Annotated in this window: 76 protein-coding genes and 8 pseudogenes (1 of these 84 only partly in view); 47 read left to right on the top strand and 37 right to left on the bottom strand. The window is 49.3% G+C overall.

The genetic code is table 11. The features are described from left to right. Positions 1–372: 372 nt before the first annotated feature. Positions 373–1,707: pseudogene (locus ACXIZX_RS00685) on the bottom strand (aminotransferase-like domain-containing protein). Between the two features lie 97 nt (positions 1,708–1,804). Between ACXIZX_RS00685 and ACXIZX_RS00680 the strand changes: the two are divergent. The 3 genes and pseudogenes from ACXIZX_RS00680 to ACXIZX_RS00670 all read left to right on the top strand — a co-directional run bounded on the left by ACXIZX_RS00680 (position 1,805) and on the right by ACXIZX_RS00670 (position 7,440). Continuing rightward, a pseudogene (locus tag ACXIZX_RS00680) lies at positions 1,805–2,694 on the top strand (DMT family transporter). A gap of 907 nt (positions 2,695–3,601) precedes the next feature. Beyond that, positions 3,602–4,612, top strand: coding sequence for a RepB family plasmid replication initiator protein (locus ACXIZX_RS00675; protein WP_479403436.1), 1,011 nt, complete (start codon positions 3,602–3,604; stop codon positions 4,610–4,612). A gap of 2,399 nt (positions 4,613–7,011) precedes the next feature. Then, positions 7,012–7,440: an Lrp/AsnC family transcriptional regulator gene (locus ACXIZX_RS00670; RefSeq protein WP_479403432.1), complete on the top strand. Its 429-nt coding sequence runs from the start codon at positions 7,012–7,014 to the stop codon at positions 7,438–7,440. Positions 7,441–7,674: 234 nt separating this feature from the next. On the opposite strand, the pseudogene ACXIZX_RS00665 reads toward ACXIZX_RS00670, so the two are convergent. Both ACXIZX_RS00665 and ACXIZX_RS00660 read right to left on the bottom strand, forming a co-directional pair. Next, a pseudogene (locus tag ACXIZX_RS00665) lies at positions 7,675–7,788 on the bottom strand (integrase core domain-containing protein); the annotation flags it as partial. A gap of 122 nt (positions 7,789–7,910) precedes the next feature. Then, positions 7,911–8,090, bottom strand: a complete 180-nt coding sequence (locus ACXIZX_RS00660) for a hypothetical protein (RefSeq protein WP_479403431.1) — start codon at positions 8,088–8,090, stop codon at positions 7,911–7,913. A gap of 751 nt (positions 8,091–8,841) precedes the next feature. Here ACXIZX_RS00660 and ACXIZX_RS00655 point away from each other — a divergent pair. The 4 genes and pseudogenes from ACXIZX_RS00655 to ACXIZX_RS00640 all read left to right on the top strand — a co-directional run. Further along, positions 8,842–10,140 (top strand): MFS transporter, encoded by a 1,299-nt coding sequence (locus tag ACXIZX_RS00655; protein WP_479403430.1) that lies wholly within the window; start codon positions 8,842–8,844, stop codon positions 10,138–10,140. A 12-nt stretch (positions 10,141–10,152) separates the two neighbouring features. Continuing rightward, entirely contained in the window at positions 10,153–10,908 is a 756-nt protein-coding gene (locus ACXIZX_RS00650; RefSeq protein ID WP_479403429.1) for a class II aldolase/adducin family protein, read from the top strand. Then, positions 10,905–11,834: a 2-hydroxyacid dehydrogenase gene (locus ACXIZX_RS00645; protein WP_479403428.1), complete on the top strand. Its 930-nt coding sequence runs from the start codon at positions 10,905–10,907 to the stop codon at positions 11,832–11,834. Before ACXIZX_RS00650 ends, ACXIZX_RS00645 begins: the two co-directional genes overlap by 4 nt. Before the next feature lie 277 nt (positions 11,835–12,111). After that, positions 12,112–12,835 (top strand): annotated as a pseudogene (locus ACXIZX_RS00640) (transposase); the annotation flags it as partial. 161 nt (positions 12,836–12,996) lie between these two features. Here ACXIZX_RS00640 and ACXIZX_RS00635 read toward each other — a convergent pair. Continuing rightward, positions 12,997–13,419, bottom strand: coding sequence for a MarR family winged helix-turn-helix transcriptional regulator (locus ACXIZX_RS00635; RefSeq protein WP_479403427.1), 423 nt, complete (start codon positions 13,417–13,419; stop codon positions 12,997–12,999). Between the two features lie 169 nt (positions 13,420–13,588). On the opposite strand from ACXIZX_RS00635, the gene ACXIZX_RS00630 reads away from it, so the two are divergent. The 14 genes from ACXIZX_RS00630 (at position 13,589) to ACXIZX_RS00565 (ending at position 28,294) form a co-directional block, all read left to right on the top strand. Further along, positions 13,589–14,758 (top strand): substrate-binding domain-containing protein, encoded by a 1,170-nt coding sequence (locus ACXIZX_RS00630; RefSeq protein ID WP_479403426.1) that lies wholly within the window; start codon positions 13,589–13,591, stop codon positions 14,756–14,758. A gap of 131 nt (positions 14,759–14,889) precedes the next feature. Further along, positions 14,890–16,119: an urea ABC transporter substrate-binding protein gene (locus ACXIZX_RS00625; protein ID WP_479403425.1), complete on the top strand. Its 1,230-nt coding sequence runs from the start codon at positions 14,890–14,892 to the stop codon at positions 16,117–16,119. Between the two features lies 1 nt (position 16,120). Continuing rightward, entirely contained in the window at positions 16,121–17,185 is a 1,065-nt protein-coding gene (locus ACXIZX_RS00620) for an alcohol dehydrogenase (protein ID WP_479403424.1), read from the top strand. Positions 17,186–17,197: 12 nt separating this feature from the next. Beyond that, positions 17,198–18,064 carry an ABC transporter permease subunit gene (locus ACXIZX_RS00615; protein WP_479403423.1) on the top strand — a complete coding sequence of 289 codons (867 nt, stop codon included), beginning with the start codon at positions 17,198–17,200 and terminating at the stop codon, positions 18,062–18,064. Then, the gene (locus ACXIZX_RS00610; RefSeq protein WP_479403422.1) at positions 18,061–19,077 is read left to right on the top strand and encodes a branched-chain amino acid ABC transporter permease; all 1,017 of its coding nucleotides are present in this window, start codon (positions 18,061–18,063) and stop codon (positions 19,075–19,077) included. The genes ACXIZX_RS00615 and ACXIZX_RS00610 overlap by 4 nt, the downstream gene beginning before the upstream one ends. Continuing rightward, positions 19,074–19,799: an ATP-binding cassette domain-containing protein gene (locus tag ACXIZX_RS00605; RefSeq protein WP_479403421.1), complete on the top strand. Its 726-nt coding sequence runs from the start codon at positions 19,074–19,076 to the stop codon at positions 19,797–19,799. Before ACXIZX_RS00610 ends, ACXIZX_RS00605 begins: the two co-directional genes overlap by 4 nt. After that, complete coding sequence (locus ACXIZX_RS00600) at positions 19,777–20,508, top strand: ABC transporter ATP-binding protein (RefSeq protein ID WP_479403420.1); 732 nt, start codon at positions 19,777–19,779, stop codon at positions 20,506–20,508. Before ACXIZX_RS00605 ends, ACXIZX_RS00600 begins: the two co-directional genes overlap by 23 nt. 22 nt (positions 20,509–20,530) lie before the next feature. Then, positions 20,531–20,827 (top strand): putative quinol monooxygenase, encoded by a 297-nt coding sequence (locus ACXIZX_RS00595; protein WP_479403419.1) that lies wholly within the window; start codon positions 20,531–20,533, stop codon positions 20,825–20,827. Then, on the top strand, positions 20,824–22,332 hold the full coding sequence (locus ACXIZX_RS00590) for an aldehyde dehydrogenase family protein (RefSeq protein WP_479403418.1): 1,509 nt from the start codon (positions 20,824–20,826) through the stop codon (positions 22,330–22,332). The genes ACXIZX_RS00595 and ACXIZX_RS00590 overlap by 4 nt, the downstream gene beginning before the upstream one ends. A gap of 14 nt (positions 22,333–22,346) precedes the next feature. Further along, the gene (locus ACXIZX_RS00585) at positions 22,347–23,618 is read left to right on the top strand and encodes a Zn-dependent hydrolase (protein WP_479403417.1); all 1,272 of its coding nucleotides are present in this window, start codon (positions 22,347–22,349) and stop codon (positions 23,616–23,618) included. Positions 23,619–24,137: 519 nt separating this feature from the next. Then, complete coding sequence (locus tag ACXIZX_RS00580; RefSeq protein ID WP_479403416.1) at positions 24,138–25,847, top strand: thiamine pyrophosphate-binding protein; 1,710 nt, start codon at positions 24,138–24,140, stop codon at positions 25,845–25,847. Next, positions 25,838–26,458 carry an RraA family protein gene (locus ACXIZX_RS00575; protein ID WP_479403415.1) on the top strand — a complete coding sequence of 207 codons (621 nt, stop codon included), beginning with the start codon at positions 25,838–25,840 and terminating at the stop codon, positions 26,456–26,458. Before ACXIZX_RS00580 ends, ACXIZX_RS00575 begins: the two co-directional genes overlap by 10 nt. 54 nt (positions 26,459–26,512) lie before the next feature. Continuing rightward, entirely contained in the window at positions 26,513–27,838 is a 1,326-nt protein-coding gene (locus ACXIZX_RS00570; protein WP_479403414.1) for an MFS transporter, read from the top strand. An 81-nt stretch (positions 27,839–27,919) separates the two neighbouring features. Continuing rightward, complete coding sequence (locus ACXIZX_RS00565; RefSeq protein WP_479403413.1) at positions 27,920–28,294, top strand: RidA family protein; 375 nt, start codon at positions 27,920–27,922, stop codon at positions 28,292–28,294. A 31-nt stretch (positions 28,295–28,325) separates the two neighbouring features. On the opposite strand, the gene ACXIZX_RS00560 is transcribed toward ACXIZX_RS00565, so the two are convergent. Next, the gene (locus ACXIZX_RS00560) at positions 28,326–29,249 is read right to left on the bottom strand and encodes a LysR family transcriptional regulator (protein ID WP_479403412.1); all 924 of its coding nucleotides are present in this window, start codon (positions 29,247–29,249) and stop codon (positions 28,326–28,328) included. After that, the gene (gene pdxR, locus ACXIZX_RS00555; protein WP_479403411.1) at positions 29,233–30,762 is read right to left on the bottom strand and encodes a MocR-like pyridoxine biosynthesis transcription factor PdxR; all 1,530 of its coding nucleotides are present in this window, start codon (positions 30,760–30,762) and stop codon (positions 29,233–29,235) included. Before pdxR ends, ACXIZX_RS00560 begins: the two co-directional genes overlap by 17 nt. Before the next feature lie 125 nt (positions 30,763–30,887). Here pdxR and ACXIZX_RS00550 point away from each other — a divergent pair, with 125 nt between their 5' ends. The 3 genes and pseudogenes from ACXIZX_RS00550 to ACXIZX_RS00540 all read left to right on the top strand — a co-directional run. Continuing rightward, the gene (locus ACXIZX_RS00550) at positions 30,888–32,159 is read left to right on the top strand and encodes a 4-aminobutyrate--2-oxoglutarate transaminase (RefSeq protein ID WP_479403410.1); all 1,272 of its coding nucleotides are present in this window, start codon (positions 30,888–30,890) and stop codon (positions 32,157–32,159) included. Positions 32,160–32,366: 207 nt separating this feature from the next. Then, positions 32,367–32,863 (top strand): annotated as a pseudogene (locus tag ACXIZX_RS00545) (transposase); the annotation flags it as partial. A gap of 159 nt (positions 32,864–33,022) precedes the next feature. Further along, positions 33,023–33,669, top strand: a pseudogene (locus ACXIZX_RS00540) (oxidoreductase); the annotation flags it as partial. Between the two features lie 289 nt (positions 33,670–33,958). Here the strand turns inward: ACXIZX_RS00540 and ACXIZX_RS00535 are convergent. The 9 genes and pseudogenes from ACXIZX_RS00535 to ACXIZX_RS00495 form a co-directional block, all read right to left on the bottom strand. Beyond that, positions 33,959–34,330, bottom strand: coding sequence for a helix-turn-helix domain-containing protein (locus tag ACXIZX_RS00535; RefSeq protein WP_479403409.1), 372 nt, complete (start codon positions 34,328–34,330; stop codon positions 33,959–33,961). A 69-nt stretch (positions 34,331–34,399) separates the two neighbouring features. After that, a pseudogene (locus ACXIZX_RS00530) lies at positions 34,400–35,745 on the bottom strand (ISNCY family transposase). Positions 35,746–36,157: 412 nt separating this feature from the next. Next, positions 36,158–36,700, bottom strand: a complete 543-nt coding sequence (locus ACXIZX_RS00525) for a GNAT family N-acetyltransferase (RefSeq protein WP_479403408.1) — start codon at positions 36,698–36,700, stop codon at positions 36,158–36,160. Between the two features lie 50 nt (positions 36,701–36,750). After that, on the bottom strand, positions 36,751–38,148 hold the full coding sequence (locus ACXIZX_RS00520) for an ISNCY family transposase (RefSeq protein ID WP_479403407.1): 1,398 nt from the start codon (positions 38,146–38,148) through the stop codon (positions 36,751–36,753). A 148-nt stretch (positions 38,149–38,296) separates the two neighbouring features. Continuing rightward, the gene (gene argE / locus ACXIZX_RS00515) at positions 38,297–39,445 is read right to left on the bottom strand and encodes an acetylornithine deacetylase (protein WP_479403406.1); all 1,149 of its coding nucleotides are present in this window, start codon (positions 39,443–39,445) and stop codon (positions 38,297–38,299) included. Continuing rightward, positions 39,438–40,112 carry a DUF1028 domain-containing protein gene (locus ACXIZX_RS00510; RefSeq protein WP_479403405.1) on the bottom strand — a complete coding sequence of 225 codons (675 nt, stop codon included), beginning with the start codon at positions 40,110–40,112 and terminating at the stop codon, positions 39,438–39,440. Before ACXIZX_RS00510 ends, argE begins: the two co-directional genes overlap by 8 nt. After that, the gene (locus ACXIZX_RS00505; RefSeq protein WP_479403404.1) at positions 40,112–40,543 is read right to left on the bottom strand and encodes a RidA family protein; all 432 of its coding nucleotides are present in this window, start codon (positions 40,541–40,543) and stop codon (positions 40,112–40,114) included. The genes ACXIZX_RS00510 and ACXIZX_RS00505 overlap by 1 nt, the downstream gene beginning before the upstream one ends. Positions 40,544–40,557: 14 nt before the next feature. Further along, positions 40,558–41,823: a flavin-containing monooxygenase gene (locus tag ACXIZX_RS00500; protein ID WP_479403403.1), complete on the bottom strand. Its 1,266-nt coding sequence runs from the start codon at positions 41,821–41,823 to the stop codon at positions 40,558–40,560. A 229-nt stretch (positions 41,824–42,052) separates the two neighbouring features. Further along, a complete protein-coding gene (locus ACXIZX_RS00495; RefSeq protein ID WP_479403402.1) occupies positions 42,053–42,970 on the bottom strand; it encodes a LysR substrate-binding domain-containing protein in 918 nt (305 codons plus the stop codon). 485 nt (positions 42,971–43,455) lie between these two features. On the opposite strand from ACXIZX_RS00495, the gene ACXIZX_RS00490 reads away from it, so the two are divergent. The 6 genes from ACXIZX_RS00490 to ACXIZX_RS00465 all read left to right on the top strand — a co-directional run bounded on the left by ACXIZX_RS00490 (position 43,456) and on the right by ACXIZX_RS00465 (position 53,132). Beyond that, the gene (locus tag ACXIZX_RS00490; RefSeq protein WP_479403401.1) at positions 43,456–45,822 is read left to right on the top strand and encodes a glycoside hydrolase family 3 C-terminal domain-containing protein; all 2,367 of its coding nucleotides are present in this window, start codon (positions 43,456–43,458) and stop codon (positions 45,820–45,822) included. Positions 45,823–45,895: 73 nt separating this feature from the next. Next, positions 45,896–46,996: an ABC transporter substrate-binding protein gene (locus tag ACXIZX_RS00485; protein ID WP_479403400.1), complete on the top strand. Its 1,101-nt coding sequence runs from the start codon at positions 45,896–45,898 to the stop codon at positions 46,994–46,996. Positions 46,997–47,039: 43 nt separating this feature from the next. Then, positions 47,040–48,803, top strand: a complete 1,764-nt coding sequence (locus tag ACXIZX_RS00480; RefSeq protein WP_479403399.1) for an ABC transporter permease subunit — start codon at positions 47,040–47,042, stop codon at positions 48,801–48,803. Positions 48,804–48,813: 10 nt separating this feature from the next. Continuing rightward, positions 48,814–49,854, top strand: a complete 1,041-nt coding sequence (locus ACXIZX_RS00475; protein ID WP_479403398.1) for an ABC transporter ATP-binding protein — start codon at positions 48,814–48,816, stop codon at positions 49,852–49,854. A gap of 916 nt (positions 49,855–50,770) precedes the next feature. Next, complete coding sequence (locus ACXIZX_RS00470; protein WP_479403397.1) at positions 50,771–51,577, top strand: hypothetical protein; 807 nt, start codon at positions 50,771–50,773, stop codon at positions 51,575–51,577. 523 nt (positions 51,578–52,100) lie between these two features. Beyond that, entirely contained in the window at positions 52,101–53,132 is a 1,032-nt protein-coding gene (locus ACXIZX_RS00465) for a tyrosine-type recombinase/integrase (protein WP_479403396.1), read from the top strand. A gap of 296 nt (positions 53,133–53,428) precedes the next feature. On the opposite strand, the gene ACXIZX_RS00460 is transcribed toward ACXIZX_RS00465, so the two are convergent. After that, complete coding sequence (locus ACXIZX_RS00460; RefSeq protein WP_479403395.1) at positions 53,429–53,932, bottom strand: hypothetical protein; 504 nt, start codon at positions 53,930–53,932, stop codon at positions 53,429–53,431. Between the two features lie 260 nt (positions 53,933–54,192). Here ACXIZX_RS00460 and ACXIZX_RS00455 point away from each other — a divergent pair, with 260 nt between their 5' ends. Beyond that, positions 54,193–54,966, top strand: coding sequence for a nucleotidyltransferase domain-containing protein (locus ACXIZX_RS00455; RefSeq protein WP_479403394.1), 774 nt, complete (start codon positions 54,193–54,195; stop codon positions 54,964–54,966). A 182-nt stretch (positions 54,967–55,148) separates the two neighbouring features. Then, the gene (locus tag ACXIZX_RS00450; protein ID WP_479403393.1) at positions 55,149–55,349 is read left to right on the top strand and encodes a hypothetical protein; all 201 of its coding nucleotides are present in this window, start codon (positions 55,149–55,151) and stop codon (positions 55,347–55,349) included. A gap of 29 nt (positions 55,350–55,378) precedes the next feature. Here ACXIZX_RS00450 and ACXIZX_RS00445 read toward each other — a convergent pair whose 3' ends face one another. From ACXIZX_RS00445 to ACXIZX_RS00430, 4 genes are all read right to left on the bottom strand, one after another. Beyond that, the gene (locus ACXIZX_RS00445; protein WP_479403392.1) at positions 55,379–55,975 is read right to left on the bottom strand and encodes a DUF2913 family protein; all 597 of its coding nucleotides are present in this window, start codon (positions 55,973–55,975) and stop codon (positions 55,379–55,381) included. Between the two features lie 29 nt (positions 55,976–56,004). Further along, positions 56,005–56,223: a hypothetical protein gene (locus ACXIZX_RS00440; protein ID WP_479403391.1), complete on the bottom strand. Its 219-nt coding sequence runs from the start codon at positions 56,221–56,223 to the stop codon at positions 56,005–56,007. A gap of 232 nt (positions 56,224–56,455) precedes the next feature. After that, positions 56,456–56,647: a hypothetical protein gene (locus ACXIZX_RS00435; RefSeq protein WP_479403390.1), complete on the bottom strand. Its 192-nt coding sequence runs from the start codon at positions 56,645–56,647 to the stop codon at positions 56,456–56,458. A 421-nt stretch (positions 56,648–57,068) separates the two neighbouring features. Next, a complete protein-coding gene (locus ACXIZX_RS00430) occupies positions 57,069–57,821 on the bottom strand; it encodes a MauE/DoxX family redox-associated membrane protein (protein WP_479403389.1) in 753 nt (250 codons plus the stop codon). A 344-nt stretch (positions 57,822–58,165) separates the two neighbouring features. Between ACXIZX_RS00430 and paoA the strand changes: the two genes are divergently transcribed. Genes paoA through paoC form a run of 3 tightly spaced genes read left to right on the top strand, consistent with a single transcriptional unit; the run spans position 58,166 to position 61,946 of the window. Continuing rightward, positions 58,166–58,795 (top strand): aldehyde dehydrogenase iron-sulfur subunit PaoA, encoded by a 630-nt coding sequence (paoA, locus tag ACXIZX_RS00425; protein WP_479403388.1) that lies wholly within the window; start codon positions 58,166–58,168, stop codon positions 58,793–58,795. Beyond that, on the top strand, positions 58,792–59,751 hold the full coding sequence (locus ACXIZX_RS00420) for an FAD binding domain-containing protein (RefSeq protein ID WP_479403387.1): 960 nt from the start codon (positions 58,792–58,794) through the stop codon (positions 59,749–59,751). The genes paoA and ACXIZX_RS00420 overlap by 4 nt, the downstream gene beginning before the upstream one ends. Next, the gene (paoC, locus tag ACXIZX_RS00415; RefSeq protein ID WP_479403386.1) at positions 59,748–61,946 is read left to right on the top strand and encodes an aldehyde oxidoreductase molybdenum-binding subunit PaoC; all 2,199 of its coding nucleotides are present in this window, start codon (positions 59,748–59,750) and stop codon (positions 61,944–61,946) included. The genes ACXIZX_RS00420 and paoC overlap by 4 nt, the downstream gene beginning before the upstream one ends. Before the next feature lie 108 nt (positions 61,947–62,054). Here the strand turns inward: paoC and ACXIZX_RS00410 are convergent, their stop codons facing one another. From ACXIZX_RS00410 to ACXIZX_RS00400, 3 genes are all read right to left on the bottom strand, one after another. Beyond that, on the bottom strand, positions 62,055–63,092 hold the full coding sequence (locus tag ACXIZX_RS00410) for an XdhC family protein (RefSeq protein ID WP_479403385.1): 1,038 nt from the start codon (positions 63,090–63,092) through the stop codon (positions 62,055–62,057). A gap of 89 nt (positions 63,093–63,181) precedes the next feature. After that, positions 63,182–63,571: a thiol-disulfide oxidoreductase DCC family protein gene (locus tag ACXIZX_RS00405; protein WP_479403435.1), complete on the bottom strand. Its 390-nt coding sequence runs from the start codon at positions 63,569–63,571 to the stop codon at positions 63,182–63,184. 165 nt (positions 63,572–63,736) lie between these two features. After that, entirely contained in the window at positions 63,737–66,088 is a 2,352-nt protein-coding gene (locus ACXIZX_RS00400) for a phosphoketolase family protein (protein WP_479403384.1), read from the bottom strand. A 1,153-nt stretch (positions 66,089–67,241) separates the two neighbouring features. Between ACXIZX_RS00400 and ACXIZX_RS00395 the strand changes: the two genes are divergently transcribed. After that, the gene (locus ACXIZX_RS00395; protein WP_479403383.1) at positions 67,242–67,412 is read left to right on the top strand and encodes a con-10 family general stress protein; all 171 of its coding nucleotides are present in this window, start codon (positions 67,242–67,244) and stop codon (positions 67,410–67,412) included. 442 nt (positions 67,413–67,854) lie between these two features. Continuing rightward, a complete protein-coding gene (chaB, locus tag ACXIZX_RS00390) occupies positions 67,855–68,088 on the top strand; it encodes a putative cation transport regulator ChaB (RefSeq protein ID WP_479403382.1) in 234 nt (77 codons plus the stop codon). Positions 68,089–68,254: 166 nt separating this feature from the next. Here the strand turns inward: chaB and ACXIZX_RS00385 are convergent. The 3 genes and pseudogenes from ACXIZX_RS00385 to ACXIZX_RS00375 all read right to left on the bottom strand — a co-directional run bounded on the left by ACXIZX_RS00385 (position 68,255) and on the right by ACXIZX_RS00375 (position 72,455). Continuing rightward, positions 68,255–69,417: pseudogene (locus tag ACXIZX_RS00385) on the bottom strand (IS3 family transposase). A gap of 515 nt (positions 69,418–69,932) precedes the next feature. After that, positions 69,933–71,717 carry a thiamine pyrophosphate-requiring protein gene (locus ACXIZX_RS00380; protein ID WP_479403381.1) on the bottom strand — a complete coding sequence of 595 codons (1,785 nt, stop codon included), beginning with the start codon at positions 71,715–71,717 and terminating at the stop codon, positions 69,933–69,935. Between the two features lie 216 nt (positions 71,718–71,933). After that, a complete protein-coding gene (locus ACXIZX_RS00375; protein WP_058974064.1) occupies positions 71,934–72,455 on the bottom strand; it encodes a type 1 glutamine amidotransferase domain-containing protein in 522 nt (173 codons plus the stop codon). Positions 72,456–73,100: 645 nt separating this feature from the next. Here ACXIZX_RS00375 and ACXIZX_RS00370 point away from each other — a divergent pair. The 3 genes from ACXIZX_RS00370 to ACXIZX_RS00360 all read left to right on the top strand — a co-directional run bounded on the left by ACXIZX_RS00370 (position 73,101) and on the right by ACXIZX_RS00360 (position 77,682). Beyond that, positions 73,101–74,111, top strand: a complete 1,011-nt coding sequence (locus ACXIZX_RS00370) for a TIGR04086 family membrane protein (protein ID WP_479403380.1) — start codon at positions 73,101–73,103, stop codon at positions 74,109–74,111. A gap of 388 nt (positions 74,112–74,499) precedes the next feature. Beyond that, positions 74,500–76,764, top strand: a complete 2,265-nt coding sequence (katE, locus tag ACXIZX_RS00365; protein WP_479403379.1) for a catalase HPII — start codon at positions 74,500–74,502, stop codon at positions 76,762–76,764. Between the two features lie 519 nt (positions 76,765–77,283). Then, positions 77,284–77,682 (top strand): H-NS family histone-like protein, encoded by a 399-nt coding sequence (locus ACXIZX_RS00360; RefSeq protein ID WP_058973799.1) that lies wholly within the window; start codon positions 77,284–77,286, stop codon positions 77,680–77,682. 496 nt (positions 77,683–78,178) lie between these two features. Here ACXIZX_RS00360 and ACXIZX_RS00355 read toward each other — a convergent pair whose 3' ends face one another. Both ACXIZX_RS00355 and ACXIZX_RS00350 read right to left on the bottom strand, forming a co-directional pair. Continuing rightward, a complete protein-coding gene (locus ACXIZX_RS00355; protein ID WP_058973800.1) occupies positions 78,179–78,439 on the bottom strand; it encodes a hypothetical protein in 261 nt (86 codons plus the stop codon). A 141-nt stretch (positions 78,440–78,580) separates the two neighbouring features. Continuing rightward, positions 78,581–78,793 carry a hypothetical protein gene (locus ACXIZX_RS00350; RefSeq protein WP_058973801.1) on the bottom strand — a complete coding sequence of 71 codons (213 nt, stop codon included), beginning with the start codon at positions 78,791–78,793 and terminating at the stop codon, positions 78,581–78,583. An 860-nt stretch (positions 78,794–79,653) separates the two neighbouring features. Between ACXIZX_RS00350 and ACXIZX_RS00345 the strand changes: the two genes are divergently transcribed. Beyond that, positions 79,654–80,922, top strand: a complete 1,269-nt coding sequence (locus ACXIZX_RS00345; protein WP_479403378.1) for a DUF2254 domain-containing protein — start codon at positions 79,654–79,656, stop codon at positions 80,920–80,922. Between the two features lie 124 nt (positions 80,923–81,046). After that, complete coding sequence (locus tag ACXIZX_RS00340) at positions 81,047–83,041, top strand: BCCT family transporter (protein WP_058973803.1); 1,995 nt, start codon at positions 81,047–81,049, stop codon at positions 83,039–83,041. 76 nt (positions 83,042–83,117) lie between these two features. Here ACXIZX_RS00340 and ACXIZX_RS00335 read toward each other — a convergent pair whose 3' ends face one another. Then, positions 83,118–84,524, bottom strand: coding sequence for a TrkH family potassium uptake protein (locus ACXIZX_RS00335; protein ID WP_479403434.1), 1,407 nt, complete (start codon positions 84,522–84,524; stop codon positions 83,118–83,120). 130 nt (positions 84,525–84,654) lie between these two features. Further along, complete coding sequence (gene nhaA / locus ACXIZX_RS00330; RefSeq protein ID WP_479403377.1) at positions 84,655–85,803, bottom strand: Na+/H+ antiporter NhaA; 1,149 nt, start codon at positions 85,801–85,803, stop codon at positions 84,655–84,657. Positions 85,804–86,213: 410 nt separating this feature from the next. Here nhaA and ACXIZX_RS00325 point away from each other — a divergent pair, with 410 nt between their 5' ends. After that, positions 86,214–87,338 carry a mechanosensitive ion channel family protein gene (locus ACXIZX_RS00325; protein WP_479403433.1) on the top strand — a complete coding sequence of 375 codons (1,125 nt, stop codon included), beginning with the start codon at positions 86,214–86,216 and terminating at the stop codon, positions 87,336–87,338. Between the two features lie 108 nt (positions 87,339–87,446). Here the strand turns inward: ACXIZX_RS00325 and ACXIZX_RS00320 are convergent, their stop codons facing one another. Then, positions 87,447–87,713, bottom strand: a complete 267-nt coding sequence (locus ACXIZX_RS00320; RefSeq protein ID WP_479403376.1) for a hypothetical protein — start codon at positions 87,711–87,713, stop codon at positions 87,447–87,449. A 788-nt stretch (positions 87,714–88,501) separates the two neighbouring features. On the opposite strand from ACXIZX_RS00320, the gene ACXIZX_RS00315 reads away from it, so the two are divergent. Both ACXIZX_RS00315 and ACXIZX_RS00310 read left to right on the top strand, forming a co-directional pair. After that, positions 88,502–88,852, top strand: coding sequence for a type II toxin-antitoxin system RelE/ParE family toxin (locus tag ACXIZX_RS00315; protein ID WP_479403375.1), 351 nt, complete (start codon positions 88,502–88,504; stop codon positions 88,850–88,852). After that, on the top strand, positions 88,849–89,148 hold the full coding sequence (locus tag ACXIZX_RS00310) for a helix-turn-helix domain-containing protein (RefSeq protein ID WP_479403374.1): 300 nt from the start codon (positions 88,849–88,851) through the stop codon (positions 89,146–89,148). The genes ACXIZX_RS00315 and ACXIZX_RS00310 overlap by 4 nt, the downstream gene beginning before the upstream one ends. Positions 89,149–89,514: 366 nt before the next feature. On the opposite strand, the gene ACXIZX_RS00305 is transcribed toward ACXIZX_RS00310, so the two are convergent. Both ACXIZX_RS00305 and ACXIZX_RS00300 read right to left on the bottom strand, forming a co-directional pair. Continuing rightward, positions 89,515–90,351, bottom strand: a complete 837-nt coding sequence (locus tag ACXIZX_RS00305) for a DMT family transporter (RefSeq protein WP_479403373.1) — start codon at positions 90,349–90,351, stop codon at positions 89,515–89,517. 263 nt (positions 90,352–90,614) lie between these two features. Further along, positions 90,615–90,962, bottom strand: coding sequence for a phosphonate ABC transporter substrate-binding protein (locus ACXIZX_RS00300; protein WP_479403372.1), 348 nt, complete (start codon positions 90,960–90,962; stop codon positions 90,615–90,617). A gap of 300 nt (positions 90,963–91,262) precedes the next feature. Between ACXIZX_RS00300 and ACXIZX_RS00295 the strand changes: the two genes are divergently transcribed. Continuing rightward, positions 91,263–91,676: a hypothetical protein gene (locus ACXIZX_RS00295; RefSeq protein WP_479403371.1), complete on the top strand. Its 414-nt coding sequence runs from the start codon at positions 91,263–91,265 to the stop codon at positions 91,674–91,676. 887 nt (positions 91,677–92,563) lie between these two features. On the opposite strand, the gene ACXIZX_RS00290 is transcribed toward ACXIZX_RS00295, so the two are convergent. From ACXIZX_RS00290 to ycgZ, 3 genes are all read right to left on the bottom strand, one after another. After that, complete coding sequence (locus ACXIZX_RS00290; protein ID WP_479403370.1) at positions 92,564–92,830, bottom strand: biofilm development regulator YmgB/AriR family protein; 267 nt, start codon at positions 92,828–92,830, stop codon at positions 92,564–92,566. Between the two features lie 58 nt (positions 92,831–92,888). Beyond that, entirely contained in the window at positions 92,889–93,182 is a 294-nt protein-coding gene (locus tag ACXIZX_RS00285; protein ID WP_479403369.1) for a hypothetical protein, read from the bottom strand. Positions 93,183–93,324: 142 nt separating this feature from the next. Continuing rightward, positions 93,325–93,570, bottom strand: coding sequence for a regulatory protein YcgZ (ycgZ, locus tag ACXIZX_RS00280; protein ID WP_479403368.1), 246 nt, complete (start codon positions 93,568–93,570; stop codon positions 93,325–93,327). Positions 93,571–94,730: 1,160 nt separating this feature from the next. Here ycgZ and ACXIZX_RS00275 point away from each other — a divergent pair. Further along, positions 94,731–94,997 (top strand): hypothetical protein, encoded by a 267-nt coding sequence (locus ACXIZX_RS00275; RefSeq protein WP_479403367.1) that lies wholly within the window; start codon positions 94,731–94,733, stop codon positions 94,995–94,997. A 685-nt stretch (positions 94,998–95,682) separates the two neighbouring features. Here ACXIZX_RS00275 and repA read toward each other — a convergent pair. Further along, a protein-coding gene (repA, locus tag ACXIZX_RS00270) for a plasmid replication initiator RepA (protein WP_479403366.1) crosses the window boundary here: on the bottom strand, positions 95,683–96,530 show its 3' portion. 85 nt of this gene lie beyond the right edge of the window; the window shows 848 of its 933 coding nt (coding positions 86–933); the start codon falls outside the window, past its right edge; the stop codon is at positions 95,683–95,685.

The following is a 96,530-nucleotide window of genomic DNA, read 5'->3' as shown; positions in this document are numbered from 1 at the left end:
GAGGGCAGGGAAAGTCTCATTCACTAATCCATTGAATTTAATGAGAATTAATTTTCATGTTCACTCATATTTAGGAGTTGGCAACGCTACGTGAATTCTGAGTGAAATTGGAAGATAAACCTTACCAACTTATAATCTCAAGCGTCGGGGAAAACTTGGGTCATCGTTTCTTTCTACCCTGTAGAATGCGGAAACCAATTTGCTTGATGATTCCCACCACAAAGCGGCTTCATGAAGTGACGACTTCAGCATGTGAAGAAAAGCACTCGATACTTACCTGAGATACATACAGCACCATCAGCATTTAATGATTGCTCACCGATGTGTAAATATGAGTGTGTCTATCCAAGATCGGAAACAACAACGAATTTACTATCGGGACTGTTCATACTCAACAGCATCTCGAACGACGAGCAAAGCAGCACGTAAATGATCAGCACTCACTGACCCAATTGCAATCCTTATCGCCTGAAGAGTGGTCAGTGATGCACTGAATGGTTCTGCAGTCGACACAGATATGTCGCTGTCCATTAATTTTTTTGCTACCCGGTCTGCACGCGACTCTTCCCTCAGTGGTAGCTAGGCGAAGTATGACGAGGGATGGGATATACAGGTAGTATCACCGAGTATGTCTTTTAAAATAGCCTGCCGCTGGCGAGCATCGCGCCGCTTAAGCATTTCGAGGCGGGAAACGGTCCCATCCAGGATCCAACTGCATATCAGGCTAGTTATCACCGAAGGTGTGTTCCATGTAGTGGCTCGTACAGCTCTCTCTAACATGGGACGAAAATGTACAGGGGCAACAATAACACCGATGCGAAGCCCGGTTGCAACATTTTTTGAATATACGGTGACATAGACTGTACGTTCAGGTGCATAAAATGCCAATGGCGCTGGCGGATTGGTGACAAGATAGGAATAAGAAGCATCCTCTATGATCAACAGGTCATAGCTTCGAGCTATCTGAGCCAGTTGCTTTCGTTGCGAAGAGGTCATTATCCAGCCTAGCGGATTATGCAAAGTGGGCATGGTATAAACAGCACGCACTCGTCTTTTTTGACAGAGTTGATTCAGAGCTGTTAGATCTGGTCCGTTGCTAAGCTGAGATATGGCAATGATATCAAGATGATACAGCTCAGCAAGCGCTTTGAACCCAGGATATGTAAGAGCCTCGACCGCCATTACATCACCAGGCCTCAATATTCCTTAACTGCAACAGTCAACCCGTGTTGTGCACCGTTAACGATGAGTACATGGTCTGCCGTTGGCTTAAATCCCCTAAAAGAGAGGTGATCAGCCACGACCTCCCGTTCGGTTAGCCTGCAAGCGTGAGGCTGATAGCGTAAATGTGATTCTATATCTTCACTAGCAGCCACTTTCTTCAGTGTGTCGCGCTGCATATCTCCCTGCTCAGGAAGGGAAGGATAATTGAAATTCAGATCCACTGCATCTGAAGCGACAGATATCTGGGAAAATTCCATGACCAGATGGCAACGCTATTTCTCTGACGAACGTTCCTCTGCCTGTATCTCCACTTACCAGCGCCATGGACTCCAGCTCCCGATATACCCGCGTGGCGGTGACAAGAGAGATATGCTCGCGAGCCGAGAGTTCTCTGTGAGTCGGTAAGCGTGTTCCAGTTATGATTTCCACGCTACGAATTTTGAAAGCGAGGGCATCCATAATGCTTTTATAGCGGGCTTTCATCTAATTTATCCATGACAATAATTGGATTGTATTAAATGAATTAACTTTGCCCCCATTCAGGCTCAACCTAACAAGAAAGTGACGTGATGAGGGCAACATGGGTAAAACTGTAACGAAGAATACAAATTCCAGATTGTTCTCGGGCTCGTTGAATGGGCTATTGGGAGTGAAGATTTTCAGTGGTTCGTTGCCAGCAACCCGGATTGCCGTGCTTGATATGGATCCTCTTTTTTGACTTTCACCAGAGCCTCTATTACAGGAACATTGGCAACAACATTGATCTTCACATTCAGGAATACATGCCCGACTACTACACAAATCATGTCGTTGGTCATTCTGTCACAGGGCGTCGTTGTTAGTTTTCCTCTGCTGACAGCGATGTCTTTACTACATATCACTTCTGCGCATTCGATTGTCTTCCTGGGCCATTTGCCGTTAGTGACCGCACTCTTTGGGAGCATGCGTGGAGGTTAACGTCCGGGAAGGGCATTCTGGGTTTTCTCACTCACCGGCAGTTTTCTCGTTATAGGATTTGCATTATCTCAGGACATATCAATTTCGCTCAAAAGGGAGCTGCTGATGCTGGCTGCCATATTGTTATGTGGCAGGGGATACGCATAAGGAGCGAAGCTGACGCGCGTGCTTGGAGGATGGCAGGTCATAAGCTGGGCACTGATTATTTCTCTGCCAAGTATGCTGGTGGGCACCTCTTTAACAATGCCAGTTGCCGTCTCTGAAATGACGCAATCGGCATGGATCGCACTGGGTTACGTTTCAATCTTCAGTATGCTGATTGGTTTCATGTTTTGGTACTAAGGGCTAGCGACAGGAGGGATCGTTTCTGTTGGGCAACTACAACTTTTGCAGCCTTTGTTTGGGTAGGCTCTATCCGCGGTGTTTCTTCACGAACCTGTCAGTCCATGGATGGTGTTCTTCACGCTGGGTGTTCTGCTATGCGTGGTTGGTTCACGAAAATTCAGCAGGTAGGGGGATAAGATCAGGGCTGACATCGCAGATAAGGTTGTTCTTCCATGCTTTCGTATTTCAGAGGCTCTGCTATCTATTGTCAACGGTTTGCACAAGTCGACAAAATTGGTGATCGTGGATAAGTATTTTGTTTTTGAAGTGATGAAGGACGCTTAAATCAGGTCATGCCATCAGAAAAGAGATGCTGATAAATTTGGAGATCCTTAAAAGATCCCTGCTATACCCTCTAATTCTTCCTTAGACGCCTTTTGAAGTGATTTAGTGTTTGAAGGGTGATAAACAGTCATCCGCTCACAGAACTTATCTGGAAGCCGTACAGCGCTTTTTTGGTATGTTTAGGGATAACAGTATCGAGACTGAATCTTTTGGCTATACCGCAGCAATTACTGTTGAGCCATAGAGGAGCTTTCACTGTGAAACGGTATAGATAGATTTTTCAGTATCCTTATAGTTGGTTGCCTATGGATGTTGAGAAAAAAAATTTGCTCCCGCAGAAGGAGTTATCCACTTATCCACCGGTTCGATCCCAATAAATAAGATCCATATTAGATCCCATATAGATCCCAAAGAGATCCCCGATCGCTGTAAGCCGCGCCAGTACTGGGCTGAGAAGGGGTTACTATAAGCTGTAATAAGTAAAATATAAACTGTAGGGAGATCATAATAAACTATAAAAAGATAAATATAAGCTGTAGTTAGGAAAAGACATAAGCTATAGTGAGCTAGACGCTCAGAACTGCGATCTCCCTGTGGATACTTTTAACCTCTGAATATCAGATGGTTAGCAGTGTTATCGGCAAGTTGCTGTTCTGTAATACACATATTCAGATCCTCTGATTCTTTAAGCGATCTGCTTCAGACCTGTGTGGGAATGCCCGTGGCTAGCGAAAATCTTGACCTGACTAAATTGTTTGAAGAGCGAGATTCCAACTCTGGTGAGCTTATCACCCTTACCCCCAATGCCAATAACACCGTTCAACCGGTGGCATTAATGAGGCTTGGTGTCTTCGTTCCCACGCTTAAATCTCTGAAGAACAGTAAGAAAAATACTTTCTCAACCACGGATGCAACCGAAGAGCTGACACGGTTAACACTGGCTAAAGCAGAAGGCTACGAGAAGGTTGAAATTGTAGGTCCACGGCTGGACATGGATAATGATTTTAAGACCTGGGTTGGGATCATTCACTCCTTTGCTAAACACCGAGATAAGATCATTGGCGACAAGGTGCAACTGCCCTTTGTTGAGTTCGCCAAACTTTGTGGTATTCCTTCCAGTCGATCTTCTAAGCAGCTGCGTGAGCGTATCAGCCCCTCTCTTAAGCGCATAGCGGGTACGACCATCTCCTTTTCCAGTAAAACGGATGAGGATGCCAAGGAATACATCACTCACTTAGTGCAGTCTGCGTATTACGATACCAAAAAAGATATCGTGATATTACAGGCTGACCCTAAGTTGTTTGAGCTATATGAGTTTGATCATAAAGTTCTTTTACAGCTCAAGGCGATCAACGCGTTAAAGCGGCGGGAATCAGCACAGGCGCTTTATACCTACATCGAGAGCCTGCCAAAAAATCCTGCACCCATTTCATTAGCGCGCCTACGTGACAGGCTGAACCTGCGTTCTCCTGTGTTCTCACAGAACCAGACTGTACGTCGCGCTATGGAGCAGTTAAAGGATATTGGTTATCTCGACTACAGCGAGGTGCAGAAGGGCCGTAGCGTGTATTTCATCGTGCATAATCGTAACCCCAAGCTCAAGGCACCGAAAGCTGTACCTCCTATGGAACCTGCAAAGATTGAACCGACCAAGTCTGCGGAGTCTGATGATTTGCAACTGCAGGAAAAACTAAAGCTTCTAGACAAACTGGGTATTACGCTGGACGATCTCGAAAAGCTCTTTAAAGGCAAAACAGCATAAACTGTAGAGAGTAACGACGATCATAAGGTTTCTGCATTACAGTACTCACTACAGTTTATATACCCTACACCCTCATGATTATATGAGGTTTTTTTTTGGCTGCATAAAACAGTCAATAGCGTTTACTCACTACAGTTTATGTTTTACTGCCTATAGCTTATTCAATGCTATCCAAGACTCTATTTTACTCATCACAGCTTATATTGCGTAATAGTTTGCTCATTACAGTTTATATTTATACTTTATTTACTCACTACAGCTTATAAATTCCTTTAGAGTCTTCCCTTTTACTCATTACAGTTTATATATATGCCCCCCAGAGTAAGTTACTCTTTATAGCTTATATTCATGTGTCCCTTGGTAACCACTAACCTATAATCGATTGAATTGTAATAAAGTTAGTAACCACTAACATAAAGTTGAAACTTCTCAATTTCATAACAACTTTTTATAGCTTATGTTTGCTACTTACAGCTTATGTTTCCAGGAGTAAGTATGAGTTTACACACTACAGCTTATGCATAAGCTGTAGTGTGTAAACGGAGATGGATTGCTTAGCCATGCTTAGTTGCTGAAACAGATATAGAGGATAAAAATTAAATTTTGATTTAAATCAGATAGTTATACATTTTTATGTGACATTGTAACTGCTATAGGTCATTCACTCGTGTCAGAATTTAAAGCCTGGATTTAAGCGCCATTAGAAAACTGGATAATGTATTTATACTTAAATTTCATGTGGATGCAGAATAATATAAGCTATAGCGAGTGTTTAACATCGAGTGTTGGTGATTCGTGTTCTCAGGAGAATTGGGGTAAAAGTTGATATTGCTTACGAGGCATGGCCAGTTGCATCGTAACGATTTCAGTAGAGTAACAATGGTCTGTAAGCCGTATGTGACATCCTGTTGTGTTCTCTGATTAAAGTAAGCGAGGTGAATAACGAGCTTGAGGATCGCCGAATCAATGTCTGTAAAAACGACCAGTTTAACATACGGTATGCTCCAGCGAAGCGATCTTGACGACTTCTATATTCGTGACCCGCCCAAGCGCCCAGCGCTTAAGCAACCGCACAGACATGATTATTTCCAGATTCAAATCAACTTTGGAGGAGATACGGTTCAGCAAATTAGTGCAAGTATGCGTCCCCTAAAATGAAGGACACTTACCTTTACCAACTCCATCGGCAACACTTCATCTATCCTTCTGACAGTGGGCGGTTTATGGTGATCAATTTCACCTTCGCTTTTTTAATGCGTGGCCTGCCACTTGACACTCTGGATATTGATCCCCCCCTTAAATAGTGCTCCAGAGCTAGCGCTTTTTCGTATCCGGGAGTTTTTGGATTTTGTCATGGATGAGGCTGATTTTCCTAAGATTGAGTTATTGCTTAGAGATGCACGGTATTGACCGTCAGAGAGAATTCGGTTCCGAACTGCAATTTCGCGAATTACTGTTGCGACTCCTTGGGTAGGTCAGCCATCGCTACCAGACTGCCATGAACGAACAGGTGACAAACAAAGCGTAAGGGGGCTTTCAGCACTACATCAATAACGCACACTACAACGCCCGCCAAGGTAAGTGCAGTCACGAACACATCAAAAGCTAAACGTGCCTATTCACCGACATCTTCAGTTAGAGTTAAGAGCTTCTGAAAAGCATTACTCTCCAGGATTTCTGGCTTCGATTTGAACGCTGCAGGGCGCACCATCATGACCGTTTGAGAAGATTGCATGACGATGATTACTCCGAGCGAACCAGCAGGCTGTAGAGAACGCGAGGATTAGCTGGTGACGGTATGAAAGAAATGTCACGGCCAATATTATGCTGCATGGCTATGTCATTGATGAGCCTAAGTGCAGTAAATCTTTAATCGTGAAACCAACATAATCAAAGACGGTTTCGGCACTAACACTGCGTCGACTAGATTGTTGCTCATTAATTACTTACCATAATTCCGTGACTGCAAAATCTTCAGGCATCTGCGTAATTTACCCTTAATCCGTGATTACGGCGTGAACTCTACTAATACATCAGCACTGTTCTGGATCGCAGCCTCAAACTCAAACTCTGTCATACCTGGTCAATCACCACCTGCAGCGTTGATACGCATCCCAAGTTTAATTTGCCTAGCGCAAAGGATCGCGGCGTTAGTTTTATCCAACTCTCTCTACCGGATGAAATCTTGTTCAATGTAAGTAACTAACTGACTGTTAAATTTTGCAACACCAGATAGGCCGACAAGGTAAGCATATCGCCGATATCAATAAAATGTATCATGGAAAAAATCTCTTTGTTTCAATAAAACAACAGTATGAAGAAGCTATTCGAGTTGATGAAGTTGATTGGATTATCAAAATGTGATGATATTTATCAAATTGATAACTTGAAAATTCAAAATGACTATGAATCTGACTGATCGACATTTGATTGCGCTGTTACGTGATGATGCAAGGTTATCGATTACCGAATTAGCCAATCGCTTAAAAGTGTCCCGGGCCACCGTTCAGAAACGCATGGAAGCACTTGAGCAAGACGGCATCATCACTGGCTACACGATAAAAGTGAAACCTGGCGTGGAGCATAACCGGATTCGAGCGTGGATGAATGTGGCCGTGGAAGGGACGAAGGCTATAGCCATAGTGCAACAGTTGCGTGCAGACCCAGACGTTTTTACATTGCACAGCACAAACGGTAAATGGGATCTGTTGGTGGAATTACGTTCAGATTCGCTGGAGAATTTTGACCGTATTCTTGGGCGGATTAGGCGCATAGAGGGGATCTACAACACAGAAACGAGCATATTACTATCTACTCATAAAGCTTAGGTATTATTAATGCTCTTTAAACTTTCTAAGTGGGTCGAACAGATGTTTTTAGCTCACGTAAATGTTGATAAAACGTTGCTCAGATCCGCCCCAGTGTTCGATACAACAATCAGTTAGTAATATCGGTTTGTGACACTGTACCCAAATTTGATCCATGCATAATCAGGAATAATCGGCTTCAGGTTGGTTACTTATTCTGGAAACCGTCAGATTTTTGGGCGAATTCGGATGGGGTCATCTAGCCCAGCGCAGAATGGGGACGAGTCGTATGCGCCAGGCTTCGATTTTGCACCGGGCATCCTCCATGGACATAAACCCGTTCTCGTTCAGGCATTCCTTCCGCAGCCTGCCGTTGAATGATTACACCGTGGTATTATCCATGGGCGTATCCGGTTGTGAAAAGTCAATCCGGATATCACGTTCCTACACCCATTTTTCCGGCATTTTTCCCGCAAATTAAGAGCCATTATCTATTTCAGGAACTGTGGTAGCGTTCGCCTCAGCTCAATTCTTTCCAGCATCTCAGACACTTTTGAAGACGGCAGGTTCTGGCCCACGTAGATCCCCAGACATTCGCGCGTGTAGATATCGATTACCGTCAGCAGGCGGAGTCGGCGATCGTCAAACAACGCATCAGAGACAAAATCCATGCCCTTTACGTAGTTCGCCAGAGCCCTCTGAGGCTGTGGCTTACATTTCAGGGCGGATTAATTGCGGCGCGTACGTACCCAGCTAAGCCTGCTTCAGGGCAAAGACAATCTGCTCTTCGGTGAATCGTGACATTTTCATCGGCATAACCTGCGCTCAGGGCAGTCATTATCATCCCGGAATTATGTTTCTGAGAGGAGCAGGATTCCAGGGCAGGGTCAGAGTTATATAGGATGACTCAAAGACTTAGAATCAAAGTGGGTATTGTTTGAGAATGAGCAACCTGGTAGTAACAAGTGATTAGGTTATTAGTCATCTTGATTTCAAAAAATATCTGCTTTTAGCTGATTTTCTGACAGTTGAAAAAATCATCAAAAAAATTGCAAGCCGGATCTAAAATCTTTCCGGTAAGCTTTGCACCGTTATAGGGCGTGACTCCCCAAATCCTAACTCTATAAATCTCACTTGTGAATCTTCAATACTGAGGTTTAGAAAATTCCTTAATTATATTAATGGGCTATGATGTCTTTTTCGATATTAGCAGTATAAAAATTGTGTTTTATTTGGTGCAGTGAATCTCTTTTTTGGTGCAACAATATATGCTGCTTAAATACCAACCTGCTCATTAACCTAATTAATATTCATTATTAATATTACTATTTTGACCTAGAGGTGAGTAAACGGGATAAAACAATTCATAAGTAAGAAATTGAATATTTATAGATTGTCAATTACACCGGTTGGAGCGAGATAATGAGCGAAAAAAATCAGGCGAAGCGCGCTGCCGCTGCTGCTTTTATAGGCACAACAATTGAATTCTATGATTATTATATTTATGCAACTGCTGCTGCGTTAGCTTTAGGGTATGTTTTTTTTCCAAGTAGTGACCCTGTACTCAGTACACTGGCAGCTTTCGGCTCATTTGCGGTAGGTTTTATCGCCAGACCAATGGCAGGTATGGTTTTTGGGCAGCTTGGCGACAAGTTAGGCAGACGCAAAATGTTGTTGTTAACGATGGTGTTAATGGGATTAGCTACCACAGCAATCGGTCTCATTCCGGGGTATGATAAGATTGGTATGTGGGCACCTGTCTTGTTAATTCTTTTGCGTATCATTCAGGGTATATCTGTTGGAGGTGAATGGGGTGGTGCTGTATTAATGGCAAGTGAGCATGCACCTGAAGGGCGTAAAACCTTCTTTGCTTCTTTTGCTCAGCTTGGCAGTCCCGCTGGATTACTTTTGTCTCTTATTGCTTTTAGGCTGGTATCTACCCTTGAGCAGGAGACATTTCTATCTTGGGGATGGCGATTACCATTTCTTGCTAGTGGTGTATTAATGATTGTTGGTTTATACATCCGCCTAGGTGTAAAGGAATCGCCTGAATTCGTAGGGCTTCAGGTAAATGGTGACGTATCCAAGCGACCTCTCGTCGAAGTATTACAAAAATGCTGGCCACATATTATCTTTGCAGCTATCGCAGTAACAATCGGATCTGCAGGATTCTTCTTTACAAATATATTTATGATCACCTATGTAACTCAATATGTGGGTATAGCTAAATCAACAATTTTAGATTGTCTATTTGTTGTCACAATTATCCAGTTCATTTCGCAACCTATATCAGCATGGCTTGCAACAAAATATGGCGAGGGGCTTTTCCTGAAAATCGTTGCTTCGTTATGCCTTATTACACCGTATCCGATGTTTATGTTGGTAGGGACTAAAAATCTTTTCCTAATGACGGCTGGTATTTCGGTCACCGTTGTAATTTTATCTGCCCTATATGCCGTTATTGCAGGTTATATGGCTTCAGTATTTCCCACTAAATTACGTTATTCAGGGATTTCAATTGCATATCAGCTTATATGCGCAGTCGCAGGTGGAACAACACCATTAATTGGCACAATAATCGCAAAAAATTATGTAGGGCAGTGGCTTCCACTTGCTATTTTCTTTAGTTTTCTCTCAGCGCTATCCCTCATCGGGGTTATCGGGCTGAGCCACCTGCGCAATAAAGATAATGATACTAGTATGAAATTATCACTTAACTGATTGAGGTAACTCATGTCCCGTTGTGAAAATATGTCTCCCCAAGAGTGGGAAGCTCGTTGTGAATTAGCAGCACTTTATCGTATGGTCGCCTATTTTAAGATGACTGATATGATTGATACTCACATTACGATGCATGTCCCTGGTGAAAAAGATCATTTTCTAATCAATCAATATGGTGTGTTGTTTGATAGGATGAAAGCATCAGATTTAGTCAAAATTGATCATGAAGGTAATATTGTTGAAAAAGACAAAACTGGTAAAAAAGTGAACGCGGCAGGATTTGTCATTCATTCCGCAATTCACAAAGCGCGAGAAGATGTGAACTGCATTATTCATACGCATACAGCGGATGGTATCGCAGTCTCAGCTCAAAAACATGGGTTGTTGCCAATTTCCCAGCATGCCATGAAGTTTTATGGCAACCTTGCTTATCACACTTACGAGGGTATTGCGTTATCACTGAGTGAGCGTGAAAGACTTATTTCGGATTTAGGCTCGCACAACGCCATGATCCTGCGTAATCATGGGCTTCTTGGAGCTGGTCGCAGTATTGCGTGGGCTTTCCATGAAATATATTTCTTGGAAAGGGCGTGTCAGGCACAGATTAAAGCATTGTCTGGTGGTGCTGAATTGTGTATTCCAGAGGAGGCTGTGTGCTTACATACGGCGCAGCAATTTAAACGTGACGGAATTGATGACATTGTAAATGCAGGCTGGAAAGCTGCAATGACATTAATTGAAGATCAAAAAGAGTCTTATTGTTCATGAATAAAGTCGTCATCGTTAGTTCCGTTCAGGACTACCCACAGCAAATGATTGAAGCATTCGGGCGTTATCGCCCGGATTTGACTTTGGTATCAGCTGAAGATCAGACTGCAACAGATGCAGATGTCGCTATTTGCTGGTTTCCGAAAATAGATGTCACCAAGCAGTTTCCTGCATTGAAGTTAGTTCATTCTGTGGCATCTGGTGTAGACCATCTGGGCGCAGACATACTTTCATCAGGCATCAATATCTGCCGTGTAGTTGATGAAAGCCATAAGCGGGGTATGTTCGAATATATTCTGTGGGGAGTACTCTATTATCACCGCCATTTTGATCGTGTGCTACGTAACCAGCATGACTATGCGTGGGTACGATATCCTCAGGTTGGGGCTGAAAAACTCTCTTTAGGAATTATGGGATTGGGCGCTATTGGTCAGTATGTCTCCTCACAACTGGTTTCAATGGGATACGAAGTAAAAGGATGGTCCCGTACAGAGAAGTTTATTGATGGTGTTGATACCTATCATGGAGAAAACGGACTGGAAGTTTTCCTATCTGAAAGTGATATCCTTATCAATGTACTTCCGCTCACATCTGAAACTCAGGGAATCCTTTCTCAAAGTCTTTTCAATCGTTTACCGAAAGGGGCTGCTGTTATTAACTGTGGACGGGGGCATCATCTCAACGCAACAGATTTAATTAATGCTGTTAATACTGCTCAGTTACGTGGCGCAATACTTGATGTTTTCCAGGTAGAGCCGCTTCCGGTTGATGATCCTTTATGGACGACCAAAGGTATAGTTATTACTCCGCACATGGCTTCTGCCGCCTCAATTGAAGCAATTGTTAAACAGGTAAGCAGTAATATCGATCGGTTGAGGGCTGGAAAACCGTTGGAGTATCGTGTGGATACCTCTCTAGGATATTAATTTCTACCGATCAGGTTACCGCCTTACTGCAATAAAACTTCATGCTAATGAATGAGCGATGTGACCTAACTAAGGTTAAGCAGGAATTCTTCTTCCGCTTTATTGCATTTAGCTGAGCTATTCCACGTCAGATGAAGTGTAAGAACGGCAACGCCTCCCGCAGGGGGTGTTGCCAAAGGTTGTCCGCAGCCACCACCTCCTTAACTGAACTGGTTTACTGAATTTAGCCCCCTGAACAGAGGTGATATGATCACCTCAGAACATCGAAGGTGCACCCATGAATAGAAGAAATTTCAGCCCTGAATACATACGCGAATCAGCCTAGTTAGTTGTCGAGCAAAACTACACCGTCTCAGATCCCGCTAAGGCTAAGCTAAGGATGTCGGTCTTTCCACGATGATAAAGAGGGTAAAGCAACTACGTGATTAGCGTCAGGATAAAATGCAAAAGTCTCCCCTATAAACCCGGAATAAATCTAATACGCGAGCTAAACAAAAAGTTCCAACGCGTTAAAATGGAGTACCAAATATTAGAATGGCTACTGCGATCTTAATGTCAGACTCTCTGAACAGTTCTCAAAAATCGGGAAACTCAGGGCGCGTTATCCTGTAACTTCGCTCTGCCCTGTGTTCGGGGTCAATCGCAGCAGCTACAAATACGGGAACAACCGGCCCCACAAACCAAACGGCAGACTGAATGTTTTACGAAGGCAAGTTCTTGAGCTGCAAGGCATCGCTTCATTGGCAACCCAAAGATGCTACCTGATGGGACGCTGGTTTGCTGGCAGGCTCATGAAAGAGTTGGGGCTGGTCAGTTGTCAGGAGCCGACTCACCGATATAAGCGTGGCGGTCATGAGCAAGTCGCTCTCCCAAATCACTTTGAACGGCAGTTCGCAGTGACATGGCCAAACCAGGTATGGCGACGTGATGTACATCTGGATAGGCAAGCGCTGGGCGTGGCTTTCAGTTTTCTCGATCTGTTTGCAAGAAAGCCAGTGGGTTGAGTAATGTCGTTATGATTTTGATTATTTTTGTCCTGGGTTCACTCTATTCGGTTAAAGATGAATCATCTGGGGGCAGTTTTGAGACAGACGCCACGTATTAGGCTAGGGAGCGTCTGTTACTCGGTGTAAATCATATGCTGAAAGCTACTCTGCGGGTATTAATCTTCCGGTGCTGACTTTATGAATTGTTCAAGCATCTCTTTGAGCATCTGCGCTTCAACACTTCCATAAGCATCTTCTAGCTTGCCTTGATGATCGTCTAGACGATCATTCTGTTGTTCCAAAACTGCTTTGCCTTTATCAGAGATGAATAACCGAACCTTACGACGATCCACTTCATCTGGCAGGCGATACACAAGGGCTTCAAGAACCATTTTATCTATGATCTTGGTCAGGGTTGGAAAATTCTGCATTAACTCTTCAGAGAGCTCACGCATAGTGACGCCTCGATTATCAGAAATAACCTTAAGCGCTCTCCAATGCTCTAAGGTGATCCCTTCCAGAGAAAGCTGACGGTTTACACGGCGATTTGCCTGCGCCAGAAGATGGGCAAGATATTCATTGATTGGTTTGTCCGACATAAAGCAGCTTCACGCTAGTAGAACAATAAGTCGAACTACTTTATCACTTGTTTGGGATGGGGTCATCCTGTCATCGGATGGGAAGTAAATCACAGTCTCTTTCGATCTTTCAGAGCTAGCATGGATTTTGCATTAATCTACTCATATGCCCTTAAGAAAAAGCTTTCCCATGCTGAATCTAAATACTCACGTTCCCCAAGTCTATCCTCTTTTTGGATACCAAAGATCGCAAACTGAAAAATCAGTCTTTTCCTCTGACTGCGATCCACATGGACGCAGTCACAACGCTAAGAGCCGTCCGTTACGACTGGGTTTGCTTGTGCCTTTCCACGGTACAGATGCGATATGGGGGCCATCATGTCAGTACAGTGCCGTCCTGGCTGCGGCAGAAATTAACCGGAGAAAGGGAGTACTGGGAAAAGATATAGAGTTGTTTGCTGTTGATGCTGGTGGAGATCCTGAAGCAGTGGTTGCTCGATGCTGGGATCTAGTGAAAACTCATCAAATTGATGCGCTGATAGGAGTTCATCTTTCCAGCGTCAGAGTGGCACTACGTAATGCTTTCGCCGGTATAATCCCATATGTGTTTGCCCCATTATATGAGGGAGGCGAAATGACGACTGGTGTTTTTGCCATCGGAGATACCCCCCAACAGCAATTCCCTGCTGCAATACGCTGGATGATGGAGCATCGTGGTGCACATAGATGGCATATTGTGGGCAATGACTACATTTGGCCACGTGCAACCCACGCATCTGTGAGTCAAATGATCCAAAAACAGGGCGGTCTGGTTATTGGTGAAGACTACCTTCAGTTAGGCCAAGTCGATATCACCATGATGATTGAGCGTATCAGGGCTTCTGCCCCGCACATTATTTTTGAATCACTGGTTGGTTCTGATTGTGTGGCCTTCAATCGCGCATTTTCTGAAGCAGGTTTATCTGAAAGCATCATTCGAATCTCAGGGTCTATTGAAGAGAATACGTTGCTGGGTATTGGTTCTGAGCACACGTATAACCTTTACTGTGCTGCAAGCTACTTCAATTCCCTTTCGACCCCTGAAAACATTCGTTTTATGGATCAATATCGTGCAGCTTATGGTCTTAATGCACCAGTTCAGGGCGTTCTGAGTCAGTCATGTTATGACGCAATACATTTTTTTGCCGCTCTCGCAGAGCGCGCGGGCGGATTATCAATCACTGAGCTAAGCCAAGCGTATGAAGGTTTAAAATTTCATAGTGTGAGAGGTAAGCAGCACATCACTTCAGGTATGACAAAACCTACCATTTATATGGCTGAGGCTGATGGGATTCAGTTTAACATCCTTTCGTCTTTGTAAAATGAAGGGGGTATTTGGTTGCAAAGATTATATTTGAAAAGTGAAATATAACTTGTTAGGTTGTTTCTTCCTGGCGCAGGGGCGATGGTGCCTGTCTGCTGCTAACTTTGGCAGGAGAGAAACAGATCAAGATGGCTATTTCACGACGTGGCTTAATCAAAAACAGTATGTTATCGCTCGCTGCAGCACCTTTCATTGGTAAGCTTCAGGCGGCAGAACCTATTAAAGTTGCAGCAATTTTCGATCAGTCTGGCGGACTCGACATCTACGGTCAGCCGGTAATGAATTGTGTTGAACTGGCGATTGATGACATAAACAGTCAGGGAGGATTACTCGGGCGTCAGGTCCAGTTGGTAAAATACGATCCTCAGTCTAACATCCAGTATTACACCCAATTTGCCACGCAAGCCGCGACACGCGACCGCGTGTCAGCTGTATTTGGAGGTGTAACCAGCGCATCGCGTGAAGCTATTCGGCCTATTCTGCGTCGATATCAAACCCCCTATTTTTATCCGTCGCTTTATGAAGGCGGTGTGTGCGACCGCAACAGCTTTGAGATTGGTACCACGCCTGCGCAAACGGTTGCACGCATCGTTCCGTATGCGGTAAAGCAGTGGGGAAAAAAGATTTATGTTATTGCCGCGGACTACAATTTTGGTCACATCTCTTCAGACTGGGTAAAGAAGTATGCACAGGACTCTGGAGCAGAAGTGATCGCGACGGAATATTTCCCTTTGGATGTCACTGATTTTGGCGCCACTATCAAAAAGATTCAGGACGCCAAGCCAGATATGGTGTTCTCATTACTGGTGGGTGGAAATCACATTTCCTTTTTCCGGCAGTGGGCGGCTGCCGGAATGGTTGGTCAGATCCCTATTGCTTCCAGTGATTTTGGTGTCGGTAATGAAAACCGCATCCTTAATCCAAAAGAGAGTGAAGGTATCCTCGCTGCTTATGCTTACTTCCAGGAATTGGATACCCCTGTTAACAAAGCATTTTTGCAGCGTTTGCAGACAAAGTTTGGCAGTAACACCCCCTACATTAACGAGACTGCCATAGATGGCTGGTACGCAGTAATGCACTGGGCTAATGGCGTACGCATGGCAAACTCTGTGGAACGTATGCCGTTAATCGACTCATTAGAGAGAGGCTCAACCGTTGATGGTCCCGGCGGTATTTCTCGACTGGATGCTGCAACACATCACTTTACGGTTGATATCCATCTGGGACAGGTGAAAGACGGCGTCTGGAATATCCTCGAAACTTATCCGCAACAGCCCCCATCAGATACTGCTGCTGTTTGTAATCTGCTCACTAATCCGAATGATAACCAGCAATATGTTATCAAGGCGGGTGGCTAATATGGCAAGCACTTGCAGTTTTCAGCTTACACAATACGGGACCCAGCCGGTTCAGGTTCTGCATCCTCTTCCGCAGCCAGCGCCAGGTGAAGTTTTACTGAAAGTCTCCCATGCGGGAGTGTGTCACTCAGATGTTTATATCCAGGAGGGATATCAGGACCTGGGCAACGGAGAGAAGATTGATTTTGCGGAAAGTATGATGCCTATTCCGTTGGTCATGGGGCATGAAATTGTCGGCGAAGTGGTGGCAACGGGAACACCTTCTGATGCGTACTTAATAGGCCAACGACGGTTGGTTTACCCGTGGATTGGTTGCGGTGAATGTGCCACGTGTCAAGACGGACTGGACAATCATTGTGAAAAGCCCCGTTCTTTGGGCATTTTTAGGCACGGTGGTTATGCGGAGCATGTGCTGGTTCCGGATGCCAAATATCTTGTTGAGATAGGCGAATTAGACCCCGCGTGGGCCTGCACGCTTGCCTGTTCTGGCCTGACTGTTTTCAGTGCGTTGAAACAGCTTATGCCCATTAAAACTGATTCGGCGCTAGCCATTATTGGTATGGGGGGGCTCGGCTTGAGCGCGGTGTCGCTGGCTAAAAATCTGGGTTTTACTCAGATAATAGCCTGTGACATTGAAGATGAAAGACTCAAGGCAGCCAGAGAATTAGGTGCAGACCTTCATCTCAATACCTTAAAAAGTGCATCTGCAGTGGCGGATCTGACGACACTGGCTAACCAACGTCTGCACAGTGTAATTGATACGGTGGGTATCCCCGCTACCGTGCAAATGGCCATCAACGCAGTGGCGAAGGGTTCTCGCATGGTGCTGGTTGGTCTGCATGGAGGGCAAACTGAACTTCGCATTCCAATCCTTCCTTTTAAAGCGCTCTCAATTATCGGCAGTTACACCGGCAGTCTCAGTGAACTTAGGGAATTAATTGCCCTTGTTCGACAGGGGGGAATTACAACTCTGCCTATTACTCAACGACCGCTTTGTTGTTTGCCGGAGGCTCTGAGTGATTTGAAACAGGGCAAAGCGGTCGGACGTATTGTGCTTAATCCCTGACAGGAGACAGAAATGCATTTTTTTCTTCTAACGCTCGTGCAAATCATCGACTCAATTGCTGAGCTGGTACTGGTCTCCATCGGACTTGCAGTCATTTTTGGCATGATGCGGGTTATTAACCTCGCGCATGGAGAGTTCATCATGCTGGGAGGATTTACCAGTATTTTTGCTACCAACATCGGAATCAACGTCTGGGTCGCCATTCTGGTCGTCTCACCTTTCGTTGTGGGTATCTTGGGGCTGGTGATAGAGCGCCTTATCATTCGCCACTTATACGGCAGGATGATAGACACCATGCTTGCCACATGGGGGCTCAGTTTGTTGTTGACCGGTCTTGCAACGTCAATTTTTGGCAACCGTGTTCAGGGTATTTCTGCACCCTTGGGCAGTGTAGATTTGGCCGGCTTCAGTATCAGCCTTTACAACCAGTTTATGGTGCTGGTTTGCGTTTTATTGGTCGTGGGTGGATATGCGGTACTGCGATTCACACGTCTGGGATTAATTGCCCGCGCAACGATGCAGAATCCTGAGATGGCCGCATCGCTCGGCATTAATCGCTCTAGAGTATTTGCATTGACTTTTGCATTGGGCGCTGCCCTGAGCGGTTTAACTGGTGCATTACTGGCTCCCCTGTCGGGTGTCGTACCGACCATGGGAGCGGCATACGTCTCTAAAGCCTTTATCACGGTTATCACCGGTGGAGCGAGTGTCATAACCGGCACGGGGCTAGGTGCTTCGCTACTGGGAAGCATAGGTACGGTAACAACCTTCCTGAGTAATCCAATCTTTGGTGACATTGCGCTACTGGGTGCCGCGCTCGTTCTGCTACGTATCTTGCCTACGGGCATCACCGGTAAAATTTTCCGGGGGGCTTCATGAAAATTACTTCAACTTCGTCCTGCAATCTTGCTGCGTTTATCGCGGGATGTGCGGTGTTGGCTATCCTCCCCAAAGTCCTGGACCTGTACTCACTGATCAATGCGACGATTTACGTGAGTCTGGCGTTGTTTGCGTTGAGTATGGCTCTGATATGGGGCCATGGCGGCATACTTTGCTTTGGTCAGTCGATGTTTTTTGGTCTGGGGGCATATGCCTACGCGGTTGCCGGGATAAACTTCGGCGATTCAACCTGGGCGGTTTTAATTGCTGTTGTTGTTCCTATGATTTTCGCTGTGATCCTGGGCTACTTCGTTTTCTATGGTCGTCTGAGCGATATTTACTTCGGTGTTATTACGCTTACCGTAACGATGATTCTCTTTAAACTGGCAAACAGTACCTCGGGTGATGCCTGGCATATTGGTAAAGCTCGCTTGGGGGGCTTTAATGGGATGCCTGACACGCCTCCTCTCAATATGCCCTTTGATCCCTCTACACCCCTTTCGCCCGATGCTGTTTTCATGGTGGCCGTCGCCTTACTGGTAGCGGGATATATCCTTTGCAAATGGTTAACGGGATCTACATTTGGGCGCGTTGTTGCAGGGGTGCGTGAAAACGAAGCCCGAGCAGAACTGCTGGGTTATGACTCCAGACGCGTAAAATTGTACATGTTTGCAGTTGGCGCCGGGATTGCGGGCGTCGCTGGTTGCCTCTTTGCAAACTCGGTATTTGTCAGTCCTTCAGTATTCAGCCTCTCAAATAGTGCTCAGGTACTAATTTGGGTAGTAGTGGGTGGCGTCGGTACACTTTTTGGTCCGATTCTGGCCTGTCTTATCCTCCAAGCCCTGACGGCTTATCTTGGGACGCTGGGATGGGTAGACCCAAATATTGTTCTCGGGAGTGTACTGATCCTATTTGTACTGCTGATGCCAAAGGGCCTCCTGCCAACGATACTCGAAAGGCTGTCAGGGTTTCGTTCCAGATTTTCTTCGACCAGCGTGGTGAGTGAGTCATGAATGAGAATATTTTACTCAAAGCGAGTGGCGTATGCGTTCACTTTGGTGGTGTAAAGGCGCTGGATGATATTGATTTCACACTTAAACATGGTGAATTGCGTTGCCTGATCGGCTCAAACGGAGCGGGGAAAACAACTTTTTTTCGCTGCCTTACAGGTGTTCAACGCCCGACAAAAGGGAGTATCACCTTCAACGGTAAACCGATGGTGGGCTCGGAACGCTTTCAAATTGCCAGGCAGGGAATTGGCATCAAAACGCAAATCCCTCATTTATTTGAGGGATTAACTGCGCGTGAAAACGTTTGGTTAGGGCTGAGAGATGTTGCCAACGCCAATGAGCGTAATGACAGAGTCAATCAGGCGCTGACCCGCGTGGGAATCACCGCAATGAGTGAGAAAATTGTAGGGAAGCTCGCTCATGGCCAAAGACAACTTGTGGAACTGGCGATGGTAATTGCCAGCGATCCGCCACTGATTCTGCTGGACGAACCGGCTGCAGGTATGACCGGTGAAGAAGTTGCCCGATTAGCTGAAATCATATTGGAAATCAATCAAAGGCATGCGCTTGTCGTCGTAGAGCACGATATGAGTTTTATTCGCCTGATTGGCAAACAGGTCACTGTATTTCATCAGGGAAAAATCCTCGCAGAAGATCACGTTGAGGGCATTCTCAGTAACCCACTAGTCAGGGAGGTATATCTTGGCAAATCACACGCGGCCTGAATTACTTCACGTTGAAAACCTTCATTCTGGTTACGGCAATATTCCCATTCTGTTTGGTGTGGACCTGACGTTGTATAGCGGTGAATTAGTCGGGGTGCTTGGTCACAACGGTATGGGTAAAACCACGCTGCTTAAAACCATTATGGGGCATCTGCCGGCACAAAGTGGATCGCTTCATTTCACCGGAAAAGATATTACTCGGCTACGCCCTGAAACACGGGCACGGATGGGTATCAGTATTGTGCCGCAAGGACGACAAATATTTCCGGCGCTCAGCGTGACGGAGAATCTGCAAATGGGCGCGATACACCTCACACCTCGAGAAGCAAGGCAGAAAATTGAAGAGGTTGTGGAGGATCTTCCCCGACTCAAACCTATTTTAACCAGAGCCGGGGGAGTTCTCAGTGGAGGGGAGCAGCAAATTCTCGCATTAGGCCGATGCCTCTGCAGCGAACCTCAACTCATTCTGCTTGATGAACCTACAGAGGGGATCCAGCCATCGATATGTGACGAAATTGCCGAGACGTTACAGAAACTGTCAGGGCGCAATAGCCTCACTATCATTCTTGTCGAACAAGATTTGCATTTTATCAGCCAGCTTGCTGAACGCGTCTTCCTGCTTAAACGAGGCGTGATGGGAGAGGCGATGGACACCACCATACTATCGGACAGCAACTGGGTTGCTGAATTTAACGGGCTCGTTGCCTGAACAGACCTAACAGGAGATCTATATGCTTTGTATAACAGCCGTTATAAGGGTCAAGGCGGGTTATGACCGGGTAATGAGTGATGCGCTTCTTGAAGTCGCGGCTCACGTCAAAGAAAACGAGCCAGAAACCGTGGGGTTTTATATTTCTCAGGACAATCAGGATCCATGCCTGTTTACCACCTATGAGCGGTTCACCAGTCAGCAAGCTATGGATGTCCATAACAACTCTGCTGTTGTGGCGCGTTTTTTTGGCATTGCCAAGCCTATTCTCGCCGGTGATGTGACGTTGGTAACGGCAAACGAGGTGTCATTTAAATGATCAACGAAAAGAACAATGATTCTCTGAGTCTTCTGAACCCAGCGGTCACCGAGTTTGTGAATAAGCAACACAAGCTGTTTATCGACGGTGAGTGGGTTAATGCTGCAGAGGGTAAGATGCTGGATGTTATTAACCCGGCCAATGGCCAGGTGTTTACAACGGTTCAGGCAGGTGAGAGCGTCGATGTTGACCGCGCTGTTAACGCTGCCCGTCGTGCATTTGAAAAGGGCGCATGGGCAGAAATGTCACCTTCAGAGCGCGGAAAATTACTATGGCGTCTGGGAGACCTTGTTGAGCAGCACGCTGATGAGCTGGCGCAAATTGAGGCACTCGATAACGGCAAGCCTTTTAATGATGCGCGCTGGGGAGATGTTGCATTCAGCCACGAACTTTTACGCTACATGGCAGGCTGGAGCACCAAAATTAATGGGCAGACAATTCCGTTGTCATCCGGCGCACCTTTCCATGCCTATACGTTGAGAACCCCAGTTGGTGTTTGTGGGCAGATTGTTCCATGGAACTTCTCCCTAATGATGGCGGTGTGGAAAGTTGCACCCGCTCTGGCTGCCGGTTGCACTGTTGTTCTCAAACCTGCAGAACAGACCCCGCTCACTGCTTTGAGACTGGCCGAGTTGGTAACCGAAGCCGGTTTCCCGCGCGGCGTGTTTAACGTGATTACCGGTTACGGTGAAACTGCAGGCGCTGCGCTTGCTGAACACCCAGATGTTGACAAAGTGGCCTTTACAGGGTCTACGGACGTTGGGAAAAAAATCCTGGCTGCAGCAGGGACGAACCTGAAAAAGGTTTCACTCGAGCTTGGCGGGAAGTCTCCGATGATTGTCTACGCTGATGCAGATGTTGATAAAGCCATATCCGCTATAGCGTCAGGCATTTTCTACAACATGGGCCAGACTTGTACGGCCGGAACCCGCCTCTATCTACACAATTCAGTTGCTGACCAGATTCTTGTGGGATTGGTTGAGTACGCTTCTGCTCTCAAGATGGGGCCTGGCCTGGAGCAGGAAACCCAGATGGGACCTTTAGTTTCAGCAGAACAAAAAGCGCGAGTCTGCGAATACATTGCTTCGGGAATAGAGCAAGGAGCAACTCTGCTGACAGGAGGTGGTTCCTGGGGTGATGCTGGATACTTTGTGGCGCCCACCATTTTGGACAATACCCGAAATGATATGCGGGTGGTGCAGGAAGAGATTTTTGGCCCTGTCCTCTGTGTGATCCGTTTTGACGATCACGATGAAGAGGATGTGGTTCTCCAGGCGAACAACTCTATCTATGGCCTGGCGGCCAGTATCTTTACTCGCGACATTAGCCGGGCACATCGTGTAGCTAAGCGTCTTAAGGCCGGCACTATTGGTATTAATACTCATCATGTCATCGATCCGGCCTTACCATTTGGCGGCTTCAAGCAGTCGGGCTGGGGGCGCGAAATGGGATGGGAAGCTATTGAATTGTATACTGAACTTCGTTCAGTAGGTGTTGCGCTGTAATTGGAGAATATGAAATGAGCACAGAGCTAAACCCACAGAGCATTACAGAAAATCAGTCTCCTCTTTATTATGTGAACGGCGCACGATTGTGGGAAAATTTGATGGAAATGGCTGCGATTGGCGCGACTCCTAAAGGGGGTAATAGCCGGCTGGCACTTTCGCCAGAGGACAGTGCAGGGAGAGTTAAATTCATCAATGACTGTAAAAAACTGGGTATGACAGTCAGCACCGATGCCATCGGTAATCTTTATTGCCGACTGGAAGGTACCCAACCTCAATTGCCACCCGTTGTCATGGGCAGTCACTTGGACACTCAACCCAAAGGGGGAAAGTTTGACGGTGTATATGGCGTTCTGGCAGCACTTGAAGTGATTCGGACATTGAAAGACCAAGGTATCACGCCAGAGCACAGTATTGAAATCGCCGTCTGGACCAATGAGGAGGGGGCCAGGTTCACACCGGCAATGATGGGTTCCGCTGTATTTACGGGAGTAATGCCATTGGAAGATGCTCTTCAGCGTACCGATGGTGAGGGCAAGAGCGTTAAGATCGCACTTGAAACAGAGAAATGGGCAGGCAGTCAACCACTGGCCCGTGAATTTAATGCTTATTTTGAAGCTCATATCGAGCAGGGGCCGGTTCTAGAGGAGTGTCATCTCAATATCGGCGTGGTTACAGGTGGGCAGGCCATTCGTTGGCTTGATATTCATGTGACGGGCCATTCGGCTCATGCCGGCACAACGCCGATGAAAAATCGTCACGATGCTTTTCTGGCGGTGGCCGCAATGGCGAGTGGGCTGGAAACCGTGGCGGCATCATTTGCGCCAGAAGGCTTGCTGACCATTGGTGAATTGTCCATTGAGGCTTCTTCACGCAACACCATTCCTGGTGAGGTAACGTTTAGTCTTGACCTGCGTCATCCTGATGATTCTAAGTTGGAACAGTTTTATCAGGCATGCTGTGAAAGCATGAGGGCAGTTGCTTCAACACGAAGCATCAAGGTAGCCATTACTGAACACTGGTTAAGTCCAGCAACGCCTTTCGATGAAACCTGTGTAAATCTGGTTTCGCGCGCGGTTGCAGCACTAAATTACCCGCATCAAAAGATGATCAGTGGGGCCGGACATGACGCCATTCATATTGCAAAGCATTGTCCTACCACGATGATCTTTATTCCTTGTGCTGGAGGGATCAGTCACAACGAAGCAGAAAGTATTGAACAGGTTCATGCCGAGCAAGGTGCAAACGTGTTGTTAAATTCTGTCATCTCTCGCGCGAATAGTTAATTAATTGCCTGGGAATGGTAAGTTCCCAGGCAATTAATTCAATCCTTACAGTGCTGTTTAAATCAAGGTATTAAACGGACGAGTGTTTTCAAATTCGACATTACCCATTCTAATTGTTACATCCTCCCCATAAATCGCCCTGCGATTTTCCTGTAATTGTTTGATGTGTTTTTTGATAAAGGCATGATTGATTTTAATACACAGGCTGCAATTTTAATGAAATCCTCAGTGCAGGCAACTTAGTCCATGGTCTTAATTGGTGCGTTCGCTGCACTGAAGTGGTGATTTTATTAAATTAACGCCCTCTCATGGTGATTTATTAATGCCGCCAGCCCATTAATGAGAGTTATAGTCTCTATTAAATTGTTAAAATTGACTATTTATCCTTGTGGATTGAATCTGTGTTGGAAATATATGGGTGTTGTTAAATAAAAGAAAAATAGACGCTCATTTTTATGTTTAATTAATATGGTATTTTTAATCTTTCGACGATTACCCTACTAAATAATTGGAGTGTAAATGAAAATTAAATCTGAGTTTTCACGTAATGGTGGGAAGATTGTTTTAGAGCAATTACGAGAACAAGGCGCAAAGCGCATATTTTTGGTTCCTGGAGAAAGCTTCCTGCCATGCATTGATGCATTTAATGACCATAGCGATCAGATTCAATCCATTGTGTGTCGTCAGGAAAGCGGTGCAGCTTACATGGCTGAGGCTTATGGAAAAATGACGGGTGAACCCGGCATTTGCATGGTTACTCGCGGACCGGGTGCTACGAATGCTTCAATAGGAGTCCATACAGCGTTTCAGGACTCGACTCCCATGATTCTTTTCGTGGGGCAGGTAGGTAATGACTTTATTGAACGTGAAGCGTTTCAGGAAATCGACTACCGCCGTATGTTTGGACAAATGGCTAAATGGGTTGCGCAGATTGACCGGACCGATCGCATCCCTGAATACGTAGCGCGGGCTTATGCAATTGCCACAAGTGGACGTCCAGGCCCAGTTGTTCTTGCCCTGCCAGAAGATGTGCTTTGGGGCGAGTCAGATGCTGAAATTGTCAAATCGAGGCCGAAATTAGAAGCCTGGCCTGGCAAAAAACAAATGTCAGAACTGGCATGTCTGCTTGATAAAGCCGAGCGTCCTTTCCTGTTGGTTGGTGGAAGTGGCTGGACATTAGAGGCTCAGATGCAGGTTCAGGGATTTGCTCAACGCTTCGATTTACCTGTTGGCGTAGCGTGGCGGAGACTTGAGTGCTATGACCAGAGAGATGAACAGTTCGTAGGGCATGTTGGATTTGCGATGCATGATGCGCTACGCAAACAGCTCGTTGAAAGTGATCTGATCATTGCGTTGGGGACCCGTATCGGCGAAGCCACCAGCGAGGGATATAGCTGGATAAAGTCACCTAATCCTCATCAGGAACTGGTGCACGTCTATCCCGATCCTGAAGAGCTGGGGCGCGTTTATCGCCCAGTTTTAGCGATTAATGCAAGCGTCAATGGCTTTGCTGGTTCTCTTGAAGGACTAAAGCCGACCAGAAAACCCATCTGGTCAGATTTAAGGTTCAAGGCCCGTGAGGCATGGAAAGAAACGCTTAAACCGTTGCCAGCGCCAGGTTCACTGAGTCTGGATTATATCGCGCATACCGTCGGTAAAGTGCTGGATGGAAAAGGGTGCATTACAGTCGGAGCAGGGAACTACGCTTTATATCCTCATCGTTACATTGCATTTAATGGTTTAGGAAGTTCTCTGGCGCCCACCGTAGGGTCAATGGGTTACGGCCTACCTGCCGCTGTTTCCTACAAACTGCAAAATCCTGATTCACCATCAGTTTGTTTTGCCGGCGATGGATGTTTCCAGATGAATATGCAAGAGCTAGGCGTTGCGTTGCAGTATCAGGTTGGCATCGTGGTATTGGTATTTAACAACGGTATGTGGGGCACGATTCGTGCCCATCAAGAACGCGATTTCCCGGGGCGAGAGACCGCTTTAACCTTCATCAATCCTCAGTTCGCTCGCCTTGCTGAAGCCTATGAGGGGTTTGGCAAAGTTGTTGAGCAATCGGAAGAATTTGAATCTGTATTTCGAGAGGCGCTGCTTTATGCTCTTCAGAATAAACGTCCAGCCATTATTGAATTGCGGTATGACAGTAATGGAATAGCTCCAGGAATATTACTCAACGAAATAAGAGAACGTGCATTAGAAGAGAAAAATACATGTCGTTAAACAACATCCGTGATGAATTAATTAGCCAGTTGGTACAGATTGAGACAGCTACTATCGGGCACTTAATTAACTATGGTTTTATGGAACCTCAGATTCAATGCATTTTACCCGGGATTCGTATTTGTGGGCCAGCGGTAACAGTTTCACTTCCAAAAGATGATGGTTTCAGCCTTCCAATTGCACTTGATCATGCTTGTGCTGGCGATGTGTTGGTAATTGAAAGGATTCAGGATGACCGGCATGCCTGTTGGGGAGCAGTGATGACGGCAGCTGCACAACAGGTTGGGATAGTGGGTGTGGTGATTGATGGCTTTATCACTGATATATCGGCAATCAGTGATTCTGGCTTTCCTGTGTGGTGTAAAGGCAGGTCTCCTGTCACGACCAAGCAAGGTAAGACGGGGGGCGCCGTGAATATTCCCGTCATTTGCGGCGGTGTTAACGTTAACCCAGGCGATATTGTTTTAGCAGATGAAAACGGTGTTCTAGCGCTATCACTGCAAGAGTTGAATAAATATTTGATGCAAGCTTTGCAAATACAGCTGCAGGAGCCGCTGATAATTAAAAGATTACAGCAGGGAGAAAGTCTGTCAGAGATATACCGCCTCTAAATACTCACAATTATTATCATAATCGCTTAGCTCAACATTTTGGAGACGCAAAGTATGACGAGTTCAGTAAATATTGAAGCGACAATGCCTGCCGCATTACCCGAAGTTAATATGCGTAAAATTGCTATTGCCAGTGTTATTGGTACAACTGTTGAATGGTATGATTTGTTTATTTTCGCTACGGCTTCGGCACTGGTGTTCAATAAAATATTCTTTCCATCATTTGATGCACTGATTGGTACACTTTTAGCTTTTGGGACGTTTGCCTCAGCTTATGGTGCTCGTATCATTGGTGCTGCTCTGTTTGGTCATTTTGGTGACAAACTGGGTCGTAAGTCGATGTTGTTGATTTCATTATTGGCTATGGGGATCTCGACTTTCTGCATTGGTCTCCTTCCTGATTATGCATCTATTGGTATATGGGCCCCGGTATCACTTCTGACACTTCGCTTGATCCAAGGGCTTGCGTTGGGTGGGGAGTGGGGTGGTGCTGTATTGATGGCGGTGGAACATGCACCCAAGAACAAACGCGGCCTCTATGGCTCATGGGTTCAGATTGGAGTACCTGTGGGAACCCTACTGGCCAATCTGGCATTTCTCGCGATAGCCGCTTTTTTACCTCAGGAAGATTTAATCAGTTGGGGATGGCGCATACCTTTCCTGGCAAGTGCCCTACTTATCGCAATTGGCCTCTATATTCGCCTTAATATTCATGAAACACCCGTCTTTCAACAGACTAAAGAACGTGAATCTGAAGTCAAAGTGCCGCTGCTTGAGATTGCACGTAAACACTGGAAACAGGTTCTGTTGGGCGGCATTGCCACTATGTCGACCGGTTCCTCTTTCAACATTATAGTAGCCTTCGGTCTGACGTATGGCACACAAACGCTTGGATTTAGTCGATCAATCATGTTGTCTGTAGTGCTTGCCTCCTGCGCGCTTTGTATCGTTCTGCTGCCTGCTTTTGGTGTCTTATCTGATCGCTTTGGTCGTAAACCAGTCATTATCGCCGGAATTATTGCTGAAGCTGTGGTCGCATTCCCAATGTTCTGGTTGATGGACACGAAGTCATTGCCGTTGGTATTCCTTGGATATGGTTTGTTAATGACGGCATTCGCAGCCAATTACGGCCCTATTGCAACCTTCCTGGCTGAGTTGTTTGGCACGCGTGTTCGTTACTCGGGCTTATCTGTCTCTTATATGCTGTCTGGTTTACTTGGCAGTGCGACAACACCGATTGTGACTACCGCATTGCTGTCTTATACCGGTAAGGGATCATCCGTTGCCTGGTACATGATGGGATCTGCGTTAATATCTCTTATCGCACTGTTACTGCTCACCGAAACATTTAAGCGCAATTTAAGTCAGTCAGAAAAATAAGTTGCCAGGGAATGCGTTTCAGAAAAAATTGTCTGAAGCGCGTTTTATTTATAATATTTTGAGTAATTCGAGGAAAATATAATGAAGCGTATTGCCGCAGGCACAGACTCACCTTCTCCGGTCGGGCCCTATTCTCAGGCCGTGGTCAGCGGTAATCTTGTGTTCACCGCAGGGCAAATACCTGTTGATGCTCAGGGAAATCAACCTGAGAGTTTTGAGGACCAGGTCCGACAGGCCTTGTCGAATCTTGAGGCTAATCTGATAGCAGCTGGTTCAGACTTTAATCACGTCATAAAAGTTAATGGCTACCTGACCAATCCAGAACAGCTGGAACCTTTCAATCGGGTATATCGTGAAGTACTTGGACATGCCCCCCCTGCACGTACAACAGTTTGTGTGTCACTCTGGGGGGTATCTCTTGAAATCGACTGTATTGCAGAGGTTAAACAGCAATGAGCCCAATAGGGTGCCAGATCGCGGCAGGCTCTCAGTAGCCTGCCAGAAATAGTGCTTCTTTGAGGTGGTTTAGAAACGCCTCTTCAGCTTTATTTATCTTCAGCGATTCATTCCACATCAGATGAAGCGTTATGCGCGCGATTCCATCATACGGAGGTAATTTCCATAAATAGCCTGCCGCAGTTTCATCTGAAACAACATGTTCTGGCAATGCTCCAATCCCAAAGCCACAGCGGATCATACGTTTAACCTCATGCAAACTTGAGCTAGTAGCTGTTGTTGGACCATCCAAGGCTTGCTGGGCGCGGAATAATGTCAAAGGTGCCAAGACACCATCCAGTTGTTCACTGGCGAATGAGACGAACTGTTCATGGTGCAAATCATCTACGGTTAAATCGCCCTTGCCGAACAGATGATGGCTACGTCCACAGTAAAGATAGTATTTTTGGTGCAAAAGAGGGGCGCTGCTCAGACCAGATACATTTTTTTGCTTCAGAGAGATAGCAAGTGCTGCCTGATAATGCAGCAGTGATTGCTGCACTTCTGTACTGGACCCAGTGGTGATTTCAAAGTTTACTCGGGGATATCGCAGATGAAACTCGCATAGTGCGTCATCCAGAATCTCACTATTGACGCCTGAGACCAGCGCAAGCCTGACAACACCGCTTAAATCCTGCGGGATGTCCTGGACCGCCAGAGAGAGTCGGGCAATGCTGCCATAAATTACCAACGACTCTTGATAAACAAGATCACCAGCGGGAGTGAGAATAAAGTTAGTTCCGTTGCGGGTTATCAGGCTCTCACCCAGCCGCTCTTCGAGCCTTTTTAACGCAAGACTGACTGCAGGCTGCGTCAAATGCAGGCGAAGTGCCGCGCGGCTGATACTGCCTTCCTGCACAATCGCAAGAAATGTGCGGAGTAAGTTCCAGTCAAGGCGATCATGTATTTGAGACATGGTTTTGCTTTCTCTCCTTCAATGCTCGGGGGCGCCAGTTCTGTTGACGCATACAGTCCAGCAGAACCTCAAAGGCTGCTTCTATTTCAGGTTCTGGAACCGACGCAAATCCCATGAGAAGGCCATGCAGCTTACCTGCCCCCATGAAGTAGCGTGAAAGGGGGCGGACTAATACACCGCGTGTATTGGCTGCCTCAGCCAAGGTGACATCATCCACGCCCGTAGGAAGGTTCAAAATGACATGCAATCCTGCATTGCTGTTAAAACTGTGCAGTGCGTCTCTGCCAAGATTTTCGTTTATGAGAGCGGTCAGGAACTGCCTGCGTTTGGCATAAAGAAGGCGCATCCGGCGGATGTGTGCACTGAAATGACCATCCTGAATAAACTGTGCCAGTGCGGTTTGGGTCACAATGTGGCCTGCTCGGTAAAGTTCAGCATGAGCAGTTTTAAGCGGTACTACAAGTGGTTGCGGCAGCACCACATATCCTAATCTCAAACCCGGATATAACGTTTTGCTGAAAGTACCGATGTAAATTACGGGTGCAGCATCTTCAAGGCCCTGGAGGGAGGGAATAGGTTGGCCGGCAAAACGAAACTCGCTGTCATAGTCGTCCTCAATTATCCAGCCCCCGGTTTTATGTGCAATTGCCAGTAACTGCTGGCGTCGGGCCTGACTCATAATCGAACCGAGAGGATACTGATGTGAGGGTGTTACAAAGATCAGGCGAGGAGGAATTGTGGACAAATCGTCTGGCGGTACCATACCGGCCTCATCAACGGTGATGGGGCATATATTGATTTCATTCATGCGCAGAATGTTGCGTATCCCCCAGTATCCGGGCTCTTCTATCCATGCATAATCCCCTGGGTTGCATAGCATGCGGGTGACCAGGTCCAGTGCCTGATGAATACCTTCGGTAATGAGAACCTGATCTGCAGAGCAGTGTACCGATCGCGCTATGCGTAAATAATCCACCAGCGCATTTCTTAGCTCAGCGCTGCCCCCACTGTGGTTGTTGTAGGTTAAGTGTTGCGGAGAGGGCGAACGGTTTATGCGCGCAAGATACTTGTTAAATAATTTGTGAGGGAAGGCAGACACATCAGGAATGCCAGGCATGAAAGCTCCCCACTGCTTTGGGCTTGCGCTAGCGTGCTGCAGCAGCGTGAGGCCACGCAACGAGATATCCGTGGCGCTGTGTTTTATTGCATTAACCGAAGGTAACATCTCTTCAGAAAGCAAAATGTCAGGAACTATCTCATTTACGAAGGTACCACTACCCACTTTGGATACGATATAGCCTTCTGCGATTAACTGTTCATACACTTTAAGGACGGTATTTCGAGAAAGCTGCAACTCCTGCGCTAAATCCCGGGATGCGGGCAAGCGCGTTTGTGTCGTTAAGCTCCCGTCGACAATGCTGCCCCGGATAGCATCATAGAGCCGCGTATACAGCTTTCCTGAGGGCTGCTCATTGAGCCTGTGAAGCAGCAAGTCTCCGTAAAGTGATTTCAATTGGCCCCCTAAAATATTATGAACTGGCTCTCGAATATGGAACCAATTTAAGGCTATATAACCACTATTGTGTACGCGATAAAAGCATTTTATACGTGGCACGACTGAGGATAACTGGGGGCACAATGAGAAATGCAGAACTGAATAACCGACGCATAGCCGCCACACCACGCGGGGTTGGCGTGATGTGTGATTTTTATGCTGAGCGCGCTGAGAATGCAACTTTATGGGATATTGAAGGCAACGAGTACATTGATTTCGCTGCCGGAATCGCAGTACTGAATACTGGACATAGACATCCGAAAATTATCGCTGCCATTGAAGCGCAACTGAAGAGCTTTACCCATACGGCCTATCAGATTGTCCCTTATGAAAGCTATGTATCCCTTGCTGAGCGTATTAACGCGATGGTACCGGTTAAGGGGCCTGCAAAAACGACATTATTCACCACAGGTGCCGAAGCTGTTGAGAATGCTGTCAAAATTGCCCGCGCGTACACCGGACGCCCTGGGATTATTGCTTTTGGTGGTGGTTTCCATGGCCGAACCTACATGACCATGGCTTTAACTGGCAAAGTGGCCCCCTACAAATTAGGTTTTGGTCCTTTCCCGGGTTCAATTTTCCATGCGCGCTACCCAGATGCACTTCAGGGAGTCTCAACTGAAGATGCAATGAAAAGCCTTGAGTATTTGTTCAAAGCGGATATCGACCCTAAACAGGTTGCAGCCATTATCCTTGAGCCCGTTCAAGGGGAAGGGGGCTTCAATAGCGCGCCGGCTGATTTTATGCAGGCTCTGAGGGCGCTTTGTGATCAACATGGAATCCTGATGATAGCGGATGAGGTTCAGGCAGGATTTGCCCGCACCGGTAAAATGTTCGCTATGGAGCACTACCCTGAAGTCAAAGTTGATTTAATCACGATGGCAAAGAGCCTGGCAGGGGGAATGCCTTTGTCCGCCGTGGCAGGAAGAGCTGAAGTCATGGATGCACCGGCTGCTGGCGGTCTGGGCGGTACATACGCAGGAAATCCTCTCTCGGTAGCGGCTGCACATGCTGTTATCAATGTTATTGAGGAAGAGCAACTGTGTGAGCGCTCGCAGCATTTGGGTGACGAGTTGGTTGATTTTTTAACTCAGATAAGAAGTGGCTGTCCGGCAATTGCTGATGTACGCGCTAAGGGCTCAATGGTAGCCGTAGAATTTAATGATCCTGAAACCGGCAAACCTTCTCCAGAAATTACCCGTAAGGTGCAGAAAAAAGCGCTGGATGAAGGGCTGTTATTACTGATTTGCGGAACGTACGGCAATGTAATTCGCTTCCTGTATCCTTTGACCATTCCTGATGCACAGTTTAAACAGGCACTATCGATTCTTGCAAAATCAATGGACTTGAAGTAATAGCAAAGCACCCTGTTCATCAGGGAGGATGGTAGTGTGCAAAGTGTTTAGAAAATTAATTTAGCGACTGGGGAGAAGGAGATTGACCAATCTCCTTTTGTTGGAAATGCAATTTAGTCTTAGGTTTATACCCCAGTGACCTGCTCCCCGTTGATTAATACACCGCGATGTTAGTAATGTCTTCATTAGTCACATGAGGACATCCCCATGAAGAAACTATTTTCCGACGAACAGATCATCAGTATTCTCCGCAAGGCCTAAGCCGGGGTTTCGGCCCGGGAACTCTGTCGCAAGCATGCTATTTACGACACTACCTTTTACACCTTGCGCAAGAAGTTTGGCGGTATGGAAGTTCCCAAAGTGAAGTGGCTCAAATCGCTTGAAGAGGAGAACGCCCGCCTCAAGAAGCTGCTCGCTGAAGCCATGCTGGATAAGTAGGCGCTTCAGGTAGCTCTTGGTCGAAAGTTCTGACGACAGACCAGAAGCGGGAAGCCGTGGAAGTCATGTGTGAGGCCGCAGGTCTGTCGCAACGTCGTGCCTGCAGGCTGACAGGTTTGTCCCTGTCGACCTGCCGTTATTCGGCTCAGCGTTCGGTTGCTGACGCGCAGCTTTCTCCTCGCATTACAGAGCTGGCACTTGAACGTCGCAGCTTTGATTATCGGCGTATCTGGCAGCTTCTGCGGCGTGAAGGTCTTTGCGTTAATCTCATGCTGTAATCTTAATACGATCCCATTCTGTAATAAACGAGGTGATTGCCATGAAAACCTTCGTTGTACTTGATGCTTCTCAGAAGAAAAAAGTATCTGCGTTATAGACTCTGATGGTAACAATATTCGGATGGTAAACGCTGAGACGCATTTAAACGCGTGCGTGAAGATTTCGTTCGTGCAGCACTGCGCGCCCGAGATGCCGGTTTTGAATGCCTTGAGCTGCACTTTGCTCATGGTTATCTGGCGCAAAGTTTCTTCTCTGTGCACGCCAATCAACGAACTGATGAATACGGTGGTGATGCTGCCGGACGAAGTCGTTTCCTGCGTAAAACCTTCGATGCCGTGCGAGAATTATTGCCGGAGAATCTGCCGCTGACCGCGCGCTTTGGTGTGTTGGAATTTGACGGTCGTGATGAAGAGACGTTAGAGGAAGCGATCACGCTGACCAAGCAGTGGCGCGACAATGGCCTTGACCTGTTGAGCGTCAGCATGGGCTTCTCAACCTCGAACGCCAATATTCCATAGGGAACCTCACTCCTGGCGCCGATTGCCCAACATGTCCGCTGAGGAGCCAACATCCCCGTCACCTCTGCATGGGGAATTGATGCACCCGCCGCTGCTAATAAAACCATTGAGAAAGGGCAGTTGGATCTGGTGATGGTAGGGTGTGCGCACCTGAAAAAACCGCACTGGAGCTATCAGGCTGAGCTGGCGCTGGATAAAACTGAACCTTTTAGGTACTGCCAGCACCTTATGCGCACGCAGGGGCGCTACAGCGTGAGCGAAACCTAAGCCTATAAGGTATCGATAACGTGAGCGCTATCGTCAGTCTAAAATCAATCAGTTATAAACATTATTAATGCAAAAGTCAGGATATTCGAACGCGAGGTGCAGGTCAGATTCATTTCGTGAGCCTATGCCAGACATGTCCAGAAATCCTTAGGCTTACACCATTCACTCAAACGGATTTTAAGGTGGCGTCCGTCAAAGATAATCCTCACACACAGAATGTTTGTCTATCCATTATTAAGATGTCGTCTTCGTGGCTAAGTTAAAGTGTCATCTGTGATGTGGGCAGAGTCTGGCTGGTCAGAGTTTATTTCTTGGATGTGCTACCCACGTATTCTCGGCAATCATCAGCTTCCTGACGGTCTCTTTTGATATGCTCAGCCCGAATCCTGCGTTAAGTAAGCGCCATGCAACGGTAGGGCTCATACCCCGGCAGCGGGTACGAATAAGCTTCACCACCTGAGATTTCAGCTCTTCGTTAAGCTGATAGTTGCTGGGTTTTCCCCGGCGAAGATTTATCACGCCTTTCCGGCCGGATTCGCGGTAGCGGCTGACCAGACGCCGGCACTGTCGGGTAGAGACTTCCATGGACTGCGCAGCTTCTGCCGCTGTGACGTCGCCTGCCAGATACATTTCAATCAGGTCGGCCCGCAGTTGTTCCTGCAGGGTCATCACTTTTTTACCTGAGTCATTTTTCCTCCCTTTAGCGTGAGGTTCGGTGAAACGGGCAGGGGAAGGGCATCAGCGCTTAAGATCAGAGACAAAGTCTCCAGGGTTTACCAGCACCAGATTTATTGCCTTCAGCGCTTCGAGTGCGCGCTGCTGAGCCAGACGGCGCGGCATCTTTTTACTGCGTGAACGTTTACCTGCCGCTTCCTGCTCATCCTGTTTTTCCTGCGCCAGTCGTAGTACGGCACCGAGGCGTTTATTGTCGACGATCTCACCCTGATCCACACAGGCCAGCTTGTCGAAAACCTGATAGCTCAGCTCCCGGTGAGCATAGCGGAAACAGATCCTGCCGTCAGGATAATCAAGTACGGTGACTTTTTCACCGGCGATACGGTTGTTCGCATTAGAGGGTTCAATAAGATATAGCATTTTATCGTACTGAAAAGTCAGCGATTTTGATAACTTCCGCTGGTCCTGCCAGGCAAAGATATCGTCCAGTTCATCCGGAGACAGACCGGACGGACGATGCAGATCCTTCGGATACTTAGGCGGTCGGGAAAAGCGGCGGTTAAAGTCATCGATAAAGCCGGTCACCTAGCGGTTCGCCTCGCTGATAGAGCTGATGTTATGGAGTCGCATCTCCTTGACCAGCCGATCCTGCAACGTCTGGTTGGCGCGCTCAACGCGTCCCTTGGCCTGGCTGCTGTTGGCACAGATAAGCTCAATAGTGAGATCGCGCAGCGCCCGGCCAAACTGCGTGGTGCCGCTCCGGCGTGCATCCGTTCCGTTAACGCGAAAAACGGCGTGCTTTTCGCTGTAGAATGCGACGGGTTTTCCATGTAAATCAATGTACTGCCGCGTTGCCGTCATATAGTCGAACGCAGATTCTGAATCACAGAAACGGAGGTGCATCAGGCGGCCGGTAGCATCGTCAACGTAGACAAGCAGGCAGCACTTTGCGCGCGATCCTCAAACCAGGCATGATGAGAACCATCCAGTTGTACCAGCTCACCGAGGCAGTCGCGCCGATGTCGTGGCTGATAAATATGAACCTGACGGCGTGAATGAGGCCGCCAGATCCCGTCTGAAATCATCCAGTTGCGGACAGTTTCAACGGAAAGCGGAATGCCATGGCGTTCTAAAAGCTTCTCCGTGGCCAGAGTTGGACCGAAATCCGCGTAGTGTTGCCGGAACAGATGCAGAGCGGCGCAACGTAAATCCTCGGGAATGCGGTTGTTGCCGGGACGTCCTCGACGTTCTGATACAATCGACGCTGCGCCGTGTTCACGATAACGCCGCAGTACACGCTGCACCTGGCGCACGGTGAGTTCAAGAAGGCGTTCAGCTTCACGCTGCAGCAGAGTGTGGTCGTGAACGCGCTGAATGATGCCGAGCCGGTAAAGATCTTTATCTGTCATGGCCACCAACATAAAGTCTGCATCCTGAGCTGAGCCGGAGGAGATATAAGGTTAGTTCAGGGACGACATCTGTGAATTGCGTTTTGGAGTAACGTCGGCGGCGCAGACGCTTTTCGATAACGGCCTGAATGACGGGAAGACGGTGAAGTTCTTTGTTCGACATGCTCACCAGCATCAGCAGAGATCTCCCAGAAAAGGTGGCAAAAGCGCCATATCTGGGTGACATTATGAACTAGCTAAAAGTGACATTATCAAATAGCACCCACAATGCATGTTGAAGCTAAGCAGAGATGACCGGGTTCAGGCAAACCTGAGATGTCCAATTTTTATCAGAACAAGTGTAATTTAATAAGGTTAACCTCTGATTTCAGGATTGATGAAACCTCATAATTAGCTTCAATAAAGTCGTTATTTATTCCGGAAGGATTAGTGAGTTAAGTATGTGGTCCTGCCATTGCCCATTTATTTTCAGATAAGATTGCGCATAGCCTTCTTTTGCAAAGCCCAGACTGCTCAGAGTCTTATTGCTGCGTAAGTTATCAGGAAGATGATTAGCCATTATTCTATGGATTTTATAATTATCATGCACATAGGTAATTGATCCTTTCAATGCTTCATACATCAATCCCTTACCCTGATAAGCCTGGTCGAGTGAAAATCCCAAATAACATGCCTGAAAAACACCGAATATAAAATTGGTGAAGTTAATACTCCCTATAATTTCGTTTTCATCTTTTAAAGTGAAAACCATAAGGATGCACTTTCTCTCTTCATAGTCGAGCAGCGCATTACGTATCCTGTCAGATATGTTATTGATTGCAAAATATTCGTCGTTTCGCAGTGGTTCAAAGGGTGCAAAATTGGCTCTGTTATCAAGCAAAAAACGCTGAAAGCTCGTTGAATGGTCTAAGGTCAGCAGATATACATCGGTTCGTTCAGTAGAAAATAACTTCATCTCTCATCCTTGTGAATGTCTGTATCGCTCTGATTGTATTGATAAATACTTCAACTTCCAAATATCTCCTGACTTCGTGCCTGTAAATCAATCATCGCCTCCAGTAAATCATCCTCATTGACCGCACGTTGCCGCTTTTTAGCTGGATCTTTCTTCGCACTCCTGCGGCTGGGTCCGTGACCGGCAGGAAGCGCCTGCGAGCGCGTATTATCACGCTTGTCCTGCATCAGCTTAGCCACGGCCAGCGCGTGGCCGAGCCGCTTGTTGTCAACGATCGCACCCTGGTCAACTTCAGACAGCCGATCGTAAGCAGAGTAGGGAAGAACCGTACCGTGACTCCTGAGTTCAACCCGGCCGTCCGGGTACTGCCAGGCATCCAGATATTTACCCATCGCGCGGCGGCTGTCATCGTTATCCTCAAGCAGCAACAGCATCTTATCGTAGCGGACCGTCAGCGCTTTTGAGACCTTGCGTAGCTCGCGCCAGGTAAAGATCTGGTTAAGGTCGTCATCAGCATCGAGCGGGCGGTGCACGTCAAAATCATGCCTTGGTGCCTTTGCGAAACGCCGGTTGTAGTCCGCCATAAACTCTGCGGCAAAGGCGTTAGCCGCGTCAGGCGTACTGATATCACGCAACCTGAGTTCCTTAACCAGCCGGTCCTGCAACGTAAGATGCGCACGCTCCACGCGGCCCTTGGCAGAGCTGGTGTTGGCGCAGATGCCCGTGATGTTCAGCTCGTTCATCGCACGCCCGAACTGCGTCTGACCGTCGCCGCCAGCCGCATTTTTGTTGTTGATGCGGAAAACGCTGGCCTTGTCGCTGTAAAATGCCAGCGGCTTGCCGTGCTGTTCAAGATAGCCGCGCGTGGCTTCAAAGTAGGTGAATGTGGACTCGGAGCGGACGAAGTGAAGCTGCATCAGGCGGCTGGTCGCGTCATCCACGTAGACCAGCAGTGTGCAGGCCGGGCCGCGTTCCTCGAACCAGCGGTGATCGCAGCCGTCAATCTGTATCAGCTCACCAACGCAGGCGCGCCGGAAGCGAGGTTGCTGAATTTTAGGGGCGCGATGCCTGCGCGGGATCCAGAGGCCTGACTGCATCATCAGCTTGCGTACAGTCTCTTTAGACAGCGTCACGCCGTGCAGCTCGGCCAGCTTCTCGCAGGCGAGCGTCGGGCCAAAATCAGCGTAGCGTTCGCGGATGATCTGAATCGCACGTTCAGCCAGTCCATCAGGCAGCTGGTAGTTGCTGGGCTTACCGCGCCGCCAATCGGCCATACCCAACGGGCCGTCTGCGCGGTAGCGCTGGAGCAGGCGGCGACAGTGCCGGTCGGAAACGCCAAGACGCTCAGCTGCGAGATGTGTTGTCAGCCGCCGGTCGACGACGTCCTGGATAACTTTAAGCCGGTTAACTTCGTTCATCGTGAAAAACTCCGCACCAGAAGCCGCCATAACAGGTTCCTCAGCAGGTAGCCCGAAGCGGCCAGGTAAGCTTAGCTCAGAACGGCCAAGTCAGCTTTGCCTCTATAATGCAGGTGCGTGTAATGCTAATTATGTTAAATATTGTATTTATCTAGTTTTAAAATACACCTTATCCTCCTTATACAACCATCCATTCGGCTAAATTTTTGAGCATATGCATGCATTTCTCTATCTGCTCAATACTAACGTACTCATCAGGTTTATGACCTTGCTCCATGCTCGCCGGACCACAAATTAACGTGGCGATACCCGCTTCATCAAACAAACCACCTTCAGTACCAAAAGCAACGGTGGAGAATTCCTTGCTACCGCTCCATTGTGATAGCCACTGCGCAAACTGAGACTGGGGATTGGTCAATAAACCGGGGTAACAACTGAGCGATTTAAAGCGAATATCACTCTCAGGCGCCACCCTTTGCATGGTGGGCAATAACTGCTGTAGGGCATAACGTTGCGCTTCAGCCAACACGCCATTGATGTTTGTATCCGGCAGATGGCGAATTTCAAAATCAAACTCGCAATTTTGCGGCACAATATTTAATGCGCTGCCCCCGTGAATGACACCAATCTGCAATGTGCTGTAGGGAGGATCGAATCGCGCATCTTTCTGCTGCGCCAAAAGTTCGCCGCTTTCACTTAAATGGTTGATGATTTTTGCCGCATACTCGATAGCGTTGACACCATCCGGCGCATAAGCTGAATGGCAGGCTCGCCCTTCGATCTCACAACGCATCGCCACTTTGCCTTTGTGGCCATAGACCGGTTGCATCTCGGTTGGCTCGCCAATAATGCACATTGCCGGCTTTTCGGGGGATGCCTTAAGCCACTCGATCATACTGCGAACGCCAAGGCAGCCCACTTCCTCGTCATAAGAAAATGCCAGATGCAACGGCATGCGTAAGGGTCTGTCCAAAAAGCGCTCAAGCGAGGCCAGCACGCAAGCCAAAAAACCCTTCATATCTGCACTGCCACGCCCATAGAAGCGACCGTCACGCTCAGTGAGCGCGAACGGTGGCATTTGCCAGTCTTGCCCATCAACCGGAACCACATCCGTGTGGCCAGATAGCATTACCCCGCCATCACCCGCTGGGCCGATTCGCGCATAGAGGTTTGCCTTAGTGCCCTCTTCATTGCTGATGCACAGCGACTCAACACCTCGTTGGGCGAGGAAATTTTCGATCCAGCTAATCAAGATCAGATTCGATTCTCGACTGGTGGTATCAAACGCCAGCAGTGACGCCAGGATGTCGCGCGCATTGTTACTCATCGCCGGGTACACCGTAACTGGGTGCTTCACGCGGATCCAAAGCTCGCGTGACATAGGCCTGCATTTGGGGTTCATAAGCCAGCCACAGCCTGTTTAATTCCGCTACCGGCTCTTCCTCTGCCCAATCAACACGCAGGTCGACCAATGGCCAAGTATAATCATCCACCACTTTAACCGCCGCTGAATGCACCGGACCGGCTTCACCGCCAGCATCAATACCCGCCTGCAAAGCGCTAATCAAACGGCTTGTTAACTCACCACTCGAATTTTCAAAGGTCGTTGTCATTGCCGCAATCACTGACGTCGCCTTCAACATATTGCCCGCTGCCACACAGTTTTCGCCCTGCACGACATGATGAATACCCAGCGTTTTGTCACCGCTGAATGCCACGCTATCGCCATTGACATCAATGACGGTCACTTGTCGATACTCACTAAAACGATCTTCTGCCAGTGCGCTTTTCATCGCCTGCTGTGGGGATAACCCTGACTCCAGCAACGCAAGGATCTGCTGACCCAATGCAGGTAGCGTGATGTTCTGACTGGAAACGGCGCCAATACCCGCCACCAGCCATGGACAACGTGCCCCTACGGCAATGCTGGAAGAGCTGATGGCAATACCGAGCTGCCCGCTTTCTGGGCAGCGCGCTGCAATGGAAATCGTCATTATTCCTCCTGGTTATGCCAGTCATCCGGGATCACGGCGATCACATCAATCTCCATCAGCCATTGAGGCTGTGCCAGGGCAGAGACCACTAGCCCTGTGGAGATGGGAAAGACACCCTTTAACCATTTACCCACTTCCTGGTAAACAGGTTCACGATAGCGTGGGTCAATGATATAGGTGGTAGTTTTAACCACGTGGCTGAGATCGCTGCCCGCTTCCTCCAGCAGTTGCTTAAGATTTTTCATCGCCTGTTCAGCTTGAGCTCGAGGGTCGCCCAGGCCCACTAAGTTGCCCTCAAAATCGGTACCTACCTGACCACGGACGTAAACTGTATTACCGGCCCGTACCGCCTGACAAAGATCGTTATCCAGTGTCTGATTGGGGTAGGTTTCTTTGGTGTTAAACATTCGAATACGTTGATGCGTTGGCATGGCAGTTTCCTGAGTTAAATGTCGTACGAAGTGGGGTATTGTTGATACTGGCGCTGAATAGCAATCTGGTCTGCGATAAATTTCGCGTCATGCCAGACTCCCCAAATGAAAGTCGAGCCACGGCGCGACAACCAAGGTAAGCCCAGGAAATAGACACCCGGTTCACTGGAAACACCACGGTGATGCTGTGGACGCTGCTGCTCGTTAAAGGCATTAACCTTGAGCCAGCTGTAATCCGCCACGTAACCGGTCGCCCAGATAATACTGGTAATGCCCTCTTCCTTGAGGTTGAGCGACAAGGTCGGATCCGTCATGCAAACCGGATCGGGAAGAAACTCTCGCGCCTGCGGTTCGGGCGGTAAATCAAGACCATTACGTTCGATGTAAGCGTCGGCGGCGTCCAGCAATGACAGATAGTTGGCATCGCCGTTGGCAATGTTCTGCGCCAGATCGTTGCGGAATGACACCATGCTTCCATCGAAACTCTGGGTTAACCCCACCAGATTCACGCCCTGCTGCGCCAGACGACGGAAATCTACCGTGTGGCCCCCGCGTGCACCGCTTACTGCAATGGTGACGTGCTCTTTCCCTGGCTGATTGGCTGCAGCATCCCACAGGCCCAACACACCCAGCCACCAACAAAAATCACGGTTGCGATAGGCGCGCGGTGGACGATCGTGTGCGCCAACTGAAAGCCAAACATTCTTGCCTGCGCGCTGCAATTCATCAGCGATCTGCACACCAGAAGACCCCGCGCCCACCACCAACACCCCACCCTGCGGCAGCTGTTGCGGATTTTTGTAATCGGCAGAGTGGATCTGGAACATCTCACCAGTTTGCGGCGCAATTGGCGGGATGACCGGACGCTGGAAAGGCCCTGTCGCTGCCACGATACGTTGTACGTGGAAAGTCCCCGCAGAAGTATCTACACGGAATCCGGCCTGACCAACCAGACGCTCTGCGCTAAGCACTTCCACACCGGTGCGCACAGGTGCCTGATATTTTTCGGCATAATGGGCAAAATAATCAGCCACCTGCTCTTTGCCAACAAAGCTGTCAGGCGAACAATCAGGGAATGCCATACCCGGGAAGCGATCGTGCCAGGCCGGACCGTTCGCCACCAATGAATCCCAGCGTCGGCTACGCCAGGATTCAGCAATGCGATCTTTTTCTACTACCACATGCGGTATACCCAGGCGAGTGAGGTGTTCGCTCATTGCCACTCCCGCCTGGCCCGCGCCAACGATCAGCGTATCTGTTTCGGTTATTGCTGTTGTCATTTCAACGTCCTTCGCCCTGCAAAAAGTCGGAACTGTGCTCATTTAGAAGTCCCTAAGACTATGGGAGCGGACGAAAGCGGTAAAATATTATAAATCTGGTGTCTGAATAGAAAATAAATAGGGTTTACAGAAAAAATTGAATATTGAAAATGCGCCCCGGAGTTTTAATCACTTTTAAATCCATCTTCACCGCCTTCCCTTTAACGTTTATCGAGACACAATTCAATCATCAAACTTTAGGAAATGGTGTTAATTCCACACTGCGACAATAATCCATGAACAGACGCGTAGGTCGCGTGGGTTCGTTATTTTGTAGGTAGGCCATAATCAAGGTGGATGCTGCCATATCATCTACAATATCAAGCTGAACCAGTCGCTGCCCATCGTAGGTGATATCAGAACAAGGACGCGTGACCAACACTGAAAAACCTAATCCTTGCCCCACCATGCAGCGCACCATTTCTATCGAAGGTGAGCTGTAAGCGACTTCCGGGTGATAACCGTTTTCTTTAAAGATACTGATGAAATAATTTTTACTGGGCACCGCATCAAGCAAAATCATTGGCTCGCGCGCCAGTTCCTGCAATGTCACTTGACTTTTCTTCGCCAACGGATGCCCAGCAGGCAATAGCGCATAAGGTTTATGCGGCGCATTCAGTGGTTCTTTTTTTATGACGTTGTCCAGTTCCAGATCATAGAGAAATGCCACATCAAATCGACCGCGATGCAGGCCGTGCATCAGCTCATGCTGCTCACCGTCATAAAGTTGAATAGTGATTTCTGGGTGTAACTTTTTAAACCCCGCTATCAGCCGCGGCATATAGAGCGGCGCAGCGGATTCATAGCAGCCTACCGCAACAGTGCCGCACACTAACTCATTGTCGGCACGCGAACTTTGCTCAAACTCATAGGATAAACGCAGTAAATCACGCGCTTTTTCATAGAAGCGGCGCCCGCTTGACGTCAACGATACGCCTTGCGCGTGATGACGAATAAAAAGTTGTTGTTCAAAAGCGTCTTCCAGATTCTTAATCGCCACGGAAATTGAAGGCTGAGCAATATGCAGCTGGCGTGATGCCTCGGCAATGCTCTCTGTTTCCACCACGGTGACAAAATACTTAAGCTGCTTCAATGTGAAATGCGTCATAATTTACCGTTATAAATTTATTGCCTGATGAGGTAACTGGTTAGTATTAAACTAAGCCACGCTCATACAGCAAGCGCTATGCCATATCCTGTGATCGTGCTAACAATACTGCAGTCAAACCATCCGATACCTTAATGTGCACCAAGCGATACTTATCAAACGCATTTATCTCGCCGCTAATAAAATTAAGCTGTGCCAAGCTTCTTTTTGAGAATTACGTCACACCACGCACCAAATTGATTCATTTGCGCCAATTGAATGCATCCACTGCACAGTCAAGGAGCATGCCATTTAAATGAGTCAACCTCTTGCAATAAGCTAATAAATACGTCCCCCAAAGAAATCTTACGCCTTTCGCTATTGAATAGTTTTTTTTAATTTAAAGGCCAATAATTTAATAATTGCTTCGCACTCTCTCCTGCCGCCATAGTGTCAGGCATATTGATAACAGTTAGTCACATCCTTCTTACGGTGGAATAACAATAATGCCTGCAAACCTGTTCGAAAACGGAGATTTTGTCTCTCTGGTCAAAGCCATGTCACCTGCAGAATTAAGTGACATTCTCAGCGGCCACGGTATGTGGAAAACAGAGTCAAATGCGCGTTTAGGCATCCCGCGTATGGTGATGACTGACGGCACTTACGGCGTACGCTACTCCATACAGCAAATCGACAATGATGAAAAAGGCGGACAGGATTTTGCGGGCTTTCTCAATGTGGTGAACCAGCGCGCCAAAGATGTTGAAGTAGCCTGGGGCACCATGAAACCGGCAACCTGCTTTCCGAACGGCTCAAGCTTCGCCTGTAGTTGGGATGTGGATTTGGCAGAGACGCTGGGCGATGCACTGGGCCAGGAATGCCAGATGATGGGTGTGCACCTGCTGCTGGGACCTGGCATTAATATCCGTCGCACGCCTTTGGGCGGCCGCAGTTACGAATACTATTCCGAAGATCCGCTCATCTCAGGTGAGATTGCCACTGGCGTGATTAATGGCCTCCAGCAGCAGGGCGTCGGCTCGTCGTTGAAACATTTCGCCTGCAATAACTCAGAAATTGAACGTACCAGTATGGACTCACTGGTGGATGAGCGTGCGCTGCGTGAAATCTACCTGCGTGGATTTGAGCGGGCCATTAAGCAGTCGCATCCCTGGACAGTGATGAGCTCTTACAATCGCCTGAATGGAACACAAACGGCGGAAAATCATTGGCTGCTCACCGACGTACTTCGTCATGACTGGGGCTTTGAGGGTGTGGTGGTCGCTGACTGGCATGGCATTAAAAATCGCCCACAATCGCTGCTGGCAGGTAATGACCTTGATATGCCTGAAAGTGAAACCCGCAAGGCAGCATTAACTGCTGCACTCGAGCGCGGTGAAGTATCACGCGACCACGCTGAGACCTCAGCCGTGCGTGTGCTGGAAATGGTACAGCGTGCCATTCAAGGTGAGAAACGTGATACCAATGTCGATCACGCTGAGCATCACGCACTGGCACGCCGTATGGTCGCGGAATCCATCGTACTGCTCAAAAACGATCGTCAGGTCCTACCTCTGAAATGCCACAGCGATGAGCATGTGCTGGTCGTCGGGGAAGGCGCAAAAACCCCCGTGATTCAGGGGTCAGGCTGTGCGACCACGTTACCCACGCAGGTAGATATTCCATGGGATGAGATGGAAAAGCGAGCCCAGGGACTTCAACTGAGCTGGTGTCGCGGCGAATCGTCAGATGCCAACCTGGCGAAGGTGCTGCGCGACGAAGCGTGCGCAGCAGCACGCGAGGCTGATCGAGTGGTTGTCTTTGCCAACAGCGAAGATGGTTACGATGGTGAAGGATCTGACCGCCGCACGCTTAATTTGCAAGCAGGTCAGGATGAGCTGATCAGCGCACTGGCTGCGGTGAATAACAACGTCATTGTGGTACTCGCTAACCCAGATGCGGTTGTGATGCCGTGGCTGGATCAAGTTGCTGCCGTTGTTGAAACCTTTTACGCCGGTCAGGCCATGGGTGGCGGTTTAGCGGATGTCTTGTTTGGTGAGGTTAACCCAAGCGGCAAGCTTACCGTCACCTTCCCACAGCAGATCGAAGATATCCCGGGCTGGCACAGTTATCCGGGAGAGAATGGTCGCCACCTGTACAGTGAAGGCATCTTTGTGGGTTATCGCTGGTATGACGTGCGCCACCTCACGCCGCTTTTCCCGTTTGGTTATGGTCTGAGCTATACCACTTTCGCCTACAGCGATATCGTAGTGGACCACACAAACATCAAATCCGGGGACTCACTCACGGTGAGTTTCACTTTAACCAACACCGGCACCATGACGGGTAAAGAGACCAGCCAGCTTTATAGTCATTATCCCCAATCCCGCCAGAAACGTCCGCTACAAGAGCTGCGAGCCTTCTGCAAAACCGAGTTGCAACCTGGTGAATCACGCCGCATCAGTTTAATTCTGGCAGTGGATGATCTGCGCTATTACGACACCGCACGTCAGCAGTGGGTATTAGAAGAGGGTGAGATTGAACTTCGGATTGGCGGTCATTCTCGCGATTTACCACTGAAAATGAGCGTCACGGCATTGAACAAAGTCGCGCGTCATCGTCTGATTTCCCGTGATACCCAACCCATCTTTATCCTGGAAAACCCGATCGCTCGTCAGCACTTCAATCTGTTCCTGCAACAGCATTTGTCGATTTCCACAGAAGATGCGGAACGTATGCTGGAACACTGTACTAACTCCTTTGTAGGCTTCGTCACCACGTTCGATCGTCGCTTCCGTCAACGCTTTGACCTGCAAGCTATTGACCAACTGATCGCAGAAGTCAACGCCGCCACGCTTCAGGCAGAAACCGAGTAATGCACTAACACCAGGCAATCGCCCGCTACAAGACGGGCTTCTTATAAAAATCAAGGCTATGCAGAGGGTACTAATGAGTAAACTGACTGAGAAGAAAGGCCAGTACACGCGCCGCGATGCGCTGAAACTCGGCCTGAGTGCAGCGGCTGTAGCATCGGTTGCACCTATGCTGATGTCATCACGTGCGGCACAGGCTGCTGAAGTCACCACCTTAACGGTGGCAGATGTTGGCGGTCCTTATGGCACTGGCTTCAGTAAGGCATTCTATAAGCCGTTTGAAGAGGCAACAGGTATCAAGATTATCAACACGGTACTCGGTCCCGATCCCGTGCCACAGTTCCAGATGATGGTTGATACCAAAAACTATTTGTTCGATGTTGCTCTGCTTAACCCGGAACATCTGGTGCGTCTTAATAAGCTCGGCAAACCCTACCTTGAAGATATTAACGTTACGGTGCCGGACCCTGAGAACTACGTAAAAGGGTCGATTACCAAACAGTTTGGTGGCGTCAGTATCTTTGCGCTGGCGCTGGGCTATCGCCTTGATGCCTTCTCAGGCGATAAAGCGCCGAAAAACTGGGTCGACTTCTGGAATACCGATAAATTTAAGGGGCGTCGTGGATTGTGGCGCAGCCCGATCTGCACACTCGAAGTGGCGTTGATGGCCGATGGCGTTGACCCAAAACATCTTTACCCACTGGATATTGACCGCGCTTTCCGTAGCCTCGATAAGATTCGTAAAAGCATTGATGTGTGGTGGACAGGCGGCGCTCAAGCCACTCAGTTGTTGCAGAGTGGTGAACTGGATATGTTGAGTATCTGGAGTTCCCGCGCACAAACCGCCATTGATGCCGGCACGCCAGCGGCTATTGCCTGGGACCAGGGCCTGTATAACATCGATGGTTTCACCATTCCGCATGGCAGCCCTAAGATCGAGGCTGCGCGCAAGTTTATTCAATTCTGTATGGATGCCAAACGCCAGTCAGTCTTTACTGAGGATTTGGCCTGTGGCCCAACCAACGTCAAAGCCTACGATTTCATTGATAAGAAGAAAGCTGCACTGCTGCCCACTGCGCCCGACCACATTGGTCAGTTAGCGCTGCTGGGTGCAGATTACTGGGGTGAGAATCAGTTGGCACTGACTGAACGTTTTGAAAAATGGGTAATGAGTTGATCCGCAAGGGGGCCTCGGCCCTCTTTCGCTGGAGGATTTTTTCTTGAGTGAATTTGCTACATCAAAGTCGAAACAGAATACCGGCCGTAAGCGCTTCGCGTTGCATCCACTATGGTTAACCGCGCCGGGTTTACTCTTTCTGGCTATCTTTCTCGCCTGGCCGACATTGAAATTAATGCTGCTGAGCTTCCAGGACAGTGAGGGACATTTCTCACTGGACGTATGGAGCCAGATGTTTGGTGCAGGCATTTACGTTAAAGTCACCATCAATACTTTTATCATTGCTATGCAAACCACGTTGGTTTGTTTGCTCATTGCTTATCCTGTGGCCTACTGGTTAGCACAGCGCAGTGATAATACCCGTCGCCGTTTAATGTGGCTAATCTTGCTGCCATTCTGGACCAGTGCTCTGCTGAAGAATTTTGCGTGGATGGTGCTTCTGTCCCGGCGTGGAATTTTATCCGAAATTTTAATGGGCTTGGGTGCAGATCAACCCCTGAATGTACTCTATACCCGCGGTGTAGTGGTTTTCGCCATGGTGCATAGCATGTTGCCGCTGGCTATTATTACCATGTTACCCACCATGACCAGCATTGATAGTCGTCTGATGCCCGCCAGTCACACGCTAGGTGCCTCCCGCGCGCAAGCGTTCTGGCGCATTTTCTTCCCGCTATCCATGCCAGGATTAGTGGCCGCCTGCTTGCTCATTTTCATTGGTTCACTGGGTTTCTTCATAACCCCAGCGCTGCTCGGCAGCCCGCAGGATTCCGTCATAGGCCAGCTATTAATTACGCAGGTACAACAGTTATTGAACTGGCGGCTGGCCGGTGCTATTGCCATGCTATTGCTGGTGGTGACGTTGATGGTCTGTTTTTGCTACGACAAATTGTTTGGCATGTCTTCGATTGCCGGCGGTGAAGGTCATGCCAGCAGCCCATACATTCGCGCCGTTGGTTTTGTAGTAATAGCCATAGTGGCACGTTGCAGCGATATGCTGGCTTCATTGCTCGGCTTTATACCCGGCAAACCGCGTTTCGGTTGGTTGTTAATGCTATTCAGCGTCATAGTCATTGCCGTACTTATCTTACCTGTAGTGTCCTTCCTGCCGATGGCGTTCAGCAGTTCAAGCTTCCTGCAATTCCCTCCCCCAGGTTTTTCACTGCGTTGGATGCAAACCTACCTGGAATCACCGATCTGGACTGGTGCGACTGCCCGCTCCTTTGGTATTGCGCTGGTCACTGGTGTACTGGCGCTATTGATCGCGACCACAGCCGCCTTCGGGCTTGCCCGTCATCAGGGTAAAAGCGGTAGTCTGGTAGTGATGACGTTCTTGCTGCCCATGATTGTGCCGAACATCGTCACTGCGGTCGCCCTGTTCTATTTATTTGCCAACTTTGGCTTAGTCGGCAGCAACCTCGGTATCATCCTGGGTCACACCGTGATGGCGATTCCCGTCGTCTTTATCATCATCTTGACGACGTTTAAAAATTACGACTGGCGGCTTGACCAGGCTGCGGGGACGCTGGGGGCGAACCGAATGCAGGTGATCTGGCAAATTACGTTACCGCTGATTAAGAGCAGTATGGTGGCGGCGTTTATCTTTGGCTTCCTGAATTCATTCGAGGAGTTGACCGTGGCGTTATTTGTCGGAGGCGGCGTGAAGCAGACACTGCCAAAACAGATGTGGGACGACGTGCTGCTTTCCGTTACCCCTACTCTTGCTGCCGCTTCGGTGATTATCCTCTCCATTGTGACACTGTTATTTATCGTAGCGGAGCGCTCGCGCCGTAAAGCTGAGGCCTTGTAAGGAAACCATCATGCGTTCAGATATCAAACTACAGGCTGAGAAAATCGGCAAAACTTACGGGCAAACCAGCGTGCTGCAGGACCTGGATTTAGCCGTGCAAACCGGTGAGTTACTCACGCTACTTGGCCCCTCAGGTTCAGGCAAGACCACGCTGTTGCAGATTATTAGCGGCTTAACCGGCCCCAGTTCTGGCAAATTAATGATTGACGGCCGCGACGAAACGCGCACGCCTGTGCATCAACGCGATATTGGCGTGGTGTTTCAAAACTACGCACTTTTCCCACATCTCACACTGGAAGAGAATGTCGGTTTTCCTTTGCGTATGCGACGCATGCCCGCTGCCGAGATTGCTCGCAAAGTGAAAGAGGCGTTGGAGATGGTGGAACTGGGCCATGCAGCCAAGCGTTTTCCGCGTGCGTTGTCAGGTGGACAGCAGCAGCGCGTGGCACTGGCTCGTTGTCTGGTGTATCAACCAAGCGTGATCCTGATGGACGAACCCCTTGGAGCACTGGATCGCAAACTGCGTGAAACCATGCAAATGGAGATCAAACGCATTCACCGCGAATCGGGAGCCACCATCATCTTCGTCACCCACGACCAGGAAGAAGCACTGGCCCTATCAGATCGCATCTGCCTGATGAATGAAGGGAAGATTGCGCAAATTGGCACGCCAGAGAACATTTATCAGCAGCCGCAATCTACTTTTGTCGCCGAGTTTATTGGCTTATCGAACATTCTGCGAGGCGAGATTCGTGGGGCGAGCCTCGTCACTCAACAAGGTGTTTTTGACCTCCCCTCTAATCCACCTACAATGACCGCAGGCGCATTGGTGATCCGCCCTGAACATATCCAGTTATGTTCAGCTAGTGATGCACTAATACAAGGCAAGATCAGCGAGCGTATTTACGCTGGCTCCGAAACGCGTTTAGTGGTGTCGCTGCAGAATGGTGAACGCTTTATTGTGCGTAGCAACCTTGCATCGGTAGGCGCTATTGGCGATGTTGTTTCACTTAACTGGAATAAGGTAGATGCAAGGCTCTTATCAGCTTAGCTAATAACAAATCTGATATGAAAAAAGGGCTGGAAAGCCCTTTTTATTTAAGTTTTCTCCTATTTTCGTGGTCTTAGGTGTTTTTCGTTAATGACTAAATAATCTGAATGATTCTAAATTGAGGATTGCTGACTACCTAACATCAAAATTATGTTGAATAATGTAAAAGAGAGCGCATTCCAGTCTATTCTAAACTATTACCTGCTGATAATTATCTTGAAACCAATCCCTTCGGCAGGTTTTTTATTATGCCATCGAATTGAGGCTTTACTGGCAGCAGGATGCCGCCATTATCCACACTAAATTCGAAGGTAATTTCAGCGAACACATCATCTGTAATCAGTCGGCTAGGTAGCAGTACAATACAACGGTTAAGTTGCCTAGGTTGCCTAGAAATATTCCAACATCAGCGACGCTGAAATCTACGGATGAAAGCTTAACGGTGAGTGACAAGTCAGTGCTGACCTGAAGGTAAATATCAACAAAACCAATGCTCATATAAAGTTGATGACAGATATTTATAACCTTTTTGATGAAAATCCTATTAACAAAATCCCCAGCAACCAGTCATCACGGCTAGTAGGAAGAAGTTATAAGATAAGGACTTGTCTCGAATTCTAGTAAAATTCTTTTTTTTAAAAATCACGCAGCATAATTTGCAATAACTTATTATAACGGTATGAATGTTCATTTCTGGCAATGAAAAAAATTTTGGTTTGTTATTAGATATGGATTCTGTTGAATTTTTTCGGGGAGGCAGGATAATGACCTAGTTATAACCGGGAATCCCCCTATCGCTAGGGAGAATGTTCTCTACCTGTCCCCCCCATAGATTGGTGGAGGGGCCCGGGGTTGCTCTTTCAAATAAACTACTATATGAATGTATGCTAACTTCATCATTAGGAAATGTAAAGGCATGACTACGTTAGTTGCATGGATTGGTGTAGACACACATGGCCCCGCTTCAGTCTACATAGCATCTGATAGCCGAATTAGTTGGAAAAACGTCCCTACCACTTGGGATTCAGTTAGAAAGGTCTTCGCAACACATTCTTATCCAGAAATCTTTGGGTACAGCGGCCGTGTTGAATTTCCTGTACATATCCTAAATCAGTTGGTGAATAGCATAGATAATGGTTTTATATTCTCCTCTGACGCCACGTTCGATGAAAAATTAGCAGAAATAACAAAATTTATGCATAAGAGTTTTTCTGAAATACCTCGAGAACAAAGCGGTTCTGGCACCATAATTTATGCAACACGTGTCGGGATTAAAATGCGATCGAGTTTTCACGTTGTTGAAATAAAGTTTAAAGATGGAGATATTGCATTCGAGGAAAAACCGCTTTCTACCTCATCCGATATCGTCGCAAGCTCCGGCTCTGGAGAAACGGAGCTGAAATCAATGCATGAAAAATGGTGTGGTGGGGTGAAGGAAATAGGTTTTAGTAGATTCGTTTTTGGTGCTTTATGCGATGCTTTAAAAAAAGGAAATGATAAATATTCAGGCGGCGCCCCTCAACTGGTTGGTTTATATAGGCATACACCAGGATTGAATTTTGGCATCATATTCAATGGGAAAAGATATTTTAATGGCAAGGCGATGGATGAATTTAATAGTTTACTTCCCAAAATTGAATGGAGGAATGAGCTTTTTGAACGTTGTGACGGCGCCAACATGTCCAAGCTAAAAGACGCTCAATCCCAGCCTCGAATATATTAGCGCGTTAATATACCAATACTTTTATTATTTTTTAATAACTTATTGATTAGAATAGGTTTAAGCGATGAAATTTCAAAATGCTGCTGGCTTTTTTTGAGATCTCTAACCTTTTTTAATATGAATTTAATAAGTTTTTACCTTGTTACTCAGCGCCCTCTACTATTAAATCAGTCCGTTCTATCCTGACTTCATATAATAGGTTTTATTTGGCCCTATCCCTCGACACTTCCAATGATGACGCTCTGGTCAAAAACATAACTTCTTATAATCGTGTTATGCGAGTTCTTCCCTCTACCCACCAGTGTTAGCGGCCTAGCCAAGTTCCTAACTTCATATAATGGACCTTATATGAAGTTAGGATCCACGAAAGGATCCGGGTATGATGGGGATCCTGCGGTCTGGGTCGCAGATGCGTGTACATTTTTACGGAGTCGCTGCGTGAAATCTGCAGGATAACTGCCCTGAGATTTTCTCAGAATGCGCACAGCGTCGCCTGAGGCAAACCGACTGAAAAACGGACGATATGACTGAACTGACGCCCTTCTCTAGCCCGCTGATGCCTGGTGACGCCGACATGGCTGAACGCCTGCGCGAGTTCGTGCAGGACCGGGAGGCGTTTTCCGACAACACCTGGCGCCAGCTGCTCAGCGTGATGCGCACCGGCAGCCGCTGGGCAGACGAGCACGGACGGAGGTTCCTGCCGATGACGCCCGCCGACCTGCGCGACTACCTGCTCTGGCTACAGGCGACCGGCCGGGCGTCATCGACCATTACCACCCACGCGGCGCTGATTTCGATGTTACACCGTAACGCCGGTCTGGTCCCGCCGAACCGGTCACCGCTGGTTTTTCGCGCGGTAAAGAGGATCAACCGTACCGCGGTCATCAGCGGCGAGCGCGCCGGTCAGGCCGTCCCGTTCCGCATTGGGGATTTGCTATCCCTCGACAAACGATGGTGTGATTCAGACAGGCTGCAGCAGCTGCGCGACCTGGCGTTCCTGCACGTGGCCTACGCCACGCTGCTGCGCGTCAGCGAGCTGGGCCGCCTTCGCGTGCGGGATATATCGCGATCGCCCGACGGCAGGATCGTGCTGGACGTGGCCTGGACCAAAACCATTGTGATGACCGGCGGCCTGATTAAGGGGCTGAGTGATCTTTCCACGAAGCGGCTGACGGCGTGGCTGACTGTATCAGGGCTCATCGCCGAGCCGGATGCGTTTATCTTCGGTCCCGTTCACCGGACTAACCGCGCCCTGCCGGCAACAGAAAAGCCGCTGACTACGCGCGCGCTGGAAGATATTTTTGTCCGCGCCTGGCGGGAAGCCGGTCCCGGGCAGGACATGAAAGCCAACAAAAACCGCTACCGCGGCTGGTCCGGGCACAGTACCCGCGTCGGCGCCGCCGTCGACATGGCCACGAAGAAATACAGCACCGCACAGATTATGCAGGAAGGCACGTGGAAAAAAGCGGAGACGGTGATGCGCTATATCCGTCACGTAGATGCCCACGCCGGCGCCATGGTTGACTTCATGGACAAGCATTACTCTGGCGGCTGATGGTGACTGTCTGGTGAGTGAGATCGGTTCTGGGTCGGTATAGCGCTGAAAGGTTCGTCGAAACAAGATCCAGATAGATATGGTAAATCTCATAACTGATAATGGACTCGTGGCGATCGTAACGGCATCCACGACCAAAATAGTCTGGCTTAAGTCCGTAACGATTATAAAGCTCAAAATCACGCAGTAAATCACCGGCGAGCTGTGGTGACACGTCAGGGCCAGCCGCAAAGAATGCGTAAAATAAAGCTGGCAGGGCTGGATTAAGACTGACGCTGAAGCTCACTGAACGTTACTCAGAGTCGCGTGCCGGCGCTTCGGGTACCATGTTCTGCAAGTCTGCGGAGGTGCATCAGGTTGATATTGCTTTCCTGACGCCCGGTCTCACCGGTCATCTGCTGCAGCAAATCCTGAAGATCCCGTGCGGCTTCCCGCGCGAGCGATACAGGTCGCAGACAGGCCTGTAGTGAAGCATTCGTTTTCCCCGCCATTTTCACGGCAGACTCGAGAGCGCGTAGCTCAAGAAGCAGGACTGACACTTCCACATGAATGCTGTCACCTATCCTGATTGCTTCATCAAAGTCTGACATGCTGACGAGTACGTGACAGGTGGCGCGCAGTTCTTCGCGTACGCTTGCCAGGTCTTCCAGAGCCTGTGACAGCGGATAGGCCTGGCTGATGACATCGCTGATGCCTCTGGAACGTGTCCCCTGGGGCCATGCGCTTGATTTGCTGAAATGCGCATGGAACGCGGCCGCAATGTAAGGCATGTCAAAGGAAAAGTTGTTCGGGTAACTCATGTCAGTTTTGGCTCCTCGGCGAGGCGTGTGTCCATTTTAAACCAACCGCGTGGTGTTGTCTCAGCGTTAAACTGAACGGAAAGATCCGGAGACTGCCTCAGTGACCTGTTCAACTGAATACGATCTTCAGCTCTTTACGTCGCAGGGTATTGAATGTTGAGTATCTGACCTGAAGTCTGTACAGGCTGCTGGTAATATGGTTTTAACACGGTGCTGACGGGTTTATCCGGCAGCCTCAAGCCCGACATGAAGGAAATGTAATGGCCGTCGATAAAAACGGATTCATTTGCCAGCCCGAGTCCAGGGAAGTCCAGCCAGCCTTTTCGCAGCTTGTTACTGACAGCGTAAAAGGCCTCACCGCTGTAGTGCCCGGTCTGATCCACAGCATCTACATGTATGGCAGCGTTGCCGAGGGCCGTGCAACAGAAAATGAATCAGATCTCGATCTTACCGTGATTTTCACCCAGGTACTGGATGAAGAAACGGCCGGTAAAATGGCAGAGGTCAAATCCAGCCTTGAAAAGGCCCATCCCGTGGTCAGTAAAATCGACGTCGACCCGGGTACGCTTGATACGGTATTGCTGCCTGCGAATAAGAATCTCTGGGGCTACTGGCTGAAGCACCACTGCGTCTGTGTTTTTGGAGAGGACTTGCGCGAACGGTTTGAACCTTTCAGGCCCTCGAAGGACATTGCGGTTGCCGTTAACGGCGATTTTTTATCGGTACTGAACAGCTATATATCCCTCATGAAGCCCTCTCTGGAGCCTGCTGAGAGGCATGCGCTACAGCGGGCCGCAGCACGCAAGGCCATCAGGGCAACAAACATACTTCGGGAAGAAAGCGAGCAGGAATGGCCCGATTCGCTCGAAGGCTACTGCGAAAGATTCAACGCCCGTTATCCGGCACTGGCTGAAGAAATGGATTACTGGCTGTCCATCAGCTATCGCCCACGGGGTGACATAATGGCTTTTGCCGGCAGGATCAAAACCTTTGCCTACTGGCTGAACGCAGAGTTCCATACGCGTCAGCGCTAAAGTCGAAAATGGACGTGATGAAATACAGGGCTTCTGAACGGTTGTTTAGACTTGTCCGGAAGAGAGCAGATGAGGCGGGATTTAAAAAACATGGGTAAGAAAAAACGCCAGTGCCTCATACAGGCTGGTGAAACCGATGATTCCCAAGCTTTTGATCGAAATCTGGCACAGAAGGTGCCGCAATGACGATTGCACAGCAACTGGAACAGAAAGGCATCGAAAAAGGCATTGAAAAAGGCATTCGACTGGGTGAGCAGAAGGGCCTGGAAAAAGGTATGCAGTTAGGTGAGCAAAAAGTCCGCCTGGACATAGCTGTTAAATTGCTTGAAAGTGGCAAGTCTTTAAATTTTGTTAAAGAGATGACCGGGCTGTCAGAAGAATAGCTGGCTAAAATCGCCACTGAATAACCCGCTCACTCTTCCCGGGAGCACGCACGCAACTGGTGAAGAAGAGGTTCCGTGGTATCTGATTCGCGACTCCATCCTGCCCTTGTCAGCAGCGCATCCACTGCAGAAATTTCAGCGGTGATGCGAACGGAAAGGGGTTTGCTCTGACGCCCATCCTCGCTGAAGCCGGTTTCAAGATCGCTTTTTCTGATGAACAGGCCCGGTACAGCTGGGCTGAGTTTTACGGCATGGCGCCCTTCCCATTCAGACTCACTGAGTACGCCGTACTTTGTACCTGTCAGCGTGATGGCGTGCATGACATGCTGCAATCTGAAAAGGTCATTCTGCTGCAGCAAATCTCCTCTGCTGGCTCGCCAGAGATATTCCAGTTTACCTGCCAGGTCTGCCCGTAGCCCCTTTTCCCTGCCTTCTTTCAGAAGCCAGCGAATATCATTAGCCAGCTCACGGCGAAACAGGCGCTTTTTCTCAGCGACCGCCAGCCACCGGCACAGGAAAAGATTTTCCTGTGCAGAAGAATTCACGGTTCCGGCCTGCCGGGCCATGTTAAGAGCCACGAGTGCACACCATGCGAGGTGATCGACGTAGAGGTTAGAGCTGTCCATAATATTTTGTGTTAGGTAAATAATGCAGGTTAGCGGAAATCGTCCGGGGACTTGTTGCCTTCAATAAGGTCTGTCAGGCGCTGACGGATCCATCGCATATGGTTAAGATCGTGCTTACGCTTTTTCACGCCAAACATCTCATCATGGATGATCATCGTATGTAAAACGACAGCAGTCTTTGACTCGCCGCCTTCGTCATAATCTCTGAAGGTGACGACTATCAGCGGATCATAGTCAGGTGGTGGCATTACCCGACCGTGGTACAGGCCTATGTAATAGGGAGAGGAGCCAAGAGTGGAGTTTGAGTCCTTAACTCTGCTGGGAAAACCTTCCGGGGCCAGAGTATAGATCTCAACCTGCTTTTTGGAGTTCCAGATGAACTGAATGAAAGCGAGTTCTTCTTCATAATCATCGACGACATCTGCACTGAAGCCAAAATAATTACAGATGTCGTCAAAAAACGGGTTAATCTCAACCCGGTTAATAGGTTTTACTCAAACCGGCATTCAATCCCTCAGTGCCCTGTCTAGCCTTACGGGCGCGGCGAAAGTTTGCACGCACCTCTTCTGGTGAAGATCCAGAAATCTGAATACCTTCAACCTTTTTGAACAATCTGAAAAGGTCATCCAGCTGTTCTGCATTAGCAGCTATTGCATGCTGTTTCTGGCTCATTTGAACCTCCTTTTGTCACTGAGATCATTATACACGTACGGTAGAGGGATTTGAAATCCCACTGTACGGTTTTCGTACTGGCCCTTTGAGCCTGATATTCCCCATAAGTGATTTATTCAGAATGAGATTAATCAGCGCCCCGGGACCAGTATTTTTCACCTCAGTCTTACGCAGGCTGGCGACCAGGTTAAAGGGACTGTCTCTGTTCACGGGAATTTGCATTCACTTGAATACCCGTTAGCATTTCACTTGGCCATCGCAACCGATGCTCAGTGGGTAGCGCTCTCATACGGCTATGACATGCCTGCCAGTGCGATCGCCATCGCTCAGAGGTAAGCCAGGTTGGTGTTATCATTGCCTGAGGGCTGCTATCCCCTGAATTGTACGGATTTAACCCGGCAACAGGCAAAATACCCGGTTCTCAGAACCAGGTGTTCACTGCCGTCCAGACGGACATCGCGACCATCATCAGATTTTCAGTCAGCGAGATGAATCCCAGTGGAACGTTACTGTCGTCACCCATACAGGCACAACGCAGCTCTCGTTTGTCGATGTATACCGCTTTAACGACTGAAAATGCTCCCAGCGTGCCAATGAACAGCGCTATTGGGACTGACAGCCAGGGCAGAATGCCAGCCATCATCAGCAATGCTGCCAGCCCCTCCCCGAAAGGATAAATATAGGCGTAAGGCACCCACCGGCGGGCCAGCAAATCGTATCCCAGAAACATGGTGGAGAAGCTTTCAACATCACGGAGCTTCAGCAGTGCCAGGATGGCCATGCTGAAGGTGATAAACCATTCGACGCCACGAATGACCTCTTGCTGCCCGGACACAGCCAGCGTAACGGCCACCGACATCAGCGCGGCCATGACAAATACCACGATTACGGGTCGATAAGAGGTTTCGCCGGGGTCGGGCAGTGGATTACCGAAATGTGCGCGCAGCTGATCGTATCCACCAATGCGTGCACCATTAATGAAGGTCTGAGGCGTGGTTTTGACCTGATGCTCCTGCTTAAACGCATCCGTTTCCTGACGGGTTCTGAGCCACTGATCGTCAACTTCATAACCATGATGACGCAGGAGCCAGAGGGACTTCATGCCAAACGGACAAACATGCTCTTTCATGACCATACGATAAAGGGTGGCTTTTTTTTCACTTCCAGAACGCATTGTATCTCCTCTGAAAAAATCCAGGCTGACTGAGGCACAGTGACCGGATGTAAAAGTCACCTGAACCGTATACACCGGGGGCAGGTTCCCTTGTTAGTAATTAAGCCAACAGTTAAGTCATAGCTGAAAAGTCAGGGTTGTGAAAATTCACGCTTCAGATGTGCTTACCGGGCAATCCCCGGCAAAACCTGAACGGCATCCATACAGATTGGGGGGGCAGTGGCGTGGCGCGCGGTGGGACGAAAAATTTTCTCCTCTTGGGGTCTATGCTTAAACATGATTAAAAACCTTACAAACTGAATATCTTTTTTGTGAGCATCCGTTCCTTTATCCGGAGACATGTCATGAGCAATCCGCCCGACCAGAATCCGCACGACACCAGAGCAACATCCCCTTCCCGGCCGGCTGAGCCTTCAGCGCTGTCGGTCAGCATTAATGATAACGAGACAGCGATGCCGAGCTATGCCCATATCGCACTGAACGTGAATGGCACGCAGCATGAGCTTGAGGTCGATACGCGTACCACGCTGCTGGATGCTCTGCGGGAGCAGCTGAAGCTCACCGGCACAAAAAAAGGATGCGACCACGGACAGTGTGGTGCCTGCACAGTCATTGCAAACGGCAGGCGTATCAATGCCTGCCTTACGCTTGCCGTTATGCAGCAGGAAGCGGAAATCACCACCATTGAGGGCCTGGGTACGCCAGACGATCTTCACCCGCTGCAGTCGGCGTTTATCCGGCATGATGGCTACCAGTGCGGCTACTGTACGCCGGGCCAGATATGTTCCTCGGTTGCGATGCTCAGTGAAATTGAAGCGGGTGTGCCAAGTCACGTCACGCAGGATCTGGTCTCCCCTTCTGAGGTCAGTGAAGCGGAACTGCGGGAACGGATGAGCGGCAATATCTGCCGCTGCGGCGCCTACGCCAATATTATTTCAGCGCTGCAGGAATACGCGGGGAGGAAGGGATCATGAAAGCCTTTACCTACGAACGCGTCAGCACACCTGCGCAAGCGGCGTTAAGTGCACAGCAGCACCCCGGCTGCCGATTTATTGCTGGCGGCACCAATCTTCTGGATCTGATGAAACTGGGCATTGAGACGCCCGGGCATCTGATTGACGTGAACGGTCTGAAGCTCGATCAGACTGAAGACACCCCTGATGGCGGGCTGCGTATCGGCGCGCTGGTTCGCAACACGGACCTCGCCGCAGACATCCGTATCCGCCGGGATTATGCTGTGCTGTCGAGAGCGCTGCTGGCGGGAGCCTCCGGGCAGCTGCGCAACCAGGCGACGACGGCCGGTAACCTTCTCCAGCGCACGCGCTGCCCCTATTTTTATGACGTGAATCAGCCCTGTAACAAGCGTGCACCCGGCACCGGCTGTGCGGCTATTAAAGGTTACAGCAGGCAACACGCGATCGTGGGGGGCAGTGATGACTGTATCGCTACCCATCCCAGCGATATGGCCGTGGCGATGCAGCTGCTCGGGGCGGAAATTGAAACCGTCAGCGCTGACGGCAGCGAGCGCCGTATCGCGCTGAACGATCTTTATCCTTACCCGGGTAGTACGCCGCATATCGAAACCGTGCTCCAGCCGGGAGAGCTGATTGTCAGCGTGGTTCTGCCTCCACCCGTGGAAGGCATCCACCTGTACCGCAAGGTGCGGGACCGGGCATCGTACGCGTTTGCACTGGTGTCGGTGGCCGCCATTATCCGGCCAGACGGGTCAGGACGCGTGGCAATGGGCGGCGTAGCCTACAAGCCGTGGCGCAGCGATGAGGCCGATGCTGAAATACAAAATGGCTTCCAGCCGGTATTTGATCGGCTGTTCAGCGGAGCCCGACCCACTGACGATAACCGTTTCAAACTGGTGCTGGCGAAACGCACGCTGGCCTCGGTTCTGGCGGAAGCAAGGGGGACTGAGTCATGAAATTTGAGACACCCGCGGGAACGAACCCTATTGATAACCTCCGGTATGTCGGGCAGCCGCTTGACCGCGTTGACGGGCCACTTAAAACGACAGGCAGCGCAACCTACGCCTATGAATGGCATGAAAACGTTCCTGGTCTGGCTTATGGTTTTATTGTTGCCGCCCCTGTCGCGAAAGGCACGATATCCGCCATCAGAACGGAAACGGCCCGCAACGCGCCAGGCGTGCTCGCGGTCATCACCGGCCGCGACGTTGAAGCGCTGGGCAAAGCGGATCGCAATGCGGCAACGCTGCTGGCCGTCGACAAAATTGAGCACTATCACCAGGCTATTGCTGTCGTCATCGCGGAAACCTTTGAACAGGCCCGCGCGGCGGCTTACAGCGTGAAAGTGGATTACCAGCCTGCACCGGGCCACTACAGCCTGGCCGCTGAGAAAGAGAACGTCGATACGCCAATGCAGGATGAACCTGACAAAAACATTGGCGACTTTGACCGGGCTTACGCTGAGGCCTGCGTGACGCTGGACGCAACTTATACCACGCCCGACCAGAGCCACATGGCCATGGAGCCGCATGCCTCTATGGCAGTCTGGGAAGATGACAGGCTCACGCTGTGGACTTCCAATCAGATGATTGACTGGTGCCGAACCGATCTGGCAGAAACGCTCAACATGCCGGTTGAGAAGATCCGCATTGTGTCCCCCTACATAGGCGGTGGATTCGGCGGCAAACTCTTTCTGCGCAGTGACGCTTTGCTGGCGGCGCTCGGCGCGCGGACGACGTCCCGACCGGTAAAGGTCATGCTGCCCAGACCCGTCATCCCGAACAACACCACACACCGGCCAGCCACCGTTCAGCATATCCAGCTTGGCGCTGACAGCAGTGGGCTGATCACCGCGATTTCTCATAACAGCTGGTCCGGCAATCTTCCCGGTGGCACCCCCGAAACCGCCGTCCAGCAGTCAGAACTGCTGTATGCCGGTGCCAGCCGTCACACGGGCCTGCGCCTGGCCCAGCTTGATCTGCCAGAAGGCAATGCGATGCGCGCCCCGGGTGAGGCGCCTGGGCTGATGGCGCTTGAGATAGCCATCGATGAACTGGCGGAAAAAGCGGGAATGGATCCTGTCGCCTTTCGCATCCGTAACGACACGCAGGTTGACCCGGCTCATCCGGAGCGTTTCTTTTCGCGACGTCAGCTGGTGGAATGCCTGAAGACGGGCGCTGAGCGGTTTGGGTGGCATAAGCGGACGCCTCAGCCTGCGCCGGTGCGTGAGGGCCGCTGGCTGGTAGGCATGGGAATGGCCACCGGCTTTCGTAATAACATGGTGGCGACCTCCGGAGCGCGCGTGCAACTGGATGAAACCGGGCGTGTGACGGTCGAGACCGACATGACGGACATCGGTACCGGCAGCTACACCATTCTTGCCCAGACGGCGGCGGAGATGATGGGGGTCAGCCCGGCGCAGGTCACCGTCAGGCTGGGGGACTCTGACTTTCCGGTATCCGCAGGATCGGGTGGTCAGTGGGGTGCAAACACCTCAACGGCTGGTGTCTATGCTGCCTGTGTGAAACTGCGCGCAGAGGTTGCTGAAAAGCTGGGGTTTGACGGCGATAACGTGGAGTTTGCCGACGGACAGGTTATACAGGGCGACCGCCGCGCTGCGCTGGCCACGGCAGCAGCATCCGGCCCGCTTACCGCTGAGGACAGCATTGAGTTTGGTGACCTTGACCAGCAATTCCAGCAGTCAACGTTTGCAGGACACTTTGTTGAAGTGGCCGTGGACAGGTTTACGGGGGAAGTGCGCGTAAGGCGGATGCTGGCAGTCTGTGCGGCCGGGCGTATTCTGAACCCTAAAACAGCGCGCAGTCAGGTGATTGGTGCCATGACCATGGGGCTTGGTGCTGCGCTGATGGAAGAGCTCGCCGTGGATGAGAAGCAGGGATTTTTTGTTAACCACGATATGGCCGGTTACGAAGTCCCGGTGCATGCGGATATCCCGAAGCAGGAGGTCATTTTTCTCGATGATGACGATCCGGTGTCCTCACCGATGAAAGCGAAAGGCGTGGGTGAACTCGGGCTGTGTGGCGTCAGCGCCGCGATTGTTAACGCCATCTACAATGCCACCGGTGTTCGTGTCCGGGATTACCCGGTTACGCTGGATAAGCTGCTGGAAGGGCTTCCCGAGTTTATATGAAGTCGGTTCCGTCAGCCCGATGCTGGCTGACGGAGCCCTAACCGTATAGCAAAGTCCTTCTGTGCAGCGATCCGTTGCTTACGCCCTGCTCCGGTTTTGCTGAACCGTTTAAACCTGCCTGTGGGCTTGCTCAGCATAGCCATCCTCTCCCTCTTCTGAGCGACCGATTGGCTTTATGGAATCAGTACGGTCGTATTTATAGCGAACGATATCGGCCATGATCGACAAGGCGATTTCAGAAGGCGTTTTACTGCCAATATCCATTCCCACTGGTGCGTGTATGCGCTCTAACTGCAGCGTGTCGAGATCACCAAAGGTCTTCAGTCGCGCTTTACGCTGGAGGCTGTTACGTTTTGACCCCATCACCCCGATATAGAAAGCCGGCAAGTTCACCGCCTCCATCAGCGACAGGTCATCAATGCGCGGATCGTGCGTCAGCGACAGGATAGCCGTGGCCTGGTGGCACCCTTCCCGCTGAAGATACGCGGCGGGAAACTTTTCAATAAGGTGAACGCCCGGATCCAGTAGAGATGCCTGGCTTGCCAGCGTTTCGGGGCGGTGTTCGCAAACCAGCGTCTCAAAGCCCAGCGCCACGGCGAAATTGGCACAGAACACGGCGACGCTCGATAACCCGCAGATAATCACCCTTGGTGGGGTTGAGAGGGTGAACGTAATTATATCTCCCTGCTGCAGGGCGGTAGTGCTACTTGCGTAGGGAATATGTTCCAGCTCCCGACAGGGATAAGGAAGCCGGATCGTCTTCCTGAGGGCGGTGGCACCGATAAGCGCCTCAGACATCTGCTTAAAGTATTCGACCGACCGGGTGCCGGCCTCAACTCTTTCCACCAGAATATTCAGCACTCCACCACAGGGCAGCGCGATGCCGGGCTCAAGTCCACCCTCTCCGTAGCGCACCACCTGGCTTGACGCCGCAAATGCCCCCTGCTGAATACGCCGGATAAAATCCTCCTCAACGCATCCCCCTGAAAGTGAACCGCAGGTTAAACCCTCTCTACTGATTACCATCATGGCACCCGGTGGTCGGGGAGATGACCCGTAGGTGCTGAGTACGGTACAGAGCCAGACTTCATGCTGGCCTGCCCATTTGCGGCCGGTTTCCAGAACCTGTAGATCAAGATTATGCATTCACCTCTCCGGGTTATTAACGCAACAGTCAGGAGCTATCCGAATCAAAGGATAACAGGATGGATCCATCTGAAACACGGCAGACATATTCACTGATTTAAAAAGCGGTCGGGACGGTCAGACTCTGGGGTGCGCAGGGAATCGTAACGCCCAAATACGCGATAGCGGTTTCGGGCAACACAATTATAGAGCGAGTCGGTGACCGCCAGGGGCATAAAACGCAGTAAAGCCAGAAGTCTCCAGGGCCAGGGCAGAAAGCGCATAATGCGGAAGATAGCCTCAGATCGTACCCAGTATCGCTGCCCGTCGAAAAGGACAATGGTATGGATGCTGTCTGCTGACATACCGATATGCTCCAGCAGCGTTCTCCCCTCGTGGCTCTGAACCGGTGCGAATCTTACGTGCGGGGGCAGGCGATGAGACAGTAAAAAACGGACCCAAGCGTTGCAGAGTTTACAGACGCCGTCATAGATAACCACCAGGTCGCCTTGTATCAGAATGGGAACGGGCTGTGACACAGTATCCTTATCGTTTTCGGGCACGGACTGGAAATACCCTGTCTGCTTTCAGGCGGATATACCCAGATCAAAGTCTAGCAGCCACGCAGTCATCCGGTATTTCGCTAAAGCTTCATGCAACACGCGTCAACCTGACCAGATCCAGTCACGCACTTCAGGTACATCCTCGCCGTGTTCACGCACATAGCGATGATGTTCAGCAATACGTTCCTGCAGGTCATCCAGTAGTTCCGGGTGGCGTTCGGCCAGCCCCGGCACGTGCAGAATGGCGGCCTGCGCCAGATGATAGCGGTCGAGCTCGTTGAGCACCGTCATATCAAATGGCGTGGTGGTTGTGCCCTCTTCGTTAAAGCCGTGCACATGGAAATTGCGATGATTATTGCGCTGATAGGTCAGCCGATGGATGAGGCTAGGATAGCCGTGGAACGCAAATATCACCGGTTTATCAGCCGTGAAAAGCGCATCAAATTCGGCTTCGGATTTGCCATGGGGATGCTGCTCCTTTGTCTGCAGCGCCAGCAAATCGACCACGTTCACTACCCGCACGCCTAACTGAGGCAGATAGCCTCTCAGTAGGTCCACTGCCGCCATCGTCTCCATGGTCGGGACGTCGCCTGCACAGGCCATCACCACGTCAGGTTCGCCCTCACAGCCTGCCCAGCGCCATTCGCCCATTCCGGCTTCACAGTGCGCAACAGCGCTCTTCATATCCAGCCACTGGGGGGAAGGCTGTTTGCCGGCCACGATGACATTGATCCTGTCCCATGTTCGCAGACAGTGATCACCGACCCACAGCAGCGTGTTGGCATCCGGAGGAAGGTAGATTCGTACAATGTCAGCTTTCTTGTTCGCGACATGATCGATAAATCCCGGATCCTGATGGCTGTAGCCATTATGGTCCTGCCGCCAGACATGCGAGGAAAGGAGATAATTCAGTGATGATATCGGTTTACGCCACCCCAGCTTCCGGCTGACTTTCAGCCACTTGGCGTGCTGATTGAACATCGAGTCGACAATATGGATAAAAGCTTCGTAACAGTTAAACAGTCCGTGTCGTCCTGTGAGCAGGTACCCTTCAAGCCAGCCCTGACACTGATGTTCACTGAGGATTTCCATTACCCGACCATCACGAGACAGCTGTTCATCGTAATTCCTGACCGGCTCCATCCATGTGCGCTGAGTGACGTCAAACACTGGCGAGAGGCGGTTCGAGGCAGTTTCATCCGGACCAAACAAACGGAAATTAACGGCGTTGCGTGTAAAAATTTCGCTGAGATAGTGGCCGAACTGCTCAGTAGCTTGCCCACTTGTGCTGCCCGGCTTGCCGGTCTTGAGCGCAAAGTCCTGTATGTCAGGTGTGTTAAGTTCCTGACGTAGTCGCCCTCCATTAGCATAGGGCGTCGAGCCCATCCTTTTAGCGCCCACAGGCGCCAACGCACGTAGTTCTGGTCTGAGTTTGCCACTCTCGTCGAACAGCTCCTGAGGCTGATAGCTGCGCATCCACGCTTCAAGGATCTGTCGGTGGCCTTTATCCTCCCGGCAGCCGGATACCGGCACCTGGTGCGCACGCCAGAAATCTTCGACTTTCTTACCATCAACTTCTTTTGGTCCGGTCCAGCCCTTAGGGCTGCGCAAAACGATCATCGGCCATCGCGGCAACGAATCAGGGGAACTATTGCTGCGGGCACGTTGTTGGATGTCTGCTATCTGATTAAAAACGGTATCCAGCGCCTTGACCATTTGCCTGTGCATATCCGCAGGTTCATGCCCGCTGACAAATACTGGCTGATAACCATAACCACTGAACAGCTGATGCAAATCTTCATCACTGCTGCGGCCGAGCAGCGTGGGGTTGGCTATCTTATATCCGTTGAGATGCAGAATAGGCAGTACGGCACCATCGCGCTTCGCATTGAGGAATTTAATGCCGTGCCAGCTCGCTGCCAGCGGACCGGTTTCTGCTTCTCCGTCACCGATGACGCAGGGGACAATTAAATCTGGATTGTCGAAGGCGGCACCGAAAGCATGTGACAGTGAGTAACCCAGCTCCCCTCCTTCGTTAATCGAACCCGGCGTTTCGGGTGCGGCATGGCTGGGGATGCCCCCCGGGAAAGAAAACTGCTTAAACAGGCGCTGCATGCCCGCAGCGTCTTCGCTGACGTGCGGGTAGATGTCACTGTAGCTGCCCTCAAGCCAGCTGTTCGCCACCATGCCCGGGCCACCGTGCCCGGGACCACATACGTAAAGCAGGTCCAACTCGCGCTGGCAAATGATGCGGTTAAGGTGGGCGTAGATAAAGTTCAGGCCGGGCGTCGTTCCCCAATGCCCGAGCAGACGCGGTTTAATGTGCTCTGGAAGCAATGGCTCACGTAGTAGTGGATTGCCCATCAGGTAGATCTGACCGACTGAAAGATAATTGGCGGCCCGCCAGTAGCGATCCAGCAAATCAAACTCGTTTGCTTCGTTAAAATTGCTCATGTCGTCCCCCGTGGCTTGCCTGTCTACTTAACCCTAATAGAGGAATGCCAATGTCGCGAGCCAGACGGATGCGGGAATCTGGACTTTAATCCTTAATCACCCCTTATTACAAACGTCAACGCAGAACCCCGTACCGTAAATGGTATGTACTCGAGCCATTTTTCAGTCTCGTTATCAGAGCTAAACCTTTCCATGAGCTATCATGGTCAGTTCCATGGCTGTCGCTGAAAGTTATGATCAACAACCCCTAAGCGTCAGCACCAAACTACTGACGCTTAGGTCCAGGACTTCACCCCCTTCACGTCGCAAGCGCCTTAAAGCCTACTGGTTATTTAATGGGTGACTAAAAAGGTCTACGAAAAGTGACTCCCCACTCTTTCAAGCGTTGTGTGAAAAAGTCGCTTGATTTAAGTCTCATCGAAGCATTTCCTTATTCTATTAAGATGAAATCTGAAGAATATAGGATGAGGTAGGCTGAATGTTAACTATCATTTCGATAGGCAGTGTACATTTCGAGGCAATCTCAACGGCTAAATGAAGATTTAAGTGGAGGAAGATTAATAACATTAAGTCGAGTAGGTTCGGCTGGAATGTTTATACCCTCCATGGAAATAGAAACTGGCTGGATCCTTAGAAAAATCTATTATTGGATGGCTTAATCTGCTTAAGCTGAAACGAAAACCAGTTCATTCAGTTAATGATATCTGACCGGCAGATTTTGCTAACGGTAATGACTGCGAGTTCAACGCAGTTATAAATCAAATAAATTATACCAGATCACTCCACCCTGGTTACCAGTTGGCAATCAACAATCTTTTGCCCGGCGGGCCTAGGATATCATCCTCTTTAGACCTGAGAAAATGAAAAAATCCCGCCGAAGCGGGCGCCAAATAAATGACAACACCAGGGAAAAACGTATCACGCTAAGGTTTGCTCTCATCCGGGAAAGCATTCATTAGCTTCTAAATACATTAGTATAAATTAAAGAGTCCAAGTGAAAACCTTAGATTTAGCTATGAAATAAACTATAAATTAAGAATATTCCTAAACTTATTAAAGCGAAGCGTTAATAGATCTCATCTATTCTTGCGCCGTCTCGCTGAAGCGCTATTCTTTTTTTGCACATTGTGTAAATCAAAATCAGGAGGTAGTTATGGAGACGTACAAAGGCGGCGCTGGTAACTTCGCTTCAGATCGTGAACGTGCAGCCGAAGCAGGTCGTAAAGGCGGTATGATGAGTGGTGGCAATTTCAGGAACGATCCCGAACGAGCCAGAGAGGCTGGCCGTAAGGGCGGAAAAATAAGCCGACGAAACAAAGCCTAAAACAAGGCGGCAATGCTGACACCTGTTTGACATTGCTGCCAGCCTTAAGGCAGATATATCTCGTCACACCCAAAAAATACAAAAACCGCGTTTCTAGAATCAGATCTCCGCAGATGGATTACTCTGTGTCTGGTTAATTCTGCAATGTAAAAGAAATCATTTCTTCCCCTGCTTCAGCCTGTTTACAGCCCCAGGCTTAAAGGATTAAGGACTGTCAATTTTCAAGATGATAACACTTAGATCAGGTTTTAATAATAGTTAAATCTTTCATGTGTGGGTTCCAATACAGCCACTTGACTGCTACTCATTTACTTCCCTTAAAGAGAATGTCATGTTTAATGGTATCCAAGATTATGTGGCAGATGACTTCTTACTAGTCTGAATCACTTGAAAAAAAACTCAGCTGCACCAGAATATTAGATGATATTAACGGAGGTTAAACATGCCCTATAAATCACGAAGTTCACTACCTGACAGTGTAAAGCATGTTCTTCCTGCACATGGGCAGGACATATACATCGCGGCATTTAACAATGCGTGGGACGAGTATAAGGACAAAAAAGACAGGAGTGATAACAGCTCGCGGGAAGAGGTATCTCATAAGGTTGCATGGGCCGCTGTTAAACATAAATATGAGAAAGGTGATGACGATAAGTGGCATAAAAAATCATCTTAAACAAACAGGTTAATTTAGCATCAAAAGAAATTGATTAACTTGAGGAGCATTATCAATGGAATAGAATAGTCTTCATTTTTGGTTCTTCATGGCATGCCATGTAAGGCGTATTATCAAGATTGAGTACATGCTTCGCTGATCCTACCCACGTAATGTGGACACGGCCCTAAGCGAGATTCAGATTTTCAAATTGTTCCGGGCTGAGTCCCCCACAGGCACTGTGGCGGCGCCACCGATTGTAATCACACTCGATATAATTAAACACCGTCGTCCGCATCATTTCCCGGCTGATAAAGCGTTCACCGTGGATACATTCGACTTTCAGTGAGTGGAAGAAGCTTTCCGCACAGGCATTATCGTAACAACAGCCCTTTGCACTCATGCTACCGCGCAGGTTATGCCGCTTCAGCAGCGCCTGATAATCCGCTGAGCAGTACTGCCCGCCACGGTCGGTGTGAACGATGACATTTTCCGGGCGCTTACGTCGCCACAACGCCATCTGTAGCGCATCGCAGGCCAGCTGTGCCGTCATCCGCGATGACATTGACCAGCCGATAACAGCACGTGACCACAGATCGATGACGACAGCCAGATATAGCCAGCCTTCATCAGTACGTAAGTAGGTGATGTCACCCGACCATTTCTGGTTTGGACCGCTGGCGTAAAAATCCTGCTTCAGCAGGTTCTCCGACACCGGCAGGCCATGCTCGCGGTAACTGACCGGGCTGAACTTCCGTGAAGCTTTCGCCCGAAGCCCCTGACGACGCAGGCTGGCTGCCACGGTTTTCACGCTGAAGCGGTAACCCTGAGCATGCAGTTCATCGGTCAGGCGCGGTGCGCCTTAGCGCTGTTTTGCCCGGTGAAAAGCCTCGTGCACGGCGCTGTCACAACTCAGACGGAACTGCTGGCGTGAGTTTGGCCTCGCACGCCGCTGAGCCCACGCATACCAGCCGCTGCGGGCCACCCGGAGGACGCGACACATGGCTTTGATGCTGAACTCAGCCTGATGTTTTTCAATAAAGACATACTTCATTTCAGGCGCTTCGCGAAGTATGTCGCGGCCTTTTGGAGAATGGCCAGCTCCTCGTCCCGTTCCGCCAGCTGGCGTTTGAGACGGGCATTTTCAGCAGCGAGTTCATTTTCACGCTCAGAGGATGAGAGCTGTTGCTGCTGTTTACTGCGCCAGTTATAAAGTTGCGATTCATACAGGCTGAGTTCACGGGCTGCGGCAGCAACACCGATGCGTTCAGCGAGTTTCAGGGCTTCACTGCGAAATTCAGGGGAATGCTGTTTACGGGGCTTTTTGCTGGTTGATACTGTTTTTGTCATGTGAGTCACCTCTGGTTGAGAGTTTACTCACTTAGTCTCGTGTCCACTATTCGCGGGTAGGATCACGCTTACTATAAATTTATTTTTTAAGCGAAGCCCCAAACAGTCAAAAAAAACCCGCCGTAGCGGGAGCAAATTATTACAGGGGGAAATTCATTTTAAAATTCAAATTAACCGTAACATCTTAAGTTGTAACAGACCATGGATTTAACGTTAAACCTTATATATCGAAATCGCTTTGAGATGATTCCTGGGTAATTTGAGTTAAGTAGGGTAATGCTTCACTGGAGTGCACCCTTTTTCGTAGACATTCGCTGTCCTCAGCGAGAACTCTAGCTCACTCCACTCCGCGTCATGGTAGCTGATCACCCCATAATCTCAGATACAAGGAAGAGCAACGCGTCTTGGCTCAAAGGTGCTCGCTTAACTCAACTAACATTGCGTGATGAAAACGTGTTAACCGCTCATCGCCAAGGCAGAATTCATCCATGCGTAACCAAACTGCATACATGGTTTCATTTCCGCTTGCTGGTGAACAACTGATTCGCCGTATCCTTAATGACCTGAGACGCACCACGATCGCCTTTTGCCATTGATGACATAAACGCCTTGGCTTGCTTGAAGGTGATGTGTGGCGGAAGCGGGGCAACTTCCGGATCGGTTTTAACTTCCAGTACTACCGGCCGGTCAGCACTGAGTGCCCGTTGCCATGCGCTGGCAAGCTGATCGGGATTATCGACGTATATGCCTGACAGCCCCAGTGATTCAGCAAACTCCGCGTATTTCACATCAGGCAACTGTTGCGTGGCTTCAAAGCGCGGATTACCCTCCATGACGCGTTGTTCCCAGGTCACCTGATTGAGATCCTGATTATTGAAAACGCAGACAATCAAACGGCCATCTGGCCACTGCTGCCAGTATTTCTGAATCGTGATCAGCTCCGCCAAATTATTCATCTGCATGGCACCGTCTCCTACCAGCGCGACAACTGGACGTTCCGGATAGGCAAACTTTGCTGCGATGGCAAAAGGCACCGCAGCTCCCATACAGGCCAGCCCACCGGAGAGCGTGGCTCTCTGGCCCTGCTTCACGCGATAATCACGAGCGAACCAGTTGGCGCAGGAACCCGAATCAGACGTCACGATGGCATTATCAGGTAGCTGGGGGGACATTTCCCAGACTACCCGCTGCGGATTGACAGGGTTGGCAGGCGCCATGGCCCGTTCTTCCATCTGTTTCCACCAGTCCTGAACCTGCACAGCGATGTCTTCCTGCCAGCTGCGGTCTGTTTTTGGCTCAATCAGTGGCAAAAGTGCGCGTAAGGTTTCCGCGGCGTCACCATGGAGATGAACTTCACAGGGATAGCGTAAACCCAGCATGGCGGGGTCGATATCAATCTGCACGGCTCGCGTCTGTCCCTCTTTGGGCAAAAATTCTGTCCAGGGAAAACCGCTGCCAATCATGAGCAATGTGTCGCAGTTCTGCATCAACTCCCAGGAGGGTTTGGTGCCCAGCAAGCCGATTGAACCCGTCACGAATGGGGCATCATCGGGCAGCACATCCTTACCCAGCAACGCTTTTGCCACACCGGCACCCAAATGATTGGCCGCCTGTACCACCTCAACCGCAGCATGTCGTGCCCCGGAACCAATCAGTATCGCGACCTTTTTACCGGCATTGAGGACCTCTGCCGCCCGCGCAAGATCGTCTTCATAGGGGATGATTTTAGGTTTCTGATAACCGCTCCCCGAGTGGGTAAATCCATGAACATGAGGAGGTGACTGCCATTCCTCATCCTGAATATCTTTCGGAATGATGAGCACCGCTACCCCATTTTGAGCTTTGGCGATGCGGACACCGCGATCAACAAGGTGTCGAACCTGCGCCGGAGCGGCAGCTTCCTGCACAAAATTGGCCACATCCGCAAAAATGCGATCCAGGTTCATCTCCTGCTGATAACTGGCGCCTCGCGCCGTCGCTTCAGCCTGTCCGGCAATAGCCAGCACTGGGGCATGGTCCATCTTTGCATCATAAAGTCCCGTCAAGAGATGTGTAGCACCCGGTCCGCCGGTGGACAGGCAGACGCCAAGCTCCCCCGTAAACTTTGCGTGACCTGCGGCCATAAAGGCGGCCATCTCTTCATGTCGCACCTGGATAAATTCGATACCCTCGCCTTTCTCGTTCGCACGCTGGATAGCACCCAGCACGCCGTTGATCCCATCGCCCGGGTAACCATAAATGCGTTTCACACCCCATTCCTTAAGACGCTGGACAAAAAAATCACTGGTTTTTATGCTCATTGTTTTTCCTTATTCGGTCATGCAATCCGTGAGGATAGTTTTTAAAGGAAGGGGCCAGGTGCAACCGTGGAAGTGCGGTGGATTCGCTTTATTTCGCTACCCTTGATAGATGAATTTCAGGCGAACATTGCATGGTGAAGCACAATTTTGTGTTCAGGACATGAGTGGCCGCAATGGCTGGCGGCCAACTGTTAAGCTGCAGAGCACCCTTAAAACTCAGGCCGCATTGAGGATTCTCAGCGCTTCACGGTTAAACGCAGGCAGATCCTCTGGCGTTCGGCTGGTGACAAGTTTGTCATCATCCACAACAACCTCTTTGTCATAAAAGTCAGCGCCCGCATTACGCAAATCAATGGCGATAGCTTTAACGCAGGTCATCTTGCGACCGCGTACGCCGTTGGCACTGATAAGCAGCTGAGGTCCATGACAAATGGCAAATACAGGTTTGCCGCTGGCGACAAACTCTTTGGTGAAATTCACAAAACGATCGTCACCGCGCAGGGAGTCAGGTGAATGGCCGCCTGGCAGAAGTAATGCGTCGAACTCTGCAGGACTGACGTGATCAATATCTCTGTCGATTTTGACTTCTGCTTTACCCTGCTTACCTGTGACGGTTTTCCCCGCTTGCATCTCAATGGTCACCACCTCGTGGCCTGCTTTAGTATAAGCATCGGCGGGTGAGGTGAATTCGGAGTCCTCGAATTCATCGGTGATCAGTACCGCTATTTTCTTACCCATCTGTCTCTCCTTGCTTTGAAAACGCTGTGCGCTTGTGGCTCGGTTAATCCATAAAGCCTGGTCGCCATGACGTAAAAAACAAGCCAGGCGGTGGCAGTGATGCAGATGAACCTGTGAAAGTTAAAAACATCTGGCTGCAGAGACAGCGACAGCGCTATTTCATAACCTTTTGTTTGAGCGAGTTTATTTAAAGGTCGCGCTGATGTTTAGCACGTCATAATGTGCAGTTTTTTATATTATTTAGATGTTTAAAACGTGAGTGAAACCGCCCTAAAGTGCCGATTAAAAATTCCTCTGCAAAATAGTCACTCAAATGGGTTCATTGCTGAAACTGGCCGTCAAGTGGATAAGTGGGGAAAGCGCACAAGAAAAATGGAAAGTTTATACTCAGGCGTTATATTGAAAAGTGTGCTCCATTTTCCACTGTAAGGGTAATCAAGGATAAGGAATTCCCGCTCTGCTTCTTCCCGCTTCGGCGGGATTTTTTTTCCTGTTTTTCATCTCGCTGATAATTAATGCTCACCTCGTTTAACCAGTCAAGCAACCCAAAATAAAATTGGTGGCCTTGTTATTTAATGACTACGCTGAACTATAACATCTGTTTAAAGCTGTCGGATAATTATCATAAATTACCGGAGAAAGATCATGGCCGAACCCTGGGTAAATGATGGTGCAATCGTAACAGACTCTTATCGTGGCCTTCCGCTGAAGCGTATTTCATGGAGTGCTGTATTTGCAGGCGTTATCGCTGCGCTTATCGTTCATATATTATTAGGTTTACTGGGCACTGCTATAGGCGCATCCGTCATCGATCCTCAACAGGAAAATAATCCTCTTGAACACATTGGTACGAGTGCGCTGATATGGACAGGGATTAGCATGCTGCTGGCCATCATTTCAGGCGGTTACGTCGCAGGTAGGCTGGCGCAACGTGAAGGGGCCCTGCATGGTTTACTGATGTTTGGTGTCAGCACAATCATCACCCTTTGGCTTGCGTTTAGCCTCGCTACTAATGTCATCGGCGGCGCATTTAATATTCTTGGAGCCGGAGCGAGTGCTTTAGGAAGTGGCGTATCGGCCGTAGCGCCGTCTATTGGAAACATGGCCAAAGAGAAGCTTCAGGAAAATAACATTAATCTGGATCAGCTTCAAAATGAATTACAAACCACCCTTCGGCAGACAGGCAAGCCCGAACTTCAACCGGATAAGCTTCAGCAGGATGTCAGTAGTGAGGCCAATGGCGCAGAAAATCAGGCGAAAGCGACGGCACAAAACCCGCAAAATGCTGACAATGACATTGTGAACTGGGTCCGCGGGGTTATTAACCGTCATTCAGATACGCTTCAGGCAGCAGATCGGGAGGCGCTCAAGAACATCATTAAAGCCCGTACCGGCAAGAATGACCAAGAGGCTGAACAGATCGTAAACCAGACGGTTGAGAGCTACCAAAAGGCTGTGGCACAGTTTCAACAGCTGAAACAACAGGCCGAGCAAAAAGCACGTGAAGCTGCTGAAAAAGCCGCCGCAGCAACAGCTAAAGCCAGCTGGTTTACCTTCTTTGTATTAATTATCGAGGCCGTGTTGGCTGCTGTATTCGGACGGATTGGCAGAAAAACTCAGCCTCATACGGTTCTCACCACTGAAAGACCTCTCTGATATCGTACTCTTCTTCGAAAATTGAAGTGATGTTCCTGCCCAGCCCTGAAGAGCACAATTCTCAGGGCGAGTACGGGCATTATTTTGCGCGCTACATCTCTTTTAGTAGATCGCTAAAAAGTAGTTTTTAAATTGATTTATCGCCTCGCTTATTATTGAGCCCTGGAACGAGGAGTAACGCTTCACTTTAGTGATTCGACTATCAACTGCCCTCCCTCCCCTCCCGATTTTCTTATTTAACCCAAGCGGTTGCTGACATCCATTTAATCGCCGTCAATGCGTCATTTAAATAAGCGTAACGTGAGTAATATTGTGGCCGAAAATGGTCGATGTTTGTTTTTGACCTATATTTAGTGGGGTCAATAACTGCTGGAAAAGGAACAATACAATGTCGAAGCCAGGTAAAAATAAAGAACTAACGCATCGGGCCCCATCTAAAGGCCCGGAATCATCGCAGCCTTCACTGGGTTCTCTGGCACCTGCAGATGGGTCACATCAACCTGCAGCAGAACCGACACCACCGGGAAAACAACCTACAGCACCGGGAAGCCTTAAGGCGCCTGGAACGCAGAATCCTAAATTGAATCAACTTGAGGAGCACCGTAAAAATGGTGCTGATCAGTCACTCACGACTAATCAGGGAACAAGGATTGCCAATGATCAGAACTCTTTACGCGCAGGTGAACGAGGCCCCACTCTGCTTGAAGACTTCATCATGCGAGAAAAAATTACGCATTTTGACCATGAGCGCATACCCGAGCGTATTGTGCATGCACGCGGCTCGGCGGCGCATGGATACTTCCAGCCTTATCGTGCGTTAAGTGACCTGACCAAGGCGCATTTTCTGTCTGACCCGGAACAAATCACGCCCGTGTTTGTGCGTTTTTCCACAGTTCAGGGCGGCGCCGGTTCGGCTGACACCGTGCGCGACATTCGCGGGTTTGCCACTAAGTTTTATACCGAAGAAGGTGTTTTTGATTTAGTGGGTAACAATACGCCGGTGTTTTTCATCCAGGACGCACATAAGTTCCCGGACTTTGTCCATGCAGTGAAGCCGGAACCGCACAACGAAATCCCGCAGGGGCAATCGGCGCATGACACCTTCTGGGATTACGTTTCTCTGCAACCCGAGACCCTGCATAATGTGATTTGGGCGATGTCCGATCGCGGAATTCCGCGAAGCTATCGCACAATGGAAGGTTTTGGCATTCACACGTTCAGACTCGTAAATGCAGAGGGTAAAGCAACCTTCGTCCGCTTTCACTGGAAGCCTGTTGCAGGAAAAGCCTCTTTACTCTGGGATGAGTCGCAAAAACTGACCGGGCGTGATCCTGATTTTCACCGACGTGATCTGTGGGAAGCCATTGAAGCAGGTGATTTTCCGGAATATGAGTTAGGCCTGCAGCTCATTCCTGAAGAGGATGAGTTCAGGTTCGATTTTGACATCCTTGATGCGACCAAACTGATTCCTGAAGCGCTGGTGCCGGTAGAAATTGTGGGCAAGATGGTGCTGAACCGCAACCCGGATAATTTCTTCGCGGAAACGGAACAGGTGGCATTCCATCCAGGACATATCGTGCCAGGTCTGGACTTCACCAATGATCCTTTGTTGCAGGGCAGACTCTTTTCCTACACTGACACGCAGATTAGTCGCCTTGGCGGCCCTAATTTCCATGAAATTCCCATTAATCGCCCGGTTTGCCCCTACCACAATTTCCAGCGGCAGGGCATGCATCGCCAGGATATTGACACGAATCCGGCAAATTATGAGCCTAACTCAATCAATGATAACTGGCCGCGTGAAACGCCCCCGTCCGCCAAAGGTGGCGGTTTTGAGAGCTATCAGGAGCGCATTGAAGGGCACAAAGTACGCGAGCGGAGCCCATCTTTTGGCGAATATTACTCGCAGCCAAGGTTGTTTTGGTTAAGCCAGACGCCTGTCGAACAGCAGCATATCATTGGCGCCTATTCCTTCGAGCTAAGTAAAGTCGCCCGCCCCTATATTCGTGAGCGCGTGGTGGACCACCTCTTAAATATCGACATTGCATTAGCACAGGGGGTAGCCGAAAACCTGGGGATTAAATTAACTGAGAACCAGTTGAAAACGCCCCCCGCTCCAGAGGTCAACGGCCTGAAAAATGACGACAGCCTGAGTTTGTATGCGGTACCCAGTGGAGATATTAAAGGCCGCCAGGTTGCATTGCTGTTAAGCGATGGCGTGAAATCGGCCGATGTTCTGGCGGTTTTGCAGGCGCTGAAGGCTGCGGGTGTGCACACAAAATTGCTGGCAGCTCACATGGGACAGGTTCTGGCTGATGACGGTTCGGTATTGCCGGTCGATGCGACATTTACCGGACTGCCGTCGCTGACATTTGATGCGGTGTTTGTACCTGACGGTAATATTGATGCGCTGCTGTTAAGCGGGGACAGCCGCTACTTTTTACTGGAAGCTTACAAGCACCTTAAAGTCATTGGCCTGAGCGGAGAAGCGCGGCGATTCAAAGCGCAATTTGTATTGAAAGACGATGAGGATGAGGATGGCATTGTAACGGGTCAAAGCTCAGACAGCACCGTGCTCAATACCTTTATCGATGCAATGAAAGCCCATCGGGTCTGGGCGCGGAGTCCAAAAGCCCTGTCCGTCCCTGCCTGATTTCAGGAACACGAGTAACATCCAGCGCCAGATTTCTGGATGTTACTCATCTCCTGTACAAAACAGACTCGATTTGAACTCAGAAGAATCCCTCCGCGTAAGCCCCTCATGTGCGGATGTAGCGAAATAAAAGCTCATGAAATAATTCTACCTTGACAGAGCTAATGCGCCTAAAAAGCAGAAATGTCATTTGATTTATAGAGTGCTGATGCAGAAATCATATCGTAGGGAGCAGATGATAATTAACATGAAACTAGTTTAATCTTTGACTGCAAAATTGACATCAATTAGTACTGACTCGCAGATAAGTGCGAGGTTATTATCATTATGAGCGATGTAGATCAGGGATTTCATCTCAAATGAAAATTTGTCATAACTTAACGTTTTCAAGACTTTTAAAACACACTCAGTTGTGTTTTAATTTTAATATACATGCTGTAGGGATGCACCCCATTTATCTCACAGTGATTAATTTTTTAAATCCTAATCCGTTTAGATAAAAGATACCAGGAGATATTCATGAGTGATTCACTGAAGGCATTAAACAATATTCGCACGCTGCGCGCGCAGGCCCGTGAAATCGCGCTTTCCGATCTTGAAGAAATGCTGGAAAAATTCTCTGTTGTCGTGTCTGAACGCCGTGAAGAAAGCAGTGCCAGTGAGGCTGCTGCCCGAGAGAAAGAAGAAAAGCTGGCCAAGTATCGTGAGCTGTTGTTGAAGGACGGCATAGATCCGAATGAACTGCTGGGCTCAATGACACCTGAACGCAGAGTTCGTGCAAAGCGCGCTCCGCGCCCGGCTAAATATAAGTATGTAGAAGATGGTCAAGAAAAAAACTGGACCGGGCAAGGGCGGACACCGGCAGTAATCAAAGCGGCAATTGACGGTGGTAAGTCATTAGACGATTTCCTGATTTAAATACTTTGACTGTTTAATTCGAAGTAAAGGTTGCATCCAATAAAGTGGGGCTTATGCCCACTTTATTGATTTTTGTATTCGTTTGACCCTTTATGTGCAGATATATGAAGATAAATGTCCGATATTCTTCCCAGCCATTACGGTAGTCACGGATGTTGAATCCTTTTCTTGCTGCTTATGTTGTCATTCTTTCATGAAACAATTGAGATATTTTATTCGGTGGTACGCTTTGTTTCTTCAACTGAAAGCATAAATTTAATACTTGCGGGTCTTATAAAGTCTGTCGCATCAGCGGCGATGGTTGATGGTCACAACAACTCTATTCTGGTGGTCGGCAGTAGCGTGTTTTTCTATGCTTTAGGTAACGCGGCCTTCCCGATGACAAACTCGCTCCGGGCCTGAAAACGATGGAGCCAAAGTCATGAGAACGCAGAATAATTCAATCGCAACACGCTCTACCCGTATCTTCTTGATGATGCCCCCTTCGTTACACCGTTTATTCCGGATTCGATAACAGAGCTAAAACTCTTTTTCTGATTTCGTCAGCATTGTCTTCTTGACCAGGGTGATTGAACTTCACCAGGGGGGCCGAACTTTTCTCTGGTTCGTATGAATTGGCCAGCAAGCCAGGGTCACCACCCATCTTATCTATCACTGAGGACAGAACAGTGATGGCAACCTTAGATGCATAAAGATCGAGATGTAGGTCATTAATAGCCTGCTCGACGATTCCAATGCGTTCATTTATGTCAGCCATTTGATCTCCTGAAAGTTTGGGTAAGTCGATTTCAGTCTGAAAGCGTAAACATCTCTTTAATTCTAGCTCATCTAGAAAAAGAGGCTCTCATGGTCCTGCATCTACCCCATCGCAGTAAAAAGAAACCAAGCGAAACATATATCAGGAAGTATATACGAAGCGGTAAATTTTCCAGGGCCCAAGCGTTTTATCTTTACCTTTATTGTTGTCTGCCACGTATTCAATCTGGGGAGCGGGCACATAAATCCAGCCTTCAGAAATGACCAGCGCATCGGGTGTTATCAGCTTTTCATCCTGAACAAGCGTCTCCAGCCTGCCATCAGGCAGCAGTTTATCAACCGAACGTTTCTCCACATTTGAGAGATAAATAGTTCCTGCAGCATCGATGGCGGACCCACCGACAGAAGGAATATCCGCTACTTTTCGATACGCCTCTCCAGTGCATCGTTACTCAACCCGGTATCGTGTAATGATGCGGTGGGGATTCTGTAGAGGGGACCCGTCGGCGTCGCATAGTAAAGCCATTTGCCGTCAGGACTGACTTCAATAACATCAATGTGCACGCTGGGCCGTTTTCCGTTTTTATCCTCAAGAATTCGCCCCCTGTAACCTTTCTGGTCGATTCGTTCGGGTTTGCGCAGCAGGCTACTTCCAGACAGCCTTCGTATTGTTTTACCGGAAATTAGGTCGTGAATTAACAAACCACCCAGTCCCGAATCTGTGACGTATACATAACGCTCGTGTATACGCAGGTGTAATAGCCCCCGTTTGAACCGGAAAAGCCTCCCGTTTCGTTCTATATTGTAAGTTCACTCAGAACAGAACCCTAATCACGCTATGACTCATCGAAAACATGACCGAACAGGCCTGATTGGATGTGCCATCGGAACCGCTGTCATTGCCCTGGCTGCAAAAGGGCTCCCCATCAGCAGAGAAAATATTCTTTATGAGCTTGAGCACATGAAGGCTTCAACAGGAGATTTGCCAGCTAAGGCGATAACTCAGGACGCCGCTAAGTTGCTGCGTAAAACGCGCTGTGGCTGAAACGCAAAACTGGCGTGCGTGGCATGCTCCCGGGAAACGGCAGGCAATAGGCTGCCTTGCTTGCCATTCACCACAGAGATTCAGGAACGAAGATAACGTTGCCACTCGTGAGAAAGCACAGTTTTTATCTTCTCAAATTTTAAAGTTCTCTCAACATTCAGGATACAGGGATGTCAAAAACGCAGTGGATTCTGAGTCAGCTGACGCGACAGTTGTGGTTCCGAAGTACGCTTTTTGCTGTGCTTGCCGTTTTAACGGCGCTGGTCGCCATCGGCATTAAATCTTTTATCCCTGAACCGGTATCCGGCATCATTGGTACCGATGCCGTGGATAAGATCCTCGGCATTCTTGCGTCCAGTATGCTGGCTGTCACCACTTTCTCTCTGAATATCATGGTGTCTGCATATAACACAGCCAGCAGCAGCGTGACGCCGAGGGCGACCCGGCTGCTTCTGGAAGACCGCACGACGCAGAACGTTCTCGCTACCTTTATAGGCTCCTTCCTCTACAGCCTTGTGGGTATAGTGGCACTGGGTATGGGCGCATACGGTACACAGGGTCGGGTTGTCCTTTTCTTTGTCACGCTGATGGTTATCGTCATGATCGTCATCACGCTGCTACGCTGGATCCAGCATCTCGCGCAGTTCGGACGAATGGCGGAAACGTCCCAGCGTGTAGAAGATGCGACGGTAGCGGCACTTGCAGCCTGGATAAGGGATCCCTGCATGGGATGCTCACCCTGGCATGGCGAGGATGTTCGCAGCACTGATATCCCCCTTTATCCAGACTGCGTGGGTTACCTGCAGCATGTCGATCTGCAGCAACTTTCTGACTTGGCTGAAAAGCACAGCACATGGCTGTACCTAAATGCTCAGCCTGGCGCCTTTGTCCATTTAACGTCACCATTACTGTGGAGCCGTCAGACATTGTCCCCGGAGCAGTCAGGTGAACTGAGAAAGGCTTTCACGGTGGGAGAGCAGCGATCGTTCGATCAGGACCCGCGATTTGGGCTGAGTGTTCTGTCGGAAATCGCCTCGCGTGCGCTTTCACCCGCCGTAAACGATCCCGGAACGGCCATCGACATCATTGGCCGCGCTGTCAGGTTGTTCAGCCAGCCAGAAGAGGCAAAAGGCGCAGACACGCCCCACTTCCGGCTTTTCCTGCGGCAGGCTGATGTCAGCGACCTGTTTGATGATATTTTTACGCCTATCGCCCGTGATGGAGCGGCCCTGGTTGAGGTACATATCCGGCTACAGAAGGCGCTGATGGCGCTGGCGAATGTCCGACCCGAGCGTTACGGAACGGAGGCCCGGCGCCATTCCAGACAGGCACTTGAACGGGCAAATCAGGTTCTGACTTACAGTGGCGATAAACAGATCCTGGAGAGTCTGGCCAGCGAGTTTGCTGAACCGTCCCCCGGGAGCAGCACCAGCGGTTAGCCCCTGCAGCAGGCTGAAAGAAAGTACAGAACTGGTCAATTAGCGTTCGCTTGCTGGCGTAAGGGTTTTACTGTTCCATACTGATTGTTACATTTAGACTTCATTCAATCTGTACAGGAACGTTATGACCTCTCCCGAATCCGACCTGAAGGCCAAACGGAGCCATATCAATCCGCCGGTATTTTTCACATCCGCTGCGCTTATTTTTATCCTGGTGGCTTTTGCCGCCCTTTTCCCAGAAAAGGCTGATATTCAGCTAAGCGCACTGCAAAACGCGCTCTTTGCTAACGCCAGCTGGTTTTACATTCTTGCTGTTGCGCTTATTCTGCTGACGGTCGCGTATCTGGGGCTCTCCCGGTACGGGGATATAAAGCTCGGCCCCGATCACGCCGAACCCGACTTCAGCTATCACTCGTGGTTTGCCATGCTCTTTTCAGCCGGTATGGGCATCGGGCTGATGTTTTTTGGCGTGGCGGAACCCGTGATGCACTACATGGCACCGCCTTCCGGTTCGCCTGAAACGGTGCAGGCAGCAAAAGAAGCGCTGCGCATCACGTTCTTTCACTGGGGGCTTCATGCCTGGGCTATTTACGCCATTGTGGCGCTAATACTGGCCTTTTTCAGCTACCGCCACGGACTGCCGCTGACGCTTCGCTCTGCCCTTTACCCACTTATCGGTGACCGAATTTACGGCTGGATGGGGCATGCGGTTGACATCTTTGCTGTGATCGGAACCGTGCTCGGCGTGGCGACGTCGCTGGGCTACGGTGTGCTGCAGGTGAACGCGGGACTGAATCACCTGTTTGGCCTGCCGGTCAATGAAACCATGCAGGTGATCCTGATTGTCGTCATCACGGCGCTTGCCACGCTTTCTGTGGTGTCTGGGCTTGATAAAGGCATTCGCATCCTCTCCGAGATCAACCTGAGCCTCGCGGTGCTACTGCTCATCCTCGTCGGTGCGCTCGGTCCGACGGTTCTGTTGCTGAAATCGTTTGTGGAAAACACCGGCGGTTATCTTTCAGAACTGGTGACGAAGACCTTTAACCTGTATGCCTATGAGCCTAAGTCAAGCAAATGGCTGGGCGGGTGGACGCTGTTTTACTGGGGCTGGTGGCTGGCCTGGTCACCTTTTGTCGGGATGTTCATTGCACGTGTATCACGAGGCCGAACCATACGTGAATTTGTCACCGGTGTACTGTTTGTGCCTGCGGGGTTTACGCTGCTGTGGATGACCTTTTTTGGCAACAGTGCCATCTGGCTTATCATGCAGGAAGGGGCAAGAGACCTGGCTGAGACCGTTCAGTCTGACCAGACGCTGGCGTTATTTAATTTCCTGGAGCATTTCCCGTTCAGTTCCGTGCTGTCGTTTATCGCCATGGCCATGGTTGTGGTGTTTTTTGTCACGTCCGCAGACTCGGGGGCCATGGTCGTTGACACGCTGGCCTCCGGAGGCACGGATCAGACCCCGGTATGGCAGCGTATATTCTGGGCGGGGCTCATGGGCGTGGTGGCCGTGACGCTGTTGCTTGCCGGTGGCATGAAAGCGCTTCAGACGGTGACTATCGCCAGCGCCCTTCCCTTCGCCGTGATTCTGCTGATGTCAATTTATGGCCTCATGAAGGCGCTTCGGGTCGATGCCTGGAAGCGTGACAGCAAACAAATCGCGACCATTGCGCCCACGGCTGCCCGCAACCCCATCCCATGGCAGCGCAGGCTGCGTAACATCGCTTACTTCCCGAAGCGTTCACACGTGAAACGCTTCATGGCTGAGGTGATCCACCCCGCGATGGAAATGGTTGAGCAGGAGCTGGCAAAACAGAACACCGTTTCGCACACCCTGACCGATGCCGATGATGGGCTGCACTTTGAAGTTGATCTTGGCAACGAGCTGAACTTTGTCTATCAGGTCAGGCTGCGCTCATACATGCAGCCGGCCTTCGCGCTGGCGGGCATGTCCGACGCGGATCGGGATGAAGAGCACAGGTACTTCCGCGCTGAGGTTTATCTGAAAGAAGGCGGTCAGGACTATGACGTCATGGGCTGGACGCAGGAGCAGATCATTCACGACATTCTCGATCAGTATGAGAAGCATCTTCACTTCCTGCATATTGTTCGCTAGTCACGAATGTTATCGATAAGAGGCGCTGGGCGCGCCTCTTTTTTCACAAAAAACAAAAGATGATTGATGAGGCTTTTCACGATCGCCAGAAAAAGCGTGAACACAGGATGAGCACCGGATAGATTTCCAGACGCCCCATCAGCATCGCGGCACACATCAGGTATTTAGCCGTGTCGTTCAGCGTGCCGAATGTTGATGCCGTCTCACCGAAGCCAAGTCCCATGTTGTTGATGCAGGCAGCAACGGTGGCAAAGGAGGTCAGAAGATCATAGCCCATCATGTTCAGAAGCCAGACCAGAATCACCGTCACCGAAACATACAGAAAGAAGAAGCTCCAGACAGAACGAAGCACCCGGTCACTGACCACGCTGTTGCCCACCCGGACACTGAGGAGCGCGCGTGGATGCGCCAGCTGATGTACCTCTTGTCGACTCTGACGAAAAAGTACCAGGAAACGAAGCGCTTTAATTCCACCGCAGGTTGAACCCACACATCCGCCAAAAAAACTGGCGATTAACAGAAAGATGATGGTATGTGAGGGCCAGTTAGCATAGTCGGCTGTCGCCAGACCGTTATCCGTTATCATCGAGCTGGTCAGGAAGAAGGCATGGACCAGGCTGTCAGTAACGTTATACATACCGGCATGCCAGATTTGCCAGGCTGTGATTAGCACGATAACCGCCACAACCGTCAGGAAAAAGCGAAGTTCTGCATTATTTCTGAAGGGTTTGAACGTCCGTTTTATCAGCGCCATATACCAGAGGGTGAAATTCAGCGCGGACAGCAGTGAAAACACCCCGCCAACTATTTCAGCAGCATGGCTTTTGTAGAAGCCGAGACTTTCACTGTGGGTGGAAAATCCTCCCAGGGAAACCGTGGATAACCCATGACATACAGCATCAAAAATCGGTAGACCTGCTATCCAGTAAGCCAGAGAGCAGCTGACACCCAGGGCGGTATAAACCAGCCAGAGGCTTTTAGCGGTATCTGCAAGGCGGGGAGTGAGACGCTCTTCCCTGAACGGACCGGGCATCTCGGACTGATAAAGTTTCATTCCACCAATGCCCAGCAAGGGAAGCACCGCCACAGCGAGAACAATGACCCCCAGTCCGCCAATAAAATTCAGCTGGGCACGGTACAGGAGATAAGCTTTCGGGAGGGAACTGACACTTTCAACAACGGTGGCTCCCGTCGTCGTAATGCCTGACACGCCCTCAAACATGGCATCGGCGAAACTGAAACCCAGCGAATCATTCAGCCAGAAGGGCATGGCGCTGATGATCGAAAACAGCAACCAGAAAAGCACAATAATGATGAAGCCATCCTGAGTGCGCAACTGCAATCCGGGAGAACGGGTCATGACCCACACCCCCCCACCTCCGCTGAAGAAAAGTACAAACGTTGATAAGAAATCCAGGTAGCTTCGATCGCGATTAAACAGAGCAATCAGAGCCGGCACTAGCATCGTGAGGCTGTAAAGCATCACCAGAAAGCCACAAAGGTGGATAATGACCCTCAGTCTGGATGGCGCGTGCTGAAAAATGTTATCCACGGGAACTCCCGGAATGCAGGGATGCAAGCGAATTACCGGCCAGGCAGAGACGACAGAACAATTATGCTACCTGCTCACTCACGCGACGGAGTGTCGCCAGTTTCAGAAAAATCAGCCCGGCAATCGCCGACAATAATGAGCCTGCCAGTACACCGATTTTAAGCTCACTTTGCAGAACGCTATCGCCCGGGAAAGCCAGACCTCCGATAAAGAGGCTCATGGTAAACCCTATTCCACACAGAATGGCCACGCCATAAAACTGGATGGCCGTCGCCCCTTCAGGCAACCGCGCCATTCGTAACCTGATAAGCAACCATGAAACGCTGGCCACGCCCAGTTGTTTACCTACAAACAGCCCCAGTGCGATGCCCACCGGAACGGGGGAAAAGATCTGTTCAGCAGAAATGCCCTGCAGATTCACCCCGGCGTTCACAAAGCCAAACACCGGCACGATGAGGAAAGCAACCCAGGGCGAGAGCCTGACTTCAAGGCGAGTGAGTGGGGAAAATTGCGCACGAGCGCTGGCGGAGTGCGGAATGCAAAGCGCCAGAATGACGCCAGCCACCGTGGCGTGAACGCCGGAGTGATAAACGAAATACCACAGTAAAATGCCAGTGACCAAATAAGCAGACAGCGACTTCACCCCTGATTTGTTCATGATGATCAGGCATAACGTAACCATTGTGGCTCCTCCTAGCATCATCATACTGAGGCTGTGAGTGTAAAAGGCCGCGATGATGATCACCGCACCCAAGTCATCAATGATAGCCAGTGCGGTCAGAAACACCTTGAGTGAAGGGGGGACTCTGTCTCCCAGCATGGCGAGCACACCTAGAGAAAAGGCGATGTCAGTGGCTGAGGGGATGGCCCAGCCGTTCAGAGCCTGAGGATTGTCCTGATTAAAAAACATAAAGCAGGCCGCGGGAACCAGCATTCCTCCGAGTGCTGCGGCGCAAGGGAGGACGCGTTGATCCCACTGTGAAAGCTTGCCAGAGAGCAGTTCACGCTTAATTTCAAGGCCGACAAGCAAAAAGAAAACGCTCATCAGCACGTCATTGACAAGCTTTTCAGCCGGCCATCCCCCCACTGAAGCGTGGACCAGTTGATGATAGACACCTGCGGCGGCAGTGTTCTCCATGACGACTGCAGTAACAGAGAGCAGAATGAGCAATAAGCCAGGTGCCAGCGGGGAATGGAACAGTTTTTTCATAAAACGTTATCGTCCGGATGATAAAAAAGCGCACCTTACCATCTCTCCCCATGCCCTGCCATCACGACCAGAGGTGAGGTACGATGTCTGGTGATCGTCTGCTGGAGTGTTGTGTTTCGGTCCAGATACCCCTATCCATCACCAGAATGACGCTCAGAGAGATAACTCCGGATGAGGTTCACCGAGCCCGCGATTCGATTTCAGACATGAAATTCTTATCCGGATGAGAAATAGCAGAACATAAAACGCTTGTGTTAAGTCTGAGCACCGATTCTCTTTGATATAAAATTTTTAAATAGTCTTAAGCGATTACTCTGCCGCCAGGAAGAACTACTTCATTGAAAATTCATATTTTCTTGCTAGCCTTAATATGGTTTTTATGAGTTCGGGCATTTTATGAGGAATACATGATTGAGAAAATAGTATCTTATCAATACCTTCAGGATAAACTTTTAAATCCTGATATCTGGCTAATGGTTGCTACAATTCTGATTGGTACCATAGTTATTTACGTGATACTCAGGAGCGTTATTCAGTTCTGCTCACGGCGTATTTCTCGCTATTCTGAAGGCCGGAATATCAGACTGGCTGGCGTTATTGTCGAGTTGCTCAATCATACCAGTCAGTTGTTGTTGCTTATATTTTCATTTTTAATCTCTCTCAAATTTATTGACCTGCCGGATTCCTGGGAAAATGCCGTTGGGCACGGATGGTTCCTGGCGCTGTTGTTCCAGCTCGCGTTATGGACAGATAGCGGTATTCGCCTCTGGTTGCAGAGCCTGCTGCGCGACCCGCTACACATCCGCAATCCCGTCACGACCGTAATACTCGGCGTACTCCTCAGGATCATGCTGTGGGTCGTAACCTTCCTTGCCATATTGTCCAACATGGGCATCAATATTACCGCGCTGGTGGCAAGTCTGGGGGTCGGGGGGATTGCCATTGCTCTGGCCATTCAGACCGTTCTCAGCGACGTTTTTGCCTCACTGGCCATCGGATTTGATAAGCCCTTCGAACACGGGGATTTTATCGTCTTCGGCAATATTGCGGGCACCATCGAACATATTGGCCTGAAAACCACTCGTCTTCGCAGCCTGAGTGGCGAGCAGGTCATCTGTTCTAATACTATTCTGCTGCAGCAGACGATCCACAACTACAAGAGAATGCAGCAAAGGCGCATCGTCTTTAAATTCGGGATCAGTTACGAAACGCCGTCTGAAAAAGTGCGTCAGGTTTCAGGGCTGGTGGGGGATATCATCTCCTCGGTCAACGCGACTCGATTCGATCGCGCGCATTTTCTGGCGTTTGAAGATTCGAAGCTGACTTTTGAAGTGGTGTACTTCGTGCTGGACGCTGATTACAACAAATACATGGATATCCAGCAGGAAATCAACCTGAACCTGATGGCTGCGCTTGAAGAGCGGGAAATCAGCTTTGCGTTCCCAATCAGGCACATTGAGTTACGCGGGGAAAGCTTATCGTCATTACTTTCAGACGATGACCGTTCGCCCGATAAAAGCGCTGAGGCCAGCTGAGCATATAATGAATGGAAGAGTGTCTGTTCGAACCTGGCATCTCAGAACAGGCACTCAGCACGACAGTCATTCTGTTGCTCATGATTTGCAGAGTGCCGATGTGCCGCTTTACTTTTTATCTGAATGACGTACAGGGACCGGAACCCGTTTTGATGGCGCAAGGTTATACAGCCTTCTTCTGAGGACACATTTGGGACAGGGCGTCACTTTTCTGGCCATTCCTCTCGCAATATCGAGCACAACTCTGAACTGCTCGTGTCTGCCAAGCGGAAGCATGGTTTCTTTATTTTGCAGATAGATCTTGCTGGTAGCGTTGTGTAAAAAGCGGAACCCCTTATCGTCTTCAGCAGGACTGAGATAATAGGTGAACTTCATAATGGCTTCTCCTCTAAGATCTGAATCTGGGCTGCAATACATTAAAGTTGCTAATCATTTATAATGCAGGCTTACTTTCATAGTCAACAGGAGTGGCAGTCAGACCGGGCTTTTAAGGTGTTTTCAAAATTGATGTCGGAATTTCACATTAGCTTTTATCGATGGGACGGGCTGATAAGTCTCTGAATCTATGAGCTCATTAATATAACCGGCGAGACACCCTTGATTTACAGTATTAACAAAGAGATTCAGACAGAAGCACCATCGAGTCGTACGAATGAATACCGGGGATTATGACGAGCATTAATGCTCAAAAACCACGCTTTTTCCGCTTCTCATGCATCAGGGAAATTTTAGTCTATTATCTAAATGTCTCTTATTACTTCCCTGTGATATGGACCTGCTCTCATTGGAAAAATGTTTGGCACAGGATCGTGCCCAGCCCGGTAGCCACCACTGCCGGGCTTTTCTTTACTTCAGTTAGCCCACACAAGCTGCATTTGAGAGATTAAATATAAAAGTCTCGGGGTACATTGATACAGATATGTATTGTCGGAGTGGCTTTTCCTTTGCCTGTATGATGTTACTGCGGTGGAAATGACGCATGGCTCGAGAAGAAGCGGTTTAGACGCAGTACAAACTGCCACGCCGTGGGCGGGTTAAATAAATACATATCAGCCGCATTATCCTTGCCTCGAGCCTGCTTGCAAAATACAGGTAACCGTCTTGACTGCATAAGCTGTGGCTTATATCATATACTTTATAAGCTGTAACTTATAGGGCGTGCTATGTGGACGGTTGAATTCGGGAACCTTTTTGACGCCTGGCTGGAAGAACAGGAAGAAGGTCTGCAGGAGAAGATACTTGCGGACCTGCTGAATTTGCAGACTTACGGTCCGTCGCTGTCCCGGCCTTACGCAGACACTGTTAAAGGGTCCCGGCACAAAAATATGAAAGAGCTGCGCGTGCAGTACGCGGGGAAACCGGTTCGAGCATTCTTTGCATTCGACCCGATTCGCCGGGCAATCATACTTTGTGCCGGCGATAAAAGTAACGATAAAAAATTTTATGAGCGCATGATCAGCATCGCTGATGACGAGTTCACTGCGCACCTGAAAACGATGGAGGGAAAGAAATGAGAACGCTGGACAATGCAATTGCCGCACGCTCTCCTGAGAGCCAGGCACGCATCCGTGAAATTGCAGACGAGATGATCCTCGAAACGGGCTTGCAGATGATGCGTGAAGAGCTGCAACTGTCGCAGAAAAATGTGGCAGAAGCGATGGGGATCAGCCAACCGGCTATCACGCAGCTGGAACAGCGCGGGAACGAGCTGAAGTTAGCAACGCTCAAGCGCTACATTGAGGCAATGGGAGGAAAACTCAGCCTTGATGTTGAGCTGCCGACTGGCAAACGTATCGCTTTTCACATCTGAAACAGACGTCGATCAACTGGCCCAGTTCAGGGCCAGTTTCTTTATACGCCCAAAGTTAGCTTTCAATTGTGCAACTGAAATACGGAAGCGCTGGCTGGCGTAAGGCCATACATCGGAACGACTGCTGTGTGCCCAGGCTGTGTGAAAACGATTTAAGCTTGAGACGTGAATTCAAAAGATGCTGACACCAGCGTTTTTACTTAAAATCTGCATCCTCTTTCTATGCAAATTTTCTAAGAAATCGTCCAAACGCGTGACTCTCTGTCAGCAATCCGAGTTTTCACACTGCCTGTGCCAAAAGCGGACATTGCATAATGAATAAAGTACGACTGACGGCGTGTACCAAGATTATTAAAGATGCTTTAGCTAGATTCTTTTTAAGGTGATTTTGGCTCCGATGATAATCAATATCATTCCAGACAACATGCTAAATGATAATTTCTCTCCCCAACCAACATAACCAAATAAACCAGCGAATATTACTGACAGGTAAGTCCAAGACACAATTTTATCAGTTGACGCATACGAACATGCAGTAGACAGAAAGTATTGTGCGAGAGTGGTAACCACCCCAAGCATAAATAGCAATGGAAGAAGTGAAAGACTAAATGAATCCCATACCCATGGAAGAAATACCATCGAATATATTAAGGTATAGAGAGAAAAGAAGAGCATTTGGCTAAAAGGGGTTTCTGTGTCTGACATCATCCATATGGTGATCGTTGCGGCACCGCCCATTACTCCAGATATGATGCCTGATAAATCACCACCATTGATGCTATGTGTCGCCACGCCACTGGTCATCGCCACACCAATGAATCCGATGATAGTTCCTATCCAAACATAGCGATCTGACATTCTCTTAAGTACCAGCAGTGCAATGACTGGGACAAATATTGGTGATGTTTGCTGAAGCAATACTGCAGTGCTCAACTCAGTATGTTTAACAGCATAGAAGTAGGTAATCAATGCACAAAAGGTAAAAAATGATCGAAGTGCATGGAGGCCTTTCCTTTCAGATTTTAAGCTGAACTTCCCAGACACCAGACCAACAAAAGATACAAGAATAAAGCTGAACACATTGCGCCAAAAGACCAAGGACAAAATATCCATTTTGTAAGAGACATATTTGACAATCATCCCCGCCAACGCAAACATTAATGCAGATATCGTAATGTTACTAATAGCCTTAAATTGCATCATTTACCATCCTGAAAAATTCAATTCAAATCAACTTCTCAAGAATAACTAAAACTTTGGCTAAAGCTTAGCACCTAACTGACGCACTGACCGGTTCAATGGTGAACAAGACTTCGTAAGGTCCGTGATGCCCTGTACATTTCCGCTGTTCGCTCATAGCTGCCACTTGATGGGCATCTTCCTGTCATTAAACGCGGGCCAGAAACCCGCATCTGGATGCTTTCCCCTTTCACCTTTGCACGAGTGCATGACGATATGAGCTAAATTCAATCGCCGTACTCTATATCTGACAGATCAGAACACCGAGGCATCGCAAAGTATTCATGGCCCGGATTGGTCGTAATGCTAAAGGGTACGCCTGCAATTGTAGAGCCTATCTGAACATCATCCCGGTCGATCTTCACATCGACTGAACTCAGGCTATATTGCCCAAATCTACGACTCTCCTTGCGCGTAATATCTTTAACCACCGCCGCCACGACCTGCTGTGGTGTCACAGAAGGACAGGCTTTAAGATCGGCCTGATATGTTAGCTCAGCGTCAATATAGATAAACGCAACCAGCCCCAAAATGCCCGTCGTAATACAGCCAAAAATTAGATAAAACAAACGCATCGACTCATCCTTGTATTCCCAATCAGCCCTAAATCAATAGTATTGATTATCATTATCACATATCATCCAGCGAGCCTGATAGATCTCGATAAGCGCGACAGCAGACCGCGGGTAATTCCTTCGGATACTGGTGTAACGTCGTTGAGAAGTTTATAAGCGGGTAGCAATAATGCCCGCTTTTCCATCACCATCACTCGTCCTTTAACAGGCGAACTCAGGGAAGTGACAGGCGTCAAATCGCCATCAGTGCATCCAGTCCGATATTGAGAAGTTCCCGGGGAAGGGAGTATCCAGAACACGATGTCTCGCAACAAAAAACGCCACTATGGCGGAAACCCGGCCCAAAGAAAGCAGGTGCCGAAAAGCTACGGCCCTTTTCTCACTTACCTCCGTAGCGTGACGTTCATAAAAAATATGTTAATCGGGTTCATTTATCCCGGAATGATGGCGATCCTGTTTTATCAGGAGCAGTGCCCTGGCTGGTGGTACGCTACGCTGATAGTGCCGATCATACTTTTTCCCTTTGCAATCATCGCCATCGAGCGCATTGGACTCCTTATTGCCCCAGCCCGGTTGTGGCAGAAATACCACCAACTGGAAATCCGCCACCAAAGCACACTCTTAGTCCTTTATTACCTGCTTATCACGTTAATGGTATTGCCGCTCGCTATGATGTATTTCATCTGGCTTCGCTCCATGAATCATTCGTCCTGAATTGATACCCTGAGATAAAGCCGTGACTGGAAGTTGTTAAGGCTGTTTTAAATGCCCGCACCTCCGAGGCGACATCTGAATTTAGCCATTACAAAAACGATGGCGTAGTAAGTGATCAGAACCTGATCCTGCAGCCTGTCAGAATGGATGTCAGTGACTGAATAAACATGGCCAACACAGTACCCCATTGGATGGCTGATTAATAACAGTGTGGTCATATCAAAAGCATGAAACTGGTCGCCACAAATGACGGCTACACGAGACTCTCTATGAGGAGAAATCCAGAGAACGCACTGGCAATAAGCCAGCCATCGTCATCTTTACGATGTAGAGCTGTTCAATAAGAACGGACTTATCGTTTTCCCTGATAAGCTGTTGCTCGTCTTTTACTCACTGAAGACAAAAAGGATTGTGGTCTATGTCCGTAACATCTTCCGTTTCATCATCAGACGTAGACTTTTCAAGGTTGGCCGCTTCTGACGTCACTCAGCACCCATCATCAGGGGAGGTTGTGTAAAAAAATGCCCGCGTGTGCGGGCGTGGCATTAAAGCTGCCTGAAATCTCGTAAGTAACGCGCGCTGTATGAAGCGACACACAGAGTGTGGAGGTTTATTTTTACAGAAATATTTCGAAACTGGTCATACGACATATTTATCATACTGCGTTTCTAACACCTGCCGTGCTGGATTACGGTCTCTAATGTCAGCCTTAAGACCATTTTTAGCGGAGATTTAAAGGGGAATTTTGTAAGAAGCATTCCACCATACCAAGGGGATTATGCTGTCTTTTCAGGCTTGAGACAGCGTACTGGGGGCGGATTATTTTGCCGGAAAGCCAGCCTTATGTGACTCCGGCCTGCCAGGATGTGCTGATGGGAAGAGCACTGTCAGGTGTCATCAGGGGTGTACCCCACCACGAGCTGGAGGGTCCGACGCAATGTGTCAGCCTGATGAGCATCATGGCTTGATTCCAGCGCGTTAATCAGGCTGAGTATGATGGCTTTATTGCTTACACGACCTTCATTCGCTAACAGACTACGGATGACGAATCCAAGTACCGCAGCTTCTTCTTTCAGTTCGCCACCCGCATTTCGGAAGTGCTCTGCCAGCTCGCGATCAGAAATAGGGCTGAAAATATCATCTGGCATCTGCATCTGAGTGTTCCCTGCACCTGAGGTCAGTTGATTATATATCGTACAGAATAAGTTGGGGTCAGTGTTTATGCCTATTGGGGGAGATCTTTAAGCCTGCAAACTGCGAATGCACATAGCCGTCTTTTTCAACTCCTTTACGGGGCACGGTGGCACCTTCAGCCTGGCTCTCCCTGATTTTCGCGAGGGCCAGTGTTATGAGCGCCCCTCTTTCCGCATCTTCGGCAACTGAGTGCATCTCGTTCAACTGAACGATAAGGGCGCGCAGGTTAACGGGCCCGCCCTGCTGCAGCAGAGCGAGAGCTGCTTCACCAATGATCTCATCGATTGCCTGTTGCTGATTACTGCTCTTCATGTCTGTCTCTGGTTACTGCCTGAAGCTGTATTTACGTGATGGAATTAAATGTTATGCCGAAACCGTCGGAAGTGGTCAGTCAGGACTGCACGTATGGATGCGTATTAAGGCATGACGTTCAATTCTGAACTCAGTGGCCTTATCAGCCTTCGCGGTCAAAAAGCAGGCCGATCAGTTGGTGATAGTGATGCTCTTCTTCAGAACCTGAAGCGAGTTCAGAACGGTGAAGCAGTTTGGTGCAAATGGACTTACGGTTCAGGTTTCGGCCTTCCCTGAGGATCTCCACCACAATCTGTCCGAGCGTTTCCTGCTGGGAAGGCAGGGACGCTTTACTGAAGTACTGAGCGATTGCTTCAGAAGAGTTCGGAGCGAAACTATTCTGGCGCATAAGTTAATCCTCCAAAGAAAGGTCAGACAAATGAATGAAAGTTGTACGGCTGATCCGAAATTTGTACAAAAATATAATAAATGTGCATTGTCATTTTATTTGCAAAAAGTGCGGTAAAAACGTCCTTGTTTCGTCTGAGTTGCTGATAAACAGGCGAAAGGTGCTGAAGTACTGAGTTGATCTGAGACAGCCTGAGCCGATGGTATCCAGAATTGCTGGTTGTACAGCCCCACATCTGGCCAATGTTAATTCCCTCCCTGCTGAACCTGGTGGCAACAGTCCCGGCATGGAACATATTGCATTCCGACGGGAGCGGCCTTAAGGATTCATCCTGGAATTATTCTGCGTGTTTACAGGACCGAAATAGCTGCCAGGCTGAAGGTTTCAGCGAGCATTCAAGGAGGCGGAAAGTGAAAAAAATTACGTTAGCAGCGGCAGCGGTATCAGTAGTCCTGTGTGGCGTTTGCTCTTTTGGCGCGTATGCCGGCGTCTTTGGTTAGTGTCTCAGTTCAGTGCCGGCAACACGAAATTTCCAGCCGGTCACTGATTGCCCTCGCCTGCCCTATTTAGTGCTTACCCCGGGCAGTGCCCGTATAAGATCGCAGCGTGAACCCTTACACGTGTAATTGAGTCCGTAGTGCCTTCTTTAAATGCAGGTTTGCAGTCTGCGCTGGCTGGTTGCGGCGTTCTGAGGAGCCAGCAAGACACAATTCAGCCGCTTCGCATGCATTACCAGAACGCTGGGCTATTATCTGAAGGTCTCTTATTACTTCCCTGTGATATGGACCTGCTCTCGTTGGTAATGTCTGGCGCAGGATTGCGCCTGGCCCGGTAAGCTACGACTTCCGGGCCTTTATTTTACTTCTGTAACGCCCGGTGTTCGCCGTTCCTCAGCAATCTTGCAGCATCTCTCGCGAAAGCTTTCGTCTGGAGGTCGTCAGATGAAGCTGCAATCCTCTCGAGCTCATAAAGTATGTTCGCTTTATTGATCTCCGAGCCCCTCGCTCACAGTTCAATAACTGCGGCCCCGACAGCACACCCAATCATTCCTGCCCTGTATGATCTGGTTTCGTTAATAGTACGGAAGTGCGGTATCCCTATGTAATGCATAGGAAACCACGTTACATCCGGTATTTACTCAATAAAGGGAGCTCGAATCGATGAAAATTACGCTTAAAGATGAAACAGGAGCCGCAGAATCACGAGAGGTGTCATCGCTTGTCATCACGCTCAGCAGTGGGGAGACCATTGAGATTGGTGAAGAGAGCCAGAACCGTCCTTCTCATCTCGCTGAGGGGGTGACGGTATGGGGGGGCCGTATGCCAGAAGAAGGAGCGTCGATGGAAAAACTCAAAGCGTCAACGCGCTTGCTGGGTATCTATCCCATGGCAGCCAACATGATACATGTTTTCCCCATCAGTAAATGATTGCTTCTGATTAGCCAGGGCGCCGGTCAGGACACCTTCCTGCCCGACCGCCGTTTAAGCAGCGGCCTTTCAGGCGCATCGAAGTCAGACGGTCGCAGACGAAAGAACGAACCCGCAGCTAAAACTGACAGCCACGAAGAATCCAGTAGTTACAGCATTCATTATCACAGCCTCCACTGATCCGGCCCTGCGGGCCGGGCGGCGGCGGCTGGTCAGTGGGGGCAACCGGGGTGCAGGTACGGCGCGGGTCCGGGTTGAGAGGGGCGCGGAGGTTCAGGTCCGGCTCGGTGCTTGAAGTTAACATGAATAATATTGTGTGTTGTAACTAAGGTGATACTGCCCACCGCCTGCCGGTGGGAGCTACCTCTGGGTTTGGGGTTTCCGTTTCGCTGTAATTAATGGATGTGTATTTGTCCACGCCGGCGTCATGCATGAAAACCTTCTTTATTACTTTGATTATTTCTTTATGACGTAAGTCAGGACTGTCTTGCGCGTAGCCGTGTCTGTATTTGCCTGTAGGAGCAGGATACTGATTGCGGATAACTGTGGTTAAAAAAGGTGGCGCACGGGCTGTGGCCACTTTACATGTTTCAGGAGAAGCTAATCCCGGCTTGGCTGTGAGCATTCTGCGTCCGCCACGATCGCCACCACCGCCAGTTAAGGCGGTTAAATTTGCAGGAGGATGTCAGTGAACGATATCTGGTATGTCGGGCAATACAGGTTCGTAATCAAGGCCGAGATCCAGCTGGCGCAGGCATTTCCACACCTGGCGGTCAAAGTCATGAGGTGAAAGATCCCGCCATGCGTGGGCAGGACGGGCGCGTAGCAGCTTGGCCATTGCGTTGCGCCGGTCATCGAGAGGAAGCTTGCTCAGTCTCTTGCGTCGCTTCTGCTTTGATGCTTTTTCCCTTCGGCTGATAAGCGTGGCCATACGCATGTGTTCATACCACCGCCGGCGCGCGGCACGGACTGAAGTTAGCGTTCCCGGCTCGATGATGCCGTCAGCCTCGGCAGCCAGGCGTTCATTACGCTCTGCCAGAAATTTATTCATGTCGATGCTGCACAGCTCCCAGAAACGATCGGTCAGGACGATATGGCGTGGCATGCAGTAGCCTGTCGCCGGGTCCATTTCCAAATCTGGCCGCTCAATCAGGCCGAAGCGCTCCCACTCTTCGAACAGTCGTGACAGTCTGCAGGGTTCAACGCGGCTTTCGGGAATGACATCTCCCTTCTCATCCTTGGGGCTCAGATCGTCAGCCAGTTTGCTGCAATTGAAGGTCACTACGGACGTGGCCAAATCCGCACGCTGAATGCACAGCGGCCACATGGCGTCATACAGCGCCTGTTTCTCGGGGCGAAAATCGCGTTTACGCCCTGCTGCCTCGCGCAACAGAACAAAATACGGATGACGTGACATGCGCTGGCGAAGCATCATTTTGCCTGTGCATTTGTCTTTTACAACAAGCCGGCTCATGGCGTGGCCCATCTGGCCAGGAAGACGTTTATAACTCTTTGGCGCAAACCACTCTGGAT

It is taken from the genome of Candidatus Pantoea symbiotica, assembly GCF_056491525.1.
Note: the sequence above shows the minus strand (reverse complement) of the source record. Positions and strands in the feature narration are given on the sequence as shown.

Coding starts and splice junctions, on each gene's coding strand:
- ACXIZX_RS00670 (WP_479403432.1), top strand. CDS start 7,012: ATGACTATGAATCTGACTGATCGACATTTGATTGCGCTGTTACGTGAT.
- ACXIZX_RS00660 (WP_479403431.1), bottom strand. CDS start 8,090: ATGGATTTTGTCTCTGATGCGTTGTTTGACGATCGCCGACTCCGCCTG.
- ACXIZX_RS00655 (WP_479403430.1), top strand. CDS start 8,842: ATGAGCGAAAAAAATCAGGCGAAGCGCGCTGCCGCTGCTGCTTTTATA.
- ACXIZX_RS00650 (WP_479403429.1), top strand. CDS start 10,153: ATGTCCCGTTGTGAAAATATGTCTCCCCAAGAGTGGGAAGCTCGTTGT.
- ACXIZX_RS00645 (WP_479403428.1), top strand. CDS start 10,905: ATGAATAAAGTCGTCATCGTTAGTTCCGTTCAGGACTACCCACAGCAA.
- ACXIZX_RS00635 (WP_479403427.1), bottom strand. CDS start 13,419: ATGTCGGACAAACCAATCAATGAATATCTTGCCCATCTTCTGGCGCAG.
- ACXIZX_RS00630 (WP_479403426.1), top strand. CDS start 13,589: ATGCTGAATCTAAATACTCACGTTCCCCAAGTCTATCCTCTTTTTGGA.
- ACXIZX_RS00625 (WP_479403425.1), top strand. CDS start 14,890: ATGGCTATTTCACGACGTGGCTTAATCAAAAACAGTATGTTATCGCTC.
- ACXIZX_RS00620 (WP_479403424.1), top strand. CDS start 16,121: ATGGCAAGCACTTGCAGTTTTCAGCTTACACAATACGGGACCCAGCCG.
- ACXIZX_RS00615 (WP_479403423.1), top strand. CDS start 17,198: ATGCATTTTTTTCTTCTAACGCTCGTGCAAATCATCGACTCAATTGCT.
- ACXIZX_RS00610 (WP_479403422.1), top strand. CDS start 18,061: ATGAAAATTACTTCAACTTCGTCCTGCAATCTTGCTGCGTTTATCGCG.
- ACXIZX_RS00605 (WP_479403421.1), top strand. CDS start 19,074: ATGAATGAGAATATTTTACTCAAAGCGAGTGGCGTATGCGTTCACTTT.
- ACXIZX_RS00595 (WP_479403419.1), top strand. CDS start 20,531: ATGCTTTGTATAACAGCCGTTATAAGGGTCAAGGCGGGTTATGACCGG.
- ACXIZX_RS00590 (WP_479403418.1), top strand. CDS start 20,824: ATGATCAACGAAAAGAACAATGATTCTCTGAGTCTTCTGAACCCAGCG.
- ACXIZX_RS00585 (WP_479403417.1), top strand. CDS start 22,347: ATGAGCACAGAGCTAAACCCACAGAGCATTACAGAAAATCAGTCTCCT.
- ACXIZX_RS00580 (WP_479403416.1), top strand. CDS start 24,138: ATGAAAATTAAATCTGAGTTTTCACGTAATGGTGGGAAGATTGTTTTA.
- ACXIZX_RS00575 (WP_479403415.1), top strand. CDS start 25,838: ATGTCGTTAAACAACATCCGTGATGAATTAATTAGCCAGTTGGTACAG.
- ACXIZX_RS00570 (WP_479403414.1), top strand. CDS start 26,513: ATGACGAGTTCAGTAAATATTGAAGCGACAATGCCTGCCGCATTACCC.
- ACXIZX_RS00565 (WP_479403413.1), top strand. CDS start 27,920: ATGAAGCGTATTGCCGCAGGCACAGACTCACCTTCTCCGGTCGGGCCC.
- ACXIZX_RS00560 (WP_479403412.1), bottom strand. CDS start 29,249: ATGTCTCAAATACATGATCGCCTTGACTGGAACTTACTCCGCACATTT.
- ACXIZX_RS00550 (WP_479403410.1), top strand. CDS start 30,888: ATGAGAAATGCAGAACTGAATAACCGACGCATAGCCGCCACACCACGC.
- ACXIZX_RS00535 (WP_479403409.1), bottom strand. CDS start 34,330: ATGACCCTGCAGGAACAACTGCGGGCCGACCTGATTGAAATGTATCTG.
- ACXIZX_RS00525 (WP_479403408.1), bottom strand. CDS start 36,700: ATGAAGTTATTTTCTACTGAACGAACCGATGTATATCTGCTGACCTTA.
- ACXIZX_RS00520 (WP_479403407.1), bottom strand. CDS start 38,148: ATGGCGGCTTCTGGTGCGGAGTTTTTCACGATGAACGAAGTTAACCGG.
- argE (WP_479403406.1), bottom strand. CDS start 39,445: ATGAGTAACAATGCGCGCGACATCCTGGCGTCACTGCTGGCGTTTGAT.
- ACXIZX_RS00510 (WP_479403405.1), bottom strand. CDS start 40,112: ATGACGATTTCCATTGCAGCGCGCTGCCCAGAAAGCGGGCAGCTCGGT.
- ACXIZX_RS00505 (WP_479403404.1), bottom strand. CDS start 40,543: ATGCCAACGCATCAACGTATTCGAATGTTTAACACCAAAGAAACCTAC.
- ACXIZX_RS00500 (WP_479403403.1), bottom strand. CDS start 41,823: ATGACAACAGCAATAACCGAAACAGATACGCTGATCGTTGGCGCGGGC.
- ACXIZX_RS00495 (WP_479403402.1), bottom strand. CDS start 42,970: ATGACGCATTTCACATTGAAGCAGCTTAAGTATTTTGTCACCGTGGTG.
- ACXIZX_RS00490 (WP_479403401.1), top strand. CDS start 43,456: ATGCCTGCAAACCTGTTCGAAAACGGAGATTTTGTCTCTCTGGTCAAA.
- ACXIZX_RS00485 (WP_479403400.1), top strand. CDS start 45,896: ATGAGTAAACTGACTGAGAAGAAAGGCCAGTACACGCGCCGCGATGCG.
- ACXIZX_RS00475 (WP_479403398.1), top strand. CDS start 48,814: ATGCGTTCAGATATCAAACTACAGGCTGAGAAAATCGGCAAAACTTAC.
- ACXIZX_RS00470 (WP_479403397.1), top strand. CDS start 50,771: ATGACTACGTTAGTTGCATGGATTGGTGTAGACACACATGGCCCCGCT.
- ACXIZX_RS00465 (WP_479403396.1), top strand. CDS start 52,101: ATGACTGAACTGACGCCCTTCTCTAGCCCGCTGATGCCTGGTGACGCC.
- ACXIZX_RS00460 (WP_479403395.1), bottom strand. CDS start 53,932: ATGAGTTACCCGAACAACTTTTCCTTTGACATGCCTTACATTGCGGCC.
- ACXIZX_RS00455 (WP_479403394.1), top strand. CDS start 54,193: ATGGCCGTCGATAAAAACGGATTCATTTGCCAGCCCGAGTCCAGGGAA.
- ACXIZX_RS00450 (WP_479403393.1), top strand. CDS start 55,149: ATGACGATTGCACAGCAACTGGAACAGAAAGGCATCGAAAAAGGCATT.
- ACXIZX_RS00445 (WP_479403392.1), bottom strand. CDS start 55,975: ATGGACAGCTCTAACCTCTACGTCGATCACCTCGCATGGTGTGCACTC.
- ACXIZX_RS00440 (WP_479403391.1), bottom strand. CDS start 56,223: ATGCCACCACCTGACTATGATCCGCTGATAGTCGTCACCTTCAGAGAT.
- ACXIZX_RS00435 (WP_479403390.1), bottom strand. CDS start 56,647: ATGAGCCAGAAACAGCATGCAATAGCTGCTAATGCAGAACAGCTGGAT.
- ACXIZX_RS00430 (WP_479403389.1), bottom strand. CDS start 57,821: ATGCGTTCTGGAAGTGAAAAAAAAGCCACCCTTTATCGTATGGTCATG.
- paoA (WP_479403388.1), top strand. CDS start 58,166: ATGAGCAATCCGCCCGACCAGAATCCGCACGACACCAGAGCAACATCC.
- ACXIZX_RS00420 (WP_479403387.1), top strand. CDS start 58,792: ATGAAAGCCTTTACCTACGAACGCGTCAGCACACCTGCGCAAGCGGCG.
- paoC (WP_479403386.1), top strand. CDS start 59,748: ATGAAATTTGAGACACCCGCGGGAACGAACCCTATTGATAACCTCCGG.
- ACXIZX_RS00410 (WP_479403385.1), bottom strand. CDS start 63,092: ATGCATAATCTTGATCTACAGGTTCTGGAAACCGGCCGCAAATGGGCA.
- ACXIZX_RS00400 (WP_479403384.1), bottom strand. CDS start 66,088: ATGAGCAATTTTAACGAAGCAAACGAGTTTGATTTGCTGGATCGCTAC.
- ACXIZX_RS00395 (WP_479403383.1), top strand. CDS start 67,242: ATGGAGACGTACAAAGGCGGCGCTGGTAACTTCGCTTCAGATCGTGAA.
- chaB (WP_479403382.1), top strand. CDS start 67,855: ATGCCCTATAAATCACGAAGTTCACTACCTGACAGTGTAAAGCATGTT.
- ACXIZX_RS00380 (WP_479403381.1), bottom strand. CDS start 71,717: ATGAGCATAAAAACCAGTGATTTTTTTGTCCAGCGTCTTAAGGAATGG.
- ACXIZX_RS00375 (WP_058974064.1), bottom strand. CDS start 72,455: ATGGGTAAGAAAATAGCGGTACTGATCACCGATGAATTCGAGGACTCC.
- ACXIZX_RS00370 (WP_479403380.1), top strand. CDS start 73,101: ATGGCCGAACCCTGGGTAAATGATGGTGCAATCGTAACAGACTCTTAT.
- katE (WP_479403379.1), top strand. CDS start 74,500: ATGTCGAAGCCAGGTAAAAATAAAGAACTAACGCATCGGGCCCCATCT.
- ACXIZX_RS00360 (WP_058973799.1), top strand. CDS start 77,284: ATGAGTGATTCACTGAAGGCATTAAACAATATTCGCACGCTGCGCGCG.
- ACXIZX_RS00355 (WP_058973800.1), bottom strand. CDS start 78,439: ATGGCTGACATAAATGAACGCATTGGAATCGTCGAGCAGGCTATTAAT.
- ACXIZX_RS00345 (WP_479403378.1), top strand. CDS start 79,654: ATGTCAAAAACGCAGTGGATTCTGAGTCAGCTGACGCGACAGTTGTGG.
- ACXIZX_RS00340 (WP_058973803.1), top strand. CDS start 81,047: ATGACCTCTCCCGAATCCGACCTGAAGGCCAAACGGAGCCATATCAAT.
- ACXIZX_RS00335 (WP_479403434.1), bottom strand. CDS start 84,524: ATGCTTTACAGCCTCACGATGCTAGTGCCGGCTCTGATTGCTCTGTTT.
- nhaA (WP_479403377.1), bottom strand. CDS start 85,803: ATGAAAAAACTGTTCCATTCCCCGCTGGCACCTGGCTTATTGCTCATT.
- ACXIZX_RS00320 (WP_479403376.1), bottom strand. CDS start 87,713: ATGAAGTTCACCTATTATCTCAGTCCTGCTGAAGACGATAAGGGGTTC.
- ACXIZX_RS00315 (WP_479403375.1), top strand. CDS start 88,502: ATGTGGACGGTTGAATTCGGGAACCTTTTTGACGCCTGGCTGGAAGAA.
- ACXIZX_RS00310 (WP_479403374.1), top strand. CDS start 88,849: ATGAGAACGCTGGACAATGCAATTGCCGCACGCTCTCCTGAGAGCCAG.
- ACXIZX_RS00305 (WP_479403373.1), bottom strand. CDS start 90,351: ATGATGCAATTTAAGGCTATTAGTAACATTACGATATCTGCATTAATG.
- ACXIZX_RS00300 (WP_479403372.1), bottom strand. CDS start 90,962: ATGCGTTTGTTTTATCTAATTTTTGGCTGTATTACGACGGGCATTTTG.
- ACXIZX_RS00295 (WP_479403371.1), top strand. CDS start 91,263: ATGTCTCGCAACAAAAAACGCCACTATGGCGGAAACCCGGCCCAAAGA.
- ACXIZX_RS00290 (WP_479403370.1), bottom strand. CDS start 92,830: ATGCAGATGCCAGATGATATTTTCAGCCCTATTTCTGATCGCGAGCTG.
- ACXIZX_RS00285 (WP_479403369.1), bottom strand. CDS start 93,182: ATGAAGAGCAGTAATCAGCAACAGGCAATCGATGAGATCATTGGTGAA.
- ycgZ (WP_479403368.1), bottom strand. CDS start 93,570: ATGCGCCAGAATAGTTTCGCTCCGAACTCTTCTGAAGCAATCGCTCAG.
- ACXIZX_RS00275 (WP_479403367.1), top strand. CDS start 94,731: ATGAAAATTACGCTTAAAGATGAAACAGGAGCCGCAGAATCACGAGAG.